The organism is Arcobacter ellisii, assembly GCF_003544915.1.
GTDB lineage: Bacteria > Campylobacterota > Campylobacteria > Campylobacterales > Arcobacteraceae > Aliarcobacter > Aliarcobacter ellisii.
Genome location: NZ_CP032097.1, coordinates 1,787,813 through 1,903,155, shown reverse-complemented (window position 1 = coordinate 1,903,155; position 115,343 = coordinate 1,787,813). Strand labels below are relative to the sequence as shown.

The 115,343-nt window shown below is 26.4% G+C and carries 110 protein-coding genes and 4 tRNA genes (2 of these 114 running past the window's edge); 69 read left to right on the top strand and 45 right to left on the bottom strand.

Annotation, left to right across the window (positions count from 1 at the left end; genetic code table 11):
- Positions 1-308: the 5' portion of a globin domain-containing protein gene (locus AELL_RS09675; protein WP_118917765.1), read on the bottom strand. It extends 127 nt beyond the left edge of the window; 308 of the gene's 435 nt are visible here — the first part of the coding sequence; the start codon lies at positions 306-308; the stop codon falls past the left edge of the window.
- A gap of 142 nt (positions 309-450) precedes the next feature.
- Between AELL_RS09675 and AELL_RS09670 the strand changes: the two genes are divergently transcribed.
- From AELL_RS09670 to AELL_RS09640, 7 genes are all read left to right on the top strand, one after another.
- Positions 451-1,047: a paraquat-inducible protein A gene (locus tag AELL_RS09670; RefSeq protein WP_118917764.1), complete on the top strand. Its 597-nt coding sequence runs from the start codon at positions 451-453 to the stop codon at positions 1,045-1,047.
- Positions 1,048-1,629 (top strand): paraquat-inducible protein A, encoded by a 582-nt coding sequence (locus AELL_RS09665; protein ID WP_118917763.1) that lies wholly within the window; start codon positions 1,048-1,050, stop codon positions 1,627-1,629.
- Complete coding sequence (locus tag AELL_RS09660) at positions 1,622-4,285, top strand: MlaD family protein (protein WP_118917762.1); 2,664 nt, start codon at positions 1,622-1,624, stop codon at positions 4,283-4,285. The genes AELL_RS09665 and AELL_RS09660 overlap by 8 nt, the downstream gene beginning before the upstream one ends.
- A gap of 9 nt (positions 4,286-4,294) precedes the next feature.
- Positions 4,295-5,587 (top strand): hypothetical protein, encoded by a 1,293-nt coding sequence (locus AELL_RS09655; RefSeq protein WP_118917761.1) that lies wholly within the window; start codon positions 4,295-4,297, stop codon positions 5,585-5,587.
- Positions 5,588-5,597: 10 nt separating this feature from the next.
- Complete coding sequence (locus AELL_RS09650; RefSeq protein ID WP_118917760.1) at positions 5,598-6,311, top strand: metallophosphoesterase; 714 nt, start codon at positions 5,598-5,600, stop codon at positions 6,309-6,311.
- A gap of 75 nt (positions 6,312-6,386) precedes the next feature.
- The gene (locus tag AELL_RS09645) at positions 6,387-7,499 is read left to right on the top strand and encodes an HD-GYP domain-containing protein (protein WP_118917759.1); all 1,113 of its coding nucleotides are present in this window, start codon (positions 6,387-6,389) and stop codon (positions 7,497-7,499) included.
- 1 nt (position 7,500) lies between these two features.
- Positions 7,501-12,858, top strand: coding sequence for a response regulator (locus AELL_RS09640; RefSeq protein ID WP_118917758.1), 5,358 nt, complete (start codon positions 7,501-7,503; stop codon positions 12,856-12,858).
- An 11-nt stretch (positions 12,859-12,869) separates the two neighbouring features.
- Here AELL_RS09640 and ciaB read toward each other — a convergent pair whose 3' ends face one another.
- Positions 12,870-14,753, bottom strand: coding sequence for an invasion protein CiaB (gene ciaB, locus AELL_RS09635; protein ID WP_118917757.1), 1,884 nt, complete (start codon positions 14,751-14,753; stop codon positions 12,870-12,872).
- 172 nt (positions 14,754-14,925) lie between these two features.
- Between ciaB and htpG the strand changes: the two genes are divergently transcribed.
- The 3 genes from htpG (at position 14,926) to AELL_RS09620 (ending at position 18,133) form a co-directional block, all read left to right on the top strand.
- Entirely contained in the window at positions 14,926-16,836 is a 1,911-nt protein-coding gene (htpG, locus tag AELL_RS09630) for a molecular chaperone HtpG (protein ID WP_118917756.1), read from the top strand.
- 139 nt (positions 16,837-16,975) lie between these two features.
- Positions 16,976-17,455 (top strand): GNAT family N-acetyltransferase, encoded by a 480-nt coding sequence (locus tag AELL_RS09625; protein WP_118917755.1) that lies wholly within the window; start codon positions 16,976-16,978, stop codon positions 17,453-17,455.
- A gap of 102 nt (positions 17,456-17,557) precedes the next feature.
- Entirely contained in the window at positions 17,558-18,133 is a 576-nt protein-coding gene (locus AELL_RS09620) for a hypothetical protein (RefSeq protein ID WP_118917754.1), read from the top strand.
- 16 nt (positions 18,134-18,149) lie between these two features.
- Here AELL_RS09620 and AELL_RS09615 read toward each other — a convergent pair whose 3' ends face one another.
- The gene (locus AELL_RS09615) at positions 18,150-18,959 is read right to left on the bottom strand and encodes a DUF4197 domain-containing protein (protein WP_118917753.1); all 810 of its coding nucleotides are present in this window, start codon (positions 18,957-18,959) and stop codon (positions 18,150-18,152) included.
- A gap of 179 nt (positions 18,960-19,138) precedes the next feature.
- Here AELL_RS09615 and AELL_RS09610 point away from each other — a divergent pair, with 179 nt between their 5' ends.
- From AELL_RS09610 to AELL_RS09595, 4 genes are read left to right on the top strand one after another with little or no spacing between them, the layout of a single operon-like run.
- Positions 19,139-19,480, top strand: coding sequence for a hypothetical protein (locus AELL_RS09610; protein WP_118917752.1), 342 nt, complete (start codon positions 19,139-19,141; stop codon positions 19,478-19,480).
- A 6-nt stretch (positions 19,481-19,486) separates the two neighbouring features.
- On the top strand, positions 19,487-20,224 hold the full coding sequence (locus tag AELL_RS09605; RefSeq protein WP_226806037.1) for a 5-oxoprolinase subunit PxpA: 738 nt from the start codon (positions 19,487-19,489) through the stop codon (positions 20,222-20,224).
- A complete protein-coding gene (gene pxpB, locus AELL_RS09600) occupies positions 20,224-20,898 on the top strand; it encodes a 5-oxoprolinase subunit PxpB (protein ID WP_118917750.1) in 675 nt (224 codons plus the stop codon). The genes AELL_RS09605 and pxpB overlap by 1 nt, the downstream gene beginning before the upstream one ends.
- Positions 20,895-21,806 carry a 5-oxoprolinase subunit C family protein gene (locus AELL_RS09595; RefSeq protein ID WP_118917749.1) on the top strand — a complete coding sequence of 304 codons (912 nt, stop codon included), beginning with the start codon at positions 20,895-20,897 and terminating at the stop codon, positions 21,804-21,806. The genes pxpB and AELL_RS09595 overlap by 4 nt, the downstream gene beginning before the upstream one ends.
- Here the strand turns inward: AELL_RS09595 and AELL_RS09590 are convergent.
- Positions 21,799-22,584 carry a diguanylate cyclase domain-containing protein gene (locus AELL_RS09590; protein WP_118917748.1) on the bottom strand — a complete coding sequence of 262 codons (786 nt, stop codon included), beginning with the start codon at positions 22,582-22,584 and terminating at the stop codon, positions 21,799-21,801. The genes AELL_RS09595 and AELL_RS09590 overlap by 8 nt on opposite strands.
- Entirely contained in the window at positions 22,568-23,803 is a 1,236-nt protein-coding gene (locus AELL_RS09585; RefSeq protein ID WP_118917747.1) for an EAL domain-containing protein, read from the bottom strand. Before AELL_RS09585 ends, AELL_RS09590 begins: the two co-directional genes overlap by 17 nt.
- Positions 23,804-23,972: 169 nt before the next feature.
- On the opposite strand from AELL_RS09585, the gene AELL_RS09580 reads away from it, so the two are divergent.
- The 5 genes from AELL_RS09580 (at position 23,973) to AELL_RS09560 (ending at position 29,324) form a co-directional block, all read left to right on the top strand.
- Complete coding sequence (locus AELL_RS09580; RefSeq protein WP_118917746.1) at positions 23,973-24,605, top strand: hypothetical protein; 633 nt, start codon at positions 23,973-23,975, stop codon at positions 24,603-24,605.
- Between the two features lie 3 nt (positions 24,606-24,608).
- The gene (locus tag AELL_RS09575) at positions 24,609-25,145 is read left to right on the top strand and encodes a DedA family protein (RefSeq protein WP_118917745.1); all 537 of its coding nucleotides are present in this window, start codon (positions 24,609-24,611) and stop codon (positions 25,143-25,145) included.
- 1 nt (position 25,146) lies between these two features.
- Entirely contained in the window at positions 25,147-26,514 is a 1,368-nt protein-coding gene (dbpA, locus tag AELL_RS09570; RefSeq protein WP_118917744.1) for an ATP-dependent RNA helicase DbpA, read from the top strand.
- Positions 26,515-26,602: 88 nt separating this feature from the next.
- A complete protein-coding gene (locus AELL_RS09565; protein WP_118917743.1) occupies positions 26,603-29,005 on the top strand; it encodes a diguanylate cyclase domain-containing protein in 2,403 nt (800 codons plus the stop codon).
- A gap of 37 nt (positions 29,006-29,042) precedes the next feature.
- Positions 29,043-29,324, top strand: a complete 282-nt coding sequence (locus AELL_RS09560) for a peptidylprolyl isomerase (RefSeq protein ID WP_118917742.1) — start codon at positions 29,043-29,045, stop codon at positions 29,322-29,324.
- Here AELL_RS09560 and AELL_RS09555 read toward each other — a convergent pair.
- From AELL_RS09555 to AELL_RS09545, 3 genes are all read right to left on the bottom strand, one after another.
- Positions 29,310-29,693: a hypothetical protein gene (locus tag AELL_RS09555; RefSeq protein WP_118917741.1), complete on the bottom strand. Its 384-nt coding sequence runs from the start codon at positions 29,691-29,693 to the stop codon at positions 29,310-29,312. The two genes, AELL_RS09560 and AELL_RS09555, sit on opposite strands and share 15 nt — an antisense overlap.
- A 77-nt stretch (positions 29,694-29,770) precedes the next feature.
- A complete protein-coding gene (gene pdxH / locus AELL_RS09550; RefSeq protein WP_118917740.1) occupies positions 29,771-30,409 on the bottom strand; it encodes a pyridoxamine 5'-phosphate oxidase in 639 nt (212 codons plus the stop codon).
- A 51-nt stretch (positions 30,410-30,460) separates the two neighbouring features.
- Positions 30,461-32,017 carry an HD domain-containing protein gene (locus tag AELL_RS09545; RefSeq protein ID WP_226805978.1) on the bottom strand — a complete coding sequence of 519 codons (1,557 nt, stop codon included), beginning with the start codon at positions 32,015-32,017 and terminating at the stop codon, positions 30,461-30,463.
- A 223-nt stretch (positions 32,018-32,240) separates the two neighbouring features.
- On the opposite strand from AELL_RS09545, the gene AELL_RS09540 reads away from it, so the two are divergent.
- Entirely contained in the window at positions 32,241-32,360 is a 120-nt protein-coding gene (locus tag AELL_RS09540) for a FeoB-associated Cys-rich membrane protein (RefSeq protein ID WP_118918648.1), read from the top strand.
- Between the two features lie 6 nt (positions 32,361-32,366).
- Here the strand turns inward: AELL_RS09540 and AELL_RS09535 are convergent, their stop codons facing one another.
- Positions 32,367-33,746, bottom strand: coding sequence for a PhoH family protein (locus AELL_RS09535; RefSeq protein WP_118917738.1), 1,380 nt, complete (start codon positions 33,744-33,746; stop codon positions 32,367-32,369).
- A gap of 131 nt (positions 33,747-33,877) precedes the next feature.
- Between AELL_RS09535 and AELL_RS09530 the strand changes: the two genes are divergently transcribed.
- A complete protein-coding gene (locus tag AELL_RS09530; RefSeq protein WP_118917737.1) occupies positions 33,878-35,566 on the top strand; it encodes a bifunctional diguanylate cyclase/phosphodiesterase in 1,689 nt (562 codons plus the stop codon).
- A gap of 8 nt (positions 35,567-35,574) precedes the next feature.
- On the opposite strand, the gene AELL_RS09525 is transcribed toward AELL_RS09530, so the two are convergent.
- Positions 35,575-36,084, bottom strand: coding sequence for an NADPH-dependent FMN reductase (locus tag AELL_RS09525; RefSeq protein ID WP_118917736.1), 510 nt, complete (start codon positions 36,082-36,084; stop codon positions 35,575-35,577).
- 151 nt (positions 36,085-36,235) lie between these two features.
- On the opposite strand from AELL_RS09525, the gene AELL_RS09520 reads away from it, so the two are divergent.
- A complete protein-coding gene (locus AELL_RS09520) occupies positions 36,236-38,137 on the top strand; it encodes a sensor histidine kinase (RefSeq protein ID WP_118917735.1) in 1,902 nt (633 codons plus the stop codon).
- Between the two features lie 75 nt (positions 38,138-38,212).
- Complete coding sequence (locus AELL_RS09515) at positions 38,213-38,542, top strand: hypothetical protein (protein ID WP_118917734.1); 330 nt, start codon at positions 38,213-38,215, stop codon at positions 38,540-38,542.
- 89 nt (positions 38,543-38,631) lie between these two features.
- Here AELL_RS09515 and AELL_RS09510 read toward each other — a convergent pair.
- The 4 genes from AELL_RS09510 to AELL_RS09495 form a co-directional block, all read right to left on the bottom strand.
- Positions 38,632-38,718: transfer RNA gene (locus AELL_RS09510), tRNA-Leu, on the bottom strand.
- A gap of 25 nt (positions 38,719-38,743) precedes the next feature.
- A tRNA-Phe gene (locus AELL_RS09505) sits at positions 38,744-38,819 on the bottom strand.
- 24 nt (positions 38,820-38,843) lie between these two features.
- Positions 38,844-38,928: transfer RNA gene (locus AELL_RS09500), tRNA-Tyr, on the bottom strand.
- A 25-nt stretch (positions 38,929-38,953) separates the two neighbouring features.
- Positions 38,954-39,028 (bottom strand) — tRNA-Gln (locus tag AELL_RS09495).
- Positions 39,029-39,201: 173 nt separating this feature from the next.
- On the opposite strand from AELL_RS09495, the gene AELL_RS09490 reads away from it, so the two are divergent.
- Together AELL_RS09490 and AELL_RS09485 are read left to right on the top strand one after the other, a co-directional pair.
- Entirely contained in the window at positions 39,202-40,815 is a 1,614-nt protein-coding gene (locus AELL_RS09490) for a sensor histidine kinase (RefSeq protein WP_118917733.1), read from the top strand.
- A 2-nt stretch (positions 40,816-40,817) separates the two neighbouring features.
- On the top strand, positions 40,818-41,933 hold the full coding sequence (locus AELL_RS09485; RefSeq protein WP_118917732.1) for a response regulator: 1,116 nt from the start codon (positions 40,818-40,820) through the stop codon (positions 41,931-41,933).
- On the opposite strand, the gene AELL_RS09480 is transcribed toward AELL_RS09485, so the two are convergent.
- From AELL_RS09480 to AELL_RS09430, 9 genes are all read right to left on the bottom strand, one after another.
- Positions 41,918-43,186, bottom strand: coding sequence for a response regulator (locus AELL_RS09480; protein ID WP_118917731.1), 1,269 nt, complete (start codon positions 43,184-43,186; stop codon positions 41,918-41,920). The genes AELL_RS09485 and AELL_RS09480 overlap by 16 nt on opposite strands.
- A gap of 18 nt (positions 43,187-43,204) precedes the next feature.
- Positions 43,205-43,951 carry a hypothetical protein gene (locus AELL_RS09475; protein WP_118917730.1) on the bottom strand — a complete coding sequence of 249 codons (747 nt, stop codon included), beginning with the start codon at positions 43,949-43,951 and terminating at the stop codon, positions 43,205-43,207.
- A gap of 40 nt (positions 43,952-43,991) precedes the next feature.
- On the bottom strand, positions 43,992-46,163 hold the full coding sequence (locus AELL_RS09470) for a hypothetical protein (RefSeq protein WP_118917729.1): 2,172 nt from the start codon (positions 46,161-46,163) through the stop codon (positions 43,992-43,994).
- On the bottom strand, positions 46,160-47,098 hold the full coding sequence (locus AELL_RS09465; RefSeq protein WP_118917728.1) for a hypothetical protein: 939 nt from the start codon (positions 47,096-47,098) through the stop codon (positions 46,160-46,162). Before AELL_RS09465 ends, AELL_RS09470 begins: the two co-directional genes overlap by 4 nt.
- Positions 47,095-48,711, bottom strand: coding sequence for a UvrD-helicase domain-containing protein (locus tag AELL_RS09460; protein ID WP_118917727.1), 1,617 nt, complete (start codon positions 48,709-48,711; stop codon positions 47,095-47,097). The genes AELL_RS09465 and AELL_RS09460 overlap by 4 nt, the downstream gene beginning before the upstream one ends.
- 38 nt (positions 48,712-48,749) lie before the next feature.
- Entirely contained in the window at positions 48,750-49,571 is an 822-nt protein-coding gene (locus AELL_RS09455) for an HDOD domain-containing protein (protein WP_118917726.1), read from the bottom strand.
- A 73-nt stretch (positions 49,572-49,644) separates the two neighbouring features.
- Positions 49,645-51,474 carry a selenocysteine-specific translation elongation factor gene (gene selB, locus AELL_RS09450; RefSeq protein WP_118917725.1) on the bottom strand — a complete coding sequence of 610 codons (1,830 nt, stop codon included), beginning with the start codon at positions 51,472-51,474 and terminating at the stop codon, positions 49,645-49,647.
- Positions 51,474-52,829, bottom strand: a complete 1,356-nt coding sequence (selA, locus tag AELL_RS09445) for an L-seryl-tRNA(Sec) selenium transferase (RefSeq protein ID WP_118917724.1) — start codon at positions 52,827-52,829, stop codon at positions 51,474-51,476. Before selA ends, selB begins: the two co-directional genes overlap by 1 nt.
- A 342-nt stretch (positions 52,830-53,171) precedes the next feature.
- Positions 53,172-54,059: a tetratricopeptide repeat protein gene (locus AELL_RS09430; RefSeq protein WP_118917722.1), complete on the bottom strand. Its 888-nt coding sequence runs from the start codon at positions 54,057-54,059 to the stop codon at positions 53,172-53,174.
- Between the two features lie 602 nt (positions 54,060-54,661).
- Between AELL_RS09430 and AELL_RS09425 the strand changes: the two genes are divergently transcribed.
- Entirely contained in the window at positions 54,662-54,988 is a 327-nt protein-coding gene (locus AELL_RS09425) for a gamma-glutamylcyclotransferase family protein (protein WP_118917721.1), read from the top strand.
- Between the two features lie 72 nt (positions 54,989-55,060).
- Positions 55,061-55,519: a tetratricopeptide repeat protein gene (locus tag AELL_RS09420; RefSeq protein WP_118917720.1), complete on the top strand. Its 459-nt coding sequence runs from the start codon at positions 55,061-55,063 to the stop codon at positions 55,517-55,519.
- Positions 55,520-55,543: 24 nt separating this feature from the next.
- Here the strand turns inward: AELL_RS09420 and selD are convergent, their stop codons facing one another.
- The gene (gene selD / locus AELL_RS09415; protein WP_206731998.1) at positions 55,544-56,581 is read right to left on the bottom strand and encodes a selenide, water dikinase SelD; all 1,038 of its coding nucleotides are present in this window, start codon (positions 56,579-56,581) and stop codon (positions 55,544-55,546) included.
- A gap of 236 nt (positions 56,582-56,817) precedes the next feature.
- Between selD and AELL_RS09410 the strand changes: the two genes are divergently transcribed.
- Genes AELL_RS09410 through AELL_RS09400 form a run of 3 tightly spaced genes read left to right on the top strand, consistent with a single transcriptional unit; the run spans position 56,818 to position 58,514 of the window.
- Entirely contained in the window at positions 56,818-57,909 is a 1,092-nt protein-coding gene (locus AELL_RS09410; RefSeq protein ID WP_118917718.1) for a transglutaminase-like domain-containing protein, read from the top strand.
- Complete coding sequence (locus AELL_RS09405) at positions 57,906-58,232, top strand: transporter (protein ID WP_118917717.1); 327 nt, start codon at positions 57,906-57,908, stop codon at positions 58,230-58,232. The genes AELL_RS09410 and AELL_RS09405 overlap by 4 nt, the downstream gene beginning before the upstream one ends.
- A gap of 3 nt (positions 58,233-58,235) precedes the next feature.
- Positions 58,236-58,514 (top strand): heavy-metal-associated domain-containing protein, encoded by a 279-nt coding sequence (locus tag AELL_RS09400; RefSeq protein ID WP_118917716.1) that lies wholly within the window; start codon positions 58,236-58,238, stop codon positions 58,512-58,514.
- Here AELL_RS09400 and AELL_RS09395 read toward each other — a convergent pair.
- The 4 genes from AELL_RS09395 to AELL_RS09380 are packed head-to-tail and all read right to left on the bottom strand — an operon-like array spanning position 58,507 to position 62,777.
- Positions 58,507-59,382: an alpha/beta fold hydrolase gene (locus AELL_RS09395; RefSeq protein WP_118917715.1), complete on the bottom strand. Its 876-nt coding sequence runs from the start codon at positions 59,380-59,382 to the stop codon at positions 58,507-58,509. The two genes, AELL_RS09400 and AELL_RS09395, sit on opposite strands and share 8 nt — an antisense overlap.
- A gap of 9 nt (positions 59,383-59,391) precedes the next feature.
- Positions 59,392-60,054, bottom strand: a complete 663-nt coding sequence (locus AELL_RS09390; protein WP_118918647.1) for a response regulator — start codon at positions 60,052-60,054, stop codon at positions 59,392-59,394.
- Positions 60,044-61,633: a sensor histidine kinase gene (locus tag AELL_RS09385; RefSeq protein WP_118917714.1), complete on the bottom strand. Its 1,590-nt coding sequence runs from the start codon at positions 61,631-61,633 to the stop codon at positions 60,044-60,046. Before AELL_RS09385 ends, AELL_RS09390 begins: the two co-directional genes overlap by 11 nt.
- Complete coding sequence (locus tag AELL_RS09380; RefSeq protein ID WP_118917713.1) at positions 61,623-62,777, bottom strand: ABC transporter substrate-binding protein; 1,155 nt, start codon at positions 62,775-62,777, stop codon at positions 61,623-61,625. Before AELL_RS09380 ends, AELL_RS09385 begins: the two co-directional genes overlap by 11 nt.
- 151 nt (positions 62,778-62,928) lie before the next feature.
- On the opposite strand from AELL_RS09380, the gene AELL_RS09375 reads away from it, so the two are divergent.
- From AELL_RS09375 to AELL_RS09290, 18 genes are all read left to right on the top strand, one after another.
- Complete coding sequence (locus AELL_RS09375) at positions 62,929-64,611, top strand: 4Fe-4S binding protein (RefSeq protein ID WP_118917712.1); 1,683 nt, start codon at positions 62,929-62,931, stop codon at positions 64,609-64,611.
- Between the two features lie 3 nt (positions 64,612-64,614).
- Entirely contained in the window at positions 64,615-65,343 is a 729-nt protein-coding gene (locus AELL_RS09370; protein ID WP_118917711.1) for a TorD/DmsD family molecular chaperone, read from the top strand.
- 97 nt (positions 65,344-65,440) lie between these two features.
- Positions 65,441-65,650, top strand: coding sequence for a Tat pathway signal protein (locus AELL_RS09365; RefSeq protein WP_118917710.1), 210 nt, complete (start codon positions 65,441-65,443; stop codon positions 65,648-65,650).
- An 18-nt stretch (positions 65,651-65,668) separates the two neighbouring features.
- Complete coding sequence (locus tag AELL_RS09360) at positions 65,669-68,491, top strand: formate dehydrogenase subunit alpha (protein WP_118917709.1); 2,823 nt, start codon at positions 65,669-65,671, stop codon at positions 68,489-68,491.
- 10 nt (positions 68,492-68,501) lie between these two features.
- Entirely contained in the window at positions 68,502-69,116 is a 615-nt protein-coding gene (fdh3B, locus tag AELL_RS09355; RefSeq protein ID WP_118917708.1) for a formate dehydrogenase FDH3 subunit beta, read from the top strand.
- 55 nt (positions 69,117-69,171) lie between these two features.
- Positions 69,172-70,068: a cytochrome b/b6 domain-containing protein gene (locus AELL_RS09350; RefSeq protein ID WP_226805977.1), complete on the top strand. Its 897-nt coding sequence runs from the start codon at positions 69,172-69,174 to the stop codon at positions 70,066-70,068.
- Between the two features lie 70 nt (positions 70,069-70,138).
- On the top strand, positions 70,139-70,927 hold the full coding sequence (gene fdhD / locus AELL_RS09345) for a formate dehydrogenase accessory sulfurtransferase FdhD (RefSeq protein WP_118917707.1): 789 nt from the start codon (positions 70,139-70,141) through the stop codon (positions 70,925-70,927).
- Positions 70,920-71,348, top strand: coding sequence for a ModE family transcriptional regulator (locus tag AELL_RS09340; protein WP_118917706.1), 429 nt, complete (start codon positions 70,920-70,922; stop codon positions 71,346-71,348). Before fdhD ends, AELL_RS09340 begins: the two co-directional genes overlap by 8 nt.
- The gene (locus tag AELL_RS09335) at positions 71,332-71,703 is read left to right on the top strand and encodes a winged helix-turn-helix domain-containing protein (protein ID WP_118917705.1); all 372 of its coding nucleotides are present in this window, start codon (positions 71,332-71,334) and stop codon (positions 71,701-71,703) included. Before AELL_RS09340 ends, AELL_RS09335 begins: the two co-directional genes overlap by 17 nt.
- Positions 71,696-72,688 carry a cysteine desulfurase gene (locus tag AELL_RS09330; protein WP_118917704.1) on the top strand — a complete coding sequence of 331 codons (993 nt, stop codon included), beginning with the start codon at positions 71,696-71,698 and terminating at the stop codon, positions 72,686-72,688. Before AELL_RS09335 ends, AELL_RS09330 begins: the two co-directional genes overlap by 8 nt.
- Positions 72,689-72,691: 3 nt before the next feature.
- Positions 72,692-73,939, top strand: coding sequence for a molybdopterin molybdotransferase MoeA (locus AELL_RS09325; protein ID WP_118917703.1), 1,248 nt, complete (start codon positions 72,692-72,694; stop codon positions 73,937-73,939).
- A gap of 21 nt (positions 73,940-73,960) precedes the next feature.
- Positions 73,961-74,773, top strand: coding sequence for an ABC transporter substrate-binding protein (locus tag AELL_RS09320; RefSeq protein WP_118917702.1), 813 nt, complete (start codon positions 73,961-73,963; stop codon positions 74,771-74,773).
- Positions 74,774-74,794: 21 nt separating this feature from the next.
- The gene (locus AELL_RS09315) at positions 74,795-75,490 is read left to right on the top strand and encodes an ABC transporter permease (RefSeq protein ID WP_118917701.1); all 696 of its coding nucleotides are present in this window, start codon (positions 74,795-74,797) and stop codon (positions 75,488-75,490) included.
- Positions 75,487-76,503, top strand: coding sequence for an energy-coupling factor ABC transporter ATP-binding protein (locus AELL_RS09310; RefSeq protein WP_118917700.1), 1,017 nt, complete (start codon positions 75,487-75,489; stop codon positions 76,501-76,503). The genes AELL_RS09315 and AELL_RS09310 overlap by 4 nt, the downstream gene beginning before the upstream one ends.
- A gap of 68 nt (positions 76,504-76,571) precedes the next feature.
- Positions 76,572-76,766 (top strand): sodium-dependent tyrosine transporter, encoded by a 195-nt coding sequence (locus tag AELL_RS09305; protein WP_118917699.1) that lies wholly within the window; start codon positions 76,572-76,574, stop codon positions 76,764-76,766.
- A gap of 27 nt (positions 76,767-76,793) precedes the next feature.
- The gene (locus AELL_RS09300; protein ID WP_118917698.1) at positions 76,794-77,216 is read left to right on the top strand and encodes a ModE family transcriptional regulator; all 423 of its coding nucleotides are present in this window, start codon (positions 76,794-76,796) and stop codon (positions 77,214-77,216) included.
- Positions 77,209-78,189 carry a cysteine desulfurase gene (locus tag AELL_RS09295; RefSeq protein ID WP_118917697.1) on the top strand — a complete coding sequence of 327 codons (981 nt, stop codon included), beginning with the start codon at positions 77,209-77,211 and terminating at the stop codon, positions 78,187-78,189. The genes AELL_RS09300 and AELL_RS09295 overlap by 8 nt, the downstream gene beginning before the upstream one ends.
- Before the next feature lie 91 nt (positions 78,190-78,280).
- On the top strand, positions 78,281-78,637 hold the full coding sequence (locus AELL_RS09290; protein WP_118917696.1) for a hypothetical protein: 357 nt from the start codon (positions 78,281-78,283) through the stop codon (positions 78,635-78,637).
- Between the two features lie 46 nt (positions 78,638-78,683).
- Here the strand turns inward: AELL_RS09290 and AELL_RS09285 are convergent, their stop codons facing one another.
- Both AELL_RS09285 and AELL_RS09280 read right to left on the bottom strand, forming a co-directional pair.
- On the bottom strand, positions 78,684-79,967 hold the full coding sequence (locus tag AELL_RS09285) for an NAD(P)/FAD-dependent oxidoreductase (protein ID WP_118917695.1): 1,284 nt from the start codon (positions 79,965-79,967) through the stop codon (positions 78,684-78,686).
- Between the two features lie 13 nt (positions 79,968-79,980).
- A complete protein-coding gene (locus AELL_RS09280; RefSeq protein WP_118917694.1) occupies positions 79,981-80,277 on the bottom strand; it encodes a c-type cytochrome in 297 nt (98 codons plus the stop codon).
- Between the two features lie 129 nt (positions 80,278-80,406).
- On the opposite strand from AELL_RS09280, the gene AELL_RS09275 reads away from it, so the two are divergent.
- From AELL_RS09275 to AELL_RS09265, 3 genes are all read left to right on the top strand, one after another.
- On the top strand, positions 80,407-81,678 hold the full coding sequence (locus AELL_RS09275) for a Y-family DNA polymerase (RefSeq protein WP_118917692.1): 1,272 nt from the start codon (positions 80,407-80,409) through the stop codon (positions 81,676-81,678).
- 102 nt (positions 81,679-81,780) lie between these two features.
- Positions 81,781-82,191, top strand: coding sequence for a DoxX family membrane protein (locus AELL_RS09270; protein ID WP_118917690.1), 411 nt, complete (start codon positions 81,781-81,783; stop codon positions 82,189-82,191).
- Positions 82,192-82,238: 47 nt separating this feature from the next.
- Positions 82,239-82,544, top strand: coding sequence for a monooxygenase (locus tag AELL_RS09265; protein ID WP_118917689.1), 306 nt, complete (start codon positions 82,239-82,241; stop codon positions 82,542-82,544).
- Positions 82,545-82,564: 20 nt separating this feature from the next.
- Here the strand turns inward: AELL_RS09265 and AELL_RS09260 are convergent, their stop codons facing one another.
- Complete coding sequence (locus AELL_RS09260) at positions 82,565-83,533, bottom strand: aldolase catalytic domain-containing protein (protein ID WP_118917687.1); 969 nt, start codon at positions 83,531-83,533, stop codon at positions 82,565-82,567.
- Positions 83,534-83,596: 63 nt separating this feature from the next.
- Positions 83,597-84,409 (bottom strand): ribonuclease HI, encoded by an 813-nt coding sequence (locus AELL_RS09255; RefSeq protein ID WP_118917685.1) that lies wholly within the window; start codon positions 84,407-84,409, stop codon positions 83,597-83,599.
- 112 nt (positions 84,410-84,521) lie between these two features.
- Between AELL_RS09255 and AELL_RS09250 the strand changes: the two genes are divergently transcribed.
- Both AELL_RS09250 and AELL_RS14295 read left to right on the top strand, forming a co-directional pair.
- Entirely contained in the window at positions 84,522-86,777 is a 2,256-nt protein-coding gene (locus AELL_RS09250) for a methyl-accepting chemotaxis protein (RefSeq protein ID WP_226805976.1), read from the top strand.
- 189 nt (positions 86,778-86,966) lie between these two features.
- Positions 86,967-87,113, top strand: coding sequence for a hypothetical protein (locus AELL_RS14295; RefSeq protein WP_164967221.1), 147 nt, complete (start codon positions 86,967-86,969; stop codon positions 87,111-87,113).
- A gap of 21 nt (positions 87,114-87,134) precedes the next feature.
- Here the strand turns inward: AELL_RS14295 and AELL_RS09245 are convergent, their stop codons facing one another.
- The 3 genes from AELL_RS09245 to AELL_RS09235 are packed head-to-tail and all read right to left on the bottom strand — an operon-like array spanning position 87,135 to position 89,654.
- Complete coding sequence (locus tag AELL_RS09245) at positions 87,135-87,611, bottom strand: DUF2721 domain-containing protein (RefSeq protein WP_118917683.1); 477 nt, start codon at positions 87,609-87,611, stop codon at positions 87,135-87,137.
- Between the two features lie 3 nt (positions 87,612-87,614).
- The gene (locus tag AELL_RS09240; protein ID WP_118917682.1) at positions 87,615-87,992 is read right to left on the bottom strand and encodes a DUF302 domain-containing protein; all 378 of its coding nucleotides are present in this window, start codon (positions 87,990-87,992) and stop codon (positions 87,615-87,617) included.
- A gap of 36 nt (positions 87,993-88,028) precedes the next feature.
- Complete coding sequence (locus AELL_RS09235; RefSeq protein WP_118917681.1) at positions 88,029-89,654, bottom strand: YcaO-like family protein; 1,626 nt, start codon at positions 89,652-89,654, stop codon at positions 88,029-88,031.
- Positions 89,655-89,904: 250 nt separating this feature from the next.
- On the opposite strand from AELL_RS09235, the gene AELL_RS09230 reads away from it, so the two are divergent.
- The 5 genes from AELL_RS09230 to AELL_RS09210 all read left to right on the top strand — a co-directional run bounded on the left by AELL_RS09230 (position 89,905) and on the right by AELL_RS09210 (position 94,941).
- Positions 89,905-91,287 carry a DEAD/DEAH box helicase gene (locus AELL_RS09230; protein WP_118917680.1) on the top strand — a complete coding sequence of 461 codons (1,383 nt, stop codon included), beginning with the start codon at positions 89,905-89,907 and terminating at the stop codon, positions 91,285-91,287.
- 70 nt (positions 91,288-91,357) lie between these two features.
- On the top strand, positions 91,358-92,125 hold the full coding sequence (gene blaOXA, locus AELL_RS09225; RefSeq protein WP_118917679.1) for a class D beta-lactamase: 768 nt from the start codon (positions 91,358-91,360) through the stop codon (positions 92,123-92,125).
- A complete protein-coding gene (locus AELL_RS09220) occupies positions 92,122-92,988 on the top strand; it encodes an aldose 1-epimerase family protein (protein ID WP_118917678.1) in 867 nt (288 codons plus the stop codon). Before blaOXA ends, AELL_RS09220 begins: the two co-directional genes overlap by 4 nt.
- Positions 92,989-93,064: 76 nt before the next feature.
- Positions 93,065-93,760 (top strand): MOSC domain-containing protein, encoded by a 696-nt coding sequence (locus AELL_RS09215; RefSeq protein WP_118917676.1) that lies wholly within the window; start codon positions 93,065-93,067, stop codon positions 93,758-93,760.
- An 8-nt stretch (positions 93,761-93,768) separates the two neighbouring features.
- Positions 93,769-94,941, top strand: a complete 1,173-nt coding sequence (locus AELL_RS09210; RefSeq protein WP_118917674.1) for an aminotransferase class III-fold pyridoxal phosphate-dependent enzyme — start codon at positions 93,769-93,771, stop codon at positions 94,939-94,941.
- A gap of 11 nt (positions 94,942-94,952) precedes the next feature.
- On the opposite strand, the gene AELL_RS09205 is transcribed toward AELL_RS09210, so the two are convergent.
- The 3 genes from AELL_RS09205 to AELL_RS09195 form a co-directional block, all read right to left on the bottom strand.
- On the bottom strand, positions 94,953-95,783 hold the full coding sequence (locus AELL_RS09205) for a bifunctional helix-turn-helix domain-containing protein/methylated-DNA--[protein]-cysteine S-methyltransferase (protein WP_118917672.1): 831 nt from the start codon (positions 95,781-95,783) through the stop codon (positions 94,953-94,955).
- Between the two features lie 23 nt (positions 95,784-95,806).
- Positions 95,807-97,069 (bottom strand): serine hydroxymethyltransferase, encoded by a 1,263-nt coding sequence (locus AELL_RS09200; RefSeq protein WP_118916740.1) that lies wholly within the window; start codon positions 97,067-97,069, stop codon positions 95,807-95,809.
- A gap of 101 nt (positions 97,070-97,170) precedes the next feature.
- The gene (locus AELL_RS09195) at positions 97,171-97,494 is read right to left on the bottom strand and encodes a DUF6172 family protein (RefSeq protein WP_118917670.1); all 324 of its coding nucleotides are present in this window, start codon (positions 97,492-97,494) and stop codon (positions 97,171-97,173) included.
- A 128-nt stretch (positions 97,495-97,622) separates the two neighbouring features.
- Between AELL_RS09195 and AELL_RS09190 the strand changes: the two genes are divergently transcribed.
- On the top strand, positions 97,623-99,236 hold the full coding sequence (locus AELL_RS09190) for a cation:proton antiporter domain-containing protein (RefSeq protein ID WP_118917669.1): 1,614 nt from the start codon (positions 97,623-97,625) through the stop codon (positions 99,234-99,236).
- Positions 99,237-99,240: 4 nt separating this feature from the next.
- Here AELL_RS09190 and AELL_RS09185 read toward each other — a convergent pair whose 3' ends face one another.
- Positions 99,241-99,528 carry a hypothetical protein gene (locus AELL_RS09185; RefSeq protein ID WP_118917667.1) on the bottom strand — a complete coding sequence of 96 codons (288 nt, stop codon included), beginning with the start codon at positions 99,526-99,528 and terminating at the stop codon, positions 99,241-99,243.
- 82 nt (positions 99,529-99,610) lie between these two features.
- On the opposite strand from AELL_RS09185, the gene AELL_RS09180 reads away from it, so the two are divergent.
- Positions 99,611-100,243, top strand: coding sequence for a peptidoglycan recognition protein family protein (locus AELL_RS09180; protein ID WP_118917666.1), 633 nt, complete (start codon positions 99,611-99,613; stop codon positions 100,241-100,243).
- On the opposite strand, the gene AELL_RS09175 is transcribed toward AELL_RS09180, so the two are convergent.
- On the bottom strand, positions 100,240-101,016 hold the full coding sequence (locus tag AELL_RS09175; RefSeq protein WP_118917664.1) for an RMD1 family protein: 777 nt from the start codon (positions 101,014-101,016) through the stop codon (positions 100,240-100,242). The two genes, AELL_RS09180 and AELL_RS09175, sit on opposite strands and share 4 nt — an antisense overlap.
- Positions 101,017-101,128: 112 nt before the next feature.
- Between AELL_RS09175 and AELL_RS09170 the strand changes: the two genes are divergently transcribed.
- Positions 101,129-102,403 (top strand): MFS transporter, encoded by a 1,275-nt coding sequence (locus AELL_RS09170; protein ID WP_118917662.1) that lies wholly within the window; start codon positions 101,129-101,131, stop codon positions 102,401-102,403.
- The gene (locus AELL_RS09165) at positions 102,393-104,393 is read left to right on the top strand and encodes a BCCT family transporter (protein WP_118917660.1); all 2,001 of its coding nucleotides are present in this window, start codon (positions 102,393-102,395) and stop codon (positions 104,391-104,393) included. Before AELL_RS09170 ends, AELL_RS09165 begins: the two co-directional genes overlap by 11 nt.
- An 18-nt stretch (positions 104,394-104,411) precedes the next feature.
- Here AELL_RS09165 and AELL_RS09160 read toward each other — a convergent pair whose 3' ends face one another.
- Together AELL_RS09160 and rraA are read right to left on the bottom strand one after the other, a co-directional pair.
- A complete protein-coding gene (locus tag AELL_RS09160) occupies positions 104,412-106,943 on the bottom strand; it encodes a glycosyltransferase family 2 protein (RefSeq protein WP_118917658.1) in 2,532 nt (843 codons plus the stop codon).
- A 110-nt stretch (positions 106,944-107,053) separates the two neighbouring features.
- Entirely contained in the window at positions 107,054-107,536 is a 483-nt protein-coding gene (gene rraA / locus AELL_RS09155; RefSeq protein WP_118917656.1) for a ribonuclease E activity regulator RraA, read from the bottom strand.
- Between the two features lie 176 nt (positions 107,537-107,712).
- Between rraA and AELL_RS09150 the strand changes: the two genes are divergently transcribed.
- The 7 genes from AELL_RS09150 (at position 107,713) to AELL_RS09120 (ending at position 112,153) form a co-directional block, all read left to right on the top strand.
- Positions 107,713-108,645 carry a methyltransferase domain-containing protein gene (locus tag AELL_RS09150; protein WP_118917654.1) on the top strand — a complete coding sequence of 311 codons (933 nt, stop codon included), beginning with the start codon at positions 107,713-107,715 and terminating at the stop codon, positions 108,643-108,645.
- Positions 108,646-108,709: 64 nt separating this feature from the next.
- Complete coding sequence (locus tag AELL_RS09145) at positions 108,710-108,994, top strand: hypothetical protein (RefSeq protein ID WP_118917652.1); 285 nt, start codon at positions 108,710-108,712, stop codon at positions 108,992-108,994.
- A 3-nt stretch (positions 108,995-108,997) separates the two neighbouring features.
- Positions 108,998-109,453 (top strand): disulfide oxidoreductase, encoded by a 456-nt coding sequence (locus AELL_RS09140; protein WP_226805975.1) that lies wholly within the window; start codon positions 108,998-109,000, stop codon positions 109,451-109,453.
- Entirely contained in the window at positions 109,443-110,090 is a 648-nt protein-coding gene (locus AELL_RS09135; RefSeq protein WP_118917650.1) for a DsbA family protein, read from the top strand. The genes AELL_RS09140 and AELL_RS09135 overlap by 11 nt, the downstream gene beginning before the upstream one ends.
- 9 nt (positions 110,091-110,099) lie before the next feature.
- On the top strand, positions 110,100-111,281 hold the full coding sequence (locus AELL_RS09130) for a hypothetical protein (RefSeq protein ID WP_118917649.1): 1,182 nt from the start codon (positions 110,100-110,102) through the stop codon (positions 111,279-111,281).
- A gap of 3 nt (positions 111,282-111,284) precedes the next feature.
- Positions 111,285-111,581 (top strand): hypothetical protein, encoded by a 297-nt coding sequence (locus AELL_RS09125; RefSeq protein ID WP_118917648.1) that lies wholly within the window; start codon positions 111,285-111,287, stop codon positions 111,579-111,581.
- Positions 111,581-112,153, top strand: coding sequence for a TlpA family protein disulfide reductase (locus AELL_RS09120; RefSeq protein ID WP_118917647.1), 573 nt, complete (start codon positions 111,581-111,583; stop codon positions 112,151-112,153). Before AELL_RS09125 ends, AELL_RS09120 begins: the two co-directional genes overlap by 1 nt.
- Here the strand turns inward: AELL_RS09120 and AELL_RS09115 are convergent.
- The 3 genes from AELL_RS09115 to AELL_RS09105 all read right to left on the bottom strand — a co-directional run.
- Entirely contained in the window at positions 112,150-112,785 is a 636-nt protein-coding gene (locus AELL_RS09115; RefSeq protein ID WP_118917646.1) for an HAD family hydrolase, read from the bottom strand. The genes AELL_RS09120 and AELL_RS09115 overlap by 4 nt on opposite strands.
- 216 nt (positions 112,786-113,001) lie before the next feature.
- Positions 113,002-113,565, bottom strand: a complete 564-nt coding sequence (locus AELL_RS09110) for an LOG family protein (RefSeq protein WP_118917645.1) — start codon at positions 113,563-113,565, stop codon at positions 113,002-113,004.
- Positions 113,565-115,343, bottom strand: the 3' portion of a protein-coding gene (locus tag AELL_RS09105; RefSeq protein WP_118917644.1) for an efflux RND transporter permease subunit. Its footprint extends 708 nt past the window's final position; the window shows 1,779 of its 2,487 coding nt (coding positions 709-2,487); its start codon lies off the right edge, out of view — the gene reads right to left on this strand; the stop codon is at positions 113,565-113,567. Before AELL_RS09105 ends, AELL_RS09110 begins: the two co-directional genes overlap by 1 nt.

Genomic DNA, 115,343 nt, shown 5'->3' with positions numbered 1-115,343 from the left:
CTAGCATTTGGAGTTATTTTAAAAGGTTGGTGACGACCAACCATCATTGGAGCTCCTCTATTTTGATTAAAATAATCAGGTCCTCCACAAATTTGAATAAAAAAATCAGCAGAGTGTTGTTTTGCTAAAGCAAAGCCCTCATCAGTTGGAGGGAATAGTCCTTTAATATCACTTTGTCTTAATAAATCATAATGGTCAGAGATTAATTTTCTCATCCCTTCTTCACCTAAAAATTCTAGAACTTTTGGGTCTGGTTTTACAACAGGAGGTCTAATACCCATTGGTGCTTCTGTAATAGTAAATTGCATTTTTATTAACCTTTTAAAAATATATAAATAATTTAACGCTAAAAGCGTTTTATATAATACAATATATTTGATTTTAAATAGTTTTTACGATTAAAAAAAGTTAACTATGTTAGAATACGAAGATTTAAAAAATAGGATTTTGATGCATAAAAATATGAACTCTATAATCGAATGTTATAGTTGTGGATTATTTATAAAAAAAGAGGCAAAAAAAAATGCAACTTTTCGATGTCCAAGATGTAATAGTAAATTAGAAATCAATAAAAAACACTCTAACGATTCTTTATATTATGCCATTTCTTCACTTTTATTATTTGGTATTTTAAATATCTATCCAATTATAACTTTGAATATAAATGAGAGTGAATTAAAAGCAACTTTAGTTGGAACAGTCTCAATTTTACTTGAACAAAACTTCTTTTTTGTTGGTTTAGTTGTTTTTTTTACTATTATTTTTGCCCCAATTTCAAACTCTTTAATAATTATTTTTGCTTTTATTCAAAAGAAAACAAAAATTAAATTGTTTACAAAAACGCTATTACACGATAGTTTTTATTTTTTTAAGCATTGGGGATTTATCGAGGTTTTTATAATAAGTATAATAGTTACATATATAAAATTAATAGGAATGGTAAGTTCTACAAAATTTGACATAGGTTTTTATGTTTTATTGGCTTATATTTTTTGTTTTTATATGTCAAATGTGAAGTTTGAGGGTAAAAGTGTATTTGGAGAATAAATGGTTTTAATCTCTTGTAAAAATTGTCATAAAGTCTATGAAAAAGAGAATTATGAGGATTTTATTTGTACTAGATGTAAACATAAAGTAACTAGAAGAATTAAAAACTCTTTGCAAGTCTCTTTAGCTTTAGTTATTTGTGCAATTTTATTATATATTCCAGCAATGGTTTATCCTATTATGGAAGTAACAAAACTTGGAGTTCAAATAGAAAGCACTATTTTAGAAGGTGTTATCAGCTTTTTAAATATGGAGAGTTATTTTATAGCAATTGTTATTTTTACTGCTAGTGTGGCAATTCCTATGATAAAACTTGTTGGTTTACTTTTTATATTTATCTCTTTAAAAATAAATATAAAAATGGAAAATAAAACAAAAAATTTGATTTTCAAATTTATTGAAGCTATTGGAAAATGGTCTATGATAGATATTTATGTAGTTGCAATTTTAGCTTCAATAGTTCAACTTGATGAAATTTTTAATATAAAAGGGGGAATTGCTGCAACCTCTTTTGCTTTAATGGTGATTTTAACAATGATAGCAGCAAATAGATTTGATACAAGGATTATTTGGGATGAGTAAAGATTTAATAAAAGAAGATGAATTGAAAGATGTAGTTTATCAACCTAAGATTGAAGATAAAAAATCAGTATCATTTATTTGGATTTTACCTTTGATTATATTGGGAATTTTAGGTTGGATTGCCTATGAATCTTATATGAAAAAAGGTACAAAAATCACTGTTGTTTTTAAAAGTGCAGAAGGTCTAAAAGAGAATGTTACACCTTTAGAATACAAAGGTTTACAACTTGGAAAAGTTACAAAAATCTCTATGCATGAAGATTTAAAAAGTGTAAAAGTAAATATTTTAGTAGATAATGATGTAGCAAAATATGTTGCAAGTGAAAGTTCAGAGTTTTGGATAAAAAAACCTACGGTTTCTTTAACAAAAGTATCAGGTCTTAATACTTTAATAAGTGGTTACAAAATTGAACTTTCTCCTAAATTTAAAACACAAGAAGAGTACAATCAAGGGACTTTTAAAAACTATTTTGAAGGACTTGATTCCCAACCAAATGATGAACTTGATGACAATGGATATTATATTTCATTAATTGCAAATGATAAAAGTAATATCGAAGTTGGAACACCAATATTTTATAATAAATTTCAAATAGGTGAAATAACTGCCAAAGAGTTTATCTTTGAAAAAGTTTATTTTACAGCTTATATTTATGATAAATTTAATTATTTAGTAAATAAAAGTTCAAAATTTGTAATAAACGAAGCTTTAAAAGTAAAATATGGTGCAAGTGGATTAAATATTGAATTAGGCTCTTTATATTCTGCTTTAGTTGGAGGAGTAACCGTCGTAACACCTGATAAAAATGAGAAAAAGATTTCTAAAGAAGAAGTTTATGTTTTATATGGAAAAGAGGATGATTTAAAAAATAAAGAGTATTTCACTATTAATTTTGCTGATGTAAATGGAATAGAAGAAGGGACGCCAATTATTTATAAAGGTATTGAAGTTGGTGAAATTTTAGAAGTTACTTTAAATAAAAATAACTTAAATACAAAAGCTTATGTTTATGATGAGTATAAATATTTACTTACAAAAAATACAAAGTTTTTTGTTGAAGAACCAACTATCTCTTTGGATGGAGTGAAAAATTTAGGAAATATTGTAAAAGGAAATTTTATCTCTTTGGATTTTAGAAAAGGGGATTTTTCAAATAGTTTTAATGCAATTAATAAAAAAGATTTAGACAAAATAGGAAACACAATAAAAGTTGAATTATTAAGTGAAAATCTAAACTCTATTTCTGAAAAATCAAAGGTTTATTATAAAAATATTGAAATAGGAAGAGTTGATAATTATGCTTTAACTCCTGATTTAAAAAATGTAAAAATCTCTCTTTTAATTGATGATAAATATAAAGATTTAATAAATAATAATAGTCTTTTTTATGATATGAGTTCAAAACTTGTGGAGATGAAAAGTTTAAATCTAAATGTAAATTATAGTGGAATTGAGCCATTGTTAAATGGAGCAATTGGACTTGTAGCAAATAAAAAAGATGAAAAATTAATAAAAAATGAGTTTAAACTTTATAGTTCATACAAAGATGTTGAAAGATTAAAAAGATTTTACAATAGTGGATTTACTATTGAAGCAGATTTTGATAATAGTTTTGAAATAAAACAAGATATGGCTATAGTTTATAAAAATCAAGAAATAGGTTTTGTAAAAGATATAAAATTTGATGATAAAAAATCAAAGGTTAGTCTATTTATCTACTCAAATTATAAAAAATTTATAACAGATAAAAGTAGATTTTTCAAACAAGGAATTGTAAATTTCAAAGCTAGTTTAAGTGGAGTTATATTTGAAGTTGATAATTTTTCATCTTTGATTGATGGTTCTATTCATTTGGATAACTCTTCAAATGTAGATTTTGCTAATTATAAAATCTATTCAAATGAAGATGAAATGAATAACTCTACAAATAGCATTACTATTGTTTTTGATGATGTTGAAGGAGTTCAAGAAAACTTCTCTCAACTTACATATAAAGGTGTAAATGTTGGAAAAGTTAAAAAAATCTCATTAAATGAAAATCAAAAAGTTGAAGTTCAAGCTTTGATTTATGATGATTATTCTTCTTTTGCAAAAGAGGGAACAGTTTATTATTTAAAAAAACCTAGAATCTCTTTACAAGAGATTGCAAATGCAGGTTCAACTGTAATGGCTGTAAATATTGGGGTAATTAAAAGTGAAAGTCTAAATAGACAAACAAAATTTGTTGGACTAGAAAATCAACCCTCAGTTGAAAAATCACAATTTGGAACAGTATTTAAAGTGGAAGATGTAACAGCTTCGAGCGTAAATGTTGATGCTCCTGTTTATTATAAAAATGTACAAATAGGAAAAGTAAGTAAAATTGATTTAAGTGAAGATGGTTCTAAAGTTGTAGTTGATTGTTTGATTTATGATAAATATACAAAACTTATTAGAAAAAATTCAGAGTTTTATGACATAAGTGGTTTTGAGATGAAATTCTCTATTTTTAGTGGTACAAAAGTTGAATCAAATACTTTTACAAGTCTATTAAAAGGTGGTTTAGTTGTTGTTACTCCTTATGAATATGGTGAAATAGCAAATCCAAAAGATAAGTTTACTTTAGTAAAAACATTAAGAGAAGATTGGAAAAGTATAAGTCCAAGTATAAAATAAAGGACAAAATTGTTAAACAATAATTTTTTAAGAATTTTAGTTTCTGGTGGGATTGCTACTGTTTTACAAAGAAGTTTAGGATTAAATCCTATTTCTTTGGAAGGTTTTGTCTTTTTTTTATTGATTTTTTCAACAGTTAGTTATTTTTGGATATTTATTTTTCCAAAGAAAAAAAAGGAACTAAGTCAAGAGGAAAAAGAGAAACTAATAAAACAAAAAGAGTTGGATAATAAAATCTATTTTGCTTATGTTAAAAAATCTATTTTGATTGTTTGTTCTTTAATTTGTTTAAATATTATTGTAAATTTTTTATCTTTTAAAATAGGATTATTTGATGATAGTTTTAAATATAGATTTGATACAAAAAAAGCAATTGCTTTAAATTTAGATAATGAAAATCTTGTAAAAGATATTGGAGTTTATGATGAATTTTACTCTTTATATAAAAAAGATGGAAAATATTTTTTAGTTCAAAAAAATGAAGAAACAAATAAATATATTTTAACTCTTTATTCAAGTTTTTATATTTCAGATATTTTTGATAATTTAAAAGATGAAGAGAATTTTTTGGATATTTTAGAAAATATTTCTCCAACACTTTATAAAGAGATAACTTTACAAGATTTTATTTTTAAACCTCTGTGGTTTTTTAATAATTCAAAAGATATTTATTGGTTAAGTGAAGATATTGAGTTTTATAAAAATGAGTATAAAAAATATATTGAAGAAAAAAAAGCAAAAGAAAAAGAAGAAAAATATAAATCTTTGTTAAATAAAGATTTACAAAATCTAAGTGAAATCGAATTATTTAATCTTTTGAAAGATATTTATAAAATAAGTGCTTTTACGGAAGAAGAGAGTTATTTAATAGCTATTTTTAATGAACTTGATAAAAGAGATAAAAATAAAACAAAAGATTTGAATATAGATGCTTATAGATTTGCTTTACTCGCATATTTTCATTTATATAAAACAAAAGTAGAGTTAAATTATATTTTGAAAAAATATGAAAAAGGTGTTGTTTATGCCTTTGATTTTTGGGATTTAAAACCTGATGTAAATATAAAATTTTCTCACGCTAGATTTGTAAATTTAAAAAGTGATGAAGTAACGGTTTTTTATCAAGAGAATCTACAAAATATTGAGATTTTAGGAAATGAAATAATTCTATTTCAAAAAGATGGAACAAAAATCTCTTTAGGATTTTTTGAAAAAGAGGATTTAGAAACTATAAAAAACAAATTATCTATTTTAATAAGAGATATTTATTTGGTTCAAAATATTTATAATAAGTTGAAATAAGGATTTTTATATGACTTATGTAATTGGTGATGTTCATGGAGAGTTTGATTGTCTAAGAAGATTAGTAGAAAAACTTCCAAAAGAGTCTAAACTTATTTTTGTTGGTGATTTAGTTGATAGGGGAAGAAAATCAAAAGAGGTTGTGGAGTTTGTAAAAAACAATAATTTTTTATGTGTTCTTGGAAATCATGAAAAAATGATGATTGAGTATGTTGATGAGTTTGAAAAAACATATCCAAATCTTCCTTGTATGATTTATTATCACCGATGGATACACAACGGTGGAAAACAGACACTTCTTTCTTATAAAGTTATAGAAGTAGATAAAAGTGATGGAAAATTGGTTTGCCTTGAAGATAAAGAAAAATTCCAAAGACTTTTAGATGATGTGAAGTGGTTAAAAACTTTACCTCTATTTATAGAATTGGAGTTTAAAAAAAATGATAAACCAATAGTGATTTCTCACGCTTCTATGGCTGATGTTTGGTATTTAAAAGATGATGTAAAAAAACAAGAAACTATAGAAGAGTATGCTTTATGGAATAGAAAAGAACCAAAAATTGATGTTCCAATTTTTAATATTTTTGGACACACTATTCAAAAAGAGGTAGATTTAACAAAACATTTTATAGATGTAGATACTGGGTGTTGTTATGCAGATAAAGGTTATGGAAAATTAAGTGCTTACTGTATAGAAACAAATCAAATTATTTTTACTAAATAAAATAATTTTTTGTATAGATTTTATGAGGAATTCTGCTATCATTTAAGAAATAAAGCTTAAATATTAAGGTTTTTCATGCAAGAAAAAAAAAGTCATAAACAGACAATTTTAGTTGTAGATGATACCCCTGATAATCTTTTTTTAGTATCAAATTTATTAAAAGATTTATATAGTGTTAAAGTGGCAAATAGTGGTGAAAAAGCTTTAAAATATCTTTTTGAAACAAATATCCCTCCTGATTTAATCCTTCTTGATATTATGATGCCCGTGTTAAGTGGTTATGATGTTTTAAAAAAGATAAAAGAAAATCCCCAATTAAGTAGTATTCCAATTGTATTTTTAACTGCAAAAAGTTCTGTAGAAGATGAAAAAATGGGATTAGAATTAGGAGCTAGTGATTATATTACAAAACCTATTTCTCCTCCAATTTTATTGGCTCGTGTTAAAACACAACTTGAAAATAAAGCAGCAGCAGATTTTTTAAAAGACCATAATGATTTTTTAGAAAAAGAGATTCAAAAAAGAACTCAAGAGATAGTTGCAATTCAAGATGTTACTATTTTTGCAATGGCGTCGTTGGCTGAAACAAGAGATAATGAAACGGGAAATCATATTAGAAGAACAAGAAATTATGTAAAAGTTCTTGCTTTAAAACTACAAAATCATCCAAAATTCAAAGAGTATTTAACGGATGATATGATTAACACTTTATATAAATCAGCTCCTTTACATGATATTGGAAAAATTGGAATTCCTGATCATATTTTATTAAAACCTGGAAAACTAACTCCTGAAGAGTTTGAGATTATGAAAACTCACACAACTTTAGGAAAAGAGGCGATTGAACATGCTGAAAATCAACTAGGATTTGAGGTTGATTTTTTAAAAACTGCAAAAGAGATAGCTTATTCTCATCAGGAAAAGTATGATGGTTCAGGTTATCCTTTAGGACTAAAAGGTGATGAAATACCAATTAGTGCAAGACTTATGACAGTTGCTGATGTTTATGATGCCTTGATTAGTAGAAGAGTTTATAAAGAGAGTTTTGATTTAGATGTAACAATAAAAATAATGAAAGAGGGTAGAGGAACTCATTTTGACCCTGATATGATAGATGCATTTTTAGAGATAAAAGATGAGTTTGAAAATATAGCAGAAAGTTTTAACGACAAACATAACGAGGAATAAAATGAAAAAAGCTCTTTTTTTACTACTAATCTTTCCTCTTTTTTTAATTGCAAGTTTCAAAGACTCATTAACAAAAGAGGAAAAAACTTGGCTTGATAATCAAAAGGTTATAACAGTTGGCGCAATGGACAATTGGGAACCTATCAATTTTGTTGATTATAAAAATCAGCCTTCAGGAATTGGGGCTTCAATCGTAGAAATCTTAAATAAAAAATTAGATAATAAACTACAAATTGTCTCTTCACATTGGAATGAAATTTATGAAAAAACAAAAGCTGGAGAGTTAAATGCCATTTTTGATATAACTCCAAAAAAAGAGAGAGAAGAGTTTTTTTTATTTACAAAAGCCTATTTACAAATTCCCCATGTGATAGTTTCAAGGTCTCAACAACAGCCATTTTTATCTTTAGTTGATTTAAACGAAAAAGTTGTTGCTCTTGAAAAAGGTGTTGGAACAATCATTGATTTAGAAAAAAACTTTCCTAATATAAAAATAAAAACTTTTGAAAATACAACTTTTGCTTTAGATGCAGTTTCAAGGGGAATTGCAGATGCTTATATTGGAAATAGGGCAGTTGTTGATTATAAAATAAGAAATGAACTTTTAACTAATTTAAAAGTTGATAATATTGATATAACAAGAAAACCAACACTTCTTACAATTGGTATTTCAAAACAATATCCATTGTTAGCATCTATTTTACAAAAGGCTATGGATGAAGTTCCCATTGAAGAGATAAATAAAATCTATTCAAAATGGACAAAAGAAAAAATTATTGATATTGGTTTGACTAAAGAAGAAAAAAATTATTTAACACAAAAAGGAAAACTTAAATTAGTAACTTCAAATGATAGTTGGGCTCCATATCTATTTATAGATAATAACAATAATATAAATGGTTTAGAAATAGATTTTTTTAATCTTTTACAATCAAGACTTAGAATTCCAATTGAACTTGAATATAAAGTTTGGAGTGAAGCTTTAGATGATGCTAGAAAACATAAATATGATGGTATCTTCCCTGCTACTCCAACGCCTGAGCGAAAAAAAGACTTACTTTTTTCAAATTCTTATTATATTTCATCAATTGCAATAGTTACAAATAATAATTTAAAAGAGTTCAATGAAAACAATTTTTCTGGAAAAAAGATAGCACTTTTTAAAGATAGTTTTGTAAAAGAGTTTATAGAACAAAGAGTTAAAAATGCAAAAATTATTGAAATTGAAGGTGGAATAAAAGAACTTTTAAATACTTTAAAAAATGGACAAGTTGATGCAATTGCAGATTATACAGCAGCTTTAAATTTTGGTATAAAAGAGAATAATCTTGAAGATAAAATAAAAATTTCAAAAGTTTTTAATTCTGATGATTTAACAGGTTCAAATTATGGAACAACAAATAAAGAGCCTTTATTAAACTCAATTATAAATAAAGCCATAGCCTCTTTTACAAAAGAGGAAATTGAAACTATAAAAACTAGATGGGAAGGAACACTTCCTTCTATTTTAAAAAAGAGTGAAAAGCTTGTTTTTTTAACAAAAGAGGAAGAGTTATGGTTAAAGGAACATCCTGTTATAAAATATGCTGGTGATCCAAATTATATGCCTTTTGAATCTTTTGATTTTAATGGAAATTATATAGGAATAGTTGCAAATCATTTGGATTTTATAGAGGAGAATCTTGGGATAAAAATTGAGATTTTAAAAACTAACTCTTGGAGAGAGACTTTAGATTTTGCAAAAACAAATAAAGTTGATATGTTTTCAAATTATGTTGGAGTTGAAGATTTTAGTGATACTCATATTACAGTTCCAATGGATATAGAAAGTCCTGTTGTTGTAGTTGGGAAAAGGGATAAAAATCAAGATTTTATTATTTCTATTTCTCAATTAAAAGATAAAAAAATTGCTGTAATCAAAGATTATTTTTATTTAAAAGAGATTTATAAAAAATTTCCAAATATGAATTATATTGAAGTTGAAAATGCTCAAGTAGCTTTAAATGGTGTTTCTTTAGGAATCTATGATTTTGCACTTTGTTCTTTACCTGTTGCTACATATAATATAAATCAAGGCTTATCAAATATAGAGATTATTGGAAAAACTGATGACTATATGCAACTTGGTTTTTCTATTAGAAAAGATTATGAAATTCTTTCAAAGATTATAGAAAAAGTTTTAATTTATCACAATAACACAGAATTTAATGAAGTTATAAAAAATTGGGAGAAGGTTACAAAAGAGAGTGATTTAAACTGGGATTTTATTTTTAAGATTCTAATTATCATTTTATCTATGATTATAATTTTGTTGTTATGGAATTATCAACTTAAAAGACAAGTTAGTAAAAAGACCTATGAATTATCTAAATTATTGAAATTTTTTGATGAAAATGTAATTGCTTCAAGAACTGATTTAGAAGGAAATATTACTTATGTGAGTGATGCTTTTTGTAAAATTAGTGGAAATAGTAGAGAGTTTATGCTTGGGAAAAATCATAGAATTGGAAAACATCCAGATAATGATCCACAAATATATAAAGAGATGTGGCAAACAATTATAGATGGTAAAACATGGAAAGGTAGAATAAAAAATAAAACTAAAGATGGTGGTTACTATTGGGTTGATAGTATTATCGAACAAGAAAAAGATAATGATGGAAATGTAATAGGTTATTTATCTATAAGACATGATGTTACAGCTCAAGTTGAATTGGAAAAATTAAGTGCAAATCTTGAGAATATTATAAAAGAGAGAACTGCTGAATTATATGAAATGAACCAAAAACAAAAAGCTATTTTTGATACAGCAAGTATTGGGATAGTTTTATTAAAAAATAGAATAATAAATGAATTAAATGACAAAATTTGTAATATTTTTGGTTATGAATATGATGAACTTTTAAATCAATCAACTAGAATCTTTTTCTTAAATGATGAAGATTATGATAGTGTAAAAGAAGAGTATGAAATTTTAAAAGAGCATAAAGTTGTAACTTGGGAACAAAAATTTGTAAGAAGAAATGGAATTTCTTTTTGGGCAAGAATTAGTATGCAAGCAATTGATTTTATGGATTTGGACAAAGGAACAGTTGCTATTATTGATGATATTACTTTAGAGAAAAAAGCTTTAGAAGATATCAAAAAAGCAAAAGAGTTAGCAGAAGAATCAACAAAATCAAAAAGCGAATTTTTGGCAAATATGAGCCATGAAATTAGAACTCCAATGAATGCAATAATTGGAATGGCATATCTTGCATTACAAACTAATTTAGATGAACAACAAAAAAATTATATTCAAAAAATTGATAGAGCTTCTAAAAATCTTTTAGGAATTATAAATGATATTTTAGACTTTTCAAAAATTGAAGCAGGGAAAATGCATTTTGAAAAAATTGATTTTTCACTTGATGACATTTTGTCAAATATTTCAAGTCTATTTACATTTCAAACTCAAGAAAAAGGTTTAGAACTTCTATTTGATATTGATACAACTTTGCCACTTGCCTTAAAAGGAGATGCTTTAAGACTAAATCAAGTGCTAACAAATCTTTTAAGTAATGCTATTAAATTTACTTCAAAAGGTGAAGTTATATTAAGTATTAAACAACTATCAAAAAATGAAAATGAAGTTGAAATAAGATTTGATGTAAAAGATTCAGGTATTGGAATTTCTGATGAACAAAAGGCAAAATTATTTAATTCATTTTCTCAAGCTGATAACTCAACAACAAGAAAATATGGAGGAACAGGTTTAGGTCTTGCAATTTCAAAACAGATTGTTGAACTAATGGGCGGAAGTGTTGGTTTAGAGAGTACAGTTGGTGTTGGAAGTGATTTTTATTTTATTTTAAAATTTGATTTACAAGAGAAACAAAAAAATTTAGATTTAATGGAAAATGATATCAATAATCTAAAAGTTCTAATTGTAGATGATAATGCTTCTTCAAGGGAAATACTTGAAAATATTATTAAATCACTAAAATTTGAAGTAAAAGCTTTATGTTGTGGAAAAGAGTCTGTTATTGAATTAAAAGAGGCATATTCAAAAAATGAACCATATAATTTAGTTTTAATGGATTGGAAAATGCCAGATTTAGATGGGATTGAAACAATAATTAAAATCAATGAAGAGATAAAAGAGATTCCAGCTTTTATAATGGTTACAGCTTATGATAGGGATGAACTTATTGAAAAAGCAAAAGAGGTAAAAATTTTAGGTTTCCTTGAAAAACCAATTAGTCCATCAACTCTATATGATACTATCCTTAAATCTTTTGGAAAAGAGATAGTTAAAAGTTCTAAAGAGTTTAGACATGATATCAATTTTAATGAGATAAAAGCTTTAGTTAGTGGAGCAAAAATTCTTTTAGTTGAAGACAATCTTCAAAATCAAGAGATAGCAACAGAGTTTTTAAATAAAGCAAATATAAATATAGTTATTGCAAACAATGGAAAAGAAGCTGTTGATATTTTAAATGAAAATGAAGAGTTTGATGCTGTTTTAATGGATTGTCAAATGCCAATTATGGATGGTTATGAAGCTACAAAACATATAAGAGAGATAGAAAAATTCGCAAATTTACCAATTATTGCTATGACAGCAAATGCAATGCAAGGTGATAAAGAAAAATGTATTAGTGTTGGAATGAATGATTATATCTCTAAACCTTTGGATTTTAATAAGTTTTATGAAACTTTAGGAAAATGGGTTAAACTGAAAAATCCAATCCAAAAAGTTACAGAAAAAATTGAAGTTGAAGATATAAATATCGATAACTTAAAAATAGAAGGCATTGATATAAACGAAGCACTAGCACGAATGGCTGGAAATAAAAAACTCTTTTTAACTCAATTAGAAAGATTTGTTAAATCTCAAGAGGATTTTAAAACTAGAATTGTAGATGAAGATTTAGAAACAGCTATAAGAGAAGCACACACTTTAAAAGGTCTTTGTGGAAATATTGGAGCAAATAGTTTATTTACTAAGGCAAAAGAGCTTGAATACCATCTAAAAGAGAAAGGTTTTGATAATAATAGTTTCCTTTTAATTCAAATTCTAAATGAAGAGTTACAAGAGTTAATTGAAAAAATAAAAGAACAACTAAATATTTTTGGATTAGAAAAAGAAAATGAGAGTTTGGATAATTTGGAAATAGATGAAGAAAAAGTATCTAAACTAATAGATGAACTTCAATATCTTTTAGATGAACTTGATTCAGATGCAATTATAAAAGCAAATGAGTTAAAAAATGAGTTATCAAAAACTCTTCATAGTGAAAAACTTGATAGATTGATGAGTAGTATAAATAATTTTGATTTTGATAAAGCTAGTGAAATTTTACAAACTATAAAATAAGAGAAAATCTCTTATTTTATATAGTTACTTTTTTTATCAACTGTGTCTAATTCTTGTCCAATTTCTTGGTATCTTTTGAAGTAATATTTTACAAATGAGTTTATAGTTTCATCATTTGGCATAAAATATTTTTCAGTTTTTGTTGCATAGTTATTTAAAAACTGTGTTGCATCAAGTTTGTCTAAATAGTGTTTTGCTAAAGCTGTGTAGTTTGTGATATACCAAGCTTTTAAGGCTTCAAATTTTTTATCACTTATATCTATATTTAGTTTTTTATTTTCATTATCCCAAGCTAAAACACCACTTTCAAAAAGCCCACTTAAATGAATTAATCCTTCACAATAATAAGGTTGAACTTCATCAACTTCCATCCAACCAATAAGCCCAACACTTCTTTTTACAAGGTCAATTAAAACTTGTTCTTTTAGGTGTAGTTCATCTGTATCAACATCGAGTAAATATGAGATTAAACCTCCAGTTGTTGCTTTGAACTCTTCGATATTTTTGAAGTTTCCAGTTTTATTCATAACTGATTCTGTTTCATCATCACACCACAAAATATGTCCATATTCATGTCCCACAGTGCTAATATCATAAACTTGATGCCAAGAAGCTGTTTCATTAAATAAGAACATTCTATCTCGCGTAAGTAACTCTTGACCGAAGATTTCACGGCTTAGTTTTAAAAATGGTTTAGCCCTGCTTGTTTGTAAAATCTCATCAGAAAATGCAAAGATTTTTTTACCTTCTTCTAAAGATACAACTTCATCATTTGGTACAACTTGAGCTGAAAATAGTCCATTTAATTCTGCACCAAAAAATAGTGCTGGTCGTCCCACATAAAGTTGAACTTTATCAAGGGATTTAAAAGAAAAATCATAGATTTTTTTGTAGCTTTCATTTGCTTCAAAACTTGAAAATATTTTTGCAAAAGCTGATTTTATTTTATTTACTCTATGGTCATTTTGAGCAAATTTTGGATTTGTAAGTCTAATATCCCATTCAAGTGCAACAGCTTTTCTAAAATGGTCTTCATAGTATTCAAGTGGATGTCCGATTTGAATTGGAGTTTTTATTTTCATCCAAGCTCTATCTACATCTGCCCATTTTGAAACTAATTCATTTGTTCTATCTTCACTAAATGCTTTTATAAGTGCTTGAATATATAAAACATAATCCCATTTTTGGTTATAGATTTCATCTTCAAGTTCGATTAGTTTATCTGCAAACTCTTCAAGTGCATCCACAACTTCTGTTGTCTCTTTTTTGAAAGCTTTTATATATGCTAAAGATTTGTATTTGTCACCATCTTTAACTAAAGCAGAATAACATCTATCAGCAGTAATTCCTCCATGTCCTAAATCAAAAAGTTTTTCATCTTCAAGATATTTCATAATTTTTGCTTCATCACCTTCAAATTTGGCAACTAACTCTTTATTTATTCCATTTATAATATGAGCTGTCCAAGAAGTTTGCCAAGATGACATTTGAAGTCCTACGTTATAAACTCCAATAAATACTTCCCTATAAAAAGGTGTTAAAAGTTTGTTCTCAACTATAAAATCAATAAATTTTGTATGTTTGTCATGCCAATACTCTTTTACAAATTGATAAGCTTTTTCTTGTAAAGAAATGATTTCTTTCTCATTTTTTTCAAGCTTTTTTAATACTTGAACTAAACTATCATCTCTTAAATTCACAAGTCTTGTAACAAGTGCAAATCTTAAATCACTATTCATTTCAAGATTTAAAGATTTTGCAAAATCATCAATAAGAGTTAGTTTATCAAACTCTTCATTTTCTAAAAATTTTATTAATTCATTTGTTTTTGTTTTTTGGTCATTTAAAAAATCATATATTTTTTGTAAGTCATTTAAAAATTCTTCTTTTGTCATTTTTAATCCTCGTATTTTAAAAAGTTGAGTTTATCTAGTTTGAACTTTTTTTTAGTTAAATTAGCACTCAATTATAAAAAGTGCTAATTTTAATAAAAACTTTAGCTAACTTTTATAAAGTTGCGATAAAATTATCTTCTAAAATTAAATAAATTATAGGAGAAATTATAAGATGGCAAAACATCAATTTCAAACAGAAGTAGGACAATTATTACATTTAATGACACACTCTTTATACTCAAATAAAGAGATTTTTATAAGAGAACTTGTATCAAATGCAAGTGATGCTATTGATAAATTAAACTATTTAAGATTAACAGATGAAAATCTAAAAGATAAATTTGCAGATTGGAAAGGTGAGATTAATATCTCTTTTGATGAAGCTGATAAATCTTTAACAATTTCAGATAATGGTATTGGGATGAATGAAGCTGATTTAATAGCTTCAATTGGAACAATCGCAAAATCAGGAACAAAATCATTTGTTGAAAATTTAACTGGTGATGCAAAAAAAGATTCAAACTTAATCGGTCAATTTGGGGTTGGATTTTATTCAGTATTTATGGTAGCTTCAAATGTTGATGTAATTACTAAAAAAGCTGGTGAAGAACAAGCTTATAAGTGGTCATCAACTGGAACTGGAGAGTTTGATTTAACTCCTGCTATTAAAGAGTCAAATGGAACAGTTATTTATATCAAATTAAAAGATGATGAAGTAAGTGAATTTGCATCTAAATATAGAATCAAAAATATTGTTGGAAAATATTCAAATCATATTGCTTATCCAATTTTCTTAAATTATAGTGAAGAAGTAACTGAAACTTTAAGTGAAGAAGATAAAAAAGCAGGAAAAGAATCAGCAAAAACAACTGAGAGAAAACACGAAAAAATCAATGAAGCAACAGCTTTATGGATGCAACCAAAAGCAAAATTAAAAGAGCAAGATTATAATGATTTTTATAAATCAATTTCTCATGATAGTTCAGACCCAATGCTTACAATTCACACAAAAACAGAGGGTGTAAACGAATATACAACACTATTTTATATTCCAAAAACTGCACCAATGGATATGTATAGGGCAGATTTCCAAAGTGGTGTTAAACTTTATGTTAAAAGAGTATTTATCACAGATGATGAAAAAGAGTTATTACCAACTTATTTAAGATTTGTAAGAGGAATTATTGACTCTGAAGATTTACCTTTAAATGTAAGTAGAGAGATTTTACAAGAAAATAGAATTCTTGCAAATATCAAACAAGGAAGTGTTAAAAAAATCCTTGCTGAAATCAAAAAATTGTCAAAAGATGAAGAAAAATACGCTGAGTTTGTAGCTCAATATATTAGACCTTTAAAAGAGGGTGTATATCAAGACTTTACAAATAAAGAGGCTATTTTAGAGCTTTTAAGATATAAATCAACAAAAACTGAACTTGGAAAAATGACTTCGTTAGAAGCATATAAAGAAAGAGCTAATACTGAGCAAAAAGCTATTTATTATATCGTTGGAGAAAATGAAAAAGTATTAAGAAATTCTCCACTAATAGAGTCATATAAGAAAAATGACATTGAAGTTTTAATCTTAGATGATAAAGAAATCGATGAAATCATCACTCCTGCAATTGGTGCATATAAAGAGTGGGAATTTAAAGATATTACAGCTTGTGAGCCTCCAAAAGTTGAACAAACTGAAGAAGAGAAAAAAGAAGTTGAGGAAAAATTCCAAGACATTACTAAAAAAATCAAAGATAAATTAGGTGATGCAGTTAAAGATGTAAAAGTTACAAATAGACTTTCAGAGTCTCCATCGTGCGTTGTAAAAGATGCAGCTGATGCACAAATGGCAGCAATGGCTCATATGTTTAGAGCAATGGGACAAGCTATCCCAGAATCAGCTCCAATCTTAGAAATTAACCCTGACCATGAAATCGTAAAAAAATTAAACGGTTGTGCAGATGAATCAACAATCGAAGATGTTTCTTGGATTTTATTAGACCAAGCAAAATTAAGTGAAGGTATGGAAATCACAGATACTGTAGCTTTCGCTCAAAGATTATCAAGAATTACTGCTAAAGCTTTATAAAATAAAAGAACTATTTGCACGCATCTTTGGCGTTGCAAATAGTTAGCTTTCCCCTTCTATATTTTCATCAAACTAGTTTATTATTAGTTTTTATTTAGTAGTATTAACTTAGCTTAAATAAAAAATCAAAAGGACAAAAATGCCCCTAAAAATTAGAGAAGCAACACCTAAAGACTCCCAAACAATCTTCAATTTTATAATGGAACTAGCCATTTATGAAAAAGCACCAAATGAAGTAAAAACAACAGTGGAAGAGATTGAAAAATCACTTTTTTCGCTAAATGCAACAGCAAAAGCTTTGATTTGTGAAGAAGAGGGCGTAGCTATTGGTTTTGCAGTTTATTTTTACAATTACTCAACATGGTTAGGGAAAAAAGGTATTTATCTTGAAGATTTATATGTTAGAGAATCAAAAAGAAAAAGAGGTGCTGGAAAAGCTCTTTTAAAATACTTAGCCCAAAAAGCACTTCAAGAAGATTGTGGAAGATTTGAGTGGTCATGTTTAGATTGGAATACTCCATCACGTGAATTTTATGAAAGTTTTGGTGCAGTTGCAAAAACAGAATGGATTGGTTACCGATTAGAAGGAGAAAATTTAGAGAAATTTGCAAATAATTAAAATAAATATATATTTTCTTCACAATTTCTTACTACTATCCTTGAATAAAAAAAATTATTATGTTAAAGTACATTTCTTAAGATTAAATAAAAGGTAACCAAAATGGGTATGGTAAAAGATGCTTTAAAATCACTTTTCAAAACAATCACAATATTATCCCGTCCATATTTTAGTCTTGAAGAAAATGAATTAAAATTCAAAGTGGATACTGACACTTTTTTTAAATTCCCAATTACAAATGTAGAAACAAAAACAAGATATGATTCTTATATTTTTGAAGCTTATACATTGTGTGCAGATAGTATTTATGTCGAGTATATACATACTGATGCTGATGTGGCTTGGAATGGGCAAGCTTTAGGATATTTTATCTCTTTATTAAAAGATAAAATTGAAGCTAAAAACATGGAATTATTAGAAAAATTTGAGTTTAATCACTATGAGTTTTTGACATACAAAATCGATGATAGTTATATCTTAAATATCATATACATATATGAAGTGACAAAAGATATTTTTATAGTGGATAAAAAATCTGAACTTTATGAAAATTTATTAAAAAATTTTAAAAAAGATTATGAATATAAATTTGAAAAAAATGAAGATGTAACTTTAGATATCAATGTTAGTTTAGTAAAAAACAATGCTATGAATAGCTACTTTAATATTTCAAACTAAGAGAAAATCTCTTAGTCTATTTCCCAAATACCTGTTTTAAAAGTGAAGATGTTTGCTCAACTGGATTTTGTCTAATTGCTGCTTCTTTTTGTGCAATCATTGTAAATAATCCTTCAATTGCCTTATTTGTTACAAATTCATCAAGACTTTCATCTGAATTTCCAGGAAGATAAGAATCAACTCCAAAATTTTTAGCTAATCCCATAACTTGACTATTTTGAGTTAATCCTTTTGTATTTGATTTATAAAGATTATTTGCAGTGTCATAATAACTTGCTACTTGATTTTCTTTCATTGTTTCTTGAATTATTGGAGTAATTGCCTTTTTTAGTGAAGCACTTGTATTTGATTTAAAATATTCAGTTGCTGCATTGTTACCACCAGTTAAGATTTTTTGAGCATCTGTTACTGTCATTTTATCAATAGCATCTATGAAGATTTCAGCTGTTTTAGGAGCTGCTTTTGAAGCTGCACTATTCATTGAATTTATTAAATCATCAGCCATTTTATCTCCACCAACTGACCTAATTAATGTTTCTGCTTTTGCTAAATTATCTGGAAGAGGAATTTTAACTGCAGAATTATTTAGGTAACCATTTGTTGCACCTAATTGTGTAGTTGCATATTTTACACCAGTTTTTAATGCTTCTTTTAATCCACTAGAAACTGTAGAATCACTTAGATTTGAAGAAGTTTGTGTTGTTGATTTTGTTTGATTAGTTGTTGTAGCTGTATCTAAAACACCTTTTGCAATAGAACCTAAATCTAAAGCAAATACAAAAGTTGTGCTTAAAATAAGCGTTGAAGCAATGATTGATTTTTTCATGAGATATCCTAAAATTTTTGTATTTTATAGATTTCATTATATAATAGAGTTGATGTAATAATTGTGAAAAAGGATTAAAGATAGAACTTATAAATGAAATTTGTGATTTTATTCATTCTTTTAAAAATAAAATAGTAGAAGCAGATGAAATTGCAACAAAATATAATGAGAAAATTTCTTTGTTTGCAAATAGAGTAAAAGAAGAGAAATTTGATATAGAATTTGAAGAGAATTTTCTTACAATTCTTGGTTATTCATATCGATTAGAAGATATAAAACAAAGATTGTTTTTTACTTTTAGTGAAGCTGTTTATGCAATTGATTTAGATAAGTTGATGAAAAATCAAGACTCTTTAAAATTGAATTGTATAGTTTATATTTTAGTTTTAGACACCATAGTAAAAGAGTATTTGACAAAAAACATTGATGAAGATTTAAAACAAAAAGCTCTTGAAGTTTATGGAAAAATTGAAGAGAGAAAAGCAGCTGAAAATAAAAAATATCATATGTATCAATATTAAAGGCAAATTATGAAAATGAGATTAAATTGTGATATGGGTGAGAGTTTTGGTATTTGGAAAATGGGAAATGATGAGGAGATTATGCCATTTATTGATATGGCAAATTTAGCTTGTGGTTTTCATGCAAGTGATTCAGTTACTATGAACAGATCAGTACAATTGGCAAAAAAATATAATGTTACAATAGGTGCACATCCTTCATATCAAGATTTAGTAGGTTTTGGAAGAAGAAGTATGCTTTGTTCTCTTGAAGAGATAAAATCAATAATCTTATATCAATTAGGAGCTTTAAGTGCATTTTGTAGAGCTCAAGGAACGGCAGTTTCTTATGTAAAACCTCATGGCGCACTTTACAACGATATGATGAGAGATGAAAATATTTTCAAAGCAGTTTTAAATGCAATTGCATCTTTTGATAAAAATATAAAATTGATGATTTTATCTGGTCCAAAAAATGAAGCTTATGAACATATATCAAAATTATATTCTATAAATTTGATATATGAAGTATTTGCAGATAGAAACTATAATGATGATGGAAGTTTGGTTTCTAGAATGAATGAAAATGCTGTAATTCATGATGAATTAGAAGTTGTAAATAGAATAAAAAATTTAAAAGATAGAGGTTATTTATATAGTGTAAATGGACAAAAACTATTTTTAAAAACTGATTCAGTATGTGTTCATGGTGATAATGAAAAAGCTCTTGAATTTATAAAACTACTTAAAAAAGCCTTGTATTAATGGATTTTAAAATTGTAAGTGTTGATTCATTTATTATCTATTTTGGAGATTTTATAGATGAAAAAATTGCACTTGAGATAAAAAAAGCTTATTTTTGTATAAAAAAATTAAATTTAGAAGGAATTATAGAAATCATTCCTTCTTATACTTCTATTTTTATAACCTTTGATATTTTTAAATATGATTTTGAAACTTTAAAAGATTTAATCAAACAAAATATAAATTTGCAAATTGATGAAAATTTTGAAGAAAAGATTGTAGAAATAGATGTTTATTATGGAACAGAAGTTGGATTTGATTTAGAATATCTGAGTTCAAAAACAACTTTGAGTATAGAAGAGATTATCAAAATCCACACAAATAAACTTTATGATGTTTATGCAATAGGTTTTTTACCAGGTTTTGCATATTTAGCGAAAGTTGATGAAAAAATTGCATTTCCAAGACTTTCAACTCCTAGAAAAATTGTTCCAAAAGGAAGTGTTGCAATAGCAGATTTTCAAACAGCCATTTATCCACAACAAAGCCCAGGTGGTTGGAATATCATAGGAAAAACAACTTTTGAACTTTTTGATAAAAAGTTAGAAAATTTATCTCCACTAAATGTGGGAGATAAAGTAAAATTTAATCCTATTTCAAAAGAAGAGTTTTTAGTCCAAGGGGGAGTTTTATGAGTTTAGAAGTCATAAATAATCCTCTTTTTGTAACAATTCAAGATAGGGGAAGATTTGGATATTCACATATTGGAGTTACAAATTCTGGTGTGATGGATGAATATGCCTATTTTTGGGCAAATAAACTTTTGAAAAACTCTTTTGACACAAATATTTTAGAGATAGCTTTTTCAAATGTGATTTTCAAAGCAAATGAAAATACTCAAATCTCAATCACAGGTGCTGATTGTGAATTTTTTATAAATGATGAAAAAAAAGAGCTTTGGCAAAGTTACAATATCAAAAAAAATGACATCATAAAAATAGGAAAAATCCTAAGTGGAAATAGGATTTATTTGGCAGTTTTTGGTGGTTTTGATATAAAAAAAGAGTTTGGAAGTAATAGTGTAACTATAAAAGAAAATCTTGGTGGACTTGATGGAAATAAGCTAAAAAAAGGTGATATTTTGCCTTTTAATAGTTGTACTTTTAACTATACAATGAAATTAAAAGAAGAGTTTATTCCAAAATATGAAGATAATTTGACTTTAAGAGTTATATTTTCTTATCAAGAAAACTACTTTTTAGATGAAGAAAAAAAGAGATTTTTAACTTTAACTTATTTAGTAACAAATGATTTTAATAGAATGGCTGTAAAACTTAGTGGTGAAGCTATAAAGTGTGAAATAAATGGAATTATCTCAGAAGCAATTGCTTTTGGAAGTATTCAAATACCAAAAGATGGACAACCAATAGTTTTATTAAAAGATAGACAAACAATTGGTGGTTATCCAAAAATTGGAGTTGTTTTAGGTATTGATTGTTTTAAATTATCTCAAGCAAAAGCAAATACAAAAATTAGATTTCAAGAGATTTCTTATGAAGAGGCAGTTAAAAAAACAAAAGAGTTTTACTCTTTCGTTAGTTAAGTAATTTATCAAAAACAGATTTTGATTTGTCTTTTACTTTAAAAGGTTCAGTTTTGAATTTATAACTAGCTTTTATATATAATCCTGCATGGCTTTTAAGTGTTGTATTTAAAAGCATTTGTTCAAGATTTAATAAAAAGTTGATTATTTGGCTTTTCTCTTTTTCTAAAACAAAAATAAAAAATTTGTTATTAAAATATCTTGCAATATGGAAATTATAATGTTCATCTCTTAATTTTTGAGAAATAAAATTTATTATAAAAATTAAAAGATTTTTAGCAAGTAATTCTCCATACTCTTTTTGAATATAATCAAAATCTTCAATATCAACTAAAGTACAAATACCTTCTTCTTTAAAATTGGTATTTTCATCTAAAAATTTATGATAAATCCATTTCTTATTGTAAGTTTTTGTTAATTCATCAATAAATAATTCATCATTTAGAAGTTGTATTTCATTTTCAAGGCTAATCATTTTTTTGTGAATATCAGTTAAAGCAATACTGTCATTATTTAGTATTGCTTCTGAAGCATTTTTTGTTTCTTGCTGTAATTCATTAACACTTGAAACTATAAGACTCATATATTTTTCAATATTTTTATAATCTTCAACTAATATTTGTTCAACTTCTTTTTGGAATTGTTCATCTTCTAAATCTATTTCCATTTTTTTTGCATGATAATTAAATTTTTCAAAATATAAAGAGGGTAAAATAATCTCTTTATTTAATAACTCGTTTATAGTTAAATTTGTTATCTGCTCAAGTTCTTTTTTCATTTATAACTCCTAAAAGTTCTTCTATGTACGTAGGTTTTCCTATATGATAACCTTGTGAGAAATCTATTCCAATATTTTTTACATAACGTAAAGTTTTTAAATCACTAACAAACTCTGCAACAATTTTTATATTTTGTTGTTTTGAAAATAAAACAATACTTTTTATCAAGTTCAAATATATCGCTTCATCTATTTTTTTTATCAAAGAACCATCAATTTTTATATAATCAATATCTAAATTTAAGATATTTTCATAGTTTGAAAAACCTGTACCAAAATCGTCAATAGCTATCTTTGCACCATAAGTTCTAACTTCTTTTATAAAATCATTTACTAACTCAAAATTTGATACTTTTTCACTCTCTAAAACTTCAAAAGTTATATGAGAACCAACATTATTTACTTTTATTTTTGAGATAATGGTTTTTTTAATTTGTGGATTTAAAATATCTGTATAATCTAAATTTATACTAATATGTATTTTATATTTTTGAATGTAGATTATAATTTTATCAAAAAGTATTTCCATTAATTTTTGATAAAGTCTTGATTTTTTTGCCTTATGAATAAAAACATTTGGCATCAACATATTTCCATCTTTATCAAAAATTCTCATTAAAGCTTCATATTTTACAATTTGATTTGATTGATTATCCATAATTGCTTGAAAGTAGGGCTCAACTAAATTATTATTAATATTATGATTTAAAATTTCTAATAAATCTTTATTTATAAATTCATTTTTATATAAAAAAGAATCAAAATACATATAATGTAAATAGTTTAATTTTGCTTCATGTAAAGCTTTCTCAGCATATGATTTTATCTGCTTTTCTGAACTTTTTGAACAACCAATTGTTACATCAATATTGATTAATAAATTTTTATCTAAAAGTTTAAAATTTTTTGAGACAATATTTTCATAAATTAGATTTTTTATAGAAATAATTTCATCTACAGATAAATCATCAAATAACATAATTTCAAAAACATCTGCGTGGGTATTTTTGATTTTTATGTAAATATCTCTATTAAGAGTTTTTTTTATTAGATTTTTTGTTTTGTTGTTTAAAATTGAATTAAGTTGTTTTATTATGAAATCACCATTATCAAAGTTGTAAATGGCGTTTAAATCTTTCATATATAGAATATCAACTAAAAATAGAGTTTTAATTTTAGAAGTTCTAAAAAAAGAATTTATAATATTTCTAATTATCAATTAACGCCCCATTTTCGGTGAATAAACTGCTTCATTATATATCAACTAACTTTAAGAAATATAAAAAAAATATTTAATTTCTATACAATTTTTGTAATAATTCTGTAACTCTATATTTAATTAACTTTACGATAGAATCCAATAAATTTTATTATTGGAAAATGAAAAAATGAGAAAAATAAATATAAAAGATTTAGAACTAACTATTGATATAACTCAAATTTTAAATTTATTAGCTTCAAAATCTAAAATTATAATAGATGTTGATGGAAATATATACAAAAATAGTGATGAGACGAAAAAGAAAGCTGTAGTATTTAAAAATGAAAATCTTTCAGATATATCTACTCTTTTAGATGCAAAAGCAATTGCATCAAAACTTTTTGCTGATTATAAAGCAACAATTTTGGGTACATCTTGCAAAATAAAACCTGTTGTAAATTGGCAAAATATTATAGATATGAACAAAGAAAATATGCTTTATTTTGACCATCAAAGTGATGGAGTTGAAATTTTTGAAGATAAAACTTTAGAAAATTATGGTTGGCATGCAAGTGATTTAGAGATAAATTATAGAGAGTTAAGTGAGTTTATTGAAGAGAATTGTTCTGGAACTTTACTTTGTTATGACAATGAGATTCAATTTAGTGGTTTTGTTATAGTTGATGATATAGAAGAAGTTAGAACAAAAGTAAAAGAGTTTATTATAGAAAAAGCAAAAAAGAATATCGAAGATGAAATAATAGATATTGAAGATGATGATGTGATTGAAGCTTTAGATTTTTTTGGAATTAGGATTTAGTTAATGGAACAATTTATTCAAGATTGGGGTTATATAGCTCTATTTTTATACTCTTTTGGTGGAGGTTATGTAGGACTTATTTTTGCAGGAGTTTTATCTTATAGTGGAGATTTGAATATTTATATCTCTATTTTAGTTGCTGGTGTTTCAAATTTTTTAGGTGACCAGTTTTTGTTTTTTTTAGCTAGAAAAAATAAAAATTATGCAAAAGATATGATGAAAAAATATGGAAGAAAAATTGCACTTGCTCATATTATGATGAGAAAATATGGTTCTTTTGTTGTGTTTATTCAAAAATATATTTATGGAATAAAAACTTTAATTCCACTTGCTATGGGACTTACAAAATATTCAAGTATAAAGTTCTCTATTTTAAATGCATTTGCAACAGTTTTATGGGCTTGTATAGTTGGATATTTAAGTTTTACAGCTGGAGAATATATCCTTAGTTTAGGTGATGATTTTAAATATGTTGGATTAGCTATTGTTTTAGTTATGTTTTTATTATTATCTTATGTTTTTAAAAAAATAGAGAAGTAATATGAATAATTTTTCAAAATTAAATTTATCTAAAGAGTTTTTAAAAAATTTAGACTCTTTAGAATTTATAAAAATGACTCCAATTCAAGAAAAAAGTTTACCTTTGAGTTTGGAAAACAAAGATTTAATTGCCCAAGCGAAAACAGGTTCTGGTAAAACAGTGGCTTTTTCTATTCCAATAGTAAATAAACTAAATGTAAAAGATTTTAAAATCCAATCTTTGATTTTAGCACCAACAAGAGAGTTAGCAAATCAAATAGCTGAAAATTTAAGAAAATTATCTCGTCATATTCATAATGTAAAAGTATTGACTTTATGTGGAGGAGTTCCTTTTAAACCTCAAGTTGTATCTTTATTTCATGGAGCTCATATAATTGTTGGAACACCTGGACGTGTTTTAAAACATATAAAAGAAGAGAATATTGTTTTATCTGGAATTAATACTTTAGTTTTAGATGAAGCTGATAAAATGCTTGATATGGGATTTTATGATGATATTATGGAAATAATTGAAACTTTGCCAAAAGAGCGACAAACTCTTCTTTTTTCTGCAACTTATGAAAAAAATATTGAAGATTTAGCAACAAATATTTTAAAAAATCCTTCTTTAGTAAAAATAGAAAATGAAGAAAAAACTATAATTAATCAGACTTTTTATGAAGTTTTAGAAGAAGATAAAGCTTCAATTATTCCAGCACTTATCTCTTCTAATAAAGCAAAATCAATTTTGATTTTTTGTAATATGAAAATAACTTGCGATAAATTAGCAGATGATTTATACGATATGGGATTAGATGTTTTAACTTTACATTCGGATTTAGAGCAAAAACAACGTGATGAAACAATAGTTTTATTTTCAAACAAATCTTACCCAATTTTGATAGCAACAGATGTTGCTTCAAGAGGACTTCATATTGATGATGTGGATTTGGTTATAAACTATGATTTATCATTAGATGAAAAAATTCATACTCACAGAATTGGAAGAACAGCACGTGCTGGAAAAGGTGGACTTGCTATCTCTTTATATACAACAAATGAGTTAGATAGGGTTGAATTAATTAAAGATAATTTTGCTAATATCAAAGATGACGATATTTCAAATATAGAAGATGATTTATCTTATAAAATAGATTCAAATTTTAGAACAATTTTTATAAATGGTGGGAAAAAACATAAACTTAGAGCAGGTGATATTTTAGGTGCTTTAACTGCTGGAATTGGTTTACAAAAAGATGATATTGGAAAAATTGATATTTTAGATTTTTGTTCTTATGTTGCAATAAATAAAGAAAAAATTGATTTCGTTTTAAAAGAATTATCAAAATCAAAAATTAAAGGAAAATATTATCGTATTTATGAAAAATAGATACTTTTTGTCCTTTTTTCCCAAATAAAATAGTGTATAATTAATGTAAATAAATATATAATAATCTTAAATTAGAGAAGGAAGTTTGTTGTTTAAAAACACATTATTTTTAAAGATAATATTAATTTTTACCCTTCCTGCATTAGGAATCTTATATTTTAGTTCAATTTTAGTTTATGAAAAAGTTGAGTTAGTTAAAGAAGTTGATGATACATACAAAAATTTAACGTATTTAAAATCTGTAGAATCAGTTGTATCAAATCTTCAAAAAGAGAGAGATTTAGCTATAAAATATTATTTATTAAAAGTTGAAACTCCAGCTTTTGATGAACAACAATTAAAAACAAACGAAACTTTTGAAGCATTTAAAAAAGTTTTAGTTTCTTTAGATTTATACACAAATTTTAATCAATATAAATTAGATATAAATAAATTAGAACTATTTAGAAATAAAATTGAGAATTTATCAATTTCCCTTGATGAAATCTTTTTTACTTACAATGAATTTGACCAAATTTTATTAAATTCATTAAAATTGATGAAACCCGTAAAATTAGCAATTGATTTTAATACTGATTTATCAAATATTTCTCATTTTTTAAATTTTAAAGAAGCAAGTAGTATAGAAAACACACTTGTAAAAATTTATTTAGTTGAAAAATCACTTGATAATAAGTTATATGATATTTTCTTAAAGAACTATTCAATTCAAGATATAAATAAAAATTATTTTTTTAATAATAGTAGTTTAGATTTAATACAAAAATTTAGTGGTAAATCTAACGAAGATTATACAACCAAGATTTTTCTTTTAAGAAAAGATATTAAAGATAGAGTTTTAAATAAATCTAATTTAAAATTTGAAGAGTGGGAAACTATTTCAAATAGTAATATAGAGTATTTGAGTGAAATTTATAATAATCTAATTTCTTCAATGGAAGAGTCAGCAGTAAAATATGAAGAGGAAATACTTGTAGATAGAAATAAAAGTTTAATATTTTTATTTGTTTGTTTTTCAACTTTAATCTCTTTACTTTTTGTTTTAAGAAATATTATTTTTAATGAACAAAAAAGTTTTTACAAGGTTCAAAAACATAAAGAGATTTATGAATTATTGAACCAAGCAAATAAATTTTTATTAAAAACTTTCAACAAAGAGAGATTATATGAAAATATTTGTGAACTTTTATCTGAAAATGAAAATTTAGAATTTTGTTTTATATATGATGTTAATGATAAAAAAATTATTGCAAAAGATGGAGTTTTAAAAGATAAAATTATTACTCAAATTGATAAATATGATGATAAAACTCAAGATAATATAGTTTCAAAAACTATAAAATGGGAAACAAATATCATTATTAATAATTTTAAAGAAAAAAATATTTCTGTTTTTTATAATGATGCGGAAAAATTACATATAAATTCAATGGCAACTTTCCCAATTAAAAAATTTAATGAAATAGTTGGAACATTGATTTTATACTCAAATGAGTTAAATTTCTTTGACCAAGAAGTAGAAATTTTATTTGATAAATTAGTAAATGATGTGACACATTGTTTAGAAAAAATTAAGTATGAAGAGATAAGATTAAAACAAGAAGATGAATTAAGATTATCATCATACGCATTTGAGTCAAGTGAACCTATGATTATTACAAATAATGTGGGGGAAATCGTAAAAGTAAATCAAGCCTTTTGTACTACAATGGGTTATGCAAGAGAAGAAATTTTAGGTAAAAATCCAAGAATTTTTAAATCAGGACATCAAGATAGTAAATTTGGTGATGAGTTATGGAATAGTTTAAAAGTTCAAGGCTTCTGGAGTGGAGAAGTTTATAATAGAAAAGCAAATGATGAAATCATTCCTTTAAGAAGTACAATTACAGCTATAAAAGATAAAGAGGGGAAAATAACTCATTTCCTAGGACAATATATAGATATTGGTGAGCAAAAAGATAAAGAAAAAGTTCTTGAGTACCAAGCAACTCATGATAATCTAACAGGATTACCAAATAGATTATTATTACTTGATAGAATAGAACACGCAATAACAAAAGTTGTAAGACATAAAATTGTTGGTGGTTTGATTTTTATTGACTTAGATAATTTCAAAGAAGTAAATGATACTTTAGGGCATGATATAGGTGATGCTTTACTTATTATGGTTGCTAAAAAAATTAGAGAAGTAATTAGAGATGAAGATACAATAGCAAGAATTGGTGGAGATGAATTTATTGTATTAATAGATAATATTGGAAGTAATAAAGATATCGCAAAAACAAATATCAATACTTTAGCAGAAAAAATTAGAAATGTTTTAAATGGAATTACTCATATTGAAGGTCATATAAATGTTTCAACTCCAAGTATTGGAATTACACTATTTAGTGATTCAAGTGTTAGTGTTAAAGATATTATCAAACAAGCTGATACAGCTATGTACGTGGCAAAAAAACAAGGGAAAAATGCCATAGAATTTTTTGATTAAAATATCAAAAATTTAATTTATATTAAAAGGAGAAATTATGAAAAGTGCAACAGCTAGACATTTGTTAGTTGATAGTGAAGAATTATGTTTAGAATTAAAAGAAAGAATCGCAAAAGGTGAGAAATTTGAAGATTTAGCAAAAGAGTATTCTTCTTGTCCATCAGGAGCAAGAGGTGGAGATTTAGGTAACTTTTTCCAAGGACAAATGGTTCCTGAATTTGATAAAGTTGTATTTAATGAAGCTATAAATGTAGTTCATGGTCCAGTTAAAACTGACTTTGGTTACCATTTATTAGAGACAACTTCAAGAAGAGATTAAAAACTCTTCTTCCTCTTTTTTTGAGACTTCTTCGTCCCATAAAATAGAAACGCCATACTCTTTATCTGTTATTACATATTTAAAATATTCACCTGTTCCACGTCTTCCATGAAGTCTTACAATTATTTGTTCTTCTTCTAATAATTTTTTCATTTCATATTTAGAAAAACTTCTTTTATTCCATTTTAAAAAAACATTTGAATAGACTCTAAAAGTACATGTTGAATCAGAAGAAAATACAAATTGAGAACTCTCATCATGCTCTTTTTTTGCATTTTCACAAGTGTAAAGATTTACTTTTTTTCCAAGAGCTATGGTTTTTATAGCTATTACATTTCCCGAACAGTATGGACATTTTCCAAGTACCAATTTTAAACTCCTAATTTTTCTAAAAGAATTTTACAAAAATTTTCAAAAGAGTTTTAAAAATATGACAATTTGAAAGATTAGGGTGCAAGTCTTGAAATAGTCCAAGTGCCATTTTCTTCTAATTCATATAAAAATCTATCATGAAGTCTATCTTGTCCACCTTGCCAAAACTCTATTTTTGTGGGTTTTATAATATATCCACCCCAAAAATCAGGAAAAGGAACTTCACCTTTTACAAACTTTCTTTTGATTTCATCAAATTTTTGTTCAAGCAAACTTCTTGAGCTAATAACTTGACTTTGGTGAGAAACCCAAGCTCCAATTTGACTCCCTTTTGGGCGTGAAAGAAAATATTTTAAAGATTCAGTTGTTGAGATTTTTTCAATATTTCCTTCAATTTTTACTTGACGTTCTAAGTCAAGCCAAGGAAAAAGTGCAGCTGCTTTTGGATTTACTTCTATTTGTTTTGCTTTTTTACTTTTATAATTTGTAAAAAATACAAAACCTTTTTCATCAAATATTTTAAGTAAAACTGTTCTAATACTTGGCATCATATCAGTTCCAACAGTTGCTAGGGAAAAAGCGTTTGGTTCAGTAAGTTTTGCTTGCATTGCTTGATTGAACCAAAGCTCAAATTGTAAAAAAGGATTTGGGTTTAAATCTTTTATATCTAAACCTCTTGTTGTATATTTTGCTCTAAGAGTAGTTAAATCCAAGATTTATCCTTTAAAATGATATTTTTAATTTTATCAAAATATCTATTTATTTCATTCCTCAAAAATGTTAAATAATATAGATTTTAAATCAACTTTCATTTCAGGTGATAAAACTTTTTTAGTTGAATATAAATAAAATGGAACAGTATTTCTCATTGAGTGTTTTAATCTTTTTCTCAAAGTTGAAATTTCATCAATATTTATAAGTTCTTCTCCATCAAAAAGATAAAAATCTTTAGCAATTCCAAGTTTAAATGAAACTATTTGATATGCAAAATATAACTCTTCATTTTCATATTTTTTTATAAAATCTTCTAAAGCAACTTGAAGTTTTGTCAATCTATTTGCTGTTATAAATCCAAAACTTTCTCTAAATTTGTATCTTTCTACCGTTGTAAAATCTAAAACTTTATAAAATTCATTTAGATTTTTCCATGGACTTCTAAATCTTCGTTTTCCAAATAAAACCTCTTCAAAACAGTATAAATATTTTGTATCTTCTTTTGTTTGAATCTCTTTATCTTTTATATCAAAATATCTATTTTTAAAGAGTGAAATCAACCAGTTTTCATCAAGCATAGAGATTGTATCAAGCTCTTTTTGTCTATTTTGGTTTTTAAAATTCCAAAGCATTGAAATAGAGTTTGAAAGTTTTTCTTCTTTTTCATCTTCAAAATATTTGCTTGCTAAATATTGAACCACACTTTCAAGTAAAGTATCTGTTTTTGCAATACCATGATTGAAGATAACTTTTTTATAAAGGTTAAATCTCATCTCTAACATATGTTCAATGTCAATCAAACTCATATCATAAAAACTTAGATAAAATTTTTCATCTTTTTCTACAAGAACTGCTTGTTTTGTAATTCTTATATGGTCATTTGGACCAGTTATATAACCACTTGCTAACATATCACGATTTATGTAATCAAGTCTATCTGCATCAACTGTACTATCTATAAATTCATGTAAAACTTTAAAATCAAAACCTTCATAAAACTCTTCTTCAAGAATTAAAAGGGCAAGTCTTTTAATAAGTTTTAGATACTCTTTTTCATAAGATTTTGAGATTAATTCTTCTAATTCATAATCAAATAAAAGTTTTAAAAGATTTTCACCTATTGCTTCATGTAAAACCTCTTTTGAGTTATTTGTTATCTCTTCATAATTTTCTTTAAAAACTACCTCTTTTTCCAGTAAAACTTCTTGATTTTGCTCTTTTAATCTAATTTTGTCATAAACTTTTTTTAGGGCATATTCAACTTGATGTGAAAAAGGAAGATGTCCAACATCATGAAGTAGGGCAACGATTCTTAGGGTTTGTAAAAATATAGTATAAGTTGCTCTTTGTGATTTTGATTTTGTTGGAATTGTAAATTGATATAAAGCTTTGTTGTCAAAATAATCCATATCATCAAAAGTAAGTTTTAGATTCTCTTCGATAATTATTGAAACTATCACATTTTTTAGGTTAGATAAAAAATCAGTTTTTGTTTTTTTATCTGCATTTAAAAGTGCATTTTTAAACATAAAAGAGGCTAAATGCATAGTTCCTAAACTATGAATAAATCTTTTTGTAGTGATTGAGGGATAAGAAAAATATGCCAAAGCATTTTGTGTTATGAACTGTAATCTATTTACTATTTTTGTTTGAAGGATTTTATCTTCAAGTTTTGTATATTCTATATGATTGTAAATAGTATCATTTATTAATCTATTTTGTATGGGATATCCTTTTATTTTTATTATTATATTTTATTGTTTTAAACTTAAAAAAAATGCAAAATTACAATTTGATGATATAATAATCATTATCAAAATAAGGTTTAAAATGGAAGACATTATTATTTACATTATAGTTGGAATTGCAGCAATTTATTTTTTAAACAAATTATTTGGAAAAAATGGTAATTGTGGTTGTGGTGACAAAGGAAATTGTTCTAAAAAATAGAGAAGTTTAGTTCTCTACTTTTTTTTCAAAAATTCTTTCTGTAAATTGAGCAAATTTACCTCGAACTGCTTTTTCTAACTCAATAGCAAACATTTTAAGTTCAGGGTGAGACTCATTTGTCTGTTTTAAAAGAGTTGTTAGTCCATTGTTATATTTATTCAAATATAAGTTATCTATTTGTCTATTTGAACCAATAACAATTGCCATACAACTCTCATCAAGTCTCGAAAGTATTAGTTGAGTTGTTTTTTCACTACTATTTTGCCACTCATCCATAATAACAATAGCTCCACTTAAAGTTCGTCCTCTTGCTTCTCCTGGCCAAAGTGTTTCAATACAATATCTTGATTTTAGTTCATCAATTTTTGAATCAATAGATTCTTGATTTTCTCTATTTTCACTCTTTTTTAGATGTTTTTTTGCAATAAACTCTAAAGTATCTTGTAATGCCATATTATAAATTCTAAATTTTTCATCATTTCCTGATAGATATCCAACATCAGCGCCTTTATCTAATGATTCTATTGAGTTTCTAACATATACGATTTTATCATATAGTCCTAAATCAATTAACCTCATAGAACTAACTACTGACATCAAAGTTTTCCCACTTCCTGCTTTTGCATCAATTACAAGTAAATCGTATAGATTTGTTAAAATCGCTTTTGTAAAAAGTTTTTGTTTTATATTCACAGGTTTTACATTTAAAGCTTTAAAATCATTCTCTTTTAGAATATCAATTTTGCCATTTGTAATAATCGCATATTCGATGTTCCCATCTGTACTTTCAAAACAATAAGCAAAATTTTCCATCTCATAATCTTTGTCAATAGAAGTGATATCTTTATTCTCTAAACTATTAAATAAAGAAGAATCTAGTTCTATTGATTTTACAAAGTTAAAATTTGGAACCATTGATTTATCATCATGCAGAGTTTCTGTTTTTATTCCTTTAAATAGTGCAAAAGTTCTAGCATAAACATCAAGTGATAAAAAAATAGTTTTATATCCTCTATAATACTCTTGGGCAATAGAAGCTACTTCAATAATTCTTTTATCATTTGATTCAGAGATATGAATTTGTTCTATTTGAGTATCATAAACATCTTTTGCAATGATGTCAATATTTATTTCTTCATTAAAAAGTTTCACAACTTTAAAACCTAATTTATAATCAACCTCTTTTATTTTCATCTTAGCTAATAATCTTGCAAACTCTCTTGAGTAATACCCTAATTCATTTGGCAGTTTCTTTTTATCCTCTAATTCAAGAAGTACTGTTTCAGGTATTACAATGTGGTTAGTTTTATTATCGGAAATTTTGTAGAGATTTTGAAGATTTTGTAAGATGATATTTGTGTCTAGGACATATACTTTTTCTTTCATAATAAAATTGTAACATAAAACAATGACAATAAAGTTACAGTATAAGAATAGTTTTTAAGCAGAAATTTAACTGTAATAAATAATTAAAAACATAGTACAATAATAAAAAATAAATTTATTTAAGGACTCTTTTGAATTTTGTAACTGAAGATTATCTATTATTGTTAGCATTTGTAATCATTCTTTATTTGTTATCTATTGTAAAAAATATGAGAAAATTAAAGAGGGAAAATCATATATTAAATCAGTATAAACAGGCTGTTGAAGAGAGTAATATTGTTTCAAAAGCAGATTTAAAAGGTAATATCACTTATGTAAATGATAAATTTTGTGAGGTAACTTTATATTCAAGAGAAGAGATTCTTGGCAAACCCCATAATCTTTTAAAAGGCGAAAGTTCAAAAGAAGTTTTTAAAGATTTATGGAAAACAATAAGTAGCAAAAAAACTTGGCAAGGAGTTTTAAGAAATAGAAGAAAAGATGGTGAGTATTATTATGTAAATATCACTATTATGCCTATTTTAGATGAAGATAATGAAATAATTGAATATATAGCAATAAGACATGAAATAACAGATTTAATACATAAATCAGTTGAATTAGAGAAAAGTTTGAGAGAAGATTTTTTAACAAAAGAGGGAAATCGATTCAAATTATTAGAAGATATAAAAAAATCAAGAAAACCTGCTTTAGCTTTATTGGATATAAGTAGATTTGGTGAAATAAATGATTTTTATGGTTATGATGTTGGAGATGAGGTTTTAAAAATTATTTCAAAAGTATTTAGAAAGTTTATGGGAAATAAATACTCTTTATATAGAATCTATTCAGATGAATTTGCGATTTTAGCAGATAATGAAGAAAGAGAACATTTTACAAGATTTGTTAAATTTTTAGTAGATTCGATTTCTTCATCTCCTTTAACAATAAAAGGAAAAGAGATATATGTACAAATGAATTATAGTATCTCTTTTGAAGATAAAAATAGTTTAAAGAAAACTGCAAATATAATTAAAAGATATGCCAAAGTAAATAAAGATATTCATATTTATGATAAGAATTTAGAGATTGAAAAGATTTATGAAAAAAATATTATGTGGACTACAAAATTAAAAAAAGCATTTGAAAATGACAAAATAGTTCCATATTATCAACCAATTCTAAATATTCAAACAAATAAAATAGAAAAATATGAAGCTTTAGTAAGATTAGTAGATGAAGATGGTATTGCTATTTCTCCTTACTATTTTTTAGATATTGCAAAAAAATCAAAACAGTATTTAAAACTTACAAAAAGAGTTATTAAAAAATCATTTGAGTATTTTAAAGATAAAGATTATGAACTTTCATTAAATTTAACATTTGAAGATATAAAAAATAAAACAATATCTACTTATATTTTGGATATGTTAGTTGAATATAATATTGCCTCTAAAATTGTATTTGAAATTGTTGAATCAGAAGGAATAGAAGATTTCTCTTTAGTTAATGTTTTTATTGACAAAGTTAGAAAACTTGGTTGTAAAATTGCAATTGATGATTTTGGTTCAGGGTATTCAAACTTTGAATATTTAATTAGATTAAATGCTGATTATATAAAAATTGATGGTTCATTGATAAAAGATATTTTAATTAATAAGAATAATCAAGAAATAGTTATAACAATTGTAGATTTTGCAAAAAGACAAGGTTTTAAAACAATAGCAGAATTTGTATCAAGTAAAGAAATCTTTGAAAAAGTAAAAGAGTTGGGTATAGATTATGCTCAAGGTTATTATATAAATGAACCTAAGCTTTTAATAAAAGAAGAAAAGGCTTAAGAAAAATCTTAAGCCATTGCTAATTTTTTTAATGAGTTAATCATTGCGATTGCACTCTCTTCATTTAAAGGTTTTTCATAAGTAGTTAAAATTTCTCTAGCTATTATAGTTGAACCTAAATGTTGAAACATAATTCTCATAGCTTGAAGACCTTTTGCTCCACCTCCACCACTGTGAGTTGCAAGTCCTACAAATTTTTCATTGAAAGCATCTCTCCAATTTTTTGTAGCTCGTGAAGTCCATGCCATAGCATTGTTTAATACAGGAGGCATAACTCCGTTATATTCTGGTGCAACAATAATAAAAGCTTTTAACGCTAGAATTTTTGTTGCTAAATCAAGTGCTGATTCAGGAATTCCATTCTCTTCCTCTTCAACTGTGCTATATAATGGTAATCTTAAATCAACTAAATTTATTAAATCAACTTCACAATTTTGGCTTAATGCTAATTCTTTAAGTTTTAAACCTAATTTTTGATTGTTATTAGAACTAGCTACTAATATTCCTATTTTTGTCATAATAATCCTTATAAAATTTTTTAAAAAAAAGATTATATCAAAGGATTACTTTTATCCTAAATATAATAATCAAAGTAATTTAAAATCGCCAATTAAAATAAAAATTGTTATAATGCTCGCTTATATGATTCTATGAAAAAGTAATTAAAATATGGAAACTTCAAAAGAAAAACAATTTTTAAAAATAATAAAATTTATGCCTTCAATTTTTGTTATATTTTTTTCTATTTTTGTAATCTTATTTTTATATTTTGAAAATAAAAATACTTTTAATGAAGAGAAAAAAGATATTGAAGAAAAATATATTTTAGAAAATAAAGAAAATATAAAAGAAGAGGTTTCAAGAGTATATTCTTTTATAAAACAACTTCAAAAAAGTACAGAACAAGAACTTAAAAATAGTGTTAAAAATAGAGTTTATGAAGCTCATGGAATCGCAACTGGAATATATGAAAAATATAAAGATACAAAAACAAATGAAGAGATATTTGAGTTAATAAAAATTGCATTAGGTTCTTTATCATTTAATGATGGAAGAGGGTATATTTTTATGGATGATGTTTATGGAAATAAACTTTTACATCCAATAGATACAAGTATTGAAGGAAAAAATTTTATAGATTATACAGATGCAAGAGGTTATAAACTTTTTCAATCAATTGTAAATGTAATAAAAGAAAAAACTGAAAGATTTGATGAATATTATTGGTACAAACCAAATACAAATGGACAAGTAGCAAGAAAGATATCATTTTATAAATATTTTGAGCCTTTAAATATGGCTATTGGAACAGGTGAATATTTTGAAGATTTTGAAAAAATGATTCAGAAAAAAGCCTTAGAATATATAAATATGATTAAATTTGGTAACTCAGGTTATATATTTGTATTAAATTATGATGGTTTGTATTTAAGTCACATAAAAAAAGATTATATAGGTAAAAATTATATTGAAAACAAAGGTATTGAAAATAGCGAAAATGTAATACCTGAAATGATAGAAATAGCAAAAAAAGGTAATGGTTTTTATTCATATATACAAAATGAAAAACCTACAAATAATCTTCCAACTAAAAAAATTAGTTATATTCAAGGTTTAAACGATTGGAATTGGTTAATTGGAACAGGATTTTATGAAGATGATATAAATTCAAAAATTCTTGAGACAAAAAGAAAACTAGATGAAAAATATGATAATTATATAAAAAATATATTGATTATTGGTTCTATTTTAATTGTTATATTATTGCTAATATCAAGATATGTCTCTTTATTTTTAGAAAATAAATTTAGACAATATAAAAAAGAGTTAGATAAAAAACAGTTGATTTTACACCAACAATCAAAAATGGCAGCTATGGGAGAGATGATAGGAAATATTGCCCATCAATGGAGACAGCCATTATCAACCATTACAACAGCTTCAAGTGGAATGGTTTTACAAAAAGAGATGGGAATTTTAACTGATGAATTTTTCTTTGAAGCTTCAAAAAAGATAAATACATCAGCACAATATCTATCACAAACAATAGATGATTTTAGAAACTTCTTTAGTCCAAATAGACAAAAAACAAAGTTCTTCCTAAGAAATACTTTCTCAACAACTTTAGATTTAATTTCTGCACAATTTAATGCAAAAGAGATACATATAATTAAAAATATTGAAGATATTGAATTATTTAGTTATGAAAATGAACTAATTCAGGCATTGATTAATATTTTGAATAATTCAAGAGATGAATTATTGAAAAAAGAGAATGATAGATATATTTTTATTGATGTTTATAAAAATAATATAGATGAGGTAAATATTATAATAAAAGATAATGCAGGTGGAATTAAAGAAGAGGTTATTAATAAAATTTTTGAACCATATTTTACAACAAAACATCAATCTCAAGGTACAGGAATTGGTCTTTATATGACTGAAGAGATAGTAACTAAACATCTAAATGGAATAATCAGTGTTAAAAATAAAGAGTTTATTTTTAATGATAAAAAATATTTTGGTGCACAATTTAGAATAAAATTAAAGTTGTCAGAAGAAGAGTGATTTTTTGTTAACTTGTCAAAATTAAAATAGGTGGTACACTTTTTGTATATTAAAAAATAAACACAAAGGAATCACATGGTTTGCAAATTTCAAGAGATAAACGATTTTTTCAAAAAGTATTCACAACTTTTAGAAGGTACTGAAGAAACAGAGTTAAAAGAACTATTAGAAATATTTCCACATGCCTGTAAATTTGTAAAAACACTTGATGAAGATATTGTGAATTGTGATGATTTAGAATTAGTATCACAAAAGAGTTTAGAGTTACTAGACAACGCTTATGAGCATGAATATACAAAAGATGATATTTTAAAGTTTGCAGCTGTGACATGTAAAATATTTGATATTGTTGGCGCTCCAAAATATCATGTTCCATTTATTTTAGTTATGTTATCAAAACTTTGAAGTTGATTAGAATACTATTGGTACAATCTTAGAACAGTTTGTGATTTTTAAATTTAAGATAGTATATATTTGGGATTAAAAACACAAAGTGGTGCGAATGGTGAGAATCGAACTCACACTCCGAAACCGGAACGGGATTTTAAGTCCCGCGCGTCTACCTATTCCGCCACACTCGCACATGTGTATATAAAAATTCAAAAGTGGTGGTTCGAGACAGAATCGAACTGTCGACACAAGGATTTTCAATCCTTTGCTCTACCGACTGAGCTATCGAACCCTTGTTGCTTTTGAATAAAAAAAGTGGTGGTGAGAGAAGGATTCGAACCTTCGAAGCCGTAGGCGGCGGATTTACAGTCCGCAGGATTTGACCACTCTCCAACCTCACCATCAATAATAAAACTTAAACTAATTTGGATGGGGTAGAAGGATTCGAACCTTCGAATGACGGTACCAAAAACCGTTGCCTTACCGCTTGGCGATACCCCAATAATTTAAGTGGACGGAATTATATACTTTAAATAATTAAAGTTAGCTAAAATATTCATAGGGAATAAAAAAATTTAAAAAAAGTTATAAATAAAAATATCTTTACTAAAAAGAACTTTTTATGGTATTATTTTTTCTGATTGAAGATTTTTTTAATCATTAAAGGTGAAAATATGTTTATGGAACATTTGGCATTGACATACAAATGTCATAGCTCAATTGGTAATAGTTTAGATTTGAATTCTATGATAAAAGAGATCATTACTACATTTGTTGAAGAAACAAATGCTATAAATGGTTTTTTTTATCTTATTGATGAAAATAATGATATATATAGATATATGTCTTACAATAATTCTTTGGAGTTTAATAACGAGTTACTAAAGGAGTATATACAAGATTTAAAATATGTAAAGATATTTGATTTTGAGCAAAATAAACTATTGGTTTTGCCTTTAGATAAAGGAATATTTTACATTATTTATGAAAATAGTGATGTGAATTTTGAATATATAACTTCTATGTTTCAAGATTTAATTGTGAAATTAAATATAAGTATTGATGCTTGTTTAAATGTTCAAAGAATGAAAAATAAAAATAAAATATTGAAACATTTAACAAATGAATTAAAAGAACAACAAAAAAAATTAATAGAATCTGATAAATATAAAAGCGATTTTTTAGCAAATATGTCTCATGAATTAAAGACACCATTAAATTCTATTATTGTAATTTCATCAATTATGGCAAAAAATAAAAATAAAAAACTCGATGATGAGCAAGTTAAAAATATGAAAATCATCAATAATTGTGGAAATGATTTATTAGTTTTGATAAATGATATTTTGGATATTTCTAAAATTGAAGCAGGTGAAATAGCTATAAATTTAACAAAAATAAATATGAATCAATTGATTGATGATTTAATTACTCAAATGCAACCACTTGCAATTGAAAAGAATTTATTATTAATTTCAAATTGTTTGTTAAATGAGATTTATTTATTAACTGATTCAAATAGAATAAAACAGATTTTAAAAAATCTAATAAGTAATGCAATTAAGTTTACACAAGAGGGAAAAATAGAGGTAATTTTAGAAGAAAATGCCAATGATTTGACAATAAAAGTTATAGATGAAGGAATAGGTATTCCAAAAGAAAAATTAAATCATATTTTTGAAAGATTTAAACAAGCTGATGGAAGTACAACTAGAAAATATGGAGGAACTGGTTTAGGACTTGCTATTTCAAAAGAGTTAGCACTTTTATTGGGAGCTGATATAAAAGCTTTTAGTGAAGTTGAAAAAGGAAGCACTTTTGAACTTATTTTGCCTAAAAAAACAAATATCAAAAATATTTCAGATGATAAAGTTACCATATTTTCAAAAAATGAGAATGAAGTTATTGATGATATAGTCTTTTTTGATATGGATGAAAATGTTTTGGAAGAGACAAAATTAAAACAAGAAGAGAGAATTTTAATAATAAATAGTGACCATAGCTCTTTTTTTCCAATTGCTGTTTCGTTGAAAAAACAAGGTGTTATTATTGATTATGTTAATTCTTTTGAAGAGTCTTTATCTTTTTTAGAAAAAGATTATAAACTTATTTTAATTTATGAAGAAAATTTATCATCAAATTTAGATGAGATTTTAGAGTATTTGATAAATAAAAATCTAAACTATTTAGTAATTACAACAAAAGAAAATGATAATGAAAACTTTTTGAAAAAAGAGTTTATTAAAACAGAATTATTGAATAAAATTTTAACTTATTTGGGGAAATAGAAATGGAAAAATTTAGTATTTTAATTGTAGATGATGTTCCTGAAAATATATATTCTTTAAAGATGATGATAGAAGATAGTTTTGATGTAGAAATTTATTCAGCCCTCAATGCTCAAGAGGGAATTGAAATTTTAATGAAAGAAGATGTGGATTTAATTTTAACTGATGTACAAATGCCAGAAATAGATGGTTTTGAATTTGTTGATTATATTAAAAATATAGAAAGAACTAAAGATATTCCAGTTATTTTCATAACAGGAATTTATGATAAAGATGAATATAAAACAAAAGGTTATAATTTAGGAGCAGTTGAATATATCACAAAACCTATACATGATGTTTTATTAAATTCTAAATTAAAAGTTTATATTGATATTTTTGAAAGAAGAAAACAAGATGAATTACAAATTGCTGAAAAAGAAAAGGTTTTAATTCATCAATCAAAAATGGCAACAATGGGTGAAATGATAGGTGTAATTGCCCATCAATTAAAACAACCTTTAAATATTTTGTCTTTATATTGTAATGATGTAAAAACTTCATATGAATATAATGAAATTGATGAAAAATTTATTGAAGATTTTTCAAAAAATACAAAAGAACAGATACAATTTTTGAGTGAAACTATTGATGGTTTTAGAAACTTTTTTAATCCTGAAAAAAACAAAAGAGAGTTTTTTATCAAAAATGCAATAAATACTTCTATTAAATTACTTGGAAATCAATTTGAAGTAAATAAAATTGATTTAACTCTTGAGGTTGATGATGAGAAAGTTTATGGAAGTGAAACAGAATTAGAACAGGTTATTTTAAATATTATAAATAATTCAATTGATGCCTTTAATGAAAGAGCAATAGAAAATAGAAAGATTAATATTTCTGTATTATCTAAACAAGCATATACAATATTAATTATGGAAGATAATGCAGGTGGAGTAAATATAGAGACTTTAGAAAAACTTTTTGATCCTTATTACACAACAAAAGCAAATGGAACAGGAACAGGTTTATATATGGTAAAACTTGTGATTAAAAATAGTTTTGGTGGAGATTTAAAAATAGGTAATAGTAAAGATGGATTAAGATATATCATAGCTCTTCCTCAAAAGAGGCTATGATGATTGTTCTCTGTTAATTCTTTTACTTTTTCTTCTAAAGATTTGATTACATCTTTTAAGTCTTCTATTCTTTTGTTTTTTTGTTCATTCATCTCTGTAAGTAAAGCTAACTCTTTTTTTGTTGCTAAAATCTCTTCTTGTGAAGATTTAACTTTTTCTACTAAAGTTGCTTTTTCTTGTTTTAATAAAGCGACATTTTTTGCATACTCTTCAGCTTCTTTACTTTTTGTAGTCATATGTCCATAATATTTTTCATCAACATTATGCATTTGTAACTCATAGTGGTCAAGTTGTCTTTGTCGACTTAGGGTTTTTGCTTTTTGTTCTTCTAACTCTTCTTGTAATCTTGGAACATATGATTCTAATTGATTTAGTCTATCTGTTAATTCTTGAAATTGTTTTTTATAAAAATACTCTTTTTTATTAAACTCTTGAAGTGCTTTTATAACTTTCTTTTGAAACTCTCTTTTTTCAATATTCTCTTTTGTTGTTGAAAATCCAATAGTTATATATTCAGTTTTTGAATCTGAATCTAAACTAAAAATAGTATTTTTTAGATAAAAAGCTTCACCATCTTTTGCAAGAAATTTTGTATTTCCTGTCCAAGAATCACCTTTTTTTAGACTTTCCCAAGTTTTTTCAATATACTCTTTTGGGATATCAGGATGAATTAATCCAGAAAATCCAATCTCTTTTAACTCTTCGATTGTATATTTTGAAGTTTCTAATAAACTTTTATTGGCAAAAGAGATATTTCCATCTCCATCCATTTTATAAATTAAAGCTACATTATCAACAGCTTCAAGATATTTTTTTAGTTTATATTGTTTTTCATCTAATTGAGATTGAATATATTGTTTTTCGCAGGCATCAGATATCTTTTTTATAAGAAGAGTTGTATCAATAGGTTTTATGATATAACTACTAACGTTTAAATCAATTGCTTTGATGATATTTTCAGTTTCACTTCTTGCAGTTGTAAAAATTAGAGGAACATTTAAGTCTATCTCTCTAATTCTTTCAATCATTTCCAAACCATTCATAATTGGCATATTTATATCTGATATTATCAAATCAATTTTTTCATCTGAGTCATATGATTCTTTGAATTTTTTTAAACCTTCTTCTCCATTTATTGCAAGAATTACAGTTTTAAATAATTTACTTAAAAGTTTTGCAAGTTTTTCTCTAGCTAACTCTTCATCTTCAACAAAAAGTACAGTTTGGTTTTTTAAAAATTCTGAATCAATCATAAAAATCCCTCTTAAATTCTATTCGTAAGGTGTTGGTTTTGGTGGAAATTCTTCAAATGCTTTTTTTATTGCACTTGAAATAGAGTTTCTATATTTATAATTTTGTAAAGGATTAGAAAACTGTAGATACTCAATAGCACCTTGTTCTGTTTTCTCTTTTTTATAAACATAAGCTACTTTTTTCCCAAGTTTTAAAGCATTTTCATAGATTACTTTTGCATAATCATTTATATATGGGAACTCTTTTTCTTTGATTTTATCTCCCCAACAGAAGAATACAAATTTACCTGATGGAATAAAATTAGCTGCATCAACATACATAATATCTCTATCAAATTCTGTGTTTTGAGCTGAGTTGTATTTTTCTAAATCTTCATTAAATTTAGTTAATAAAGAAGGAACATCAATATGAGACTCTATTAGATTAAATAGATTTTTTATCTCTACAATTTTTCCTTTGCAGTGCTCTCTCATAGCTTGTTTGAAAACTGTGATATAAGTTTCAGCTTTTAATTCAATCATTTTATCAAAGTCATCAAACTCTTGCTCTAATAAGTATTTATTTGAATCAAATCCAAGAGGAGTTACAACTGGATTATATAAAAATACAGTTCCTATAATATTTTTTTTTCTATCTTTAGCTGTTTTAATTTTATCTCTTAAATCTTTAGGTGTTATCTCTTCACCTTCTTCATTAAAGTACATATAACTTTGTGTTAAAAAAATCTCTTCATATTTTGTTTCAATTACTCCGAAATATTGCATCAAACTCCCTTTATTATTTCTATTAAAATATTATCCAACATTAATAAATAGCTGGCTTAGGTTTTTTTATATCTTGTTTTTGATAAATTCTTAGATTTGCACATTCACGAATTAATTCATTGTAATAATTTGTGTCACTAAATTCATCTTTTAATTTATCAAAATATTTTCCGTAATTATTTTTGATATATTCATTATAAACTTTTTCATTTCCATAGTACCAAAATCTTTCCAAATCATATCTATAAAAATCTTTATTGTAGTAATCAGCAGTTTTAGAAGCGTAGTTTATATCATATGAAGCTAGTTCTGATTTTGCTAACATATAAGTAATTTTTGCTTTAAACTCTTTTTCTTTTGCTTCTTCAAGTGCAGTTGTAAAGTGTTTGATAGATAAATCAATTTTCTCTTTTTGTAAATCATAATCACTAAAAGAGAAAACACTTCTATAAACTGTTGTTAAAATATTTGAGTTTCCAAAATAACTAAGATTGTATAAGGCATTTGCATAAAGGTAGTTATCCATTACACTTTTTGGATTTTTTTCTAACTCATTTTGAATTACAATAACTTTTTCAAGGAACTCTTTGATACTCATAGTATCTTGTTTTCCACTTCTGTTATTTCCTCTAATTAAACCGTTAAATGGATTGAATTGCACTTTTTCATTTAAAATTGAAGCGTTTAACTCAAGAGCTTCTTTAAATTTTAGGTTATTTATTAGAAGTTTAGTTTTTGTATTTAATAGATTTTTACTTAATACAAATTTATCATTTTCTTTATTTAATAGTTTTTGTTCACTATATTTAGAAGCAAAATGTTCTTTGATTTTTGAATCTTTTGGATTTTCCATAAATATTCTAAATTTTTCTAATAAAGCTAAATCAAAAACTGCATCATCTAAATAGTTGATATGATTTGCTAAAAATGCGTTAAATTTATCATTTTGTTTTAAATATAGTTTTTCTAAAACAACAAAAGTATAGTCATGAATTGAAGTAGAATTTGTCTCATTTTTTGTTAATTTTGACATTTTTTCATAGATGTCATTTTCTGTTTTTATATCTACAGAGTTTAGTTTTTCAAGATATAAAATATATGCTAAAGTTTGAACTTCATGTGAATTTGGATAAGTTTTTAGTAGTTCATTTGTGATTTTTGTACTTTCATCAAAGTTTTTTTCATAAAGGTTAAAATATGCAAGACTTAGATTTACTAAATACATATCATCTTTTTTTATTGTATTTAAAAATTCGATATATTTTTTATAAGGGAAATTTCTTTCATATTCACTATGTTGGTTAAAAAAGTGTTGAGTATTTAAAAGTTCTCTATAAAGTGTAAAATCAAACCATTTTGAGTTTTTATCTAAAGTGTAAATATTTTGTAATTCTTCGATTACATTACTATTTTCATTTAAAGCTCTTAGCGCATAAAATTTTGTTTTTTCTTCATTTGATTTTGCTAAATTTAATAACTCATTCCATTGTTCATTTGTTTTTATATGGAAAAAATTATAGTAACTTAAATGTGAGTTGATTTTATCTTCACTAAAAAGTTTTGAAAATTCATAAACTCCTTCTACAACTTTTCCACTTTTTACTAAAGCTCCTGCATAAAGTCCTAAAATCCAATCTTTTACAATAGTTTTATCATTTGAATCTAATAAATATTTATATTTTTCATAGATTTTTAATGGTTCTTGTTTTTTATAGTGAGCTAATCTTAGTGCCAAATAAAAATATCTAAGTTTTAACCATGAAGAGTTTACTGTATCTATTTTATTTAAAGCTTCATCTAAAAGTTTTTTATAATCAACCAAAGCTCTTTTTTCTACATCACTCATATAGTAGTTGTAAGTTACGTGTTTTTCTTGTCTTTTTACAAGATTTATATAATCTAAAATATCTTTATCTTTTAGATTTTGAAGATTTTCTCTTTTATAAACAAAATCTTCTATCTCTTCTAAAGAATAAACATCTTTTAGCTCTTTTTTCCACTCTTTTAGATTTTCTTCTTTATTTTTTTCTTCATAAGCCCAAACAATCGTATTGTAAACATTTGCAGAGTTTACCTCTTCTGAAACATTTGAAAAGGGCATATTTCTATTTTCTAAAAAGATAAACTCTTTTTGATTATAATCCCACCCATCAGCACAAGCAAGAAGTGAAACTTTTATAAAAAGTGCTAAAATTAGAATTCTAAAAATCATATTTTTCCTTTTATTAAATTCTCTAAATCAAATTTATTTTTATATTTTAGTGTATAAAAAATTATTTCATCAAATCTATTTTTTGTTAAATTCATAAAATCTTCTAAAGCTATTTTTAAATCCTCTTTTTTTACATCTTCAAATCTAAAAACATCATCTTTGTAAATATATCTTCCTTTGAAATATGTACTATTTAAGACCTTATATAAATTTGGTGAAATCTCTATAAAGTTTGCGTCAAAATCATTTTTTTCAACTCCTTCAAAAATACTCAAAGCTTTATTTTCACGAAATTGAATAGCTTGTGAATAAAGAGGAAGTGCAAGTTTTAATTTTAATTTATAATTTTCAAAATTATAGTGATATTTTTTTGCAATGTCATTATCTAAAATAGAATTTTTTGTATTTATATCAGTTATATTTGACATATTGTAGTACATCAAAACTCCATAATCTACGTTTGGAACACCTGTTTTTGTGTAGTATTTTATTTGATGAAGTCTAATTGTTGCACTTAGAGTTTTATTTAGTTTTGTTTTTAAATCTTCAAGCAATTTAAAATAGTTTGATTGAGTTGAATTTGACCAATCACAATCTATTTGAAGTTCCTTAAACTCATAATTTTTTAAACCTTGAATAATTGCATTTGAAATTAAAGAAAAATCTACATTTTGCATTGTTTCATTTGTGATATAAACAACAGGTATAAAATCTTTTGGTTTTTCTTGTAAATTTGATTTTATAATTTCAAGTTTTGTAGAATAAGCGATATCTAGAACTTTTATATAGAGTTTTTCAGTTATCTCTTTTTGATTAAAACTATTTTCCCAAGAGTAAAAAGAGATAGTTAAATCTTGTGACTTTTCATTTTTTATAATAAAAAGAATTGATACAATCAGAAAAATAAAACTTAGTAAAATTAGAACTTTTTTCATATTTTTTTAACCCTATTTTTTTTCAGCCATTCTTCTTGTAACTCTTTACTTTTTTTATTATCTGCACGTTTACTTATAAATCGTGATTTTACAAAAGAGCTTGTTTCTTCATTTTCATTGTAGGTATAACTTAGGTTTAAATCTGCAAGTTGAATTACATTTTTGGCTCTTGTAGCTGCAACATAATAGATATTTAACTCTTCATTTATTCTTTGATATGAGAGTTTGTTTTTTGTGTTTGTTATCTCTTTTTTTGAGATAAAATCATCAGCCATCAAAACTTGTTCATACTCTAAACCTTTTGATTTATGAGTTGTTGTAAAAATAATATCAGCATCTTTTTTGTCACTAACAAGAAACTCTTTTATTTTTTTATTTATCTCAAAAATATTATCTCCATAAGTGTTTATAAATTTGATGATATTTAGATAATCTTGATTTTTTGTATCTTTTGCAAAAGTTTCAAGTTCATTTATAGTTTCAAAATCTTTGATTTCATCTATTGTGATTTTGTCATTCTTTTTCTGTTTTAAATAAAAAATCGAATAAACAGTTTGATTCATAAAAGAGTATGAATTGTATCCACCTTCAAAATAGATTTTCTTTTTATCGTGAATAAAATAAATCAATTGCTGAATCAGTCCAAAAGTACTTCTTGCTATCACGCAAAAAGGTTTAGAAAAATCTATAAACTCACGTCCTATTTTTGTGTTTTTTTCTATTCCTCTAATTCTTAAAATTTTACTACCATTTATCTCATACAAACTATTTAGAGTTGATTGTAAAGTTTTTGCATAATTATCCCCAAATCTAAAACTTTGTGTTAAATCATAAGAGGGCAAATCAATTTTATTTAAGGCATTTGTGGCAAATCTAAAACTATAAATTTGTTGAAATGAATCTCCCACGTAAATTCTTCTACAATTTAGATTTTCAACAATTCCAATCATCACATCACTTATATCTTGGGCTTCATCAACCAAAATCAAATCATAAGGAAGATTTGTTGATACTTTTTTATTTAGATAAAACATTTTTAGATAAAAATCGTGAGTAGCCTCTATAATTTTATTTTTCATGGCACCTAAAATTGTTTTTAGATGTTCTATTACTCTTTTTTCATTTTTATTTAGAAGTTCTAGGATTTTTGCTCCTAAATCTGATTGTTTTTTATAAGATTCAAGAAGTTTAGAATCAAGGGCGATTAAAGAGGAGTTACAATAAAAATTTACTAAATCTTTTATCAAAGCAATATATTCCAAAGTTGGATAATAGGCTTTTTGATGTTCTCTTAATTCATGGCTTGTGATAATTTTTTCAATAACATAATTTTTTAAATCAGCTGTCAAATTATAGTTATATGCTTCAATTTTATTATAAGCTAAAGAGTGAATAGTGCTTATATGCAAATATGGAAGTTTATAATCTTTTAATTTTTCTTGTAAAGATATTTGTAAAGATTTATTGTATGCAAGATATAAAATCTTTAGATGAGAGTTTTTTTTTGCATATTCAAGAAGTGTAGTTGTTTTTCCACTTCCTGCAACAGCATTGATTTTAAAAGAGAGTTCAGAACTATTGATTATCTCTTCTTGTTCTTTTGTTAATTTCATTTTGGAATTTTAGCAAGCTATGCTAAATAGTATATAAATCACTTTTCATCAAGTAATCTATCTTGTAATACTTCAATAGATTTTTTTAATATTGTTTCATCAAAATTAAACTCTTTTGCTTTTCTTAAAGCTTTAGCTATTTGAATAGTAGAAAATGGTTCTTTTGGATTACATAATATTTTTGCAATATGTAAAATTTGAGATTTTTTAAGGAATTCTTCATCACATTTATTTAATTCATCTACATATTCTATAGTTTGAATTAGATTTTCACTTAGTTTCCAATGTTTAAATATTTCAGCAGTAACTTGAGCTGTTGTTACTCCTAATAACTCTTTTTCTATTTCACTTATCTCTGCTCCAAGAGCTAATTTTTCTTGAAATTTTTCAGTTAAATTATTTGAGATAATTACTTCTGATAAGATAAATAATCCAGTTTGTTGTAAAAGAGCTGGTAAAATCAAATCATCTCTTAACTCAGCATCTTTTTTACTTATCCAAAGATTGATTAATGTTGAAGTTAATCTTGTAGATTTAACATAATCATCATGGCTTATTCCATAAGGTTTTAAATCAGTTGTTAGCATATTTTGAATAGTTTCATTAATGGCAATAAAAATCGCAAATTTCATACCTAAAAGATTAATCAATCTTCCTAAAGTTTCAACTTTTGAACGAAAACCAAACATTGCTGAGTTTGAAACTTTTAATAAAGTAGATACGATAAATGGGTCAGTTTCTAAAATAGATATTAACTCTTCTACCTCTTGAGTCTCTTTTTTTCTAAATATTTCTATTTTTGTGATAGTCTCAGGAAGAGGTGGAAGGTCGTTTATCTTTTCAATTATTTCATTTATCATTTAAAAATTATCCAGTATGAAACTAAGAAAATAGCTTTTCTTGTGGCTGGATTATATTTTAAATTTCATTAAACTACAAGAATATTCTTTTGGTTTCTACCTTTTTAATATCAGAAAAGTTGTCTAAATAATCTAAATATGTAATTAAATATTTTCTACTTAAATCAAATTTCTCTTTAAAATTAGAAAGTTCGATAAAACCTTCTTCTTTTATAATCTCTTTCATTATTTTTACCATCTTATTTAGACTTTCAAAATGTATAAAAATATTGTGTTGTAGTCTTATTATTTGTTTTTTAGAAGTAAGTGATTTTAAAATATCATCACCAACTTTTCTATCAATATCCAAATCATCATAGATATTATAAGGAGCGGTTGGAGTTATATCTTCCTCTTTTAATCTTTGTAAAATAATATTCTCTAAATCTTTAGTAAAATCTTCTTTTATGTTTGCATTTTTATATAAAGAGCCATCTTTTGTTAAAAAACCTTCATTTTCAAGTTCATCAAGAACAAGTTGAATAAATGCTGTACTTGCCCATTTTAATCTAAGATTTATAGAGGCATTTGAAAGTAGGGCATAAGAGTTTTTTGTATAAATCTCTTTTATAAAATCTTTTATCTCATCTTTTGTGCAAAGTGGATAAATAACCAACTCTTTTTCATCTACAAAAACATTTTGCATATTTTTTGCAAAACTAATTGCTTCGTCGTGAGAAAGGGCAAATCTTTGAGTTGAAGAGATAATTCCTAAACCTTTTTTATGGGCTTCAAGAAGTTCATTATATGCAGAAATAAAATCTTTTTTATCCAACGCTTCCAATAATCTTTTTTTCTGATTTTTTTTCATTGGGTCAATTACTGGATTTAAAATAACTCCACCACAAATAGTTTCATTTCCACTTCTTAAAATTACTTTTTCTCCAAAAACTGTATAAAGTGGTTCATTAGCTTTTAATGTTGCATAACCCTCTTCAAGGCTTGTTATACAATCAAAAAGCAAAACTTTTAAATCAATTTTTTTTGCTCCAACAAATAGAGTATAAGTTTGATTGTGATTTAGTTTTTTATTTTTTAAACATTTAAAAGAGATATCAATTCCATCAAATCCTCTAATATGTCCTTTTTTTGTGATTAAATCACCTTTTTGAATGGCTGTTATATTTACATTTTGTAAGTTTAAAGCTGCTCTAGAAGAGATATTTGCTTCTAAAACATTAAGATTGTGAACTTGAATATTTTTAATTCTTGTCTCTTTTTGGCTTTGGCAAATAAAAAGTTTTTCATCAATTTCACATTTTTTTCCAAGAACCGTTCCTGTTACAACTGTACCAATTCCTTTTGGAGAGAAGACTCTATCCACATAAAATCTAAAGAAATTTTCTTCTTGTTTTGTTGAGTTTTTTATACTAAATAGTAAAGTTTTTAATTTATTTATAGAGTTTTCATCATAAATTGAAACAGCAGAAATAAACTTGATTTCAAAATCAAAATTTTGTAAAAACTCTAAGATTTCTTCTTTTTTTAGTTCAAGTTCTTCTGTTGTAACTAAATCTTTTTTTGTAATAACTACAATTATCTCTTTAAGTCCAAGTAAGTTTATGATTTCTATATGCTCAATTGTTTGAGGTTTTATTCCCTCATTTGCACTAATTACAAGCATTACATAATCAAATCCAAAAGCACCTGCAATCATATTTTTTACAAGTTTTTCATGTCCTGGTACATCAATAAAAGCAATATTTTGTTGACCTAATGAGAGATTTGAAAAAGATAAATCTATTGTAATACCTCTTTGTTTCTCTTCGTTTGTTGTATCTCCTTCAAAACCATTTAATGCACGAATTAAAGCCGTTTTTCCGTGGTCAATATGACCTGCTGTTCCTATAATTATATTTGACATTAGTTACACTTTGTGAATAAATTTTTTAAAATAATTTCAATTTTTTCTATCTCATCTTCTAAAATAGTTCTAAAATCAAGTATTACTCTATCATTTTCAATTCTTGAGATTAAGTTGTTTTTTCTTAGAAGTTCTTCTAATTTGTTTGCTTTATAATTTTTGTACTCTAAACTCAAACCAATCGAAGGAATTTTTTTATTAGGAGTAGTTCCTCCTCCAATCATTGTTTGAGTTTTTATAACTTCACAATTACAAGTATCTTTTAATCTCTCTTTTAAGTTCGTTGCTCTTTCTTCTAAAGTTTCTAAAGTTGTGTGAAGCATCTTTAAAGTAGGGATATTTTCTAATTCATTTTTTAAATAAGAATTTATTGTATCTTCCAAAAGTGCTAAAGTGATTTTATCAACTCTTAGCATTCTTAAAAGTTGATTTTTTTTGATTTTGTCTATTAACTCTTTTTTCCCAATAATTATTCCAGCTTGAACACTTCCTAAAAGTTTATCTCCTGAAAAACTCAATAGACTTGGATTATATTTCATGATTTGTAAAATAGATGGTTCATTTGCATTTAGATTAAAAGGTAAATCTATCATATGCCCACTTCCCATATCATAGTAGTTTATTAGATTATTATCACTTGCTACTTTTACAATCTCTTCAAAATCAACTTCGCTTGAGAAACCTTCGATTGAGTAGTTTGATTTGTGTACTTTCATCAGCATTGAAGTTTTTTCATTTATAGCATTTTCATAATCTCTTAAATGAGTTTTATTTGTAGTTCCAATCTCTTTTAATATTGCACCACTTTGAGCCATAACTTCTGGAACTCTAAAACTTCCACCAATTTCAACCAATTCTCCACGACTAACAACTACCTCTTTATCTTTACAAAAAGTGTTTAAAATAAGAAAAACAGCACTTGCGTTATTGTTTACAACAAGAGCATCTTCACAACCTGTTAGGGCTTTTAAAGCTTTTGATATATGTTCATATCTTTCTCCTCTTTTGCCTTCTTTTAGGTTATATTCTAAATTATTGTAAGAAGTAGCGATTGAAATAGCTTTTTCTAGAGATTTTTTATCAAGTAAACTTCTGCCTAAATTTGTATGAACAATAATTCCTGTTGCATTGATAAGATTTTTTAAAGAAGGAGTTGTTAACTCTTCATATTTTTGTAAAACTTCATCTACTAAACTGTTTTCATCAATATTTTTTATTTTTTCATTTAAAATATTATTTCTTAGATTCTCTAGGACTTCTTTTGTAAGTTTTGTAATCAAAGTTTTAGATAATCCTTCAAAAGCTTTGTGTGTGATAAACTTATCAACCTTTGGAATGGATTTAAGTAAAATCATTTTTACCCTTTCAGATGTTTTTAAAATTTTTTAATGTAAGATTTCTTTTCTTTAAATGGGAGATAAGTGTACCTGGTGGGCACCACAGGCTTCAACCCTGATTGACGGTTTTTGTGTAAACGCCGTGGGAGGTTCAATTCCTTCATCTTCTCGCCATAAAAACCCCTATATATTGGGTTTTGTTTCAAAAAATTCTATCAAAATAATTATTCATAAAAACTTAAAAAGAGTAAATTATTTTTTACTTTTTTCTTACATAATAAAGAAAAATGGTATTTATAATAAATACCATTTTGGAAAAAACTCGATAATTTTTTGCTTAAAAATTACAAAAAATAAATTTTATTTATTATAAGAATTAATTTTATTTTCTAAATTTTTTAGATTTGTTGAAATTACAGTATCTCCTGATTTAACTGATAAAGGTTTTGCTTGATTATAGTAAGATTTAGCTAGTTGGATATTATTTTGTTTTAAAGCAGAAAAACCAAGATAAATTATACTATTTGCTTCTGTAGAAATATCACCAGCATTATGACAAATAGTATTTGCATCTTGTAAAATAGTATCAGCTTCTTGATAATTTTCTATTAGATATTTAAAAGCTCCAAAATTTGATTTTGCTAAGCACAAAGATAGATAATCTCCATTTTTTAGATTTAATTCTATAGCTTTATTATAAAATTCAGCAGCTTTATCATAATTTCCTAAATATCTATGTGAAAGAGCTATATTATTGTATGTAATTGCTTTATCATTTTCAGTTTTGTATTCAAGAGCTTTTGTATAATATTCTAAGGCTTTATTTTCATCATCTAAATTAGAGTAATATAAACCTAAGTTATTATAAGCAGCTCCAATATCAGAGTTATTTTTTCTTTTTAATGCTGAATTTAAGTATTTCATATTATAAGCTAATTGAAGTTCTTGATTACCTAAAACTGAATAAACCATCGATAACTTATTATAAATAAAAGCTAAATCATTTTCTCCCAATGCTAACTGCTCAGCTTTTTGTAAATATGGAAGCGCTTCTTTAGGTCTTCCTTGAATTCTTAAAGAATCACCCGCATAATAATTATTAATAAGAGAATTGTCTTTTTTAATTTGTTTAATATAACAATCACCTGATCTTTTATAGTCACCTGCATTATATAAACCAGAACATTCATCTTGTGCACTAAAAACCAAAGATGACATTAGTGTAATACTTAATAAAAATTTTTTCATATATTTCCTTTTTTTAATTATTCACAAAATGTGTGAATTTTTTTATAAATAAACTTAATTTTTCTATTTTTAAACCATTTTTTTGACCAATCATAATAATAATATTCATATTAAATATTCTCTTATAGTGCTTTTACTAGGTCTAGTTCTAATGTTTTATGAAAATTTTCTTCAACTAAAGAAAAAATTCTTAAGGGTAAAGTAAAAGCTGTTATTTCATTTTTCATATTATATTTTTTTCTAATAATACTCTAAATGGATTCCATAAATCTTTGGTATATTATCCTATTAGTTCTATTGTATTCGCAGCAAATAAAATAGAAGCGGATAAAAGAAAAGCTAGAGATATTTTTTTCATTTTCTTCCTTGTCTTTGATTTCTAACTATTATAACTTTCAAATGACTCAGAAAAGACTCTTTTTTGAATTAATAATTAGATTTAATAAAAATTGTTTATAGATTTTATAATATGGGTTTTCGAATATAAAGAATAATATTTGATAATTTAAAAGATTTGAAGAAGTTATTGATAATAAAAACACACTTTTTACCTACTTTTGGACATTAGAATTTATTGATAAATATTAGAAGGAATTTATTTTATGGAAAGATTATTTGTATATGGAACTTTGGCACCAAATAAACCAAATGAGCATATTTTAAAAGAATTAGAAGGCACTTGGGAATACTCAACTGTAAAAGGTAATCTATATAAAGAAGGTTGGGGTTCTGACATGGGCTATCCTGGAATTGTTTTAGATGATAAAGGAAATAATATTCAAGGTTTAGTTTTTTCATCAACTCAATTAAACAACAAATGGGATTTTTTAGATAACTTTGAAGGGAAAGAGTATAAAAGAGTTTTAACAAAAGCAAAACTTTTAACAGGTGAAGAGATAGAAACTTATATATATGCTTTAAATAAATAGAATTTTTTAAATAAATGGTATTATTACAAAAATAAAAACTAAAAATTATCTTTGTATAAAAAGAGGGAAATAATGAAAAAAGTAGTTTTAGGTGTTGCAATCTTGGCAATTATTGTAGGTTGTGCTGTATATTTAGATAAATCTAATGGCGAAACACCTATTGAAAAAACTCAGGTTGAAAAAACTGAACAAACACAAAATAATGAAATTAAATCAACTTTTGAAATAACAGAAGAAAAAGCTTTAAAAGGTGATGTTAAAGCTCAAAATGATTTAGGAAATATGTATGCAACTGGGTCTGAAGTTGAACAATCTTATCAAGAGGCTTTAAAACTTTTTGAATCAGCTGCAAAAAAAGGTTATGCAGAAGCACAATTTAATCTTGGAACTATGTATCAAAATGCAATTGGAGTTGAACAAGATTTTGAAAAAGCTATAAAATATTATAAACAAGCAGCTTCTCAAGGACACGCAGAAGCAAAAGAAAATCTTCAAACAATCTGCGAAGAAAATCCAGAACTTTGTAAATAAAAAAGAGTTTTTACTCTTTTTTATTTAATGAACAATTATCGGTGTTATTCCCCTTGGGATTACATGACCTATAATAGTTGCATATCCAAAACTTAACTCTTCAAGCTCTTTAATATACTCTTTAGCGTCATCTTCTTTCATAGCTATTAATAAACCACCTGAAGTTTGTGCATCACATAAAATTGCCTTACAATGGTTTGGAAGATTGTTTAAATATGTGATTTTATCTTCTGTATATTTCATATTTCTTTTTGTTCCACCAGGAATTACATCTTGATTTGCTAATTCAATTGCTTCAATCACCACTGGAACATTATTACAAGAGATACTAAAAGTAACCATTTCATTTGTACACTCTAAAGCATGTCCCATAAGCCCAAAACCTGTAATGTCTGTACAAGAACTTACTTCATATTTTCTCATAATTTTTGATGGCAAGTAGTTTAAACTTGACATTATTTTTGCGCACTCTTTTATTAGGTTAATATCAATCAAATCCCTTTTTATGGCTGTTGTTAAAATACCCATTCCAAGAGGTTTTGTTAAAACTAAAACATGCCCAATTTTTGGAGTATTATTTCTTATTACCTTATTTGGTTCTATCATTCCAGTTACTGATAATCCATAATACATCTCAGGTGATTCAATAGTATGACCACCTAAAAGAACTCCTCCACACTCTTTGATTTTTTCATTTCCACCATTTAATATAAGACCTAAAGCCTCTTTTGATATATTTTTTTTATCAAAACCTACTATATTCATGGCTGTTTTAACATCAGCTCCCATAGCAAATACATCACTAAGTGCATTTGCAGCAGCTATTTGCCCATAAATATATGGGTCATCTACAACTGGAGTAATAAAATCAAGTGTTTGAACAATAGCTTGGTTTTCATTTATTTGATAAACACTAGCATCTTCACTTGTATCAAATCCTACTAAAATTCTTTCATCATCTGGTGTTAAGTGGCAAATTGTTTGTTTGAGGTCCCCCGGACCCATCTTTGCAGCTCAACCAGCAGCTTGAACGAATTTTGTTAGTTTATATTCATTGTTCATAAAAATTTATCCTTGCATATTTGCAAAATTTAAGTAGGTATTATACATAACAATCTTTAAAAAATTAGTTAAAAATAAGTAAATTTTTTTTTACTATTTAAGTGGTGGTTTATAATTTATATATTAAAATTAGGCAAAATTTAGTTCAAGACCATAGGTTATGGTTTGACATAAAGAGAGCTTTTCCCTCACTTTATCTCTTAATAGAACAAAAAACTATTAGAGGTTATTCTATCATGAAAAGAAGAACATTTTTAAAAACAACAGCTGCATTATCAGGTGCTGTGATTTTATCTCCAAATATTGCATTTGCACAAGAAGAGACAAATCCATTTGGAATTACAAGTAAACCAAGAAAATTCTCATTAAAAAATAGTTATGTAATAGATAGTTCAGATATCACACAACTTTGGATACCTTTACCAAAAGATGAGAGTTACCATAAGGTTGTTGATTTTTCTTATAAAGGAACTTTTGATGAAGCAAAAGTTGTAAAAAATGATTATGATACAAGAGTTTTATATGTAAAATGGGACAAAGGTGATAAAAAAAGAGAACTTGAAGTATCTTTTGATGTAATTATGCAAGAAAGAACTACAAATTTTAAAAATGCAACATCAAATACAAATTATCCTGAAGATATAAAAATCTTTTTAAAAGGAACAGAACATGTTCCTGTAACATCTGGTTTAACAAAATATGCAAATGAAATTACAAAAGAGGCTAAAACTCCACTAGAAAAAGCACAAGCTATTTATGATTGGACAGTTACAACAATGTACAGAGATGAAAATGTAAAAGGTTGTGGAATTGGTGATGCTAAAAAATCAATTGAAGAAAAAATTTATGGTGGAAAATGTACAGACATTAGTTCTGTTTTTGTTTGTTTATTAAGAAATGCAGGAATTCCAGCAAGAGAAATCTTTGGACTTAGAGCAGGGCAATCAAAAATCTCAAATGCTTGTGGAAAAGCAGATGATAAAGGGTTTGCAAATGTAACTGGTGGACAACATTGTAGAGCTGAATTTTATGTAGATGGATTAGGTTGGGTTCCAGCAGATCCTGCTGATGTTACAAAAGTAAGACTTGCAGAAAAATTAACAAATGAAGATAAAAAAATCAAAGATGTTAAAAAATATTTCTTTGGTTCTTGGGAGATGAATTGGGTTGCATTTAATAGTGCAAGAGATTTTATTTTGACTCCAAAACCAACACAATATCCTTTAAATATGTTAGGTTATCCTTATGCTGAAGTTGGTGAAGATGCGTTAGATTATTATGATGCAAAAAAATTCGCTTACACATATACTTCTCAAGAAGTTTTATGAGCAAAAATAGTTTACCAATAATAGGAGCAGTTATAACTGCTCTTTTATCAACAATATGCTGTTTGCCAGCGTTTTTGTTTTTATTTTTTGGAGTGTCAAGTGGAGTTCTAAGTTATTTTACAACTTTAGAATATTCAAGAATTCCCCTTGCTATTTTAGCAATAGGATTTTTTTTATTTGCATTTAAAAATTTTAGAAAAAAAATCTCTTGTAAATGCCAAAAAAGAGAGATTTATAAACAGTATGGATTTTTTTCAATATTTTTTGTATTGCTTATAAGTTTGCTTTTTTATCCTGAATTTATACCACTTTTTATGGATTAGATTATGAAAATATTAGTTTTATTTTTTATGTTGCTTTGCTCTAGTTTTGCTTCAAAAACTTCAGTTTTTAAAGTAGAAGGAATGCATTGTCCACTTTGTACAACAGCTGTTAAAAAGGCTATAAATGAACTAAATGGGATTGAAAAAGTAAGTGCAAGACTTAATACAAAAGAAGTTACTGTTATTTATGATGAAAAAGTAAAAATCGAAGATATTTTAAAAGCCATAAAAACTACTTCTTACGAGGGTGTTGAAATCTCAACTAAACAGAGTTCTAATTAAAAAACTCTTTTAGTTTTTGGCTTACTTCTTTTGGTTTTTCTTCGGGTAAAAAATGCCCACAATCTAAAGCTTCTCCACCTACATCTAAAGCATACTCTTTCCAAACATTTAAAACATCATAAGTTCTATTTACAAAACCTTTTTCTCCCCAAAGTACAAGTAATGGAGTAGATATTTTTCTATTTCTATCTTTTTCATCATCACTCATATCTATAGATGCACCAGCTCTATAATCTTCACAAGTTGCATGAATAGAGTCTTTATCAAAACATCTTACATATTCATCAATTGCTTTTTTATCAAAAACAGAACCTTTTGCACTCCATCTTTTTAGTTTCTCTTCTAAATAGTATCTTGGATTATTGCCAATCATTGTTTCAGGTAAAAAATCAGGTTGTATTAAAAAAAACCAATGATAATAACCAGTTGCAAAAGCTTGGTTGGTATTTTTAAACATGTGATAAGTTGGCGTAATATCCATAACACAAGCTTTTAAAATATTGTTTGGATAATCTAAACACATCCTATGAGTTACCCTTGCACCTCTATCGTGACCTGCTACAAAAAATTTATCAAAGCCTAATTTTTGCATAAGAGTTATCATATCTTTTGCCATAGATTTTTTTGAGTAAATTAGGTGTTTTTCATCACCTTTAGGTTTTGAACTATCTCCATAACCTCTTAAATCAGGACAAATAATATAATACTCTTTTGATAATTTTTCTACAACTTTATGCCACATAATGTGTGTTTGAGGATAACCGTGTATTAGTAATAAAGGTTTGCCTTTTCCTCCATGAGTTACATTTATAAAAATCTTTTCTTCAACTAAAATTTTTTCATTTTTAAACTCTTTTGGAAAAAGCATAATTATCCTTTAAATATTTTCTAAAGCACTTTCGTTAAATCTATATGTTTTATGTTGAACTTTTACTAAGATGTTTTTTTCTGCTAAATCTTTAAATAGTTTGATTAGTGTCGGTTTTGAAATGGAAAACTTTTCCATAATATCTGTGTAAGAAGCAACAAATAAATTTTCATTATCTAAACTATTAATTATAAATTTTACAATTTCAACTTGTTTACTATCAGTAATAGCAGAGATTGTTTTTATAACATTGTTGTTTTTTCTTATCTCTTTCTCTTGAATAATTGGAAGTAATACTTCATGTAAAGTATTTAATAACTCTTTTAAATTTATAGGTTTTACAATATAGTTTTCAACTTTTAATTTTATAGCTTCAAGTAGATAGTTTGTATCTGTGTGGGCTGTCGTAAGAATAGTTGGAATATTGATATTTTTGTTTTTAATGTGCTTTAAAAAGTCTATTCCATTTTCATCTTTTAGTAAAATATCAGAAATAATTACATCAACTTTTTTATTTAATAATACATCAAGAGCCTCTTTAGAAGTTTTTACAGCATAAATATTATTTACAAAATCTTCTAATACATCACTTGTATGTTTTAATAAACTCTCATCATCTTCAAGATATAAAACATTGAAGTTGTGTAAAATATTCAAATCTTTATTTATCATTCTTTTTCTCACTAATTTCATTTATTGGTATTTTTATTGTAAATAGTGAGCAGTTAAAAACTTTATCATCTTTTATTTTATGTAAAATATTTTTGCAAAAAATTTCCCCATTCATATGTTTTTCAATAATTTGTTTTGACATATAAAGTCCGATTCCAGTTCCTGCACTTTTATATTTTGTTGTGTAATATGGCTCAAAAATTTTTGGTAGAACCTCTTTTGGTATTCCTCCACCATTATCAACAATATTGACTACAAGACTATTTTTAAACTTATTTACAATAATTTTGATAATTCTATCATTTTTGTCAACATTAGAAGATAAAGCATCTTTTGAATTTGAGATAATATTCAAAAAAACATGTGATAATTCATTGTAATAACTATTTATTTTTACATCTTTTCGTACTTTTAACTCTACTTTTATTCCTTCTTGATTTAAAAAATATTTTGATAATTCTATTGAGTGTTCTATACAATTTTTAATACTAAATTCACTTTTTATTTTATTTGGTGAGAAAAAATTTCTAAAATCATCTAAAGTATTTGACATATTAGAAGCTAATAGTAAAGCATCATTTACTTTTTCTTCAACAAACGAAGGAGTTAATTTTCCTAAAGACATTTTTGTTTGAAAACTTTGAATAATCATAGTAATAGAACCCAAAGGTTGACGCCATTGATGAGCTATGTTATTTAACATTTCACCTAAAGAAGCAAATCTTGCTTGTTGGAACATGATAATATCTTTTTTTCTATTTTGTGCTACCTCTTTAGAAATCTTTATTTCAAGATAGTTATTTAACTCTTGTAACTCTTTTGTTTTTTCTTTTACTTTCTCTTCCAAAGAGTTGTGAAGATGTTTAAAGTGATTGATTATGTAAAAAGACAAAATAATAGAAAATAAAAAAACTATAAAAATAGAGATAATTGAAAAAATCAAAATTATGTTAAATATTTTATCTGTATTTCTTTTTTCATTTATTGCTAAAGATAAATCATAGTTAATCAAACTTGTTAGATAAATAGATAAAGCATTTATTTCTAAATCTAAATTTGAATAAAACTCATCATTTTTTTCAAGATTTATTTTTGTAATTAGTTCTTTGATAATTTGCATTTTTTTATCTATATTTTTCAAAATAGAAGATTTTAAAGTGTTGTTTTCATAATAATTTTCCTCTTTTATTATGAATAATTTGATAAAAGTTGTAAGTAACTCTTTATTTTCAACCTTTATTTGATTTTGATATAAATCCCAATTTTTATTTATGATTTCAAGACCTAATTTTAATACTTCATTTGCTTGTTCATATGAAATCTGTTTTTTTTCTATATCATTTAAAGTCTCTTGAATATTTACAGCATAGGTATCTTTTATATTTTCAAGTTCCATCAAACTTTTTGTTCTTTTATCAAATAAAATATCAAAATCGTTTTTTATAGTAAAAATAGAAATTTGAGAAAGAATAATAATACAAATCATTCCTCCAGCAATAATAAAAATTAGAAAAGCTGTTTTATATTTAAAATTTAGATTATCAAAATAGTTAAGAAGTTTATTAAATTTATTTTTCATTTGAAATTTCTTCAAATTTATCATTTTTGTATTCAAAAAGGTAAATTTTATTTAATAATTGAGTGTTTTTAAACTCAAGAGGAATCCCATCTAAAAGGTTTTTAGGAGTTGTTTTAATCATATAAATAAATTTTTCTCTTGTAATTTCACCTTTTATTCTTGAAATTGCATTTACTAAAACTTTTGCACTTAAAAATGTCTCTAAAGATAAAAATCCTAACTCCTCTTGTGGATAATATTTTTTCATCAAAGTTTGATATTCGACAACTGATGGAATTGAATTATCCATATAATTTGGAACAACTTGAGAAAAAATAAGATTGTTTGTATTTGTATTTAATCTTTTTAGCTCATTTATCATTGAGTTTGCATCTCCAAATGAGATATTACAAAAAATTACATCTTTTAGATTTTCATTCTCTTTTGCTTTTTTTATAAATAAAGAGTTTGTTTTATATGCTCCAACCATAAAAATAACTTCTGGTTTAGCATTTTTTATCTCATTTAAAGCATGAGTTATTGATAAAGTATTTCTTTTATATGAACCTTCTGCTACTAAGTTTAGATTTTTTCTTTTTAGTGCATCTAAAACAGAGATATAACCTTCTTCTCCATAATCATCATTTTGATAAAAAACAGCGATTTTTTTTAGATTTTTTTTGTAAATAATATAATTCATCAAAGATTCTATCTCTTGGTCATAAGAGGCTCTAAAATTTATAAAATTTTCGTTGTAATTATCCCTTAAAAATGAAGCTCCTGTAAAAGCAGAAAATAGAGGAATATTCTCATCATATAAAATAGGAAGAACTCTTTTAACTGTTGGTGTTCCAACAAGACCAAAAAGAGTAAAGACTTTATCTTCAAAAATTAGTTTGTTTATATTTTCAATTGTAAGTTCAGGTTCATATTTATCATCATAAGTTAAAAACTCTATTTTTTTATTTTTGATTAGATTTTTTTCATTGGCATAATTAAAATAACTATTTGCTCCACTTGTTACAGCATTTCCCCAAGATTTGATTATTCCACTACTTGGAATAGATGAACCAATAAGTATTATTTTATTATTAAATACTTCATCTTTAATATAAACATAAAAAATAATAATCAAAAATAAAAAAATAGGTATTCTTTTTAGCATTTTGAAGTATACAAAAAAAAGATAAAAAAATTTGAATAAAAAAGTAAGAAAGAATAAAATGGTAAAAAATATTTTAACTTTTAAGGTTTATTTAACTTCTAAATATATAGAATTAAGTAAATTCAAATGTTTATTAAAAAGGGCATAGTTTATGCAAGATTTTATATATTATAGTCCAGAAGGACTTGAGTTCCCCGTTAGTGAAGAGATATTTGTTACAACAAATATTGAAGATGCAAAAGATAAAAATTTTATTATTTCAAATACAGATGAAATAGCAAGTGAATTAACTGCAAAAGAGATAGATTTTTATATTAAAAATTCACAAGATATTCTTTCAAACAAAATCAAAAATGTTTCAAAACTTTATGAAATAGCTGTTACAAAATATGATTCAGCACAAGATATTTCATATTCACAAAAAATTTCAAAAGAACTTTTATTAATTACAAATACAAAAGAAGAGTCTAATAATTTCATTTTAAAAATAAATGCAGATGATTTTGAACTTTACACTATAAATGAAACTATTTTAAAAAAAATAGAAGGTCACATAGGAAATCTTAAAGTAACTGTGGATGATAAAGGTAAAGATATAGTTTTAAATGTTTCTCAAATAGTTTGGTTTGGTGCAAAAGAAGAGGGATTAAAACAAAGTGGGACTTTTGATATAAATTCATCAAATATTGATGAAATTATTGAAACTTTAAAAGCAAATATTAATTCCTATTCATATAAAAAATTTACAACTTATGATAAAACAATTTGTCAATATGATGGAAGACGAGAAGTTGTTTGTTCTAAATGTGAAGAGGTTTGTCCAACTGTTGCGATAACAAAAGATGATAAAACAAAAACATTAACTTTTTCTCAAATAGATTGTCATGGTTGTGGTGGTTGTATTTCTGTTTGTCCAAGTGGTGCCCTTGATTATGCACCATCAAATAAAGAAGCACTTTTTGAAATGAGTAAATTTTATAAAGATACTCATCCTTTAATAATCCCTTCTAAAATGAATATACAAGATTTAGAGGTTTCTTTAAAAGAAAATATTTTACCTTTTGCAATAGAGGGTGAAAAATTTTTAGATGAAACAGCTTTTTTAACACTTCTTCAAATGTCAGGTTCTCAAGTGGTTTTTTATAGTGATTTTTTATCAAAAGGTACAAATGATGCTATTAGAATTGTAAATGATATTTATCAAAAAAAATACCAAAAAAATGCCATTTTAGTAGCAATGAATAAAGAAGAGTTAGAAAAAGCTACAAAAGAGGTATCTTTTGTAGAAAATACATATTTTAATTTCAATCAAGAAACTCTAAAAAAAAGAGAAGTATTTTCTCATAGACTTCAAAAAATAGTAGGTAATGATAATTTAGGAGAGGTAATCACAGGAGAACATATTCATTATGGAAAAGTAAAAGTTAATCAAGATTCTTGTACTTTATGTTTAGTTTGTGTTGGAGCTTGTAATGTTGGGGCATTAATTGCCGATGCAAAAGATAATACTTTAAGATTAAATCCAAGTATTTGTACTTCATGTGGTTATTGTGAAATTTCATGTCCTGAAAAAGATTGTTTAACAATCAAAAGAGATGTGATTGAACTTGAACCAAACTGGTTTAAAGAAAATATTCTAGCTCAAGATAAACTTTTTGCTTGTGTTGAGTGTGGAAAAGAGTTTGCAACAGCAAAATCAATACAAAAAATAGCTTCAATAATGGCACCAATTTTTTCAAGTGACTCAGTAAAAGAGAGAAGTTTATATTGCTGTGCTGATTGTAAACCAAAAATTATGATGCAAAATTATTTTGACAAAAAAAACAAGGATTAAATAGTGCAAGATAATCAAATAATTAACAAAGCTAGAGCTTTATATTACAATTTTTTTGCAAACTTTTTTGTGGTTAGTCCAAAAAGTGAAAACTATTTTGAATTAATTAAATTGTTAAATATTTTAAAAGAAAATCCTTTGGACGAGAGTTCAGCAGAAGCCTTAACTAATATTTCAAAACTTTTAGATTCTTCTTCAAATGTTGCTTTACTTCAAGAATTTGATGATTTATTCCATAATCCATTAAATGAAAAAATTAGACAAACAGCCTCTTTTTATGATGAAGGTGTTGAATCAGGTAAAAAAAGAGTTGAAATGATAGAGTTTATTTCAAAAACAAAACTTAGACGAGATGAAAAAAACTATTATGAATATGAAGATTCAGTTGGATTTATCTTTTCATTGATGGCTGAATTATCTGATATATTAGCAAATGGACAAAAAGAGTATGGAAATACAGTTCATTGTATTTTTGCACAGATTTTAAATGAGTTTATTGATGAGTTTGCAAAAGATATTTATGAACATGATAAATCAAATATTTATAAAGAATTAATGGTTGTTTTACATTCATTTGTTGAGTTTGAAAGATTATATCTTGAAGTTTCAAAACCACTTAAAAAAGAGAGAATTATCAAAAAGCAAGGTGATAATTGGGGAGATATTTCAGATGAAGAGAGACAAAGAAGAGAAAGAAATAGAGCTTTAAAAGCTTTAGGACCGAAAAACTAAAAAGGTTTTCCTTTTTAGGGATTTTATAAAAAAAGTTAGGCTTTTTTTATAAAGTCTCTTAAATTTAGGGGGCTTAATTTCTATAAGGAGGTCAGTCGTGCAAGAAAGCAGAAGAAATTTCGCAAAAAAAGCCGCGATTATAACTGCTGGTGCTGTAGCTACAGGTACTACTGTATTGGCTGCTACTGGTAAATCATCTGTTCAAGATGATAGCAATAATGGTGTTGTTGTTGGGAAGTCTCGAAAAAAAGAGATTCTTTATAAAAAAACTGCGGCTTGGGAAGAATTTTACAAAAACGCAAAATAAATTAAGTAGGAGAAGTATATGTCAGCAAATACATATGAAGCTTTGAATGCAAAAGTAGGACGACGGTCATTTATGAAAATGGCTGCTGTTGCAACGGCATTTGGAGTTACATCGTCTTTTGCAAGTACACCAGCAACTAGAGCAGCGACAGAAGAAGAGATTAAAAATCCTTTTCCTGGTTCAAAAATGGTTAAAACTATTTGTACAGCATGTTCAGTTGGTTGTGGTGTTATTGCTGAGGTTCAAAATGGTGTGTGGGTAAGACAAGAAGTTGCTCAAGATCATCCTGTATCACTTGGGGGACATTGTTGTAAAGGTGCCGATATGATTGATATGGTTAGATCAGAGGTAAGAGTTAAACACCCAATGGTGAAAAAAGATGGAAAATGGCAAAGAATTTCATGGGATGAAGCTTTAGATGGGATTGCTTCAAAACTTGAAAATTTAAGACAAAAAGATGGACCTGATTCAGTAATGTTTTTAGGGTCAGCAAAATTCAATAATGAGCAAGCATATTATTACAGAAAATTTGCTGCTATGTTTGGAACAAATAACATAGATCATCAAGCTAGAATTTGACATAGCTCAACAGTTGCCGGTGTGGCAAATACATGGGGTTATGGTGCTATGACAAATTCTTTAGGAGATATTCAAAACTCTAAAGCAATTATAATTTTTGGAGCAAATCCAGCGGTAAATCATCCAGTTGGTTTTCAACATTTCTTGAAAGCAAAAGAAAGAAATAATGCAAAAATTATTGTTATAGATCCAAGATTCACAAAAACTGCTGCAAAAGCAGATTTATACGCACAAATTAGACCAGGTACTGACATTGCATTTATGTATGGAATGTTAAATATCATTTTTGAAAATGGTTGGCATGACCAAGACTTTATTAATAATAGAGTTTATGGAATGGAAGAGATAATGGCTGAAGCTAAAAATTGGCCAATTGAAAGAGTTGCTGATGTAACAGGTGTTAAAGCTGATTTAATAGTTCAAATTACTAAATTATATGCTTCAGCAAAACCAGGAACTTTAGTATGGGCTATGGGTTTAACTCAACATACAGTGGGAACTTCTAATACAAGATTAGCTCCAATTTTACAACTTGCTCTTGGAAACATGGGAGTTGCAGGTGGTGGAACTAATATTTTAAGAGGTCATGATAATGTTCAAGGTGCAACAGACTTTGGTTGTTTATCAGATTCGCTTCCTGGATATTATGGTTTAGCTGAAGGTTCATGGAAATATTTTGCTTCTTCTTGGGGAGTTGATTTTGAATGGTTAAAAACAAGATTTAAATCACCTGAATGGATGGGTAAAAATGGATTTACACTTGCTCGTTGGTGGGCTGGAGTTTTAGGTGGAAATGAAGGTGAAGATGTAATTCATAATGCTGGAACAAATCTAAAAGCTTTATTTGTAATGGGTAATGGAATCACTTCTACTGCTCAAACAAAAAAAGTAAAAGAAGCACTTGATAAACTAGATTTAGCAGTATTTTGTGACCCATTTGTAAATGAGGGTGCGATTATTACTGATAAGCAAAATGATGTTTATATTTTACCAGCAGCAACTCAGTTTGAAACAGCAGGTTCAGTAACTGCAACAAACAGAAGTGGTCAATGGAGATATGAAGTTATTAAACCTATGTATGAATCAAAAGCTGACCAAGATATTATGTTTGAATTGGCAAAAAGATTAGGGTTTTATGAGCAATTAACAGCTGGTATGGGTAAAGGTAAAGATTTTATTTGGCCAGAAGATGCAACAAATGAAATATCAAGAATTATTAAAACTATTGGTTTGACTGGATGGACGGCTGATAGACTTAAAAAACATACTGATAATTGGCACATGTTTGATGAGATTTCACTTGCTGGTTATGGTGAAATGACAGGGGAATATTATGGTTTACCATGGCCTTGTTGGACAACAAAACATTCAGGAAGTCCAAATCTTTATGATATTTCAAAACCAGTTAAATTCGGTGGTATGGGATTTAGACAAAACTTTGGATTAGAGCATGAGGGAGTTTCATTATTAACACCTAAAGGTTCAGCACCAGTTGGTGGAGTTCAAGATGGTGGTTATCCTGAAATTACAAAAGAGAACATTGAAGCTGTTTTAAAAATTACTTTAAGTGAAGATGAAAAAGCAAAAATGGGTGCAAACTGGAAAGTTGATAAATCTAACTTGATTGTTGAAAAATGTATTGAGGCGGGAATCGCTCCTTATGGAAATGCAAAAGCAAGAGCAAAAGTTTGGCAATGGGCTGACCCAATTCCAAAACACAGAGAGCCATTACATTCACCAAGAACAGATTTAGTAAAAGATTATCCAAGTTTTGCAGATAAACCAAATCACTTCAGAGTTGATACAAGATATATTAGTGAACAAACTAAACAAGATTGGGCAAAAGATTTCCCAATAAATTTAGTAACTGGAAGACTTGTAAATATGAATGGTGCGGGTGTTGAAAATAGAGCTAGTAAATATTTAGCAAAATTAACTCCTGAAATGTTCTGTGATATTAACCCTGATTTAGCAGGAAGATATGGAATTAGAGATGGCTCTATGATGTGGATTCATTCACCTCAAGGAAGTAAAATTAAAGTTAAAGCTCATTATTCATATTCTGTAACTCCTGATAGAGTATTTATTCCAATTCACTTTGCAGGTGTAATGGAAGGTGTTGATTTAAGCAATAAATATCCAGATGGAACATTGCCTTATGCAACAGGAGAGAGTGCTAATACAGTTACTAACTACGGTTATGACATAGTTACACAAATCCCTGAAACAAAAGGTGGTTTATGTCAGATTTCAAGAGCTTAGGAGAAGTAACATGAGTAATAATAAATTAGATTTTGCAAGAATGAGATTCTATTGCGATGAAAATAGATGTATTCATTGTGATGGTTGTTCAGTTGCTTGTGCCGAAGCACATGAGTTACCTGTAGAAATTAGTAGAAGAAAAGTTATAACTGTAAATGAAGGTAAGCAAGGGATGGAGTTTTCTTTATCTGTTGCTTGTATGCATTGTACTGATGCACCTTGTGAACAAGTTTGTCCAGTTGATTGTTTTTATATCAGAGAAGATGGAATAGTTCTTCATGATAAAAATAAATGTATAGGTTGTTCATATTGTTTATATGCTTGTCCATTTGGAGCTCCACAGTTCCCTAAAAATGGAGCATTTGGAACTAAAGGTGTTATGGATAAATGTACAATGTGTGCTGGTGGTCCTGATGAAACAAATAGTGAACATGAAAGAGAACTTTATGGGCAAAATAGAATTGCTGAAGGTAAAGTTCCAGTTTGTGCAGCTATGTGTTCAACAAAAGCTCTATTAGTTGGAGATTCTGAGTCTGTATCAAATATTTTCAGACAAAGAGTAATGTCTTCTGGGCATGGAACACAATCGGCACCTTATGGTTGGGATAAAGCATATGGAAAATAAAAGTTTTCTAAGTGAATATAAGGCTTACTTAATAGTAGGCTTTTTATTCATCCTTTTGACTTATTGGTATTTTTGGTTAGCAACAATTGCTGATATAAATTATGTATATCAGTTTTTGATGCAAATGTTAAAGGGTAATTTTACTGGACAAGTACTTCCATTTGAGAGTTTAACACAATATCAACAAATGGAAGTAGGACTTTTTGGACCAAATTATAATGCAATTGCGCCAGAGGTTATAAGAGCATTTGAAGAGAGACAACATTTACTACCAATAGTATTTTTAGTTGAATTTTTTCTATTTTTAACTATGTTCATTGTAGCAAAAGGAAGAAAACAAGCAGAAATTACTAGAGAAAATGACAAAGTGCAAGTTTATTCGCTTTTTCAAAGAATAGTTATTTTATTAAATATTGTAATTATGATTTATCTATTTATCACTGGATTTTCAATCACATTTGGAAATTGGACTGGTGGTGGATATATTCCAAGACTTATGAGAGCAACGCATGAAATAATTGGACTAGGTTGGATGCCAATTTGGTTTATTATGACAATAATTGCTTTTAAAGATCATAAGTTTTTTGTTCGACCAAGTGCAAAAATTTGGAATAAAATTTTCCTTAGAGGGAAATATCAACACATGGATAGAATAAACTATTATATGTATGTGGCATTTGGTTCACTTTTAGTTTTTAGTGGATTTGTGATTTGGTATATGTTTCCAGATGCAGCAACTCATGCTCAAACTATACAAATAAAAAGATTTATTTTATTTATCCATTTTATGGGTAGTGCGATTATTTCATTTTTTACATTTGAAACGGTATATTCATATTTCGTTTCTGTAAAAGGTTATATTCCAGGTGTAATTACTGGAAAGTTACCAATTGAATATCTAGAACAGTTAAGACCTGATGTTTTAGAAGAAGATAAGAGTTTAAGAAAATAGAGGAAGCTTTAGGGCTTTTTCTATTTAAAAAAGATTTTAAATATGCAAAATTTGCATATTAAGGAAAGATATGGACAACGCTAAATATTTAAAAACAGTAGTAATTGACAAACTTATAGAAAATGAAGCAACTATGGTTGAAGATGTGACAATTGAAGAGTCACGATTAAACCTTTATTTAAACGGAGAAAAAGCCATATCTATGATGTGTATTCCAAAAGACCAAGACGCCCACGCTATTGGTTTTTTAATGAGTGAAAATGTAATCTCTTCTATTGCTGACATAGAAGAACTTACAATTAGCGAAGATGGATTAAGAGTAGATGTAAAAGCAAAAATAGATGAAAATTCACTACAAAATTTATATAAAGAAAAAACTTTAGTAAGTGGTTGTGGTGGCGGAGTTACTGGAAATATTGAAGGAAGTTTAGAAATCCCATTTAATCAAACTTCTTTTAAAATAAAACCAGAAACTATTTATACAGAAGTTAAGAAATTTTATCAAGAAAGCGAACTTTATAATTTAACAGGTTGTGTTCATAAAGCAATGATTTATTTACTTGATGGAACAACTGTAACGGCTGAGGATATTGGAAGACATAATGCAATTGATAAAGCAATTGGAAAATGTAAACTTCAAGGATTAGATACAACAAAATCTGTTTTATTTGTAAGTGGAAGATTAAGTTCAGAAATGGTTACAAAAGCAGTTATGCACAGAATCCCACTTGTTGTATCAAGAACTGCACCAACATATTTGGGTGTTCAAACAGCACATAAACATGGAATAACTCTAATAGGTTTTGCACGAGGTAAAAAAATGAATCTTTATACACATAGTGGAAGAATAGATGTCTAGTATTGATGATGATTTTAAAATAGAGTTAGATTCTATTCAAAAAGAGTTATTACTTACAAATTTAGATGAAGAGGGGAAACTCTCTTGTTTAAAGGCTTTTAAAGTAGCAAGACTTATTGGAAAACATCCCAAAGAGATGAGTTCAATTACTAAAAGTATGGGTATCAAAATTACAAATTGTGAATTAGGTGTTTTTGGGAAATTAAAATTTCAAGACCCAAATATAGAAGTTTATAATAGATTAAAACAAAATTATATGGGACATAAAACCCTAGAGTGCAAAGTTTTATGGGATGAAGCCCAAAATTCATCTTTAAAAACAGTAGGCTCAACTGTGAAAAATTCAGATATTGAAGTTATTCATTGTCAACTAGGGTGTTTTAGAGAAAAAAAAGGTCATAAAGATGGAAATAAAAGTTAAAGTTTGGATTGAAGATGAGAATAAAAATCTCATCTTTGGAAGTGGAAAGACTGAAATCTTAAGACAAATCGAAGAAACAGGTTCTATTAGTGAAGCCGCAAAAAAAGTTGGAATGAACTATAAAAAAGCATGGAGTCATATAAAAATACTTGAAGAGTATATAGAAGATGATTTGGTAATTACAAAAAAAGGAAGAGGTGAGGATAGTGGAACAAAACTCACTTCTAAAGCAAAAGAGTTGATGAATCTATATAAAACTCTTGATGAAGATATAAAAAATTATTCAAAACAGAGATTTAAAGAGCTTTTTTTAGACAAAGAGTTAATAAAAACAAAGGAAAATATTGATGTATAAACTTAATTTCTTACAATATAATAATATGCAAAATTTGCATATTAACTCTGAATTATCATTAAATATTCTAAGTGATAATCAAAAATATTTAGAGCTTGAAAAAGAGTTTTTATCTAAATATTCTTTTGAAAATATTAACTATTTTTCTTTTTGTAAAAATGGATTTTTAGGTCTTTTACTTGAACTTAATAAAAAAGGAAAAATTGCTATTAGCCTTGGAGAAACTCAAAGTTTAATTGATGCAGCAAATCTTTTTGAGAGTTTAGGATTTGAAATAGTTTATCTTGATTTATTAAAAGATGGAAATGTAAATATCTCAAAATTAGAAAATCAAAATATAGATTTTTTATTTTTATCTTCTTATGTTATGGATACTTTTGTGAAAACTTCTTTAGAAGAAGTAAAAAAACTTACATCTGCAAAAATAATCTCAAATGCAAGTGCTTTTTTTGATAATAATAGTGATGTTATATATTTTGATGCTTATAAATTAACAGGATTTTTTACACATAGTTTGATACTTTTTAGTAATGATTTATTTGAAGAACAAGTTATTTCATCAAAAGATGTAATAGCTTTAAAAAATATTTTAGAAGCTTTAGAAAATCAAAAATTTGAAACAACTACAAAAGAGATATTTAAAGAAAAACTTCAAAATATTTTAAAAGATGATGTCTATTTTTTTGTTGATAATAAACAAACTCTACCTTATACACTTCATTTTGCACTAAAAAACATAAAAGCAAGGGAACTTATACGAACTTTGGCTTTAGATGAAATTTATATCTCAAATGGAGAGGGATGTTCTTTGGGATTATCGAAACCATCAAGAGTTATTCAAGTTATGGGATATGATGAAACTACAAGTAGAAACGCTATAACTTTGAGTTTTAGTGAAAAATATGATGAGCAAACAATAGAAAAAGTAGTAAATAAAATAGCTAAAAAATATTTACAAATAAAAGTTTTAAATCAAGGAAATTAAAAAATGCATGGAAAATTAAACTATTTAGATTTTGAAATAGCAAGACAAAAAAGTTTAGATTTAGTGAATCAAACAACATTTAAAGAGATAATTCCAATTAGTGATGCAATAGGAAGAGTTTTAAGTAAAGATGTAATTTGTGTAAAAAATCTACCAGCTTTTAATAACTCTGCAATGGATGGTTTTGCCATAAAATTCAGTGATGCTGGAAAAACTTTGAGTATAAATAAAGTGATTTTTGCAGGGGATAAAGGTGAAAAAGTAGAGCCAACTTTAAAAGAAAATGAGTGTTATAAAATCATGACAGGAGCAAAAGTTCCTTTTGATGCTGATACGATTATTCCAATAGAAAACTGTTTTGATGTGACACAAAATAGTGTAAAAATTCCCATTGAAATAAAAAAAGGCTCAAATCTAAGACTAAAAGGTGAGGAACAAAAAGAGGGAAGTGTTATATTAAAAAAAGGTGAAAAAATAACTTCTTCATTTATTACACTATTAGCTTCTCAAGGTTTGATAAAAATTGAAGTTTATAAAAAAATTTCAATAGCCGTTTTATCAACTGGAAATGAGATAAAAGAGCCTTGGGAATATGCAGATGATGAAGAGATTTATAACTGTAATTCTTATGCATTGATTTCATTATTAAAAGAGAAAGATTTTGATGCCACATATTGTGGAGTAATTCCTGATAATTTGGAAGAATCAAAGACTTATATAAAAGATTTAAAAAATTATGATGTGATCATAAGTACAGGTGGAATTTCTATGGGAGATGCTGATTTTGTAGGTGAAGCATTTTTGCAAAATGGTTTAGAAGTAGCTTTTCATGGAGTAAATATAAAACCAGGTCGTCCTATTATGATGGGAAAAATGCAAAATACAGTGGTAATTTGTTTACCTGGAAATCCACTAACTGCAATGGTAAATATCTATTTATTTGCTTTACCAATGCTAAAAAAACTTCAAGGAGAAACTTCTATAAATCATGGTTTTATAAAAGCAATAAATCAAAAAGAGTTTAAAACCAAAGCAGGGAGGGTAAATGTAGTTTTAGGAAAAGTTCAAAATGGTGAATTTTTTGTAACGAGAGATAATAAATATGGTTCTGGAATGATTACGGTTTTATATGAAAGTAATTCAATTTTAGTAACAAATGAACAAACTTCAAATATAAATCAAAATCAAGAGATAAAACTTCTTGAATTTAATGGTAAATTTTTTGAAGAAAATATTGATATTTTAAATTAAATCTATAAAAAAGGAAGAAAAATGAAAAAAGTTTTAGCAAGTTTAGGATTAAGTGTAGTAATAGCGAGTAGTTTATTTGCAGATACATTAATGATGGCAACAACAACAAGTACAGAAGATACGGGATTGCTTGATTATTTAGCTCCACAATTTGAAAAAGAGACTGGAACTACTTTAAAATGGGTTTCAACTGGAACTGGAAAAGCTTTAAAAATGGGTGAAAATTGTGATGTTGATGTTTTATTAGTTCATGCTCCTGAAGCTGAAAAAAAGTTTGTTGATGCAGGTTTTGGTGTTGATAGAAATGAAGTTATGTATAATGATTTTGTAATTATTGGACCTGTAAGTGACCCAGCAGATATATCAGGAAAAACTACAGCAGAAGCTTTTAAAACTATAAAAGAAAAAAATGCAAAATTTATAAGTAGAGGAGACAACTCAGGAACTCACCAAAAAGAGTTGGGTATGTGGGAAAAAGTAAGCAAAATTGTGCCAGAAAAAGATACTTGGTATATTCAAACAGGTCAAGGAATGATAGCAACTATTAATATGGCATCAGAAAAAGGTGGTTATACACTAACAGATAGAGGAACTTGGATTAAATATGAGTCACAAAAAGGTGAAGCAAACAATATGAAAATAGTTGTTGAAAACGATAACGTTTTATTTAATCAATATAGTGTAATTACTGTAAATAAAGATAGATGTCCAAAAACTAAAACACAATTAGCAAAAGATTTTACAAACTGGATAGTAAAAGATGAAACACAAAAACTAATAGGTGATTTCAAACTTTTAGAAAAACCACTTTTTACACCAAACGCAAAAAAATAGATTAAAAGGTAAGAGTAAAGAATGAATTTATTTACTGATGGTTTTCAAGAAGCTATACAGCTTCTTGTCTCTGGCAATGAAAGTGTATATTCAGCAATAAGTGTAACAGTAACAGTCTCTTCTTGGTCATTGTTTATTAGTTTATTAATAGGGCTTCCTTTAGGTTTTTTATTAGGATATTATCAATTTCCTGGAAAAACTATTATTAGAACTATTGTTGATACTTTTTTAGCAATTCCAACGGTTGTTATTGGACTTGTTGTATATACCTCTTTATCTCAAGCTGGAGTATTTGGTGAATATAATTTACTCTTTACTCAAAAAGCAATAATTATTGGACAAATCTTTTTAGGTTTACCAATAATTATTGCTTTAACAGCTGCTCAAGTTGAGATGGTTGATAAAAGATTGTATTTATCACTTAAAGGTTTGGGAGCAAGTTCATATCAGATTTTAAAAGCTACTTTGGTTGAAGCTAGATTTGGACTTATGACAGCTGCTATGACTGCTTATGGAAGAATTATTACAGAAATTGGTATTTCTATGATGGTTGGAGGAAATATCAAATATCATACAAGAACTATTACAACAGCAATTTCTCTTGAAACAGGAAAAGGTGAGTTTGTAACAGGAATTGCTTTAGGATTAGTTTTATTTGCTGTTGCTTTGATGGTTAATATCTCTTTAACAATATTAAAAAGGAAATGGGTTCAATGAGTATTTTATATGAATTAAAAAATATAGAACACTATTATGATGGAAAAAAAGTTTTAAATATAGAGAATTTAATTTTACATAAAAATCAAATTATTGGATTTTTTGGACCAAATGGAAGTGGAAAATCAACACTTTTTTCATTACTCTCTTTTATTTGTAAACCAACAAAAGGTGAAATACTTTTTGATGATTCAAATAAAATTGATTCAGAAATAAAAAAAAGTATAGTAATTCTTCCTCAAAATCCATACCTTTTAAAAAGAAGTGTATTTGAAAATATTGCTTATGGTTTAAAAATAAGAGACGAAAATGAAAATTTAAAAGAAAAAGTAGATGAAGCTTTAGCTTTAGTAGGACTTGATAGTGATTTTTCAAAAAGAAAATGGAGTCAGCTTTCAGGTGGTGAAGCCCAAAGGGTTGCTCTTGCAGCAAGACTTATATTAAGACCAAAGGTTTTGATTTTAGATGAACCAACAGCGGGAGTTGATACAAACTCAGCTCAACTTATAAAAGAAGCAATTTTGCTTGCAAAACAAAAATATAACACAACAATATTTATTTCAAGTCACGATTATAATTGGTTAAATCATATAAGTGATAAAAAAATTGCTCTGTTTCAAGGAAATTTAGTGGAAAATGGAAATATAAATCTTCTTTTTTCTCCTTGGATAAAAGATGAATTGGGATATTTAGTAAAAGTATTCATAGATGGTCAAAGATTAATAATCCCAAATAGTCAAAGTAAAAAAAGAGATTCAGTTATTATGATAAATTCAAATGATATAAAAGTTTGTAAAGAGAATTGTAATGAGATAAAAAGTGAAAATACTCTTCTTGGTGTTATAACTTCAATTCATCAAGATGATAAGGAAGATAATCTTCAATTAGATTTTTCAATTGCAGGGGTAAATTTCAATACTTTAGTTACTAAAGAAGAGATGCAAAAAGAGATGTTATTTCCAGGAGATAAAATAAATATCAACATTGATTTAAGTAAAATCTGTTGGATATAAAAATTTGTAAGATTTATTACAACTATATTGAAGTAAAATAATCCAAATATAAATGTAGGAGTTTAAATATGTTTGTCAGATTAAATGAAAGAGTTTATTTGAATATGTCAAAAATCACTAGAACAAAGATTGACCATGTTGAAGATGGAATTAGAGTTAGGTTTTATGAAGGAAAAGATCAAGTTGCAAAATCAAAAAGATTTGAAACTGTAGAAGATGCTAGTAAATGGTTTGAAGAATTAATTAAACCTTTAAATAAGTAGTAAGTATATACTGATTTAGGAAAATAAATGTCTAGTATTGATTATAACGTCGTTGTAGAACTTGATAATATACAAAAAGAGTTACTACTAACAAATTTAGATGAAGAAGGAAAATTATCTTGCTTAAAAGCTTTTAAAGTGGCAAGATTAATTGGTAGAAAACCAATAGAAATGAGTGCTATTACGAAAAGCATGGGAATAAAAATTACAAATTGTGAATTAGGTGTTTTTGGAAAATTAAAATTTGAAGACCCAAGTGCCGTAATTTATAATAGACTAAAACGAAACTATATGGGACATGAAACTTTAGAGTGTAAAGTTTTATGGGATGAAGCAAAAAGAAGTAAACTAAAAACAGTTGGTGCAACAGTTAAAAATAGTGATATTCAAGTAAGTCATTGCCAACTTGGTTGTTTTAGAAATAGAAATGGAAAAAAAGAGCTTGTTTAAACTCAATGTTTTACAATACAATCCAATAAAAATAGATTTTATAGATGAAAATTATTCACTTGATAGTTTAGTGGATAATTCTCATTTTGAAGAGTTAACTAAAAAATATAAAGAGAAATTTGGCTATTCAAAACTAAAAACTTTCTCTTTTTCAAAAGAGGGATTTTTAGGTCTTTTTTTAGAGCTACGTGGAAAAATAGCTGTAAGCCTTGGTGAATGTGAAGCTTTGATAAATGGTGCAAAACTATATGAAAGTTTAGGTTTTGAAATCATTTGGATTGGTTTAAATAAAGATGGAAAAGTAAATCTATACGAACTTGAAGGTAAAAATATAGATTTTCTTTTTTTATCTTCTTATGTTATGGATACTTTTGTAATCACTTCTTTGGAAGAAGTAAAAAAATTAACAACTGCTAAAATAATCTCAAATGCAAGTGCCCAAATTTGCAACTTTAGTGATGCAATCTATTTTGATAACTATAAATTAACAGGTTATAACTTATCAGGAGTAATTTTATTTGAAGATGAAAATCTTTTTGAACTTTTAAATATTGGATTTATAGATACGCTTGCTGTTAAATATTGTTTTGAAGCTTTAGAAAATCAAGAGTTTAATTATGAGATGAAAGAGAAATTTTTAGAAAAACTAAAAGAGAAGTTTGCTGAAGATTTATACTTTTTTGTAAATCCAAAAGATACTTTACCTTACTCACTTCATTTTGCACTAAAAAGCATAAAAGCAAGAGAACTTATACGAACACTTGCCCTTAATAATATTTTTTTAACAAATGGTGAGGGTTGTTCATTAGGGTTATCAAAACCTTCAAGAATAATCCAAACTATGGGATATGATGAACTTACAAGTAGAAACTCAATCCAAATGGCATTTAATCGCTTTTTTAGTGATGAAGAGATTGAAAAAATAGTAAATACAATCTATTTAAAATATAAACAGATAAAATCTTTTTCTTAGTTTTATAAAAATAAAAAATTATTTTCTACTATGTGACATTATTTGTGACATAAAATAGGTAAAATTTTGTAACTCAAAAAAGAAGTAAAAAATGATAATAGAAGATAAAGAAAGATTACTAAAAATTCATAAAAATATTGAACCAATTATGAATGATAAAATAATGTGGGGAAATAAACTTCTAAATATGCTTATTTCAATCGCACTTGATAAATATGTACAAGAAAATATAGATAAAGTTATATCTTTTGAAAGATTACTTTTATTTGTTGGATATAACAATTTACTCAAAATTTACTTAAATATAAAACCAAAAAAATCTTTAATTATAGGAAATCATTTACGTGCTTCAACAGAAACTGAAGCTATTAATATGATTGAAAATCAATGGAATGATGATTATGAATATTTTATTGATGAACTTTATAATGCTTTTTTAGATTATTAATATAATAAAAAAAGGTATTTACAAAAGTAAATACCTTTAATGAAGATTATTTAAAAATGTCAGACATTTGGTTTTTATACCAACCAACTGCGTATTCTGCTTCTTGAGCTCTAAAACTTTCATCAGCATTTTGTGGGCTTAATCCACCTGCATCTTTTACTGCAATTATTTTATCACTGTGAGCTTCATAAACAGCAGCAATTGAAATACCATATTTTGGAGCTACTAAACTATAACAAGTATTTGCAAGTTTAGGAGGATTTATAACTGCTTGATTTTTCAAAATTCTTGAAATTTGAAGTGCTACTATTTTTGCTTGAGAATTAGCAGAAAAACCTGATTTTGGCATTGGACTTGCCATTGAAGCATCACCAATAACATGAACATTTTTTACAAGTTTTGATTCAAAAGTTTTTGTATTAACAGGACACCAATCACCCATTACAAGTTTTGAATCAAAAGCAAGTTGACCAGCTTTTTGTTCTGGAATATAATTTAAAACATCAGCTTTAACTTTTTCATCTTCTGTTGTTACTATTTTATTTATTGGGTCAACAGAGATTACTTTTCCACCAAATTCAGAACTTCTCCACTCTATCATATCACCATAAAGTTGTTCCCAACCATCTTGAAATAAAGCTTGTTTTGAAAACTTATTTTTTTGGTCAAGAATTATAATTTTTGAATTAGGTTTATTAGTTTTTAAATAGTGTGCTACAAGAGAAACTCTTTCATAAGGTCCAGGAGGACATCTAAAAGGATCTTTTGGAACAACCATTACAAAAACACCACCATCTTTCATCTCTTCTAGTTGTTTTCTTAAGATTTCAGTTTGAGTTCCTGCTTTATAAGCGTGTGGTGCATACTCTTCTGAACCTTGTACATAACCTTTTTCATATTTAAAATCAATTCCTGGAGAAACTATTGCTTTTGTGTAAGAGATAGTATTTCCATTTTCTAAAATAACACTATTTTTAATTCCATCAAGTTTTTTTACTTTTTCATGGATTACTTTTATGTTATATTTTTTTTCTAATGTTTTATAATCATGTTTGATATATTCAATTGGATTCATTCCTGCAATTACAGTATTACTAAATGGACAAGTATAATATTCTTTATTTTGTTCAATTAAAATAATTTCTGTATCAGGTGAAAATCTTCTTAGATATTTAGCAGCTGTTGCACCACCAAATCCTCCACCAATAATTACTACTCTTTGTTTGTTTTTTGAAGGTGTTGACATATCTTCAAATGTATTGCTACATGCTGTAAATGATAAAGCTGTTGCTCCTAATACTATTTTATGAAAATTTCTTCTATTTATCATGGTATTTTCCTTTTTATCTTTCTATGCTTGAAAAATAGTAAGAAATTTGTTCAAGCTCTTCATCTGTAAAACCTTTTACATGCTTTTGCATCATAGTTTCAGTTCTTTTACCATTTTTATAATCAAGTAGAGTCTGATATAAACTTGTTTTTCCCATACCTGCAATATATGGAGTTATTGCTTCAGATTTTCCATCTGTTCCATGACAAGAAGCACATGAAAGTGCTAACATTTCTCCTCTTATTGGATCATATTCTGCAGCTATTGAAAAACTATAGATACAGACAAATAAAAGTGCAATTTTTTTCATTCTCTCTCCTTAATAAATAATTAAATTATAATAAGTTATTAATCTTAAAAGGAAATAAATTATTAAGTGAAAATATTTCAAATTGTAATAGATTTTAGACTATTTTTAAAAATATTATAAAATCATTTTATGTTTTTACATTTAGATATAGATTGTTTTTTTGTTTCTGCTCACAGAACTATAGATGATAGTTTGTTTCATATTCCAGTTGCGGTTGGAGGACGAAGTAATATAAATATATTTTCATCGAAAAAAGAGATTAGAAAAATCTCATCAAATAGTGGAGCTTTTGTTAGTACCATACTTACAAATGAAGGTCATAAAAGTTTTAAAGAGTATTTTGTAGATGAAAATGGAAAAATCAGAGGAATAATAACAACAGCATCATATGAGGCACGAGCATTTGGAGTAAAAACGGCAATGAGTGTAAATGAGGCTTTAACCCTTTGCCCTAAACTTAAAATGCTTCCTCCAAATTATCCTTTGTATCATGATTTATCAACAAAACTAAAAGAGCTTTTAATAAAAGAGATTCCTTTAGTAGAACAATTTTCAATAGATGAATTTTTTGGTGATGTAACAGGTTATATAAATGAAAATGAAATAGTTGAGTTTGCTTATAGATTGAAAAAAAAGATTTATGAAGAGTTGAAATTACCAATTTCAATAGGAATTGCAAATACAAAATATCTTTCAAAACTAATAACCGAATATGCAAAACCAGATGGTATAAAATATGTTAGTGTTGATAATATAGCAAATTTTATAAGAGATATTCCTGTTGGAGAATTCCCTGGAATAGGAAAAGGTTTTCAAGAAAAACTTAAAGGTTATGGAATAAGAACTTTAGGAGATATAAGAAAAAATCAAAAACTTTTTTATTCTTGGAAAAAACCAGGAATTGATTTGTATAACAGAGTTTGTGGAATCAGAGATAATAAATTAACAATTGAAAGGGAAAAAAAATCAATTGGAATAGGGCGAACTTTTGATGTTATTTTTGATAGAGATGAATTAAAAAGAAGAGTTATGATTCTTTGTAGATATTTATGTTTTTTAGTAAAAAAAGAAGGTGTAAATCCATTAACTTATGCTATAAAAATCAGATATGAATATAAAATAAAATCAAAAAATTATATAAATGTAAATAGGATTTTTAATGAAATGGATTTTAAAAATCAAATGGTAAACCTATTTGAAAAAACAGATAATCATAAAACTCATGGGGTAATTCAACTTTATATTACAGTTTTTAATTTTGCAAAACAAAATGATTATACTTATAATCTTTTTGAATATGAAAAGGATTTAAAAAAACAATCATTGACAAATCAAATGCAAAAATTAAGAACTAAATATGGAGTTGATATTGTAAAAAGTGCATATGAAATAAGAGATTGAAAAATTATTAAATGATAAAAACTATTAGTTATTGATAATCATTATTAATATTTATTAAAGAATAAATGTTTTAAACTACCTTTTTATAAAAAGGGGAATTTAATGCAAAATACTATTAAGTTAATGCGCTTGTCATTGGGAATTATTTTTGTATGGTATGGAATGTTGAAATTTTTTCCAACACTAAGTCCAGCAGAAGATTTGGCTATAAAAACAATCGATATTATGTTTTTTAATTTGATAGATGGAAGTTTATCCATAAAACTTTTAGCTATGTTGGAAGTAGCAATTGGGATTGGTTTTTTAAGTGGTTTTTACACAAAAATTGTAACAATAATTTTTTTAGGTCATATGGTTTGTACATTTGCTCCTTTATTTTTATTACCAGAGTTCTGTTTTACTCAAGCTCCTTATGCGTTTACGCTAGTTGGTCAATATATTGTAAAAAATATTGTATTTATATTGGTAGGAATTATTATTTATCAAAATGAGTTGACTAAAGAAATAAGATAATTATTTTGTTTTGAGTATACTTTGAAAAAATATTTTTGGAGTTAAAAATGAATTATCTTTTACAAGTAGATTTTCCTCATGATGGAATTTTTGGTGAAGAGTTTTCAAAGGCTTTTGTAGATTTAGCAAAAGATATATCAAATGAAGAGGGATTACTTTGGAAAATTTGGACTGAAAATGAAGAAACAAAAGAAGCAGGTGGAATTTATCTATTTTCAAATGAAGCTGATGCAAAAAGATATTTAGATAAACATACAAAAAGACTTGAGAGTTTTGGATATAAAAATATAAGAGGAAAAATTTTTAAAGTAAGTGAAGAGTTAAGTAAAATTACAAAAGCTAGTTTTTTATAAAAAAGGGCAAAAGCCCTTTTTTAATCAACTAATAAATTTCTATAAAATTCTCTATAGTTTGTATCTTTTTCATCTCTAGCTTTCATAGCAGCTCTTGGATGTTCGTTTAATTGACCAGTTAACATATATGGAATACTATATCCCCAGTCAAGTTCTTTTTCTAGTGGTACAATATACTCTTCAATAAATTTTAATACAGGCATTAATTTATATTTTGGATTTTTCAAAAAGCCAATTAATAATTCAAGTGGACAGTTTCCAGCACCTCTTCCTAATCCAGAGATTGTAACATCAAGGAAACTAGCACCATAAATCATAGATTCTAAAGTGTTTGCATATGCTAATTGAAGATTATTATGAGCATGAATTCCAATTTGTTTTCCAGTTTCTTGTGCAACTTTTAAATATTTTTCTGTTAATTTTTTGATTTGTTCAGGATAAAATGAACCAAAACTATCAGCAATATAAATAACATCTACAGGTGTTTTTGATAGTTGTGCTAAAACTTCATCTAACTCATCATCAAAAGATTTTGAAATAGCCATAATATTTACAGTAGTTTCATAACCTTTTGCATGTGCATCTTCGATTAATTCGATTGCTGCAGGAATTTGATGAATATATGTTGCAATTCTTATCATATCAACAACACTTTCAGATTTTGGTCTTAATTCTTCTTTTAAACTTCTACCAATATCACTCATAACAGCAATTTTCATATTTGTGTTATTTTCACCAACAATTCTTCTAATATCTTCTTCTTTACAGAAATTCCAAGGACCATATTCAGCTTCACTCATAATAGTTGGAGATACGTTTTTCCCAATTTCCATATAATCAACACCAGCAGCAACGCAAGTTTCGTAATGTGCTTTTACAAATTCATCACTAAAATGATAATTGTTTACTAAACCACCATCTCTGATAGTACAATCAAAAACTTTTATATCTTCTCTAACTGTTAGAATTGAACCTTTTTTCTCAATCATTCTTGTTCCTTGATTATTTTTAATAATTATTTATATGATATCTAAAAGCCACTCAAAATTATATTAATAAGATTTTAGAGCTAAAACCTCTTCAATTTTATTATAAGAGTAAAAAGCAAAATCCTTGTTTTTAGCTTTTATTGTATAAACTGCCATTCTATCAGCAAGTTCGTTTCCTTCGATTCCTGCGTGACCTTTTACATGAATAATTTCAATTTTATTTTTTAGTTTTTCATATAAATAGTGAGCTTCTTGAACAAGTTCAAGATTTTTTATTTCTCCACCTTTTTTAGTCCAACCATTTTTTTTCCAACTATATGCCCAAGTTGTAATACAATCAATTGCATATTTTGAGTCTGAAAATATTGAGATAATATTTTCACTAGAAGTTTGTGAAGCAATAGTTAATGCTTGATGTAAAGCATTTAACTCTGCTATATTATTTGTTCCTTCTTCTTCATATGCACCATATAATAAAACGGGATTTTTTTTATTTGAATAAATTGCAAGTCCACTTCCAGCATTTCCAGGATTTCCAGAACATGCTCCATCACAATAGATTTTTATGTGTTCTTCCTCTTCATTTACTTCATTTTCTATTTTTATTTCTTCTTTTTTAGGTGAGTAAACTTTTGCTTTTATACTATTAAATTCTAAAACCATATGATAATTTTTGATTATTTGTTCTTGAGCTTTATGTGAAAAATTTCCTTTTAAAAGCATAAGTAAATTCATATCATTTTTTGATACTTCTTTTTCTAAAGCTAACTCTTTCCAATCTTCACTTTCAGGAACTAGACCTAAAATTTTAAATTGTTCTTGGTTTAAATTATTATTGTGTGATATTAAATCTAAAAAATTTTCTTCTATTTTCATTTTTCAATTTTCTTTGTTGTTTTTTAGGGGAAGTATACAAAAAAAATATATAGCACTTGCTTTTTTTAATAAAAAGAAAAATAACATTTTTTTTGGCTATAATAGGTCTAAAATGACAAAAGGAGTTCCAATGCTTTCAAAATTATCAATAAAGCAGAAACTAATTTTAATAATGTTGATTCCATTAACAGTAGTAATATTATTAGATGCGAAATTAGCTTATGATTCGTTTAGTGATTCAAGAAATCTAAAATCTTTAGATAAGGTTGTAGAACTTTCAACTAAGATTGGTGCATTAGTACATGAAACACAAAAAGAAAGAGGTATGACAGCAGGATTTTTAGGAAGTAAAGGTGAAAAGTTTAAAACGGAACTTCCAAATCAAAGAGTAGATACAGATGGAAAAATATCAGAATTGAATAATTTTTTAGCATCTTTTGATAAAAATGCATATAATCAAGATTTTTTAGAAAACCTAAATAGTGGTCTTAAAAAGCTTGAAGATTTATCAAATATTAGAAATAACGTAAATAATTTATCTATTAATGCACCTATTGCAATTGGATATTATACAGAGATGAATAAATTGTTACTAAATGTAATTGGTGTTATTACTAAGTTATCAAATAATGCAGAAATTTCTCAAAAATTAGTTTCATATATGAACTTTTTATTATCAAAAGAGCGAGCTGGTCTTGAAAGAGCAGTTGGTACAAATACTTTTGCTAAAAATGCTTTTGATTTAGAATTAAAAACAAAATTTTATACATTAGTTGCTGAACAAAATGCATATATGGATTCATTTGTAAAAGTTAGTTCAAAAGATACTGTTGATTTTTATAACACTACGATGAAAGATACTTCGGTTGAAGAAGTAGAAAAAATGAGAAAAGTTGCTTTATTTAGTGGAAAAGATTCTGATTTTAATATTGATGCAGGATATTGGTTTAAAACAATAACTGACAAAATCAATTTATTAAAAAAAGTGGAAAATTATCTTTCAGAAGGTTTAATTATAGCAATTGAAAAAGAGTTAAGTACAGCAAATAAAAATATGTTGATTTTTGGAATATTAAGTGCTTTTGGTATAGCTTTAACTATGATTTTAGCAAGAACAATTGCCTTTACGATTTTAATTGATGTTGATTCAGTTAAAAGAGGAGTTGAAAATTTCTTTGCATTTATTAATTTTGAAAAAGATGATATTGAACTAATAAAAGTAAAATCAGATGATGAATTAGGAATGATGTCAAGAATTATAAATAAAAATATTGAAGAGACAAAAGCAAATATTCAAAAAGATAGAGCTTTAATTGCTGATACAATTAGAGTTACAAATCTGATTAATAAAGGGCATTTAAACGCAAAAATTGAACTTGGTTCAAATAATCCATCGTTAAATGAGTTAAAAAATATTATTAATGAAATGTTAGAAACTTTAAATAGTAATGTTACAAATATTTTAAAAGTTTTAACTTCTTATTCAAAACTAGATTTTAGACCAAAATTAGCAGAAAATAATCTTGAAGGGATTATTAAAGAACTTGAAAAAGATGTAAATATTTTAGGTGAAGTTATTACTCAAACTCTATTAGAAAATAAAAGAATAGGAATGGTTTTAAGTAATAATGCAAATACACTAAGTAAAAATATGCAAGGAATTGCAACTGCTGCAAACTCTCAAGCAGCTTCATTAGAAGAGACAGCAGCTTCACTTGAAGAGATTACTTCAAATATTACAAATAATAATCAAACAACAATAAGAATGGCAAACTTTGGAAATAAAGTAAAAGAATCAATCACAGTAGGTCAAAGTCTTGCAAATAAAACAGTTCTTTCAATGGAAGAGATAAATGCTCAAACAACAGCAATTACAGAAGCAATTACAGTAATCGACCAAATTGCCTTCCAAACAAATATTCTTTCACTAAATGCTGCCGTTGAAGCAGCAACAGCTGGAGAAGCAGGAAAAGGATTTGCCGTTGTTGCTGGAGAAGTGCGAACACTTGCAAGTAGAAGTGCAGAAGCTGCTAAACAAATTAAAAATTTAGTTGAAAATGCTCAAAGAAAAACTCAAGAAGGTAAAGATATTGCTGCTGATATGATAGAAGGATTTAGTGACTTAAATAAAAATATTTCTACAACTTTAGAGTTAATTGATAACGTAACACTTGCTAGCAAAGAACAAGCAACAGGTATGGTTCAAATAAATGATGCTGTTAATAACCTAGACCAAATAACACAAATAAATGCACAAAGTGCTTCTGAAGCAAATAATATTGCTCAACAAACTTTAGAGATTTCTAAAAAAATTATTGAACAAGCAGATGCTAAAGAGTTTAATGGTAAAGATTCGGTTAGAGTTTAATTTAAACTCTAACCCCTTGCTTTTATTTTTTTATTCAGTTATACTGTGTCCACATAAGATGAATTCGAGTTTCATCTGTTATTTGCCTTTTATTGATTCTCACACTGTTAATATTACTCATTTAGACAACAAGCTCATATTTATCTTTTAATAACTTCATTGAATTGAAGAATAAAAAGGAAAAATAATATGTCAATTACACATATAAAAACAAACAAAAAAATCGAAGTTTTATTAAGACTTTTACAAAATAATGAAAGTTTAGAAGACGCTAGTTCAAAAGCTGGATTAAATATAGAAAAAACAAAACTTATTGTAAAAAGTATAAATTTTTAATTAAAAGAGGAAAAAACTCTTTTAAGGAATATAACTTAACTTACTCTTTATGAAAGATGTCGTGTAAAAAATTTCTCTTAGAAATAAAAATAAAGAAATAATCAAAGAACCCATAGCAAGAATAAAAAGAATTGCAATAAGAAGTGAATCTTTAAAATCAAAAATAGCACTTAAAAACATTGTAACAATTACTAAGGCGATTAATAATCCTGTTGTTGTACAAAATAAAATAGCTAAATTTGTATTTTTCATTCTCATTGTAAGAAATTTTCTTCTTTGTTCAATTTTTGAATAAATTTCTTCATTGTTTTTTAAAAGCTCAATATTCTCATTTTCGTATTTATCAAGTCTATCAACTTTATCAATAATTCTTGAAAGTCTTCCTGTAAATACATTTAAAAGTCCAGCAACACCTGCAAGTAAAAAAACAGGCGCAACAGAGAGTTGTATTAGTTGCGAAACGCTATTTATGGTACTTGCATCAATTGGACTTATCATAGTTTATTTCACTTCATCAATTAGTTCTAAAAGTTCTTCTTGTACTCTTTGTGCAAGTTCAATCAAATCAGGATTTATATCATCAACCAATTGAACTATTGAGTTTAAAGCAATAGTTGTTTCACCATCTTGTGTATAAACTGCAATTCTACAAGGCATAATTATAGATAAAGAAATATCTTCATTTAAAAATTCTTCTGCATAAGAGGGTTTGCAAATATCAATTATTTGACACTCATTTTCTAAATTTTTACCTTTAGATTTAAGAGTTTCTTGAATATTTAAAACATTTAAAACTCCAAAACTATATTTTGATGCCACTTCTTTAATAGAATTTACAACTTCTTGTACACTTTTATTTGATATTTCTATATATTGCATGATTTCCCTTTAAAAATTTTAATTGATTATAACAAATTAGTTTTTATAAAAAGCCAATTTTTTCACTTCCAATTTATCAAACATACTTAACATATTGTTATAATCTTTGTGTAGAGTTCTATTTATTAAATAACCATTTCCCTCAAGAATATCAACAGCTTTTTGGATTTTTTCTTTTCCATAAACATTATACAAAGCAGTTTCATAGTTTTCCCATTCAAGACCATCATTTTGCATTCTGATTAATTGAGCTACTAAATGACCAAATTTATTGTTTGAAAATTCTAAAATTTCTAAAGCATCATCATACTCTTCTAATAAAAGTAACATTTGAGCTTTGAAATCTCCCATTGTGAAGTTTTCTTCAAAAATAACACCAATATATAACTGCATATTTAAAGAATCATCTAAACTATCAACAGTGTCTAAAATATCATTTACATCATATTTTTCAAAGTTTAAAACCATATCTCGGATAAGTTTTCCATTGTTTTTGTTGTTATAAACCATGTCATCAAGTGGATAAACCTCTGAGAAATTTGGAACAATCATTTGACAAGAGTAAAAATCTAAATATGTATATTCTCTCATATACATTTCTCTGTTTTGAGATTTTAAAATATCAAGTAAAAATGCATATTCATCATCACTTCCGTTCCCTTCATATTTCCAAGGAGCATATTCAAAACTTTTTTTAGTGCTTAAAAATGGGAAACCTAATTTTCCATTTGAATCAATAAAGTGAGCTTCTAAGTTAAAACTATCAGCCACTAAACTCATATCAAAAGTTGGAATTTCAAAGGCATCAAGATTTGTTAAATCTCTTCCTTGCATAAGTTCTGTCATAGTTCTTTCTAAACTTACTTCTAAAATAGGGTGAGCTCCAAAAGATACAAACAGAGTATTGTTTTTAGTGTTTATTAGTGAAATTGCAGTTACAGGGAAAACTCCACCCAAACTTGCATCTAAAATTTCAATGATATAACCTAAATCTCTTAATGTTTGAACATCTTTATAAACTTTTGGAAATGATTTTACAACTTCATCTGGAAACTGTGGAAGTGCGTAACCCTCTTTGATAATAGCGATTTTTGAATATCTTTCAAAGATTTCACTAAGTGCCTGAACTTTTGCTTCATTTGCTGTATTTCCAGTTGCAAGTCCGTTGCTCACAAAAAGGTTACTTAAAATATTTATTGGAATATATGTTTTTTCTTTTGTCGATTCTTTGATAAATGGCAATGCTACGATTTTGTCCATATAATCACTGTTAAAATCCACTAAATCTTTTGGTTCTAATTCACCATTTGCATCATAGATTTTTTTTAATTCAGGGGTTAAATAATCTCCTCCAAAATCAAAAGCAACTTCATCAGGGTAATATTTTCTATTTGGTAAATGAAAATCTATAAAAAAGTTGTTAGTTTGTAATCTCTCGATATATTCTCCATAAGCACTAGCTATTGAAGCATCAGAAATTGTTCCTTTTCCATTTGAATAGATATGATTTGGAGCTTCGTTTGAAGCTAAGTTTACTGAAAAGCAGTTTTCTAAAGGGTGTTTTTCTTGTGAAAATGAGGCTTCACAACCAACATCTTTTAATACAGCTTTCATTTTTAAAATTGATTGTTCTACCGGAGAGTTTTTTGATAATAAATTCATTTGATTTTTGTTCTTTCTTTGTATTATTTTTATTTGTGAGGCTGACAGTATAGCTAAAAAAGTAGTATTAGTTTTAAAAATAACAATTATTGTAAAAAATTATGATACAATTCCCTAATTTCAGCATACATCGGTCTATGCCTGACTTCGTTTTTGTATTCAATTTACAACTCAATTAAACTCAAATTATTCAACCTAGATCGGAACTTTAGTTTATAACTTCTGTAGGTTTATAAAAAACAAGGTACTTATGTCATTTTCAAAATTAGGTTTATGTGCAGAACTTCTTCGTGCAATTAAAGAAGAGGGTTATACAACGCCAACACCAATACAGTCAAAATCAATTCCTGTGATTTTATCAAAAAAAGATGTTTTAGCAGCGGCTCAAACAGGCACTGGAAAAACAGCTGGATTTACACTTCCTCTATTACAAAGATTAAAAACTTCTTATTCAAAAGATAAAAAATCTCATGTTAGAGCATTGATTTTAACTCCAACAAGAGAATTAGCAGCGCAAGTTGCTCAAAGTGTTGAAACTTATGGGAAATATCTTCCTTTTAAATCAGCTGTTATTTTTGGTGGAGTTGGAATAAATCCTCAAATTTCACTTTTAAAAAAATGTGTTGATATTGTAATCGCAACTCCTGGAAGACTACTTGATTTAGTTTCTCAAGATTGTTTAGATTTAACAAAAATTGAATTTTTTATCTTGGATGAAGCAGATAGAATGCTTGATATGGGATTTATAAATGATATTAGAAAAGTTCTTGCAATTTTACCAAAACAAAGACAAAATTTACTTTTTTCAGCAACTTTCTCTGATGATATTAAAAAACTAGCAGATAGTTTATTGAACTCTCCTGTTTCAATAGAAGCAGCAAAGACAAACAGTACTTCACATAAAGTCGAACAAAGTGTTCATTTAGTTGATAGAGAAAGAAAAAAAGAGCTTTTATTACATCTAGTAAATAAAAACAACTGGCAACAAGTTTTGGTTTTCACAAGAACAAAACATGGTGCAAACAAACTTAGTGAAGCACTTGTAAAAGATGGAATAAGTTCAGCAGCAATTCATGGAAATAAATCACAAAGTGCAAGAACAAAAGCTTTAGATGATTTCAAGTTAGGAAATGTAAGAGTTCTTGTGGCAACAGATATAGCTGCAAGGGGAATTGACATCGATAATCTTCCCCATGTTATAAACTTTGAATTACCAAATATCGCAGAAGATTATGTTCATAGAATCGGAAGAACAGGAAGGGCTGGAAATACAGGTGAGGCTATATCTTTGGTTTGTATTGATGAACATGATTATTTATGGGGAATTGAAAAATTAATCAAACAAAAAATCAAAAAAATTGAAATAGTAGGGTTTAAAGTTGACCCAAATATCAAAGCAGAACCAATAGGAAATAGAAGCAATAGAGGTAATAGTTCAAACCAAAATAGAACAGCAAAACCAAAAGAGACAACTTCTAATTCTAAAAGAAGTTTTGGTAAAAAAAGAGTTGAAGATAATTCATCTTCAAGTGCAAAACCAAGAGGAAATAACAATAGATTTGCTTCAAAAAAAAGTGAAACATCAGCAACTTCAAAAAACAGAAGAACAAATTCTGGCTTTAAAAACAACTAATTAGTTCAAAAAATATTTAAGTAAGGTAGGATTTTATAGAATACTTTACTTAAAACTTAGGAACTACAAAATGCACAAAAAAATCAAACTCTTTTTTACAATACTTTTATTATGTAACTCTTTTTTATTTGCCAAAGATACAGAACTTGAAAATATCTTCAAAAATAAACAAGTTGAGGGAACTATTGTTATTGAATCTTTAAATACAAAAAAAATCTATATTTACAACGACAAAAGGGCTGAAATGTTTTTTAGTCCTGCTTCAACTTTTAAAATTCCAAACAGTTTAATTGCTTTAAATGAAGGTGTTGTAACAAAAGATTCTTTAATTGTTTGGGATAAAAAAATAAGAGAGTATGAATCTTGGAATAAAGACCAAACTTTATTAACTGCTTTTAAAAGTTCTTGTGTTTGGTGTTATCAAGAGTTTGCTTCAAAAATTGGAGTTGAAAAATATAAAAATTATCTAAAAGAATTGGATTATGGAAATAAAAAAATAGGTGATGAAATAACAAGATTTTGGTTAGATGAAAGTTTAAAAATAACAACATTTGAACAGATTAAATTTTTAAAACGATTCTATACAAATGATTTACCTTTTAAACTTGAAGATATGAACAGTTTAAAAGAGATAATGATAGATGAAAAAAGTGAAGATTATATAATCCGAGCCAAAACAGGTTGGGAAGGAAAATATGGCTGGTACGTGGGATATGTAGAGACAAAAGATGATGTTTGGTTTTTTGCTACAAACATAGATACAAAAACAAAAGATGATTTGCCAAAAAGAAAAGCAATTACTATTGAAGCTCTAAAAATCAAAGGGATTATTAGATGAATTACGAAATAAAAAATGAGTTTATAAAAGCAAAAATCAAGTCTTTTGGAGCTGAACTTAATAGTTTACAAAAATGTGGCAAAGATTTAGAGTATATTTGGCAAGGTGATGCTAAATATTGGGCAAGACATTCTCCTATACTTTTTCCAATAGTTGGAAGATTAAAAAAGGATAATTATTTTTATAAAAATCAAAAATACAATATGAGCCAACATGGTTTTGCAAGGGATAAAGAGTTTGAAATTATAGAACAAAAAGATGATTTTTTAGAGTTTAGACTTTGTTCTGATGAAAAGAGTTTAGAAATTTATCCTTTTGATTTTGAGTTGTATTTGTCTTATAAACTTGAAAAAAGTAGTTTGATTATCTCTTACAAAGTAAAAAATAAAAGTGATGAAAAAATGCTTTTTTCAATTGGAGCTCATCCTGCTTTTAATTGGAGTTTAGAAAAGGATTTAAAAAAAGAGGATTATTTTTTAGAGTTTGAAGTAAACAATTCAAAAAGATATTTTTTAAATGAGTTGGGTTTAGTTTATGATAGTATGGATTTAAAATTTGAAGATAAAAAACTATTTTTAAATGAAGAACTTTTTAAAAATGATGCTTTGGTTTTTAATGATTTGAATATAAAAAATCTAATTTTTAAAAATATAAAAAATGAAAACTTTATAAAACTAAATTTTGAGAACTTTCCATATTTAGGTATTTGGTCAAAACCTAGTGGCGCACCTTTTTTATGTATAGAACCTTGGTTTGGAGTTGCTGATGAAAATAGTTCTAATCAAAATTTAGAAGAGAAAAAAGGAATGATAACTTTAGATAAAGATGAGATTTTTTCTTGTTTTTATAGTATTGAAGTTTAAATTAGCAATTATTGGATTGTTATAAATTAATAATTTTCTTATACTTTTATATTCTTTAATTAATGGAGTATTTAAGATGAAAATAGCAAATGTTTTATATGTAAAAGTTGGAATAGTAACTTCTACAAAACTTGAAAATAGTAAACGAAAAGAGTTAGTTTCAGGTATCAAAAAATATCCAGTATCAAAAGCTTATCTTACAAAAACAGGTTTTATTGATGATTTTCAAGCTGATTTGGCTCATCATGGAGGAGAAAATAAAGCTTTGTTTTTATTTTCTCAATTAACTTTCCAAAAAATAAATTCTCATTTTAATAATATTTTTGATATGACAAATATGGCTTACTTTGGAGAAAATCTAATTTTATCTGATATTTGTGAAAAAGATATTTGTATTGGTGATGTTTTAAAAATAGGCGAAACAAAAGTTCAAATAACACAACCAAGGCAACCTTGTTGGAAATTAAGTGTAAATACAAACCAAAAAGAGATGACAAAATTTATTTTTGATAGTGGATTTACAGGTTTTTATGCAAAGGTTTTAAAAGAGGGCGAAATTTCACAAAATGATGAGGTTATTTTAGAAAAGAGGACAAATCCAAATTTGACAATAGAAAAACTAAATCAATTAATTGCTTTTCCAATTAGTGATGAAAGTTTGGTTTTAGAGGCTTTAAATTGCAAAGATTTGGGAAAACCATTTTTAGAATCATTGGCTAAAAAATATAAATTAAAAGAGAAAGACGAACAATTTTTGTCTTATCATGAATAGGATAAATTATGAAAGAAAATAGTTATTTATTACCTTTATACAAGCGATTAGATCTTGGATTTGTAAAAGGAAAAAAATCTGTTTTATTTGATGAAAATGAAAAAGATTATATAGATTTTGCTTCAGGAGTTGGAGTAAATAGTTTAGGTTATGCAAATAAAAAAGTGTTAAAAACCATAAATAAACAAGCAAAAAGAGTTTTACATACTTCAAATATTTATCATATAAAACCACAAGAAAAGTGTGCTAAAAGAATAGTAAATTTAAGTGGTTTTGATATGAAATGCTTTTTTTGTAATAGTGGAGCTGAAGCAAATGAGAGTGCAATTAAACTTGCTAGAAAGTATGGAAATACAGCTTTTGAAACACCAAAATATAAAATTATTACTATAAAAAACTCTTTTCATGGAAGAACAATAGCAACTTTAAAAGCAACAGCTCAAGAGGATAAACATAAATATTTTGCTCCCTTCCCTGAGGGATTTGTTTATGCAAATGATATAAAAGAGGCTATCTCTTTGATTGATGATTCTACGGTTGCTGTTATGCTTGAGTTGATTCAAGGTGAGGGTGGAATTTTTATGCAAGATGTTCTTTTAGTAAAAGAACTAGAAAAAGTTTTAAAAGAGAAAAAACTACTTTTGATAATTGATGAAGTTCAAACGGGAGTTTATAGAAGTGGAGAGTTTTTAATTTCTCAACATTTTGGAATAAAACCTGATATTGTAACTTTAGCAAAAGGTTTAGCAAGTGGAATTCCAATTGGTGTTATGATGACAAGTTTGAAAGATGTTTTTACTTTTGGTGATCATGGTTCTACTTTTGGAGGAAATTTTTTATCGACAGCTACTTGTAATAAGGTTTTAAAAATCTTAGAAAAATATTCAGATAGTGGAAAATTAAAGCAAAATATCAAATTTTTTGATGATTATTTAGCTTTTTTTATAAATAAATATCCAAATTTATTTTTACAAAAAAATGGTTTTGGATTTATGCAAGGATTAGTTTTAAAAGATGAAAAGAAGTTAAATGAAATAATAAACTCTTCACTTAAAAATGGTCTTTTAGTTTTAAAATCAGGGAAAAATATTATTAGATTTTTACCTCCAATAATTATTTCAAAAAAAGAGATGATAAAAGGTTTTAATAGATTTGAAGAGGTTTTAGAAAATCTTATTTAACTAAAAATAGTCTACTTATCGTTATTATTAACTGATTCGTAGGCTATTAAAATTTTTTTTCTTTCAATGCCCCATCTATATCCACTCATAGCTCCACTTTTTGCTATGACTCTGTGGCAAGGAATTAAATATCCAATATGATTTCTTCCAATAGCACTTGCAACTGCTCGTACAGCTTTTGGTTTATCTAAGTAGTTTGCAATATCTTGATAAGTTGCAACAATTCCATTTGGAAGATTTAATAAAGCTTTCCAAACATTTATTTGAAGATTTGTTCCTTTTACTAAAAGAGGGTATTTTTGGTTTTTTACAAAGATATTTTCTAAATATTCACATGCAAGTTTTTCATCAAAAACTAGATTTGCATTTTCCCAAAGTTCATTAAATCTTTGGAAAATATCTTTTTTATTGTCATCAATAAAACCTAAATAACAAATACCTTTATCGGTAAATCCAATTAGTGCTTCACCAAAAGGTGTTTGTCCAAAACCATAAGTGATTTGTACATCTTTTCCTTTTTCTTTCCACTCTTTTGGAGTTACTCCAATCAAATTTACAAAAAGTTCGTGAAGTCTGCTTGTGCTAGATAGTCCAATATCCAAACTACTGTCTAGTATGGATTTGGACTCTTTGATGTGTTCTTTTGCATAATTTAGGGTTACACAATGTAAAAATTGTTTTGGAGTAACACCTACATACTCTTTGAATACTCTTATAAAATGATATTTGCTCATACCTATATTTTTGGCAACTTCATCCACACTTGGGTGTTCTTTGAAGTTTTCATCTATATATTTTATAGCTTTTTCAATTTGTTTATAAGTAGTATCTAAAGTAGGCATTAATACTCCAAATTTAAAAAACCCTAAAAAGTAGATTGATTGTAAATCACAAAGTTTGAAGCAAGTTCTTCTAACTCTTTGTTGATTTTAGCATGTAAATTTGTATCTTCAATGTTATCTAATACATCACAAATTTTGTTTGCTATTATTTCAAACTCTTTTTCTTTCATACCTCTAGCTGTTAATGCTGGGCTTCCTATTCTAATTCCTGAAGTTATAAATGGACTTCTTGTTTCACCTGGAACTGTGTTTTTATTTACTGTAATCCCTGCATTTCCTAAAGCTGCATCTGCATCTTTTCCTGAAAATGGTTTATTTAAAAAACTTACTAATACTAAGTGATTATCTGTTCCACCTGAAACAATATCATATCCTCTTTTTGTAAGAACTTGGGCTAATACTTTTGCATTCGCTTTTACTTGTTTTGCATAATCTTTCCATGATGGATCTAAAATTTCTTTAAATGCTACTGCTTTTGCAGCAATTACATGAACAAGTGGTCCACCTTGTAATCCTGGGAAAATTGCACTATTAATTTTTTTAGCAATCTCTTCATCATTTGTCATAATCATACCACCTCTTGGACCTCTTAAAGTCTTATGAGTAGTAGTTGTTACAACATCAGCATAAGGGAATGGACTTGGATGTTCACCAGCAGCAACAAGACCAGCAATATGTGCAATATCAGCAAATAAAATAGCACCAACTGCATCAGCTATTTCTCTGAATTTTTTAAAGTCAATTTCTCTAGCATAAGCACTTGCACCACAAACAATAATTTTTGGTTGACAAATTTTAGCTATTTCCATAACTTTATCATAATTGATTCTTCCATCAAGTTCTACACCATAATAAAATGCAGAATAGTTTTTACCAGAAAAACTTGGTTTTGAACCATGAGTTAAATGTCCACCATGAGATAAATCCATACCTAAGATTTTATCACCAGCACTTAATAATGCAGCATAAACAGCACCATTAGCTTGGCTCCCTGAATGAGGTTGAACATTAGCATAAGAACAACCAAAGATTTTACAAGCTCTGTCAATTGCTAATTGCTCAACAGCATCAGCAAACTCACAACCACCATAATATCTTTTGTAAGGATAACCTTCTGCATATTTGTTAGTAAAAACAGAACCCATAGCTTGCATAACAGCAGGAGAAGTAAAGTTCTCAGATGCAATCATTTCAAGATGATTAGTTTGTCTTTTTAATTCATTTTCTATTATTGAAAATACTTCATTATCTGCTTGTTCTAAATTCGCGTTTGTTATATAACTCATGTTTGTCACCTCTTTATTTAACTTTTATTTTGAAATAATAACTCAATTAAGAGTATTTAACAATCCAAAAATTGCTATTTTATTTATTAGGAAAAAGAAAATTATTCAGAAATTTCTTCATCATCCTCTAACTCTTCAATCTCTTTTACTTTTTTAATGTCAGCTCTTGCAATTAGTTCTAAGTAAAAGCTGTCATAACCTTCACTTGCTGCAAAATCAATAGATTTTGTTACATCAACAAATTTAATTTCAGTAGCTTCATCGGCTGTTTTACCAAATTTACAATCAAAAGCCCAAAAATTAAAACCTTCAGGAGGTCTTTTGCTTTTTTCTCTTTTGATATATTTTCTTACTTCATTTTTGATTGAATCAACTTGTCTATCTCTATTTTTATTTGTTACATTTATTTGGAACGTTTTTTTCATATTAAATCCTTTGGCGCAATTATATCAAAAAAAATCAATTTACTAATTGTTTATATTTTAATCACTTCAATATAAAATAAACAATTTAATTGGGATATAATTTTTTTAGAAAAAGAAGAAAGAGGAAAATGGAAAATATATTATTTACGTTGTTTTTAACAATATCAATAGCAACAATTTTAAATATTATTTTAAAAAAGTTTGGGATTTCTCACATTATTGGTTATATTTTAACAGGAACACTAATAAGTTACGGTTTTAATTTTAATGGAGTTAATAATGACTCTTTGGAGTTAATTGCTGAGTTTGGAATTGTATTTTTGATGTTTACAATTGGTCTTGAGATGAGTGTTGATAAAATCAAAAAGATGAAAGAGATACTTTTATTAAATGGTTTTTTACAAGTAAGTATCAGTGCTATTTTGATTTATTTGGTGGCATTTTATATTTTTCATTTAAGTGTGGAAGTTTCACTTATTGTCTCTTTGGCTTTCTCTTTATCTTCAACGGCGATTGTTTTAACTTATTTAAAACAATCAAAAGATATTCATACTCCTTATGGAGAAAAATCAACAGCAATTTTGATATTTCAAGATTTAGCAGTAATTCCAATACTTTTGCTTATTACATTTTTGACAAATGATACTTTATCTATTAGTGAAGTTTTAACAAAAACGTTTATTTCAGCTTTTATAATAATTGTTTTTATGTTTACTATTGGAAAAAATCTTATCTCTTGGCTTTTAAAATTTGCTTCAAATAGTAGAATAGAAGAGTTATTTTTAGGAGCTGTTTTATCAATCGTTATTGGAACTTCACTTTTAGCTCATGAGTTGGGGTTTACTTACTCTTTGGGAGCTTTTATAGCTGGAATGATTATTTCTGATACAAATTTTAGTGTAAAAGTTGAATCAGATATCGCAAGTTATAAAGATTTACTTTTAGGGGCTTTTTTCTTTTCAGTTGGAACAAAAATAGATGCTTTATATTTTTTATATAATGTACATATTATTTTACTTATTTTTATTGCCGTAATGGTGATAAAAGCGTTAGTTGTTTATGTAATAATCAGAAGAAAATCAGATAAAAGTACAGCTGTAAAATCAGCACTTGCACTTTGTCAAGTAGGAGAATTTTCATTTGCAATATTTGCTCTTGCTTCAAGTAACAATATTATCTCTAATGAAACTGCAAACTTTTTGATTTTAGTTTCAGTATTATCAATGATTTTAACTCCATTTATTGTAAATAACATCTATAAATTGGCTTCATATGTAGTTGTTGAGTTTTATGAGTCAGATAAAATTACACCAATTAAAGCAAAAAATCACGTTGTAATTTGTGGTTTTTCAATTTTAGGAAGAGTAATAGCACGAGATTTAAGTGAAAGAAATATTCCTTTTGTAATTATCTCAGATGATTTAAGACATGTATTACTTGGAAGAAAATTGGGATATATGGCTTATTTTGGACACTTAGATAAACTTCCTGTTTTAGAGTCATTAAAAGTTGATGAAGCTTCAAGTGTGATTATAACGGTAAGTGATACTCATATAAAAAGATTGATTTGTGAAGCAGTTTTAAATTTTCATAAAGAAGCAAATATTTTATTGAAAATAGAATCAATAGATGAAAAAGCTCAATTAAAAGATTTAAATATTAAAAAATTTGTTCATGCTCATATTGAAGTTGGAAGATTATTGGTAGAAGAGGCTTTGAGTGTTCGAGGTGAAAACAAGTAGATTTTTAATCTTCTTGTTCTAAATTATGTCCGTGTTCATGCTCTTCTAAATTTTGTATAATGTAGTCATATATTCTTTGATATTCACTATCAGGAGTTTTGTCTTCTTCTATAACAGCTAAAATATTTTGAAGCTCAACTAAAAATGACTCCATCTCTTCCATTGCTTCTTTATCATCTTCAGTTTGAGAATTTGTTTCAAGAAGTTTGTATAAATCTTCAAGATAAGCTTCAACTTCAGGAATCATAAGATTTTCAACTATATCTTTTAGTTTCTCTTTTATAGTTTCCATGTATTTCCTTTTTATGTTAATAGCTTAATTATATTATCTTATTCATTTAATTTACAAATGAAATTTTTGATACAATCCTTCAATGAAAAATATATTAATAATAATTAGTTTTGTTCTAACTTTAAATGCAATAGAAATCAAGCAATTACCACTTGATTTTGGTGAAACAAGAGTTGAACTTACACGACAGTATATAAAAAACTCTTACGGTATAGAGGTTTTGGATATAAATATAATTCCAAAAATAATTGTAATTCATCATACAGCAATGGATGATTTAAAAGAGTCTTATGAAAGATTTAAACCTGAAATTTTAACAAGTGATAGAAAATATATAAAAAAAGCAGGAAATCTAAATGTTTCAGCCCAATTTTTAGTAGATTTTGATGGAACAATTTATTCAACTATGCCTGAAACTTATATGGCAAGACATGTAATAGGTTTAAATCTTTCAAGTATTGGAATTGAAAATATTGGGGGAAATAAAAAACCTTTAACAAAAGCTCAACTTGAATCGAATATAAAACTTGTAAGATATTTAAAAGAAAAATATAAAACAATAGAGTATTTAATTGGTCATTATGAATATACAAAATTTGAAAATCATCCTCTTTTTTTAGAAAAAGATAAAAATTACAGAACAATAAAACACGACCCAGATGAGAATTTTATGGAAAGTTTAAGAGCAAACTTTCCTGATTTAAAATCTTTTTAAAAATGGTCTTTTATATTTATAACTATTTCAAAAGTAATTAAAATTATAATAATCCACTCTAAAAAAGATGAATATCTGTGTTTTTGTTCATCTCCTAAAACGTGTAAAAGTTCTTGAATAACTTCTAGTTTTTTATTTAAAACTTCTACTCTTGATTTTATATCAAGATATTTTATTAACTTTTCATATTGATTTTCATACTCTGGATATTCCCAAAAAAATTCAGGAGTATCAAGTAAATCATAGTGTAAATTCATTTTACTTTTTACTAAAAATAGTTCACCAATTTTTTTAGAAATCTCTTTTTTTGTAAGATTGATTTTTCCTGTATGAGCCAATTGTAAAGGAATGCTAGAGTTATTTTCAATTGAAGTTAGAAGTTCTTTTTCAAATTGGTCAAGTTTTACATTTTGGGCTAAGGCTTGAGAAATAGCAATTTTAGAGATATTCGATAAATTATTTAGATAAATTGTATCAAAATTGATTTTGAATTCATTTTCTAAAGTGTAATTTAACTCTTCAATAAATGGAATATCAAAACTATTTATCTCAAAATTTTTTATAAAATCCATAAAAAATTTAATATTTTCAAATTTTACATTCCAACAAATAAATACTCCATATTTGAATAGAATTATTTGCTCATCTTCTTCTAAATTTATAATTACAGCATCTTTTATGATATTACATTTATATCGTTCTTCTAGGCTTGTAAATATGTTTTTCTCAAATTTTTCACAACTTAAATAAGAGATTAGTTTTTTTGTTTGCATGTTTATTCCATTAAAATAATTTATAATAATTATATAACAATTGTGTTACTTTTTAGAAACAATTCAAATAGATAAAAGAAAAATTTAAGAACAGATATGTTACTTTGAAAAGATGAATGAAAATATAAACACAAACTCGTATATAGATAAATTCACATTAAATCCAGTTTCATCTTTGTTTTTTGCTATAGGTTTTTTAGCAATAGGTTATGGAATGATTTTGACTTATGTGGGAGTTTATCTAAAAGATTTAGGTTTAAATGATGCAGTTATTGGTTTAATAAATGCTTCATTTTTTCTAGGCGCCATTGGCTCCTCAATATTTAGTCAAAAAATAATATCCTCCGTCGGGCATATAAGAAGTTTTGCAACTTTTGCTTCTTTGATGGTTATATCTTTTTTACTTCATGCACTCTTTTTTAATGAATACTTATGGGCATTTTTACGTTTTGTCTCTGGTTTTGCTTTTTATGCACTTTTAATAATCATCGAAAGTTGGTTAAATGAAAAAAGTAGCCAAACGCACAGAGGAAAAATACTTGCGATTTATACAATTATTTTTTATTTAGCTACTGCACTTGGACAAGTTTTTTTAAATATAAAAGGTGATACAACTTATATAATTTTTATATTAGGTTCAGTTTTAATCCTTTTTTCAGTCCTTTTTATCTCTATGACAAAAATAAAAGAACCAATTTTAAAACCTTTTGAAAAATATAGTTTTCCAAAACTTTATAGCGTAGTTCCACTAGCTCTTACAGGAAGTTTTATTGGTGGATTTTTTGTTGGTGGTTTTTTTACAATGGTGCCTATTTATTTGATGCAAAAATATTCATCAATTGAAACAGTATCTGTTTTTATGGCTTGTTCAATAATTGGAGGATTGATTTCACAATGGCCAATTGGACTTTTGTCTGATAAATATGGAAGAAGAAAAATTATAGCTTATAGTGGTTTTTATATCTTTTTTGTATCTTTATTTTTTTTATTTTCTTCTTTATTGGATAACTATATCTATTTTTTAGGAATTTTTCTTGGTTTCTCTATTTTTAGTATTTATCCTTTATCTCTTGCAAGGGCAAATGATGTAATTGATGAGAATAAAGATATAGTTGAAATAAGTAGGACATTACTTTTTGCTTATGGCTTAGGTTCTTTTATTGCTCCTATTATTTTAGGTATTGGACTTTTTTATTATTTGGAATTTATCTTTTTAATATTTGCTATTTTAGGACTATTTTTAGGTTTTTACTCTTTGTCAAAAAAACGAGTGGCAGATGATGATATGAGTATATTTGTAAATATTCCCGTAGCTTCAGGAAGTGTGGTTGTGGAGTTAGACCCACGACAAGATTTAGAAAATGAAAAGGAAAAAAATGAAAAATAATTTTAAAACAACAATTTTAAAACCAGTATTTATCCCCTCTGTTATTTTTATAATAGCATTGGTGAGTTTTGCTATTTTGTCACCTCAAATTGCAAATGAAGTTTTTACAAATGTTAGAAATTTTGTTGCAGATAAATTTGGTTGGCTTTATATGTTAGGTGTAGGTATTTTTACTTTATTTGCACTTTTTTTAGCTGTTTCTCCCTTTGGAAAATTTAGATTAGGACCAGACCAGTCAAAACCTACTTATAGTAATCTTTCATGGTTTGCTATGCTTTTTTCAGCAGGAATGGGAATAGGGCTTATGTTTTGGAGTGTAGCAGAACCAGTTATGCACTATGTTTCTCCTCCTGTTGGAACAGCTCAAAGTATTGATTCTGCAAAAATGGCAATGAATATTTTGTTTTTTCACTGGGGATTACACGCATGGGCTATTTATGCAATAGTGGGCTTAGTTTTAGCATATTTTTCTTTTAGACATGGATTACCTTTATCTATTAGGTCAGCGTTATATCCTTTAATTGGAGATAAAATTTATGGAAAAATAGGGCATAGTGTTGACACAATAGCAGTTTTAGGAACGGTTTTTGGAGTTGCTACATCTTTAGGATTTGGGGTATTACAAATAAACTCAGGATTAAACTATCTTTTTGAAATACCTGTTGGAATTACAACTCAAATTATTTTAATTGCATTAATTACGGCAATTGCAACTATTTCAGTTGTTTTAGGTTTAGATGGAGGTATTAAAAGATTATCTGAATTAAATCTTTATTTAGCAGGTTTTTTACTTTTATTTATATTTTTAGCTGGACCTACATTTTTTTTACTAAATACTTTAATACAAAATATTGGTTCATATCTATCAAATATTGTATTTATGACTTTTAATCAATACTCTTATGATACAACTTCTTCTTGGATGAGTTCTTGGACTCTATTTTATTGGGCTTGGTGGATAGCTTGGGCTCCCTTTGTTGGAATGTTTATAGCAAGAGTTTCAAGGGGAAGAACAATTAGAGAGTTTGTTATTGGAGTTTTATTTGTACCAGTTGGATTTACTTTTATTTGGATGACTGTATTTGGAAATAGTGCTTTATATTCTATTATGAATGAAGGTTTTACTCTTTTATCAACTGCTGTTTCAGCTGATGTTTCAACAGCACTTTTTAAATTTTTACAACATTTCCCTTTTTCAAGTTTTGTATCAATTATTGCAATTGTTTTAGTTGTTACGTTTTTTGTTACATCATCTGATTCAGGTTCTTTAGTTGTAGATACAATAGCTTCAGGGGGAAGAGTAAATAATCCAGTTTGGCAAAGAATATTTTGGGCTGTAAGTCAAGGGGTAGTTGCAATTGCTCTTTTACTTGCAGGAGGACTTCAAGCCTTACAATCAGCATCAATAATCATGGCTTTACCTTTTGTTTTTGTTATGTTAATTGCTTGTTGGGGAATGTATAAGGCTTTAAGTTTAGAAAGTATTAGAAATGAGAGTTTACAGCATCATATGAATGCAGGTCGTCATGGAAAAATAAGTGGAACATGGCAAGCAAGATTAAGTAGAATAATAGAGTTTCCAAAAGTTGAAGAGACAAAAAGATTTATAAATGAAGATGTTATAAGTGCAATGAATTTAGTAAAAGATGAACTTTCTAAATATTCATGGAATGTTGAAGTTTCAAATGATAAGTTAAATGCAATCTCTATTATAAGAGTTGAACATTCTGATGATTTTGATTTTATTTATGAAGTTAGAGCAAAAAATTATGATACACCAAGTTATGCTTATCCTGAATCAGTAAATCCTACAAAAGCACAAAAAAAATATGCAAGAGCCGAAGTTTTTTTACAAGATGGAAATAAAGCTTATGATATTTATGGATATGATGAAGATGTGATAGCAACGGATATAATTGACCAGTTTGAAAAACATAGACACTTTTTAAATAATACTTCTAGTTTAAATCCAGTAGTACCAATTAATTAAGATTAACAATCAGAAGTTTTATGACTTCTGATTGTTTTTGATAGAGTAAACTTCTAAGAATCTCATAATAATAGCTGAGATATAAGGAATACTTTGGATAAAAATAGTTGCAGCAAATACATAGATTTCTGTAATACCAGTTTTATTAGTAAAAATTAAAGCAAAGAAAGAAGCTAATAATAAAACTCCAAGAATTGTTTCATGTTTTATTGGATTAGCACTTTTTTTAGCTGTTTTCCCACCTTTTTGAGTTCTTTTAAATGGTAAACCATCTTTTACAAATCCATCATAAACTGCTTTGAAAATGATTAATTGTAAACTCATTGAAGCTATTGAACTTAATATAGTATTTTTAATACTTGTTTTTACTTTCATTCTATATAAAATAAATGTATGTAAAATATTTACTAAAAACGCTGTAATAATTGGAATAGTTAATGGAATTGTTGGAATTGTTACACCAACAAAAATAATAACTGGAACCCAAATAATATTCATAATAGCCATAACTGGACCCATAGCATCACTTAACCAGAAAAACCAACCTGCAACAAACTTTTTCTTTTGATTTGGAGTTAATTTTGTTGATGATGGTTTAAACTCTTTCCAGTGTTTTTTAAGAATTTGAATTGCTCCATAAGCCCATCTATGTCTTTGCGTTTTAAATGCTTCAACAGTATCAGGAAGTAATCCATAACCATATCTTCTATTTGTATAGTGTGCGATATATCCTGCTTCAAATAGTCTTAAACCTAATTCACTATCTTCAACGATAGTATCAGTTCCCCAACCACCAACTTCCATCATAGCACTTAGTCTTACCATAACCATAGTTCCGTGAACAACAATAGCATTCTCTTCATTTCTATCAATCATACCAATATCAAAGAATCCAGCATATTCAGCATTCATAGCAGCTTTAATAATTGATTCATCACCATCTCTATGGTCTTGTGGAGCTTGAACAATAGCAACTTTTGGGTCATCAAATAAAGGAACTAAATCAACTAACCATGGAGATTCAACTACATAATCTGCATCAATTACAGCAATAATTTCAGCTCTTTTATCTGTTTGTTCAAGTGCAGCATTTAAAGCACCTGCTTTAAATCCTGAACATGTGATATTCATAAATACAAATTTTTCACCTAACTCTTCACATAGTTTTTCAATTGGTTTCCAATAGAACTCTTCAGGAGTATTATTAATAATAACTAAAACTTCATAATTTGGATATTTAAGTCTACTTAATGCTCTTAAAGTCTCTTCTAAAACATGAGGTTGCTCTTTATATGCAGGAACATGAATAGATACAAATGGAGCATTTTCAGATCTTAAATCAAGTGGAACTAATCTAGTTGGAGGAGTTCCAATTGAACACTTAAATAGTTCATTTGCTTTTGCTAATGTAATAATTACTAATGGAATCATTAAAAATGTTCCCATTCCCCACATTATCCACATACCAAAGTTCATGTAGTTTGTAAATGGATAAATTACAGCCATAACAATACCAAATGCCATACCTTGTGCAGCAATTGCATAAGCAATAGCATGATTTAAGTTTAATCTTTGATTTCTTAATCCATAAAGAGTTATTAAAGCACCAATTATAATTGCAGCAATCATTTGGTATAACCAATATTGATTTAATTCAATATCACCATTTAGAGAGAATTTTAATTCTCTACCAGATGTAAAAATTCCCCAATATTGTCCAACATTACCTTCATCATAACCTTTCCATTGTTGGTCAAAAGCTTCGATTATATTATAAGTCCAACCATTTTCTTTTGCTAAATTTATGAAACCTCTAATAGCCATAGCTTGATTTTTTAAACTAGGAACTGCACCTCTATTATTATATCCATGACTTGGCCAACCAGTCTCCCCAATCGCTATTTTTTTATTTGGATGGATACTTTTTACAACATTGTACTTTTCAATTACAAATGAGTTAAATAGTTCAATTGGAATTTTTTCCCAATAAGGTAAGATGTGAATTGTTAAAAAATCAACATGATTAGCAATTTCTGGAACTCTTTCCCAAACATCCCAAGTTTCAGCTGTTGTGATTGGTTTATCTGTGTATTCTCTCATAAAATCAATATAAGCCATAAGCTCAACTTCATTTATATCAGCTCTTAAAAGTGTTTCATTTCCCACTATTACATTTGCAATATTGTCAGGATATTTTTCTAATAACTTAATAGCTCTTTCAACTTCTTTGAAGTTCTCTTTTAAGTCACCACTTAACCAAAGTCCTAAATCAATAGGCATATCAGTTTTAGAAGTTACTTCTAAAATAGCTTCTGCTTCTGATGCAGCATATGTTCTAACTTTGTTAGTAAAGTGTACTAACATATTAACATCGTTTTCGATTTGTTGATATGACAACATTTTTTTGTCATATCCCTCATATGGAGAATATGAAAGTGACTCAATTTTGTCAAATGAGTCGTCAGATAAAGATACACGATTATCTTGCGTAATCCAGAAGAATACTTGGAATAATCCTGCCATAATAAGACCTAAGATAATATATCTCAACTTAGTTTCCTTTAATAATAAATAATGGCGAATATTAACATTTTTTAGTTTATATATGTTAATAAAATGAAATTAAATTGAGATAGATGGTTTAATTTTGTTTATTTTTATTAAATCAGTCTGTTTTTTGTAACAATTATTCCATCATTATCAGCATAAATATAATCACCGCTATTAAAAGTAACTCCTTCAAAATTTAGTTCTATATCTCTATAAGAGTCTGTTTTCTCGAAATTTCTTAAAGGACAAGTTCCAATTGCAAATAATCCAACATCAATTTTTTTAGTTTCATCAGTATCTCTTACATAACCATTTAAAATAATTGCTTTCCAGTTATTGTTTTTTGCAAAAGTCATTAATTTGTCTCCAACAACTCCAAAAAATTCTTGAGAATTGTCAACAACTACAATTTTCCCTTCTCCATCTTCATCTCTTAACATTTCAAGTAATCTCCAATTACTTTTATCTAGTTTTACAGTAACTATTTCTCCACTAAATTTTTTTAATCCACCATAATTTTTAAATTTTGAAGATAATACTTGTATGTTTTTATCTCTGTTATCATCGCATAAATCTGCTGTTTGTATATTCATTTTTTTTCCTTCTCTCCTAAGTTATAATCTAATAGTAATAAAAACAAATGTATAAAAAGTGTATAAATTAAAAAAAAATAAATTTTTATAATTAATTTAAAAAGATAAGCAAAAAAGTAACAATGTGATAATTATATGAAATATTATATAATCCCAAAAAAAATATGTGAGAGAAAATGAAAAAATTTACCCAAGAAACAATGTTTGAGATAATTTCTTATTTAGAAAAAGAGTTAAAAGAAAAAGATGAGATTTTATTTGAAGTATTAAATCCAGATATAAAAATAGATATTTATGCAGGAGAAATTTATCAGATAGAAAATGAAAAATTTATTTATAGGTCTTATAAATCTTGGTGTGATTTAGCAGAATTGTTTTTTTGTAAGATGTTAATAGAGTCTTTAAATAAAAATATTGTAGTTTTGAAGTTCCAAAAACTAAATAGATTTGACTCTTTTCATAATGATACAAATGATGAGAAAAATGAAAAATATGGAGAAGAATCAACTTTTTTTAGGATAAATAAAAATGAAGAACCAGCTTTTTTATACTCTTATATGAAAGCTTTAATAAATGTAAAAATAGAAGAGAAAAAAAATATTTTGAATTTAGGAATAAATAAAGCCGATGAATTTGAAGTTATAAAAGAACTTTTAGATGAAGAAATTTTTAAAAATATCTCATTTACAGGAATTGATTATTCCTCAAGTGCTATAGAGTTTGCGAAAAAAAGATTTCCAAGTAAAAATTTTAATTTTTATACCCATGATATAAATAAATTAGCTGAGTTAAATTTAAAAAAATCCGATTTAATTATCTCTATTGGAACTTTGCAAAGTTCAAGTTTAAATTTTAAACTTTTATTTATGGATTTAGTTCAAAATTATTTAGAAGAAAAAGGTTCGATAATTTTAGGTTTTCCAAATTGTAGATGGATAGATGGAGAGATGATTTATGGTGCAAAAGCCCCAAACTACTCTTATAGTGAACAATCAATTTTATATAAAGATGTATATTTTTGTAAAAAATATTTACAACAAAAAAAATATAGAGTTACAATAACTGGAAAAAACTATCTATTTTTAACGGCTACATCTATAAAACAATAAAAAAAGAGTTTGTATATCTATTTTTTTTTGTTACAATTAGTTATATAAATTTAAGGAGTCTATTATGCCAGCAAAACATATAGAAGTAAAAACGTTTAAGTTAGCTCATACAACTGATGATGTTGTAAAAATAGAGCATGTTGAAAAACCTTATGGTGAATATAGTAGCCCTGTTGTTAGTATTGCTGTTTATTCTCACGGTAAAACTAAAGTTTCTGAGGTTGAAATTCCTTATGAAAATATACAAGAATTTTTAAAAGCTTTAAATGAATCTATTGCTTTATGTGAATCTATACCTCACAATCCAATACATGGAGAATTAAATTCTGAAATTGGTGGAGGAGCCTAATAGATGAATGAAATTTCATCAGATATCAAAAGGTCAAACTTCTCAAGTTTGACCTTTATTTTTTTAGCATTTTTAGTATCTTTAGTTGCAACATTGGGAAGTCTCTTTTTTTCAGAGATTATGCATTTTATTCCTTGTTCTTTATGTTGGTATCAAAGAATTTTTATGTATCCATTGGTTTTATTATTTTTAGTTAATCTTTTATATCCTGATGATAAAATTTTTAAATATAGTTTTCCTTTAGTAATTATTGGATTGTTAATTTCTATTTATCAAAATTTATTGATTTATAAAGTAATCCCTGAAAATCTATCTCCTTGTGTTAGTGGAATTCCTTGTTCAGTTGATTATTTAAACTGGTTTGGGTTTATTACAATTCCTTTGTTATCTTTTTTTTCTTATACTACCATTCTTATTTTATTAATTTTATTTAAAAGGAAAAGTGTAGATGCAGAATAAAAAGTTAGTATTAGGTTCATTAGTTGCTTTGATTGTTTTATTTATAGGATTAGCAAGTTTTTACAAAAGTAATGAAGTAAAAGAAGATGAAAAAAAGGTTTTAAGTAAAAGTGATTTATTACTTAGAGAACACTCTATTAAATTTGGTGAAAATAAAAAGAATATTTCAGTTGTAGAATTTGTAGACCCAGAGTGTGAATCTTGTGCAATGTTTCATCCAATTCTTAGAAAATTATATAAAGAGTATCATGAAGATATTCAATTAGTTGTTAAATATATTCCAAATCATTTGAATTCAAAATTTGCAATAAGAATTTTAGAAGCTTCAAGAGAACAAAACAAATATGAAGAAGTTTTAAGTGTTATTTTTGAAAAACAACCTTTATGGGCACAACATAATAATGAAAAACCAGAATTATTATGGGAATTTTTATCAACAATTCCTGACCTTGATATGAATAAATTAAAAGAGGATTCAAAAAATCCTAAAATTGATAAAATCATGGAAATTGATTCTTCTGATGCAAGAGAATTAGAAGTAAGAGGAACACCAACTATTTTTGTAAATGGAAAAAGATTAGCAGTTTTATCTCAAAAAGATTTATTTGATTTAGTTGAAGCTGAGATTTATAAATAAGGATATTTAATGTCATTTTTTGAAGAAATAAAAAATAGTTTGTCTCTTTTAAAAGAGTCAAATTATGATTTTGGAGGTGTTTATTCGCAAAATCCAAATAACATAAATATATTTATTTTAATTTCAATAGTTTTATTATTAAGCATAATTATTCTTTTAATAAATGCTTTTAAAAAATCTCAATTATCAAAGGATATTTCAACTATAAAAGATAGTTCTGATTTTTTGGAATTTGATAAAAAGTTGACAAAAATATCAAAAGAGATATCAAAAAGAGGCATTGAAATTGCAAATAAATTGAATCTTTCAAAAAATGAAATATGTGAAAAAGGTTTGTATTTAATCAAAGATTTTAATATCAAAGAAAAAATTGATGCTTATAAAAAAATCTCAAATAATTTTGATTTAATATCAAAAAATACAAAAAGGTATGAAATAGGGGAATTAAACAATTTTTTTGAAGAAAAATCTATTTCATTATTGGAAAAAAATCTTTTGAAAGAGATAGAAAGTTATTATAAAAATACAAGATTTTGTGAAAATGATGTTGAATTTGTAAATAGTATTGTTTCTTATTCAAAGAATTTACCAAATCCTTTTTCTATTTTAAATCCTTTACAAGAAGAGATAAATAAATTTAGTTTAGCATTTAATTTAGATGTATATAAATTTGTTAAAAAATTAACAAAAAATTTTTCAGGAGAAATTTTTGTTAAATCTAATAAAAAATTAGAGGATTTATTTAAAAATGAAGAGGCAATTATTTCTGAAGTTATTTTAAAACATATTTTAGAAAATGAGAATAAACAAAAAGTTTATGATTATATTTCAAATCTAAAAAATAAAAGTTATTTACAAAATTTATATTATAAATTTTTTGAACAAAGTGAAGATTTAGATTTAAGTTTATCATTTATAAAAAATAAAACTGAGATAGAAAATGATTATAAAGAGTACTTAAATAGTCAAATTACTTATCATTGGAAAGATTTAGAATATGTAAAATATATTTTAAATGCACCAAGAGTTTTACAAATAATTGGACATGATGATTATAGAACTATTTTAGAAAGAATGGAAAAATTACAAAAAGAGATAGATTTTGAAAAAAGTGTATCAGAAATTTTGAATGTTGCAAAAAATGCAGAAAAAATTGCTAAAGAAGCAAAAGCAATAGCAAGAAGTAGATAAATTATGGAATACATAAATGCTTTATTATTAAGTGCTATATTTACATTTCTCTTTATATCTTTTAAGAGAAAAAATAGTAGTGTTTTAAAACCAAAAGTAGTAAAAAAAGATGAGTTAATCGAGTCTTATAAACTTGAGCTTCAAGATATTTTAAAAGAGTATGAAGATAATAAAGAGTTACAAATGCAAGAAAGAATAAAATTTCTTAAAAGAGTAAATTATGAATTATCAATGAATATCTTTTTTGATGAAAATGAAGCAAAAGAGTTACTACAAGAATTGTCAAAGTTAGGAAAATAATGAGAAAGAGTTTAGTTTTTAGTTTATTAGTTTTAGGTGTATTATTTGGTGGTTGTGATTCAAAATCAACAATAGATGGAAGTGTAATTGCAAAAACAAAAAAAGAGGAAGTTAATACAAATTTTGTTCCTCAATCTTTTACATTAATTACAACTGATGAAAAGTTTATTAGTTTTACAAGTACAACTCAAGGTTTAGATTTTGATGAATTTAAAGGTAAAAAAGCAGTTTTAATTGATGTTTTTGCAACTTGGTGTCCACCTTGTATAGAAGAGATACCAACTTTAGTTGAGTTAAAAGAGAAATATAAAGACCAATTTGAAATAGTTTCAGTTTTATTTGAAAAAGATAAAACAAAAGAAGAGATAGAAGCTTTTATAAAACAACATGGAATTAATTATCCAATTACAATGGGTGAAGAAAACTTTAGACTTGCAAAAGAGTTAGGTGATATTAAAAAAGTTCCAGAGATGTTTTTATTTTCAAAAGATGGAAGATTTATAAATAAATTTGTTGGAAAAACTTCTAAAGAGGATTTAGAACAGTATATAAAAATGGCAATTGAAAACTAATTTAAAATAGTTTTCAATTCTTTTAGAGTCTCTATAAAATAACTTGCTTTTGAAAAATCTTGTGTGAGGGTAAATTCATTTTTTACAATCACACACTCAATTCCAGCTTTATGAGCTGCTGTTAAACCTCTTGTTGAGTCTTCAACTACAATTGCCTCTTGTTTCTTTGCTTTAAAGAGTTCTAGACCTTTTAAATATGGTTCAGGATGTGGTTTTGCAAAATTGTAATCCTCTTCACAAAGAACAAAATCCATAAAATCAACTATTCCTAAATTTTTATGAATAATTTCAAAATCAACTCTTCTTGAAGTTGTAACTATTCCCATTTTGTAATCTTTTGATAACTCTTTTAGAACATCTTTTACGCCATCAATTAAAATATTTTCTGTTTTTAGAAAGTTTTGATAATACTCATTTCTTTTGTTTCTTGCAATTTCAACTTCAGCAAAGGAAAAACCTTTGTCTAAAGCTTTTTGCCAAACTGTTGTTCCTTCACTCATAATTTTCATATATTCTTCAAACTCTAATTCAACATCAAAAAACTTTTTTAAAGCTTGTATATTTGCTTTAAAATACAAAGGTTCTGTGTGAACTAAAACTCCATCATTATCAAAAAGTATATATTTTTTCATTTATTAAGATTATTCCTATTTAAAAATTTTGCTAAAAAAAAAGGAAGCTTATAAAAAGCTTCCTTTAACTTGTATATAGTAGGAGGAGTAAAGTCAAAAAAATCTTAACATCGCAAATTAAGGTTTGTCTATCAACTTATAAAGTAATTATAATAGCTATGTATTAACCTTTTTTAAATCAAAGGTTAACAAAGTGTGAATAAGATAAAAAAACTCTTAATTTTGCCATTTATCTTTTGGTGCATTATAGTTTAAAATTTTTTCAATTATCTCATCAATATCATCTGAAACAATTAACATATCAACATACTCTTTTTTTATAAAACCTTCATTTACGCAGTTTCTTAAAAAATCAAGTAATTTATCGTAATATCCATTTATATTAAAAAACGCACAAGGTTTTTTATGATAACCAATTTGTGCAGCAGTAATAACATCAAAAATCTCATCAAATGTTCCATAACCACCTGGAATTGCTATAAATGCATCAGATAACTCTTCCATTTTAGCTTTTCTTTCATCCATATTATTTACTCTATAAATTTTTGTAAGATTTTTATTTTCAAGCTCTTTATTGATTAAATCAAAAGTTATAACACCAGTTACACTGTTGTTACACTTTAAAGATTCATTTGAAACTATTCCCATAAGTCCTTGTAAAGAACCACCATAAACAATATTTAATTTTTTTAGTGCAAGTTTTTGGGCTAAAACTTTTGTTTGTTCTTCATAGATTTTATCATTTCCAAATGAAGAACCACAGTAAATAGCAACATTCATTATTTTTTCTCCTTAATTTTGTCAAAAGGTTTAAATATCAGCAATAGTTTTGGAAGTAATAACAAATCAGCTAGTAGTACAGTAAACATTGTAACAACTGTTAATAATCCAAAATAGATAGTTGGGATTAGATTTGATAATACTAAGATTGAAAAACCAATAATTATTACTAAAGATGTGTAATACATGGCATAACCAATACTTTGATGAGACCTTCTCATTGCATTTATGTAATTATGGTCAACTTTAAACTCTTCTTTAAATCTATGAATAAAGTGAATTGTATCATCAACCCCAATTCCAATTGCAATTGCTGCAATTGTAATAGTCATAATATCCAAAGGAATATTTAACCATCCCATAATACCAAATATAGCTGATATTGGAATTATGTTTGCAAGTATTGCAATTGTTGCAAGTTTTAAAGTTCTAAATAAAATTAGGAACATTATAAATAAAACAATAATTGTAAATCCTAATGTAGAGATTTGAGATTCAAATAAAGATTGAAGCATATTGTTATATAAAACCATTAGATTTGAAAGTCTAAAAGTTGTCTCTTTATTTTTAATAATATCTCTTATATCACTGTTTATTTTATTGATTAAATCATTTCTTCTTAAATCTGGATTTGAATCCATAATTCTCATAGTAATTCTAGCTTCATTTTTATCGATATTAATAAATGGAGAAAGTATTAACGTTTTATATTTTTCTGGTAATTGATTGTATAGTAAAGCCAATGTTATACCATCAAGAGGTTTTCCATTGTTAAGAGATTGACCAATTTTTAAAAGTGTAGCTAAAGATTGAACTTTTCCAACTTCTGGAATAGTTTCCAAATAGTTATGAACAGCTGTAATTGTGTCCATTTTATCTTGACTAAACCAATATTGTTTATCATCTGCTGTTTTTGCAAATTCATTTTCAAAATCATCAAATTCATCAGTTGAATTTTTATTTATTTGTGGTTTTGGTTCATCTTTAAATTTGATGATAATATCAAGAGGAGTTGTACCACCTAAATTTTCATCAATAACTTTCATACCTTTATAAATATCTGTTGATTGTTTAAAATAGCTAATAAAACTATTTTCAACAAGAAGTTTTAATGCTCCAGTTGTTGAAAAAACAATAACTAAAATTGTTGTAATAATTATTGCTTTACCATGATGTTCAACTACATCAGAAGATTTTTTTATAAAAGAAAATCTTGTGTTTTTTTGTTCATGTTCATCTTTTTTATTCATTAAAATAAGTATTGCAGGGAAAGTTATAAAGGCTAAAAATAAAGATATAGCAATACCTGTACTCATCATAAGACCAAGATTTATAACTGGTTCGATATTTGATAAAACAAGTGAACCAAAACCTATAACAGTTGTTATAATTGCAAAAAATGAAGGATTAAATTTTGATAATACAGTGTTGATTATCAGTTTATATTGGCTTGCATTTTTATATTTTACATTTAATTCTCTATATCTTACAATCAAATGTAAAACTATTGAAATAGTAATAATTAACTGTAATGCTATAAAATTTGAAGATATAACAGTAACTTCCCAACCAAATAAACCTAAAAGTCCAGCTGTTGAAACTACTGAAATTAAACATACAAATAGAGGTAAAACAATCCATCTAAGATGTCTAAAAATATACCAAAGTATAAAAATTAAAATAGCAAGTAAACCTGAACCATAGATAATTAAATCATTTTTTACATAGCCAACAATATCGCTAGCTATCATATTTACACCACCAAGAAATATTTTAGC

Excerpts from the sequence above, each read along its gene's own strand:
- AELL_RS09320 (WP_118917702.1), top strand. The coding sequence starts at position 73,961 with ATGAAAAAAGTTTTAGCAAGTTTAGGATTAAGTGTAGTAATAGCGAGT.
- AELL_RS09220 (WP_118917678.1), top strand. The coding sequence starts at position 92,122 with ATGAATTACGAAATAAAAAATGAGTTTATAAAAGCAAAAATCAAGTCT.
- AELL_RS09315 (WP_118917701.1), top strand. The coding sequence starts at position 74,795 with ATGAATTTATTTACTGATGGTTTTCAAGAAGCTATACAGCTTCTTGTC.
- AELL_RS09285 (WP_118917695.1), bottom strand. The coding sequence starts at position 79,967 with ATGATAAATAGAAGAAATTTTCATAAAATAGTATTAGGAGCAACAGCT.
- AELL_RS09300 (WP_118917698.1), top strand. The coding sequence starts at position 76,794 with ATGTCTAGTATTGATTATAACGTCGTTGTAGAACTTGATAATATACAA.
- AELL_RS09120 (WP_118917647.1), top strand. The coding sequence starts at position 111,581 with ATGAGAAAGAGTTTAGTTTTTAGTTTATTAGTTTTAGGTGTATTATTT.
- AELL_RS09205 (WP_118917672.1), bottom strand. The coding sequence starts at position 95,783 with ATGCCTACTTTAGATACTACTTATAAACAAATTGAAAAAGCTATAAAA.
- AELL_RS09190 (WP_118917669.1), top strand. The coding sequence starts at position 97,623 with ATGGAAAATATATTATTTACGTTGTTTTTAACAATATCAATAGCAACA.
- AELL_RS09280 (WP_118917694.1), bottom strand. The coding sequence starts at position 80,277 with ATGAAAAAAATTGCACTTTTATTTGTCTGTATCTATAGTTTTTCAATA.
- AELL_RS09110 (WP_118917645.1), bottom strand. The coding sequence starts at position 113,565 with ATGAATGTTGCTATTTACTGTGGTTCTTCATTTGGAAATGATAAAATC.
- AELL_RS09305 (WP_118917699.1), top strand. The coding sequence starts at position 76,572 with ATGTTTGTCAGATTAAATGAAAGAGTTTATTTGAATATGTCAAAAATC.
- AELL_RS09465 (WP_118917728.1), bottom strand. The coding sequence starts at position 47,098 with ATGAAAAAAGTTCTAATTTTACTAAGTTTTATTTTTCTGATTGTATCA.
- AELL_RS09670 (WP_118917764.1), top strand. The coding sequence starts at position 451 with ATGCATAAAAATATGAACTCTATAATCGAATGTTATAGTTGTGGATTA.
- AELL_RS09185 (WP_118917667.1), bottom strand. The coding sequence starts at position 99,528 with ATGGAAACTATAAAAGAGAAACTAAAAGATATAGTTGAAAATCTTATG.
- AELL_RS09575 (WP_118917745.1), top strand. The coding sequence starts at position 24,609 with ATGGAACAATTTATTCAAGATTGGGGTTATATAGCTCTATTTTTATAC.
- AELL_RS09405 (WP_118917717.1), top strand. The coding sequence starts at position 57,906 with ATGAGCAAAAATAGTTTACCAATAATAGGAGCAGTTATAACTGCTCTT.
- AELL_RS14295 (WP_164967221.1), top strand. The coding sequence starts at position 86,967 with ATGTCAATTACACATATAAAAACAAACAAAAAAATCGAAGTTTTATTA.
- AELL_RS09325 (WP_118917703.1), top strand. The coding sequence starts at position 72,692 with ATGCATGGAAAATTAAACTATTTAGATTTTGAAATAGCAAGACAAAAA.
- AELL_RS09165 (WP_118917660.1), top strand. The coding sequence starts at position 102,393 with ATGAAAAATAATTTTAAAACAACAATTTTAAAACCAGTATTTATCCCC.
- AELL_RS09535 (WP_118917738.1), bottom strand. The coding sequence starts at position 33,746 with ATGAAAGAAAAAGTATATGTCCTAGACACAAATATCATCTTACAAAAT.
- AELL_RS09515 (WP_118917734.1), top strand. The coding sequence starts at position 38,213 with ATGGTTTGCAAATTTCAAGAGATAAACGATTTTTTCAAAAAGTATTCA.
- AELL_RS09410 (WP_118917718.1), top strand. The coding sequence starts at position 56,818 with ATGAAAAGAAGAACATTTTTAAAAACAACAGCTGCATTATCAGGTGCT.
- AELL_RS09235 (WP_118917681.1), bottom strand. The coding sequence starts at position 89,654 with ATGAATTTATTATCAAAAAACTCTCCGGTAGAACAATCAATTTTAAAA.
- AELL_RS09140 (WP_226805975.1), top strand. The coding sequence starts at position 108,998 with ATGAATGAAATTTCATCAGATATCAAAAGGTCAAACTTCTCAAGTTTG.
- AELL_RS09270 (WP_118917690.1), top strand. The coding sequence starts at position 81,781 with ATGCAAAATACTATTAAGTTAATGCGCTTGTCATTGGGAATTATTTTT.
- AELL_RS09430 (WP_118917722.1), bottom strand. The coding sequence starts at position 54,059 with ATGAAAAAATTTTTATTAAGTATTACACTAATGTCATCTTTGGTTTTT.
- AELL_RS09525 (WP_118917736.1), bottom strand. The coding sequence starts at position 36,084 with ATGACAAAAATAGGAATATTAGTAGCTAGTTCTAATAACAATCAAAAA.
- AELL_RS09230 (WP_118917680.1), top strand. The coding sequence starts at position 89,905 with ATGTCATTTTCAAAATTAGGTTTATGTGCAGAACTTCTTCGTGCAATT.
- AELL_RS09200 (WP_118916740.1), bottom strand. The coding sequence starts at position 97,069 with ATGAGTTATATAACAAACGCGAATTTAGAACAAGCAGATAATGAAGTA.
- AELL_RS09520 (WP_118917735.1), top strand. The coding sequence starts at position 36,236 with ATGGAAACTTCAAAAGAAAAACAATTTTTAAAAATAATAAAATTTATG.
- AELL_RS09595 (WP_118917749.1), top strand. The coding sequence starts at position 20,895 with ATGAGTTTAGAAGTCATAAATAATCCTCTTTTTGTAACAATTCAAGAT.
- AELL_RS09560 (WP_118917742.1), top strand. The coding sequence starts at position 29,043 with ATGAAAAGTGCAACAGCTAGACATTTGTTAGTTGATAGTGAAGAATTA.
- AELL_RS09290 (WP_118917696.1), top strand. The coding sequence starts at position 78,281 with ATGATAATAGAAGATAAAGAAAGATTACTAAAAATTCATAAAAATATT.
- AELL_RS09420 (WP_118917720.1), top strand. The coding sequence starts at position 55,061 with ATGAAAAAAGTAGTTTTAGGTGTTGCAATCTTGGCAATTATTGTAGGT.
- AELL_RS09255 (WP_118917685.1), bottom strand. The coding sequence starts at position 84,409 with ATGAAAATAGAAGAAAATTTTTTAGATTTAATATCACACAATAATAAT.
- AELL_RS09125 (WP_118917648.1), top strand. The coding sequence starts at position 111,285 with ATGGAATACATAAATGCTTTATTATTAAGTGCTATATTTACATTTCTC.
- selB (WP_118917725.1), bottom strand. The coding sequence starts at position 51,474 with ATGTCAAATATAATTATAGGAACAGCAGGTCATATTGACCACGGAAAA.
- AELL_RS09640 (WP_118917758.1), top strand. The coding sequence starts at position 7,501 with ATGAAAAAAGCTCTTTTTTTACTACTAATCTTTCCTCTTTTTTTAATT.
- AELL_RS09650 (WP_118917760.1), top strand. The coding sequence starts at position 5,598 with ATGACTTATGTAATTGGTGATGTTCATGGAGAGTTTGATTGTCTAAGA.
- htpG (WP_118917756.1), top strand. The coding sequence starts at position 14,926 with ATGGCAAAACATCAATTTCAAACAGAAGTAGGACAATTATTACATTTA.
- AELL_RS09145 (WP_118917652.1), top strand. The coding sequence starts at position 108,710 with ATGCCAGCAAAACATATAGAAGTAAAAACGTTTAAGTTAGCTCATACA.
- AELL_RS09240 (WP_118917682.1), bottom strand. The coding sequence starts at position 87,992 with ATGCAATATATAGAAATATCAAATAAAAGTGTACAAGAAGTTGTAAAT.
- AELL_RS09590 (WP_118917748.1), bottom strand. The coding sequence starts at position 22,584 with ATGAAAAAAGAACTTGAGCAGATAACAAATTTAACTATAAACGAGTTA.
- AELL_RS09130 (WP_118917649.1), top strand. The coding sequence starts at position 110,100 with ATGTCATTTTTTGAAGAAATAAAAAATAGTTTGTCTCTTTTAAAAGAG.
- AELL_RS09665 (WP_118917763.1), top strand. The coding sequence starts at position 1,048 with ATGGTTTTAATCTCTTGTAAAAATTGTCATAAAGTCTATGAAAAAGAG.
- AELL_RS09615 (WP_118917753.1), bottom strand. The coding sequence starts at position 18,959 with ATGAAAAAATCAATCATTGCTTCAACGCTTATTTTAAGCACAACTTTT.
- AELL_RS09250 (WP_226805976.1), top strand. The coding sequence starts at position 84,522 with ATGACAAAAGGAGTTCCAATGCTTTCAAAATTATCAATAAAGCAGAAA.
- AELL_RS09340 (WP_118917706.1), top strand. The coding sequence starts at position 70,920 with ATGTCTAGTATTGATGATGATTTTAAAATAGAGTTAGATTCTATTCAA.
- AELL_RS09195 (WP_118917670.1), bottom strand. The coding sequence starts at position 97,494 with ATGAAAAAAACGTTCCAAATAAATGTAACAAATAAAAATAGAGATAGA.
- AELL_RS09380 (WP_118917713.1), bottom strand. The coding sequence starts at position 62,777 with ATGCTAAAAAGAATACCTATTTTTTTATTTTTGATTATTATTTTTTAT.
- AELL_RS09645 (WP_118917759.1), top strand. The coding sequence starts at position 6,387 with ATGCAAGAAAAAAAAAGTCATAAACAGACAATTTTAGTTGTAGATGAT.
- AELL_RS09135 (WP_118917650.1), top strand. The coding sequence starts at position 109,443 with ATGCAGAATAAAAAGTTAGTATTAGGTTCATTAGTTGCTTTGATTGTT.
- AELL_RS09330 (WP_118917704.1), top strand. The coding sequence starts at position 71,696 with ATGTATAAACTTAATTTCTTACAATATAATAATATGCAAAATTTGCAT.
- AELL_RS09115 (WP_118917646.1), bottom strand. The coding sequence starts at position 112,785 with ATGAAAAAATATATACTTTTTGATAATGATGGAGTTTTAGTTCACACA.
- fdh3B (WP_118917708.1), top strand. The coding sequence starts at position 68,502 with ATGAGTAATAATAAATTAGATTTTGCAAGAATGAGATTCTATTGCGAT.
- AELL_RS09385 (WP_118917714.1), bottom strand. The coding sequence starts at position 61,633 with ATGAAAAATAAATTTAATAAACTTCTTAACTATTTTGATAATCTAAAT.
- rraA (WP_118917656.1), bottom strand. The coding sequence starts at position 107,536 with ATGAATATACAAACAGCAGATTTATGCGATGATAACAGAGATAAAAAC.
- AELL_RS09425 (WP_118917721.1), top strand. The coding sequence starts at position 54,662 with ATGGAAAGATTATTTGTATATGGAACTTTGGCACCAAATAAACCAAAT.
- fdhD (WP_118917707.1), top strand. The coding sequence starts at position 70,139 with ATGGACAACGCTAAATATTTAAAAACAGTAGTAATTGACAAACTTATA.
- AELL_RS09625 (WP_118917755.1), top strand. The coding sequence starts at position 16,976 with ATGCCCCTAAAAATTAGAGAAGCAACACCTAAAGACTCCCAAACAATC.
- AELL_RS09275 (WP_118917692.1), top strand. The coding sequence starts at position 80,407 with ATGTTTTTACATTTAGATATAGATTGTTTTTTTGTTTCTGCTCACAGA.
- AELL_RS09175 (WP_118917664.1), bottom strand. The coding sequence starts at position 101,016 with ATGCAAACAAAAAAACTAATCTCTTATTTAAGTTGTGAAAAATTTGAG.
- AELL_RS09580 (WP_118917746.1), top strand. The coding sequence starts at position 23,973 with ATGAGAAAAATAAATATAAAAGATTTAGAACTAACTATTGATATAACT.
- AELL_RS09335 (WP_118917705.1), top strand. The coding sequence starts at position 71,332 with ATGGAAATAAAAGTTAAAGTTTGGATTGAAGATGAGAATAAAAATCTC.
- AELL_RS09400 (WP_118917716.1), top strand. The coding sequence starts at position 58,236 with ATGAAAATATTAGTTTTATTTTTTATGTTGCTTTGCTCTAGTTTTGCT.
- dbpA (WP_118917744.1), top strand. The coding sequence starts at position 25,147 with ATGAATAATTTTTCAAAATTAAATTTATCTAAAGAGTTTTTAAAAAAT.
- AELL_RS09375 (WP_118917712.1), top strand. The coding sequence starts at position 62,929 with ATGCAAGATTTTATATATTATAGTCCAGAAGGACTTGAGTTCCCCGTT.
- AELL_RS09210 (WP_118917674.1), top strand. The coding sequence starts at position 93,769 with ATGAAAGAAAATAGTTATTTATTACCTTTATACAAGCGATTAGATCTT.
- pxpB (WP_118917750.1), top strand. The coding sequence starts at position 20,224 with ATGGATTTTAAAATTGTAAGTGTTGATTCATTTATTATCTATTTTGGA.
- AELL_RS09620 (WP_118917754.1), top strand. The coding sequence starts at position 17,558 with ATGGGTATGGTAAAAGATGCTTTAAAATCACTTTTCAAAACAATCACA.
- ciaB (WP_118917757.1), bottom strand. The coding sequence starts at position 14,753 with ATGACAAAAGAAGAATTTTTAAATGACTTACAAAAAATATATGATTTT.
- AELL_RS09245 (WP_118917683.1), bottom strand. The coding sequence starts at position 87,611 with ATGATAAGTCCAATTGATGCAAGTACCATAAATAGCGTTTCGCAACTA.
- AELL_RS09390 (WP_118918647.1), bottom strand. The coding sequence starts at position 60,054 with ATGATAAATAAAGATTTGAATATTTTACACAACTTCAATGTTTTATAT.
- AELL_RS09470 (WP_118917729.1), bottom strand. The coding sequence starts at position 46,163 with ATGATTTTTAGAATTCTAATTTTAGCACTTTTTATAAAAGTTTCACTT.
- selA (WP_118917724.1), bottom strand. The coding sequence starts at position 52,829 with ATGATTTTACTTAAATCCATTCCAAAGGTTGATAAGTTTATCACACAC.
- AELL_RS09170 (WP_118917662.1), top strand. The coding sequence starts at position 101,129 with ATGAATGAAAATATAAACACAAACTCGTATATAGATAAATTCACATTA.
- AELL_RS09485 (WP_118917732.1), top strand. The coding sequence starts at position 40,818 with ATGGAAAAATTTAGTATTTTAATTGTAGATGATGTTCCTGAAAATATA.
- AELL_RS09660 (WP_118917762.1), top strand. The coding sequence starts at position 1,622 with ATGAGTAAAGATTTAATAAAAGAAGATGAATTGAAAGATGTAGTTTAT.
- AELL_RS09475 (WP_118917730.1), bottom strand. The coding sequence starts at position 43,951 with ATGCAATATTTCGGAGTAATTGAAACAAAATATGAAGAGATTTTTTTA.
- AELL_RS09215 (WP_118917676.1), top strand. The coding sequence starts at position 93,065 with ATGAAAATAGCAAATGTTTTATATGTAAAAGTTGGAATAGTAACTTCT.
- AELL_RS09455 (WP_118917726.1), bottom strand. The coding sequence starts at position 49,571 with ATGATAAATGAAATAATTGAAAAGATAAACGACCTTCCACCTCTTCCT.
- AELL_RS09460 (WP_118917727.1), bottom strand. The coding sequence starts at position 48,711 with ATGAAATTAACAAAAGAACAAGAAGAGATAATCAATAGTTCTGAACTC.
- blaOXA (WP_118917679.1), top strand. The coding sequence starts at position 91,358 with ATGCACAAAAAAATCAAACTCTTTTTTACAATACTTTTATTATGTAAC.
- AELL_RS09540 (WP_118918648.1), top strand. The coding sequence starts at position 32,241 with ATGGAAGACATTATTATTTACATTATAGTTGGAATTGCAGCAATTTAT.
- AELL_RS09265 (WP_118917689.1), top strand. The coding sequence starts at position 82,239 with ATGAATTATCTTTTACAAGTAGATTTTCCTCATGATGGAATTTTTGGT.
- AELL_RS09490 (WP_118917733.1), top strand. The coding sequence starts at position 39,202 with ATGTTTATGGAACATTTGGCATTGACATACAAATGTCATAGCTCAATT.
- AELL_RS09180 (WP_118917666.1), top strand. The coding sequence starts at position 99,611 with ATGAAAAATATATTAATAATAATTAGTTTTGTTCTAACTTTAAATGCA.
- AELL_RS09150 (WP_118917654.1), top strand. The coding sequence starts at position 107,713 with ATGAAAAAATTTACCCAAGAAACAATGTTTGAGATAATTTCTTATTTA.
- AELL_RS09260 (WP_118917687.1), bottom strand. The coding sequence starts at position 83,533 with ATGATTGAGAAAAAAGGTTCAATTCTAACAGTTAGAGAAGATATAAAA.
- AELL_RS09310 (WP_118917700.1), top strand. The coding sequence starts at position 75,487 with ATGAGTATTTTATATGAATTAAAAAATATAGAACACTATTATGATGGA.
- AELL_RS09395 (WP_118917715.1), bottom strand. The coding sequence starts at position 59,382 with ATGCTTTTTCCAAAAGAGTTTAAAAATGAAAAAATTTTAGTTGAAGAA.
- AELL_RS09480 (WP_118917731.1), bottom strand. The coding sequence starts at position 43,186 with ATGATTGATTCAGAATTTTTAAAAAACCAAACTGTACTTTTTGTTGAA.